A 114126-nucleotide genomic window follows, 5' to 3' on the forward strand; every position below is an offset into this window, starting at 1 on the left:
ACGAACCGTCGGACGAGGTAACGGTGGCCTGGCGGCGCAGCCTCGGGTAGTACCTGGACAGGAAGGCGGCCTGCCCGGCCTCGGGAACGACAAGCTGCTCGTCGGTCAGCGCCAGTTGCTGCAGCTGCGCCGGCACGGGGTGGGTGAGCCTGGCGAGCCGGAACCCGGCGAGCTCGCCGGGTCCGCCCTCGGCGGCTCTGCCTTCCCTGGCCCTGTTCTCTCCGGCGCTGTCCTCTCCTGGACTGGCCTCTCCGGCCCTGGCCTCCGCGCGGTCGGCGTAGATCACGCCGTGGCCCTCGCTGCCGACGAACCTGAGCGGAACCGCGTCCACGCCGTCGTCCGTCTTGATCACCGGGGCGATAAGCAGGGTGGTGCCTTCGGTCGTCACGTCCAGGCACAGCTCCGCGGTGCCGGGCGGCGGCACGGTGCCCTGCCTGCCCCGGTAGAGGAAGGGCAGGCCCGCCGCGTATGCCTGGTCGAGGATTGGCCACAGCTGCCTGGACTCGCAGCCGGACAGGTCCAGGTACTTCACGTCGCCGTACCCGGCGAAGGAGTAGCTGCCCGAGTAGTGGTACTGCTGGCCGGTGCTCGCCCGGTAGAGGGCGTGCAGTTCCTGCAGCAGCCTGATCTGCGCGGCGGGTATCTCGCCGCGCAGCAGCAGGTAGTCCAGCTTTGACCAGGTCAGGGTGCCGGCCACCCAGCCCCCGAGCCGGCCGGGCTGCACCAGCCGCGCCTGGAGCTTGAGCCTGCGGGCGGGGTCCTCGGGTGGCGGCTCGTAGCGGCCGTTGTCCGTGCTGTAGCTGGGGTAGCGGACGGGCTCGACGGCGACCTGGACAAGGGACAGCTCGACCGCCAGCCGCGCGCCAGCGGTGACGTCGCTTGCCGCGGGCGGGTCGGCGGGCTGCGGCGTGGCGAGCAGCGAGTCGAGCGGCTGCTCCCAGGGCAGCGCCGAGCGGCGGGCGGCGGTGGCCGCCATCGGTCCCGTCGTTGGCAGCAGCGTCTCGTCCGTTGCGGCGAGCACCAGCGCGGCGACGTGCACGCAGTTGGTGCCGGTGGCGCAGCTGCAGTAGCCCTCGCGGAACCGGAGCGGAAACCCTGGTGAGGCGCGGAACGAGGCGGAAACCGTCCTGATCTCGCCGCCGGCGTCGCGGACGGTTCCGGTGAGCAGCTGCTGCGAGGCTTCCCATGCCATCTGCACGATCGCGCCGCGTTTTACCGCGGCTGTGCCGTCGGAGCACCCTTCCGGCCCGACAGCCGCACGGAAGGATGCGAGATCGACATCCCGAAGCGCGACCCGTTGCATCCCATCGAGCCTATCCGGTGATTGTTACTAGCGGGGGCACGGAAGACGGCGGGCAGGCGGCGGCCCGAGCCCCGCACGACCCCCTCGCGCGCGTGGAACCGGCCAGGCTACGGTGGTGTGATGAGCGCGGGGCTGGCGTGAGCAAGGCGGAAAACCCGGCCGGGGCGGGGCGACTGCTGGTACTGATGCGGCATGCCAAGTCGGACTGGCCGGACATGCCCGACCATGAACGACCGCTCGCGAAGCGCGGCAGGCGGGATGCGCCGGAGGTCGGCCGCTGGCTCGGCGAGGCCGGCTACCTGCCCGACGCCGTGGTCTGCTCGACGGCGCAGCGGGCCAGGGAGACCTGGGCACTCGCGTCGCCCGGCCTGTCGGCCGCCGCGCCAGGCGCGACGCCTGAGGTCCATTACGAGCCGCGGATCTACGAGGCGACGGTCCTCGGCTTGTTGATGCTGGTCCGCGAGTTCGACCCCACGTGGCGTACCGTGCTTGTCGTCGGGCACAACCCGGGTCTCGCCGAGCTAACCGTGGGCCTTGCCGACCCGTCGGCCGAACAGCCCGCGGCCTTCCCGACGGCGTTCGTCGCGGTCCTCGCCCTGCCAGGCGCGTGGGCGGAGGCGACGCCTGGCGAGGCCAGCCTGCTCGCGTTCACGATCCCTGCGCAACTGCGGGCATGACGGGGGTACGGGGGGTCGTCCCCCCGGGAGATGCCGTTGGGTTGCGTGCCCGATACGATGGCGGTCTTTGCCATCGGGACGCAACCCGGAACGTAGACTGCTCGCGTGGAAAGCGGCGAGTTCGAGCTTGGCACCGACGGCCCCTCAGCCATCCTGGTGGGGGTGGACGATACGGTCACCGGGCTGCGGGCGGCGGCCTACACCGCCGGGCTCGCCCGCAGGCAGCGCGCCCGGGTGATCGCTGTCTACGTCGCGCCGATGGCGGGCATGGCCCTTGTCAGCTCCGCCGGACCGGCCGTCCTGGCGGCGGAGAACGAGGCGCACGAGGAGATCGCCAAGGACCTGGCCGCCAGGGCCGACACCATGGCCCGTGACCTCGGCATCTCGGTGACCTTCATCGCCGCGCACGGCGACCCGTACCACGAGATCACCCGCATCGCCGGCGAGACCCGCGCCGACGCGATCGTGGTCGGCGCCTCGCTCCAGGCGGGCCACCGCCTGATGGGATCGCTGGCCGTCCGCCTGGTCCGGGCAGGCAAATGGCCTGTCACCGTGGTCCCCTAACTAGCCCAGCCGAGGACCGAGCGGACCTCGGCGGCGATCTGCCTGTCCTCGCGCGCGGCAATCACGTACGTACGGACGCGGGCGCCGGAAGCCGTGATCTCCCAGTCGTCGCCGCGCTCGTCCTTGCCCAGGGTGTTGCTTGTCTCGTCGACGGCGACGCCGAGGAAGTGCAGCCCGGCCGCGGCGCGGGAGCGGATCTCCGGCGAGTTCTCGCCCACGCCGCCGGTGAAGACGAGCATGTCGAGGCCGTCCATGGCGGCGGCCATCGCGGCGATCGAGCCGCGGAGCCGGTGCAGGTAGACGTTCCTGCCGAGCAGTGCACGCTCGTCGCCTGCCGTGGCGCGGGCGAGCACCTGCCGCATGTCGCCGGTGCCTGCCAGGCCGGCGAGGCCGGAGCGGTGCTCGAGGGTGTCGGCGAGCTCGCGGGGCGGCATGTGCGCGTGCTCCTCGAGCCAGAGCACCAGGCCCGGGTCGACGGAGCCGGACCGCGTGGCCATCACCAGGCCGTCAAGCGGCGTGAAGCCCATCGTGGTGTCCACCGACCGGCCGCCGTGCACGGCGGCGAGCGACGCGCCCGCACCCAGGTGGCAGCTGACGACGCGCAGCGACCCTGGGGCCGGCCTGCCTGGGGCCGGCTCGCCTGAGACCAGCTCGGCGGCCCGGGCGGAGACGTATGCGTGGGACAGGCCGTGGAACCCGTACCTGCGCAGCGTCCAGCGGGCGCGCCACTCGGCCGGCAGCGCGAACGTCGCCGCCGCGGCGGGGATCGTCGCGTGGAACGCGGTGTCGAAGCAGGCCACCGCGGGCACCGCGGGCAGCACCCTGGTGACCGCGTCGAGCGCGGCGAGCGACTTGGGCTGGTGCAGCGGCGCGAGGTCGGTGAGCGACTCGAGCCGCTTGCGCACCTCTGGGGTGACCACGACGGGCGCGGCGTACAGCGTGCCGCCGTGCACCACCCGGTGGCCCACCGCGTCGACGGGGCCGAACGACTCGATCGCGGCACGGATCGCCGCGCCGTCCGTGGCGCCGTCGCCGCCCACGGCGGGCAGGTCGGCGGCGGCGGCGACCGCGCCATGCTCGTCGAGCACCCGCAGCTTGAGGCTGCTCGACCCGGCGTTCACCACGAGGATGCGGCGCGGTGATCCGGGACCGGAGCCGGCCGCATCCGTTCCTGGTGATGACTCGGGTGCGTCAGTCAGCGCTGCCACGTCCAGCCCTGGATCTCCGGCGCGTCCTCGCCGTGCTCCCTGGTGTAGGCCCGGGCGGAGATCCGCTTGTCCTCCATTATCTGCCGCACGCGCCCGGCGGCGCTCGCCAGCCCGGCGGTCCGGTCGATCACGTCCATCACCAGGTGGTACCGGTCGAGGTCGTTGAGCATCACCATGTCGAACGGCGTGGTGGTGGTCCCCTCCTCCTTGTACCCGCGGACGTGGAAGTTGGCGTGACCGTGCCGCCGGTAGGTCAGCCGGTGGATCAGCCACGGGTAGCCGTGGTAGGCGAAGATCACCGGCGCGGTGGTGGTGAACAGCGCGTCGAACTCGGCGTCCGACATGCCGTGCGGATGTTCCGTCTCCGGCTGCAGCCGCATCAGGTCGACGACGTTCACCACCCGGACCTTGAGCTGGGGCAGGTGCTCGCGCAGCAGCGACACCGCGGCCAGGGTCTCCAGGGTGGGCGTGTCGCCGCAGCAGGCCATGACGACGTCCGGGGGAGTAGTCGGGTCGCTGTCCGAGGAAGCCCACTCCCAGATCCCGGCGCCGCGGGTGCAGTGGATGATCGCCTCGTCCATCGACAGCCACTGCGCCTGCTGCTGCTTGCCCGCCACGATCACGTTCACGTAGTGCCTGGACCGGAGGCAGTGGTCCGCCACCGAGAGCAGCGTGTTCGCGTCCGGCGGCAGGTAGACCCGGATGATCTCGGCCTTCTTGTTGACCACGTGGTCGATGAAGCCGGGGTCCTGGTGCGAGAACCCGTTGTGGTCCTGCCGCCACACCAGCGAGGAGAGCAGGTAGTTGAGCGATGCCACGGGGCGTCGCCAGGGGATGTGCCGCGTGGTCTTGAGCCACTTGGCGTGTTGGTTGAACATCGAGTCGATGATGTGGATGAACGCCTCGTAGCAGTTGAACAGGCCGTGCCGCCCGGTCAGCAGGTAGCCCTCCAGCCAGCCCTGGCACAGGTGCTCAGACAGCACCTCCATCACCCGGCCGTCGGGAGTGAGCTGGTTGTCCCCTGGCACGATGATCCCGTCGAACGCTCGCCCGGTCACGTCGAAGACCGGGCCGAGCCGGTTCGATGCCGTCTCGTCCGGACCGAACAGCCGGAAGTTGGAGCCATTGCGCACGATGGTGTCGCGCAGCCAGGTGCCGAGCACCTTGGTGTTCTCCGCCTCGACGGCGCCGGGCGCCGGCACGTCGACCGCGTAGTCCTGGAAGCGCGGCAGGTCGAGGTCGCGCAGCAGCGACCCGCCGTTGGCGTGCGGGTTGTCGCTCATCCGCCGGTAGTCGGCTGGGGCTAGCCTGGCGATCTCCGGCAGCACGGTGCCCGAGGCGTCGAAGAGTTCCTCGGGCCGGTAGGTCCGCATCCACTCCTCGAGCTGCCGCAGGTGGTCCGCGTTGCCGCGCACCTCCGCGATCGGCACCTGGTGGGCGCGCCAGGTGCCTTCCACCTGGTTGCCGTCCACGACCTTCGGCCCGGTCCAGCCCTTCGGCGTGCGCAGCACGATGGCCGGCCAGCGCGGCCGCTCGGTGTTGCCCTCGGACCTGGCGCGCCGCTGGATGTCGTGGATGTCGGTGACGACTGAGTCGAGCGTGACCGCGAGCTGCTCGTGGACCAGCTTCGGGTCGTCGCCCTCGACCACGTAGACGTGGTGCCCGTACCCGGTGAGCAGCGCCTCGAGCTCGTCGGGCGGTATCCGCGCGGGGATTGTGGGGTTGGCGATCTTGTACCCGTTGAGGTGCAGGATCGGCAGCACCGCGCCGTCGGTCACCGGGTTGAGGAACTTGTTGGAGTGCCAGCTGCCCGCCAGCGGCCCGGTCTCCGACTCGCCGTCGCCGATCACGCAGGCCACGATCAGGTCCGGGTTGTCGAACGCCGCGCCGTACGCGTGCGCGAGCGAGTAGCCGAGCTCGCCGCCCTCGTGGATGGACCCGGGCGTCTCCGGCGCCACGTGCGAGGGAATGCCGCCGGGGAAGGAGAACTGACGGAACAGCCGGCGCATGCCCTCCTCGTCCTGGCCGATCGACGGGTACCGCTCGGTGTAGGTGCCCTCCAGGTAGGCGTTCGCGACGAGCCCGGGGCCGCCGTGCCCGGGTCCCGCGATGTAGATGCTGTCCAGGTCCCAGTTCCTGATCACCCGGTTGAGGTGGGCGTAGATCAGGTTGAGCCCCGGCGTGGTGCCCCAGTGCCCGAGCAGCCGCGGCTTTACGTGCTCCGGCCGCAGCGGCTCCCGCAGCAGCGGGTTGTCGAGCAGGTAGATCTGGCCGACCGACAGGTAGTTGGCGGCGCGCCACCAGGCGTCGATCAGGTCGAGTTCGGCCGCCGTCAGCGGTCCGCTTTCCGTCGCGGTCATGCGGGTCCCTTCTGATCCCGAACGAGTGGGGTACTCCTGGATGCCCGGCGCAGCCTCGTTCGTGGCTGGCACGCACTCGTTCCCATCCTTCCGCAATGCTCACGTTAGGTAACAGCCGGCGAGGTTAACAGTGTCCAACGTGTCCGCGTCGCGGGACCATTGACCCTGTCCGCGTGCCGCGGTCCCGGCTACCGCAGCCGGCGAAGGAAGGGATCCTGCGGCGCCTGCGGTAGCACCAGGATCCGCGCGCCCGCCGCGACCGTACCGCCGGGCCGCACGATGACCGGGTTGAGGTCGAGTTGGGTGATCTCCGGGAGGTCGTCGCTTAGCCGGGATACGCGCAGCAGCACGTCGCGCAGCTCCGCCAGGCTGTCCGCCGCGGCGGCGGAGTGCCCGAGCGTCGGGTGCGCGGCACCGGCCGAGCTGATCAGGGCGTCGGCATCCGCCTCGGTCAGCGGCGCGAGCCTGGCGGCGGGCCCGGCGGCCGCGCCGGTGGCGGCCCCGTCGGCGGCGGCACTCCCGGCGGCAGCACTGCCGGGACCGAGCACGACGAGCGGCCCGAACATCTGGTCGTCAAGCACGCCGACGCGCCACACCGGGTAGCCTGCCTGGTCCGCGACGCTGGCGGCGGCGCCCGGTGCCAGCGGTATCCGGTACGCCGCCAGCAGGTCCGCGGCATCCTGCTGCGGCAGCCGGCCGCCGTCCGGCCGCCCGGCGAGGAACCTCTGCACGATGTTCCTTGCCTGCTCCGCGTCCACGTCGGGGAACGCGGGCACGGTCTGCCGCGGCGTGGCTCGCCACTGCGCGTACTTGACGGCGCGGGACAGTGCGCGCGCCGCGACCTCGGGATAGGCATAGGAAGGTGCGTGCCCGTCGCGGGCCGGCACGAGCCTGACCGCCTCCGGCTGGTTGAGCACGACGACGGTGAGCGGAACGCTCAGCTCGGCCTCGGCGACGGCTTGCAGCAGGTCCCCGGTCGCGCCGGTGCGCAGGATGAGCGCGATGACGGCGTGCACGTCCTTGTCGGCGCAGAGCGTTTCGAGCACCGCGCGGAACTCGTCGGCGGAGACGGTCGCCGCGGTGTCCACCGGGCCGCTGACGGCGCCGGCGGCCGGGACGATCTCCCGCAGCCGCTGCCTGGTCTCCTCGCGCGGATGGTGCACGGCGAGCCCGAGGTCGGTGCAGGCGTCTGCGGCGAGCACGCCGGCGCCGCCGACGTTGGACACGATCGCGACCGTGGGGCCCGTGGGCGGCGGCTGGGTGGCAAGCAGCGCCGTGGCGCCCATGAGCTCGCCGAAGCTCGGCGTGGCGATGATCCCCGCCTGCTCGAACAGCGCCTCCCTGGTGACGAGCGGGGTGGTGGCGGCCGCGGTGTGCGACGCGACGGCGCGCTGCCCCGCCTCGCTGCGCCCGGCGTGCACGGTGAGCACCGGCATCTTCAGGCCGGCCCGCCGCGCGGTCCGCCCGAACTTGCGCGGGTTGCCGAACGACTCGATGTAGAGCACCGCGACCCTGGTCAGCTCGTCCTGTTCCCACCACATCAGCATGTCGTTGCTTGACACGTCGAGCTTGTTGCCGACCGAGGCGAAGGAGGAGATGCCGATGCCCAGCCGGGTGAGGTGGTCCACCATGGCGAAGCCGAGACCGCCCGACTGCATGACGAGGCCGACGGTGCCCGGCAGCGGGTTGGCCGCGGCGAAGGTCGCGTCGAGACCGATCGACGGGACAGCGATGCCGAAGCAGTTGGGGCCGATCAGCCGCATACCGTACCGGCGGCAGACGGCGAGCAGCGCGGCGCCCGCCTGCGCGTCGACGGCCGCGGTGAACACCACGAGACCGCGGACGCCGCGCTGTCCGCAGGCCTCCGCCATCGCCGTCACCGCGGCGGGCGGCACCGCGAGCAGCGCCAGGTCGGGCGTCTCCGGCAGGCTCTGCACGTCGGGGAAGCAGGGGATCCCTTCGAACTCTCCCGGGGTGTACGGGGGGTACGGGGGGTCGTCCCCCCGGGAGACAACTGCGTTGCGGTTGACCGCGTACAGCCGGCCGGCGAACCCGCCGGTCCTGATGTTGTCCAGTACCGACCGGCCCACCGTGCCCGGCTGGCGGCTCGCGCCGATCACCACGACCGACTGCGGCGCGAACACCGGCTGCAGGCTCGCCACGTTGGCGGACCGCTCGCGGGCCGCCACCCTGTCCAGGTAGCTGTCCAGCTGCGTCCCGGTGTCGTCGGGCGGCAGCGGGATGGTGATGGCGACGACGCCTTCCTCGCGCTTGCTCTGCACGGGCAGGCCCGCATCGGAAAACACCCGGAGCATGCTGGTGTTCTCGGACAGCGTCTCGGCGACAAGCGCCTCGAGCTGGCTGGCGCGGGCCAGCGACACGAGATGCTCAAGCAGCAGCGTAGCGATGCCCCTGTGGTGCATGGTGTCGGCGACGGCGAAGGCCACCTCCGCGGTCCGCGGACTCGGTTTGCCCGCACTGGCGCGCGACACCTCGTAGCTGGCGAGCCCGACCACCTGGCCGTCGTAGACGGCGAGCAGCGCGGCGTGATCGGGTCCTGGGGCTCGAGTGACCCGCTTGGCCTCCTGCTGTGCCGCAAGACGGCTGAGGCTGAAGAAGCGCAGGTAGGCGTTGTTCGGCGACATCGCCTCGTGCAAGGCCTTGACGGCGTCGAAGTCCGCCGTCCTGGCCGGCCGGATCTCCACCGTCCGCCCGTCGGCGAGCAGCGCGTAGACGCTCCCCGGGCCGCTGTCCGGCTCGCCCATCTGCCTCTCCTCAGCTCCGTCCTGCGCAGTACGGTCCTGCCCCGCACCGTCCTGCGCGGGTCTGTCCGGCACCGGTCCGTTCGGCCAGGCGGGAGCGCTCGTCAGGCGGCCGCTGCCCGCCGGCTTGCCTCCCCGTCGCCGTCGGCTCCGCTGTGCTCATCATCCGCCGCGCCACCTTGCGGTGTCAGCACGGGGCGGGAGTTGCGCGCTCGCCGGGCCCGCGCCTGGCCGCTCCGCTCGGCGAGGTACACCGAGCCAAGCCAGATGAGCAGCACGCTTGCCATGACCACGGCGATGGCGACCATCGCTCCTGTCGAGATATCCGAGTTCGGGTAGTCAGCCGATGCCAGGTACATGACCGGCCCCTAGAACCGCGTACCGGACAGCACGGCGGGTCGCTGGTCCGGCGGATACTGGAGCCGGTCCCGCACCGCCACAACTCCCTCGACGTGGCGGATCTCTTCGATCATGTCATGGCCCACGCTGGCGTTCTCCGGTTCGCCCGTCACGGTCACGACGCCGTCCGTGACGTCGACGGTGAACCGGGCAGGGTCGGTGAGCACCGTGCCGACGATGACGTTGTCGATGATGTCGCGGCGAATGTCCGCGTCCAGCCTGGAGAACACGCTCAGCACGTCGGCGCGGGAGACGATGCCGATGAGGCGTCCTTCCTCATCCACCACGGGGAGCCGCTTCACCTTGCGCGAGTACATCAGCCTCGCCGCGTGCAGCACCGTCTCATACGGACCGATGGTCACCGGCGGCGTGGTCATCAGGTCCGCGGCGGTGACGGCGGCCGCCTTGCTGTACTCGCGGCCGTGCAGGATGCCGCCGATGAGACCGTGTGCCGGGGCGAACTCGAGCGCTTCCTTGGTCAGCAGGTCCGCCTCGGACACCACCCCGATGACCTTGTCGTCGTCATCGAGCACGGGAAAGGCGCTCACCCGGAACTCGCGCAGCCGGGCCGCCATGTCCTTGTAGGTCGCATTCAGCCGGACGGCGACCACATGCGTGGTCATGACGTCCTTGACGGTGGTGTTCATCGCAATTGCCCTCCTTGGCGCATCGCTGACGAACCAAGTCCACCGCCGTCGTGGCCGCCGGCCCACCGTCGAACGACCCGATCCTCGCGGGACCAAAGGCCCGGATTGCCCGCCTTTAGCCGCGAATGCCCCCACGGAAACAGAAGGATCTTGGATCGCCGGCCCTCCCCCCAGTCACCGGCGATCCAAGATCTTCAGGACGGGAGGGGCTCGTCTCCGCATCTCGCGGATTCCGATTGCGCGGTGCGCGGGGCCCGGCCCTTGCTGCCTGCCCGCTGCTCCGCGTCTGTTCGGGTCCCTCCCGTCACTTCCCAGAAAACTCCCCTGGCACGTCCGCCACAAGGGGCCGAAGGTCCCGTGTTTTCCCTGCCGCAATAGACGAGTTAGTACTTCCCGCCCACCCGACCCGCGGCGACGATGAGACAGGTTCGCTCAGCGCGGTGAGCGGGCAAGATTCCGCTAGCGATCCGTCGGTCCCTAGTCGCCCGGCGTTATTCCTGGCGTGGGTCCCAGCGGAAGTAACGCACTGCGAGGAGGACGCCGCCGACGCCCCATGCGGCCACGACCAGGACGTCGGCCCAGCTGAACGGGGTGCCGAGGAAGGCTGACTGCATGCCGAGCGCGAAATGGCGGACGGGGAAGATGCGGGCGATCCACAAGATCCATGACGGCGTGTCGTTGCCGAACGCGATGAAGATCCCCGACAGGAACTCGACGGGCAGGGCGACCGCGTTGACGATCGGGGCGGTGGCGTCGGAGTTGGGGATGGCGCCGGACAGCGCGAGGCCGAGGGCGCAGAACGCCGCCGAGCCGACGAGCACCACGACGATGAACCTGAGCAGCGACAGCCCAGTCGGGATTGAGGCCTGGTAGGCGACGTGCCCGAAGATCACCGTCAGGGCGACGAGCACCACCGAGATGGCGACCGCGTGCGCGATCCGCGCGCCAATGTAAGAGGCGGCGGGCAGGGGGGTGCCGTTGGCCCGCTTCAGCACGCCCTCCTCACGCTGGAACGTGATGGCCATCGCGACGTTGTTGAAACAGGCGCTGATTGCGGCGAAGGTGCCCATGGACGCCACGTAGTAGGTAGAGGTGTCGATGCTCCTGTCGCCGATCCTGACCGTGTAGTGACCGAGCAGGGACGTGAAGATCACCAGGAACATCAGCGGGAACACGAAGGTGAAGAACGCCGAGGCGGGGTTGCGCCAGAACGCCTTGTTGACATAGCGGAGCTGCACGGCGGCCAGCCGGAGCGTGGTCATGCTCCCACCTCCGTCAGCGACAGGTAGACGTCCTCGAGCGACGGCCTCGATACTTCGAGCCCGTCCAGGGTGACGCCGTTCTCCAGCGCCCAGCCGGTGAGCGTGTGCAGGTCACGGACTGGATCGGCGGAGGTGACGACGAGGAAGCCCGCCACGTCCGGCACACCGCCCAGATCGCCAGGCGGCACGGCACCGTCGGGCACCCGGTACCTGATCCGCGCCTGGGCGAGGTTCCTGTCGCCTAGCGTGCCGGGCGTCCCCTCGGCGACGATCTGCCCCGCGGCGATCACCGCGACCCGGTCGGCGAGATGCTGCGCTTCGTCCATGTAGTGCGTGGTCAGCAGGACCGTCTTGCCGAGCGAGGCCAGGTCCTTGACCACGTCCCACGCCTCGCGTCTTGCCGACGGATCGAAACCGGTGGTCGGCTCGTCGAGGAACAGCAGGTCGGGGTCGCCGGCCAGGGCGACCGCCATGTCAAGCCGCCGCAGCTGGCCGCCGGACAGCGTGGTGACCCGGCTATCGCTCTTGTCGGCCAGGCCGACGAGGTCGACCACCTCGGCAGGCGGCCTGGGCTTGGGGTAGTAGCTCGCGTACATCGTGACGGTCTCGATGACGGTCAGGAAGCGGTCCACCCCGGTCTTCTGCAGGACGATTCCCACCCGCGGCAGCATCTTGGCTCGTTCCCGTCCGGGATCGAAGCCGAGGACGCTGACCTCGCCGCCGTCTCGCTTCCGGTAGCCCTCGAGGATCTCGACCGTGGTGGTCTTGCCCGCGCCGTTGGGCCCGAGCAGCGCGAAAATCTCGCCGGCCCGGATCTCCAGGTCAATGCCGCGTACCGCTTGGAGCCCGCCGTAGGACTTGACGAGTCCCCGCACCCGCACGGCGGGTGAGTTGTCCGACATGGGTCAACCCCACCGCATCCGGTGCTGTTGCGCAATGGTTTTCCACCCGGGGAAACGCCAGGCAAAGGCCGGATAAACGGCCAATGGCGCGCCTAGCCGATCCAAAAGGCGATGCAAATGTCGGTTTAGCCGGTGGCCCGGTGCGGGCTTGCGGTTTTTGCGGAGTCGGCTCACCGGAGCTGTCCGTCCGCTAACCTAAAGGGGCCAAATGTGCATATGCACGTGCCTTTGCACAATCTGTGCGTGCGTGGGCATGGCTAGGCTAGGGAAGGGCTGCGAATGGATCAGCACGTCAACGGTGTGCCGGCATCGCTCCCGCGCACCTCCGCGTGGCGCAAGAGCAGTTACAGCAACCCGAGCGGTAACTGCGTTGAGGTGGCGGAGGTAGCCGGCGGCGTCGCGCTGCGGGACTCACGGTTTCCTGACGGTCCGAAGCTGGTCTTCGCCAGTGCGGTGTGGGACGCGTTCCTCCGCGGTGTGCACGACTGAGGGAGTTCGGCCCTGGCCAAGCCAGCAAACCTGTCCGCCAAAGCTGGGCAACTTCGACCACTTCCGCCTAAGCTATGGTGCGACCGTCATGTGACATGGGAGACTTCTTAAGTTATCCATTGTTCGCTGGCATGCGCAGGGAGATGGAATGATCACTACGACCGTGCCCAACGAGGGCCCGGTCCTGAACATGACCTCGCTTACCGGCGCCGGCAACCCCGCTGTACTGCGCATTCTCCTCGGAGCGCAACTACGGCGGCTGCGCGAGGCAAAGAGGATCACGCTCGAGGATGCGGGTAACGTCATCCGTGCGTCTCACTCGAAGATGAGCCGGCTTGAAAGCGGCCGGGTGGCCTTCAAGGATCGCGACATCGTCGATCTGTTCATGTATTACGGCGTGACCGACCAGGCGCAGATACAGACGCTGCGCGGGGTCGCCGTCCGCGCCAACTCCCGCGGCTGGTGGCATGACTACTCCGACATCCTGCCCAGCTGGTTCGAGGAATACATCAGCCTCGAAGAGGCCGCCATCCAGATCAGCGGCTACGAGGTGCAGTTCGTACCCGGGCTGCTGCAGACGGAAGAATATGCTCGCGCTGTCACGCTGCTGTCTTATTCGAATCCCAAGGAGATCAGCCGCCGGGTCAGCCTGAGGATGGCTCGCCAGGCCAGGCTCTCCGGAGCGGAGCCGGTCAGCCTGCGGATGGTGCTCGACGAAGCGGTGCTGAGCCGCCCGATCGGCGGTACATCCGTGATGCGGGCCCAGTTGAGGCATCTCATCGAGATGTCCCAGCGGCCCAATGTGACGATCCAGGTCCTCCCGTTCAAGGCAGGCGGCCACGCCGCGGCAGGCGGCCCGTTCAGCGTGCTGCACTTCGCGGAGAGCGACTTGTCCGACATCGTCTACCTGGAGCAGCTGTCGACCGCGCAGTATCTGGAAAAGCCAGACCAGGTCCGCAGCTACCTGGCGGTGATGGAGAGCCTGCGTGTCGAAGCCGCGTCTCCGGAGGAGAGCCTCAGCAGACTCCAGGCGGTCTTCAGCGGCCCCTGAGTCCGACCCGACAGTGACTCGGCTAGACCTCGACCTGATGGCGGAACTCGCCAGCCGGCGATGGCAGGCGATCGACCCGCTGCTGCCGGCCGCTTCTGGCTGGGCGCTAGGCTGTGGCGCCCAGCTGGCGGTGGGCGGGCCGGACCGGGGGCTGGCGGCGGCGGGCTCATGCGGCCACTGGACCGCGGAATCCGGTTCGCTGGACCTGATCGAAGGTGCCGCCCAGCGGTTCAGGCTAACGCCGTACATCACGGGTCCTGATGTCCTGGCCGCACTGGATACATTGCTGTCGCGGTGGCGTGATCACCTGGCCACGGTGCCGGAGGCCGCCGGCGAGGACACCGCCGCGGTGATCTGCTGGCCTAGCCGTGATGTGGCCGGGGTGCGAGCTCTGGTGGCCCATGGGCTAGCGCCGCTCGGCGTGATCGCCGCCAGGTCCGCGAGCCGGCGGCCCGCGGTGGTCGCTGACTGCCCGCCGGGTGTGCGGATCAGGCGGGCGACCCCGGGGGATCTCGATGTGGCTGTCCGGATGGCCATGGAGGTAGTCCGGTTCGATGCCTATTTCGGCGGCGTGATAGAGCGGCCCGGGTACGCGGAAGCGCTGCGGGCAGAGCTCGCCAGGCTGCTCGGTGAGCCTGACTCGTGGACGTGGCTGGCCGAGCGCGATGGCGATCCGGTCGGGCTGCTGATCGCGGAGCGACCGGAGGCCGCGGGCTGGATCGCACCGCGGACTTGCGAGTCACCCGTGGCCTACCTGCTGGCGCTGTACGTCGTGCCCGCCGAGCGCGAGGCCGGCGTCGGAGCGGCCCTCACCGGGCAGCTGCACCGTACGGCCGCACTGGCCAAGGTCTCCGTCATCCTTCTCCAGTATGAGCAGGTCAATCCGCTGGCCGTGCCGTTCTGGGGGTGCCAGGGATACCGGCCACTGTGGAGCACCTGGGAGGCCAGGCCCGCCCGGATGCTCCGTTAGACAGCCGCGATCGCGGTCAGTCCCCCGCGCGGGGCTCGCTTTCAATGGGCAGCCGGAAGAAGACAGACCGCAGCGCGAATCGTGCGATAAGCATCATGACCAGCCCGGAGGCGATGACCCCGAGGAGTGTCCAGACCTGCGCCTGCGACGAGTCCCAGGCGCTCGACAGCGACCGGTACAGGATGTAGCCAAGGAAGCCGGCCGCGCCGAGCGGCAGGACACCCACGACAATCGCGTCCCGCCACGAGGCGGTGATCCGGCGCCGGTAGTACGTCAGCGCGGCCAGCGTGGTGAGGATGTACAGGATCGCGAGCAGGTCCCCGAGAATCGAGATGATGTCGACGAACGCACTCTGCAGGGAGGTGGCGAGCAAGTAGACCGCGCTGATAGCGGCGATAAGCACGCCAACGACAACGCTTGAGGCAACCGGGGTGGAATACCTCCGGGAGACGCCGGCGAGGAATCCCGGCAGCGCCCGGTAGCTGGCCATGCCGTAGACGATGCGGGCACCGAGGATGATGCCGGCGCCGGTCGTCGCGATCACCGACAGCGCGATGGCTACGGCCATGATGCGCGCCAGGGCCGTGCCGCCCATGACCTGGGCGATGTAGACCAGCGCGGAACCGCCATTCTCCTGCAGCTTCGCGGGGGAGACGACGCCCTGCAGGCCAACCTGGACCAGGGTGTAGATCACGGCCAGCGCCGCCACTGCGATCACCGCGGCCCGGCCCGGGTAGACCTTCCGGTGCTCGACCTCCTCGTTGACGTACAGGGTGCCGTCCCAGCCGCCGTAAACGAAGATGACGAGCAGGAAGGCACCCATGACGTCGCCGTGGCCGCCGACACCGGAAAGCGTGAACCAGCTCGAGGTGATCGGGTAACTGCCCGCATGGTGGCTCAGCACCCATACCAGGCCGGCGATGGCTATCCCGATGAGGATCGCGTACTCGATCACGGCCATGCCGATCTGGGCGCGGGCGGAGATCCGGATGCCCACCACGGCGAGGACGAGCATCACGAGGACGACGATGCCGGCGATGGCCACCGAGGCCCCGGTGCCCGCCGAGTCGGCACCGGTGACCGCCAGGATCGACGGGCCGAGGACGATCACCCCGGCGACGGTGCCGACTATATAGGTGACGATCATCAGCCACCCGGTGAGGAACCCGAGGTAAGGGTTGATCGCCCGGCCGACCCACTCGAACGACGCGCCGCAGTTGGCGCTCCACAGGTTCAACCGGCGGTACGCGTTCGCGATGATCAGCATGGGGATCGCCGCGATCAGCAGAATGGGGCCGCTGGCGTAAGCCGTCGCCGCCGCGAACGCGGCGAGCGAAATCGCGACCGTGGCGGCCGGGGCAGACGTGGCCATGCCGATCACGGTGGCCTGTGCGATCCCGATCGCATCGGGCTTCAGCAGATCCTGCCTGTCCCTGACCGGCTCCGCGGCCGCCTGGACGCCCGGAGGCTTACTAGCCATTAATTTCCCTTCCGGCCTCGACATCAGTGAATATTTCCTGCGTTCTAACATCGGAAGCAGCAGTAAGCAAGCAAGACTCATCCGAGTGCCCGGACGGCACATTATCACCAAATACCGGTGACTTACCGGCCTGTTGCACGCAGGCATCACACAGCTGCTTGATGGCATCAGCAACAGGAATCGTGTCGTCACTCTTGTGGCCTCTTATGTCTCCTTGACAACTTGCTCGATAAAACGGGTGGTGGCGTCGGGGGTCAGCGCCTCGCTGCTGAGCTGATCCATAACCGCCAGGTAATGCTCGACGTCGGAACGCTGCTCCAGGTAGACGGCGCCGGTGAGCTGCTCCATGTACACCACGTCGGGCAGGTACTGCTCCTCGAACCGCAAGATCGCGAACGACCCGCTGGCGCCGGCGTGACCGCCGCGGTCGAACGGCACGACCTGGAGGGTGACCTGTGGCAGCGCGGTCACCTCGAGGAGACGGCGGAGCTGCGCCCGCATCGCGGTCAGGCCGCCGACCGGCCGTCGCAGCACCGCCTCGTCCATGACCGACCAGATCCGTGGCGCGTCCTCCCTGACAAGCAGGTCCTGGCGCTTGACCCGGAGCCCGACCCGGCGTTCGATCTCGTCCGGCGGCGCGGTCTGATGGCCGAGGAGCGTGACGGCCCTGGCGTAGTCCTCGGTCTGGAACAGGCCGTGCACGAACTGGATCTCGAAGGTCCTGATGGTCGAGGACGCGGACTCGAGCCCGAGGTAGTTCTCGAACCAGTCGGGCAGTACGTCGCTGTAGCTGGTCCACCAGTCCTGTCTTCTCGACTGCCTGGCCAGGTAGATGAACTTGGACTGGGACTGCTCGTCGATCACGCCGTACAGGGTGAGCAGGTCGATGACATCGCGCGTTTTGAATCCGACCCGCCCGGTCTCCATCCGGCTGATCTTCGACCGGGACGCGCGGATCTCGTAACCGGCCTGCTCCGGCGTGACGTTGGCCGCTTCGCGGAGGCGGCGAAGCTGGGAGCCGAGCAGCATGCGAAGGACGAAGCCGTCGACTTGCGGGTCTTCCATGCCAGGGTCTGGCTGCTTGCCGCCCGGGCCCCCAGTATTCATTACTGCTCCGACGCCGCTAGAACCGCACTTCGCGCTATTCAGCCATGCGAGCAGCCGCGGCACCGCCCCGCGGTCTCTCCCCGCATTTTACCCGGCTGGCAACCGCGTGCGCATTCATACGGGACTGGCTGGCATCATGTTGCCAATTGTGACTTAAGCGAGATCGTCGAACTCCCCGGCCTTCGCTCCCGCGAGGAACGCGGCGATTTCGGCACGGGTGTAAATCAGTGCAGGTCCGGACGGGTAGCGCGAGTTGCGGACAGCGACTGCTCCGTCAGGCAGCGACGCCACCTCGACGCACGAGCCGCTTGGGTTGCTGTGCTCGCTCTTTCGCCAGGTCACTTCGAGCCGGTCGGCGGGTACTCCGTTTTCTGCGGGCATCCAGCTATCTCCCTCGATGAGTGAAACACCTACGGGATATCGACAGAACGCAGACTACCGCTAAATTCTGCACAGTGCAGATGCACATGGCAGACGGGAAGTGCCGAAACTTTCGCAAAATAACGTGCAGATGACCAATTTCTAACGCAAATGCGAGTAGCGGGCCATCATCAGACGATGACCCGCTACCCAGGGCGATTTCTTGCCCCGTCACGCCTCTACTCGGCGCCGAAGCTCTTGATCTCGTGGAGCTCGGTCTCGGACAGCTCGCGCGGGGCCTCGCCCTTGGCGCGCTTGGCGGTCTGCACCTGCTCGCGGATCTTCTCCACGACCTCCGGGTTGGCGAGCGTGGTGATGTCGCCGGTGTCGGTGAAGTTCGAGGTCGCGGCGATCACCCGGCGCATGATCTTGCCCGACCTGGTCTTCGGCATGTCGGGGACGATCCAGATGTTCTTCGGCCGGGCGATCTTGCCGATGTCGGTCTCGATCGCGGCCTTGACCTTCGCCTCGATCTCCGGGCTCGCGTCGAAGCCGGGCTTGAGCGCGATGTACATCTCCACCATCCGGCCGCGCACGTCATCGACGACCGGGACCGCGGCGGCCTCGGCGACCTCGTTGACGGTGAGCGCGGCGGACTCGAGTTCCTTGGTGCCGAGCCGGTGGCCGGCCACGTTGATCACGTCGTCGACCCGGCCGAGGATGCGGAAGTATCCGTCGGCCGCCTGGGTAGCGCCGTCGCCTGCGAAGTAAGGCCAGTCGCGCCAGTCGGTGGACTTCGGGTCCTTGTTGTACTTGGCGTAGTAGGTCGAGACGAACCGGTCGGGCTGGCCCCAGATGGTCTGGAAGACGCCAGGCCAGGGGTTGCGGATGCAGATGTTGCCGGCCTTGCCGCTGCCCGCCGGGACCTCGTTGCTGTCCTCGTCGAGGATGACCGGGTAGATGCCGAGCGCCGCCGGGCCGCAGGAGCCCGGCTTCGCCGAGTCGATGGCGGGCAGCGTGGAGCCGAGGAAGCCGCCGGTCTCGGTCTGCCACCAGGTGTCGACGATGACGGCCTCGTCCTTGCCCACGTTGTCGTAGTACCAGCGCCAGACCTCGGGCTCGATCGGCTCGCCGACGGTGGTCATGTGCTTGAAGTGGAAGTCGTACTTGGCCGGCTCGTCCGGGCCGACCTTGCGGAGCATCCGGATCGCGGTGGGCGAGGTGTGGAAGATGTTCACGCCGAGCTGCCTGGCGATCCGCCACGGCCGGCCCGCGTCCGGGTAGTTCGGGGTGCCCTCGTAGATCACGCTCGTGGTGCCGAGGGCGAGCGGGCCGTACACGATGTAGGAGTGGCCGGTGATCCAGCCAATGTCGGCCATGCACCAGTACGTGTCGTCCGGGTGGATGTCCTGGTAGTACTTGGACGTCCCGGCCACGTAGGACAGGTAGCCGCCGATGGAGTGCTGGCAGCCCTTCGGGCGCCCGGTGGTGCCCGAGGTGTACATCAGGAACAGCGGATCCGTGGCCTTCAGCGCGACGGGCTCGACGATCTCGCCCTTGTGCGCGGCGAGCAGGTCGTCGACGAAGACGTCCCGCCCCTCGACCATCGGGGTCTTGGCGGAGTACTGGCCCGGGTAGCGGCGGAACACCAGGACCTTGTCGACCTGCTGCCCCTCCTTGGCCGCCGCCTCGACTGCCTCGTCCGCCTTGACCTTGTGGTCGAGCAGGTCGCCGCTGCGGTAGTAGCCGTCTATCGTGACGAGCACGGTGGAGCCGGAGTCGGCGATCCGGTGGCCGGCCGCCGTGCCGGAGAACCCGGCGAACACCTGCGAGTGGATGATGCCGAGCCGGGCCGCGGCGAGCATGGCCACCGGCAGCTCAGGCACCATCGGCATGTGGAACGTGATCCGGTCGCCCGCCTTCAGGCCCAGCTCCCTGAGCACGGCCGCGAACTCGTTGACCCGGACGTACAGCTCGCGGTAGGTGATCGCTTGGTGAGCGTCGCCCTCAGGCTCGGGGACGAAGATCAGCGCGGCCTTGTTCGGATGGGTCTCCAGGTGCCGGTCGACGCAGTTGTACGAGGCGTTCAGCTCGCCGCCGACCCACCACTTCCAGAACGGTGCGTTCGACGTGTCGAGGACCGTGTCCCACTTCTTGTACCAGGTGAGCAGGTCCGCGTAGGCGGTGAAGCAGTCCGGGTACTTGTCCTCGGTGAACTGCTCGCGAATCGCCGGGTCGGATGCGTTGGCCTGCGCCACGAAGCTCGCCGGCGGCGGATAGTAGCCTTCCTCGCGCCAGTGCACTGCGATGAGGGCTTCAGACGATTCAGAACTCTCGTCGGTCACATCGTCCAGGTCGTCAGCCATGAAAGTATCTCCTCCGCGTCCCTGCGTAGGCGCGCCTGTCGGCGCTCTTACTGATCGCTTTGTCCCACCGCTTTGCGCTGTCGCCCCGGTGATACCCAGAGCCGCAATCCAAATTTAACGCGCATACCTGGCGCCGACCATGGGGCAGCCGCCCATGCTGCGCCCAGCGAACAGCTATGTCAATTGCGTTAACCAGGGAGCAGGGGTGCGCCCGGACGTGGCCTGGCCTCAGCCGAGGCGGGTGATGGCCGCCTGGCGCGGCAGGGAGATGAAGGAAAGCGCGGGGTTGCTGATCTCGGGGAACGTCTCGTCCATGCCGGTGATGGCCATGATCTTGAGCAGCGCGGGACGCGCGCCCGTCAGTTCGAGTGAGCGGCCGGAACGGCGCGCGTGCGCGGCCACCCTGGCAAGCACGCCAAGGCCCGCCGCGTCACAGAAGGTCAGCTCGGAGAGGTTCATCGTGACCGGTCCTTCCTGGCTGTCGACCACGTCGCGCAGGTACGCGTACGCCTGGTCCGCGGTGGCGATGTCAAGCTCGCCGCGCACCCGGACGGTCGCCTTGCCCTCGGTCGTCACGAGGTACGCCAGTTCCAGTTGCAGTGCCTGGCCGGCGAGATCGATGACTGCCCCCATGTCGCTATCGGTCCCCCTGTCGGGCGGAGCCTGGTCCCCTGCGACGCGGCTCACGCGTTTCATCAAAATTTCCCCTCCTCGATCGTAGTGAACGAAAAGCTACCTCTGCACCTACCTCGTCCAATTTCGTGCTATCCGCCCCGGGATGCTCTAGTAACAGTGAAGACCGGGAACCTTACGGTGGCACCGCCCTGTCACTGAATAAAACGTAAGAGGGTGCTGGATGGTTCTCGTGTTCTTTCTGTGACTGCTTCCTCACGGAACGTCGTCAAGCGACGAACAGTTACCGCGCGATCACGGAAAGTGAGATCTATCACGCCGCGGCGGCGGGGGGCAACCGCCACGCCGGGCCGGACCCTGGGTCACTCCCGCAACCGCGTGCACGCGGGACCATGATTGCCAACTGCCGCACCATTGTGCGGCAGTTGGCGCGGTCAGGTAAGACGGTCACCGGGTCACGCCCGACCGCGCGGACCGGTCGCCGTCGGCCTCCGCCGTGCCCTCAGCCCGGTCGCCCCAGGATCGCCAGATCAACCGGTGCACCGGGATGAGCCTGGGAATGTCCCGCAGTCCGGGTAGGAACGGCACGAGCAGCAGCAGCAGCGTCGCGAGGCCCGTCATGTATATCGCGATCAGGTCCAGGTTGAAGGAGTTCTCCCAGCCAGGCACGTGGTACCACAGCTGGTACAGCCAGAGCCAGGGCTGGCCCGGGTAGCTGCCCGTCTCGTTCATCACGCCCCACGTGTCGCCGGTCAGGTTCATCGCCGCGGCCTGATTCGCGTAGTACTGGCCGTCGGCGAGGAACAGCAGCGGCCTGGTGAAGTCGGTGCCGTAGAACGGCTGCTGCGCGCTGAGATCGCCGTCGAGCGCGCCGCTGCGGGCCAGCGTGAGCTCGGTCGCGAGCATGACCGGGACCGGGCCGTCGGCGGCCCTCGGCAGCACCGGGCTGCCGTTCACGAAGGTGACCTTCTGCACGGCCTTGTTGTAAGCCGCGGCCCAGGCGTCCTGCTGCGCCGGCGTCGCCGCGTCGTATATGCGCAGCGCGGCGGCGAGCTGCGGGTCGGTCGGCGCGGACTTTGCCAGCGGGTCGAGCACGAAAGTCTTCGCCGTGTCGATCGGCTGCCGCACCCCGGTGATGTTCGCCGGCGCGAAGAGCAGGCTCTGCGGGGTGCCGTTGCTGTTGTACGGCGGCCCGTAGCCGGCCGTGCCGCTCGTCCCGTCGAGCTCGCTCGCCGCGGTGCCGAGGAAGTCGGACGGCGCCACCTGCACCCAGCTGCGCACGGTGGCCGGCGGGACGTCGGGCGACGACAGCAGGCTGGCCAGCCCCACCGTGAGAACAAGCGCCACGAGCGCGGCGATGGTGCCTTCCTTGAGGATGTCGTACCGCCTGGTCGCACCGCGCCAAGGTGCCGCCTCGGCGGCCCGCCTCGTCCGCCGCTCCGCCCGGGCCTGGCGCCCTGTCAGCTCGCGCAGCGCCGTCGGCGTCGGCATCCGCAGCGTCGGGTACCTGGCGGGCAGCGGGTGGCTGACGCCGCGGACCCTGACCAGCAGCACGTGCGCGCCGACCAGGGCGATGAGCACGACGGGGATGAGCACCACGTGCCAGAGCAGCATCTGGCCGAAGTTCATCAGGTTGAAGAACGCGCCGACCCCGGTGGCGTTGAAGGCGTCCTTCCCGTTGGTGGCGATCCACTGCGCGTCGAAGTTCTGCTGCGACAGGTACCCGGTGAAGCACTCCACGATCGAGGCGACGAAGGCGACCACGCCGGTCATCCAGGTGAGCCAGCGCCGGCCGCGCCAGGCGGCCATCCAGAACTTGCCCCACAGGTGGATGACCATGAAGGCCATGAAGAGCTCGACGCTCCACAGGTGGACGCTGTTGAAGAAGTGGCCCACCGGGTTGGTGTGCCACCAGTCGGTCCCGCCGAGGGCGATCGCGAAGCCGCTCGCGATCGCGACGCCGAGGGCGGCGAGCGACGCCACGCCGAACACGTAGATCCACGAGGCGACGTAGCCGGGCTGCCGGTCGGGCAGCAGCTTGCCCGGCGGCAGCAGGGTGAGTGCGCGGCGCCGGACCCGGGCCGTCCACATCCGGCTATCCGGGTCGGCGTCGACGTAGGGGCTCGCCATCTCGTAGGCGGTGGCCGGCGCCTCGGACGCATCGGGGGCCGGGCTATCGCCCCCTGCCTCGGCGTCCCCGACGCCGGCTGGGCGATGCCTGCCGGGGAAGGGCAGCAGCAGCGCGGCGCCGAAGATCACCACCATCACCGCGATCAGCACCAGGTTGGCGACCGAGATAGTGAAGATCGACCAGTTCAGGTAACTGCCAGGAGCATTGAGGTCAACGGCAAGTGCGCCGTGCCCCGCCGCGTTGAGTGCATCCATCGCCAGGCCTCCAAGTCGCCGCCTTCCCCTCGGGCAAGGCGAATGCGTTGATAGGCCAACCATGTGACGGGAGTCGCACTCGACCTAGGGAGGGGAGTCACCCAATAGCCGGGACCTTGGTCCCAAACCGGGCATCGGTGTGGCGCCGCCGGCGCGGCCGGGTAAGACTGGCCGCATGGAGTCCATCGTGGAACAGCTTTCTGAGGAAGAGTCGCTGCGGCTCGCCGCCGGGTCCGAGGTCGGGCGGATCGGCTTCACCGGCCGGTACGGCCCCATGATCCTGCCGGTGAATTTCAGGATCGTGGACGGGGCCGTCGTCTTCCGCACCGAGGCCGACAGTGCCCTGGTCGCGGACCTGCGCACCGGTATCCCCGACGCCGAGTACCGGGTCGCCTTCGAGGTCGACGACATCAACCGGTCCGACCGCACCGGCTGGTCGGTCATGATCCAGGGCCCGGCCCACTACCTGGAGGAGCCGGAGGAGCGGGCGGGGGCCGAGGCCGCCGATGTCGACCCGTGGATCGGCGGCGACAAGGACACCTACATCAGCATCAGGGCCGCACTTGTCAGCGGGCGGCGCATCCGCAGGGCCTGACCGGGTTTTCCTCCCGAACCCGGCTTATCTTGGCCATAGTGTGGTATCCGCACATATCAGGGCTGTGCCGTGAGGCACGGGGCGCGAGTCGTCATGAGCGGACTAGAGGTGGCCGAGGATGCTCAGCAGGGGCAGTGTCGCTATTGACCTGGGAACGGTCAACACGCTCGTCTGGGTGGACGGGCGCGGCCTGGTGCTAGAGGAACCGTCCGCCATCGCGATCGACGACGCGACGGGCTCGGTCGCGGCCATCGGCACGGCGGCGGACGCGCTCGCGGATAAGGAGCCCAAGGACATCAGGGTCATTCACCCGCTGCGCGACGGGGTGATCGCCGACCTGGACGCGACCGCGGAGATGCTGCACGGCTTCCTGCGCAAGTCCGGTGCGCTCGGCGGCCCGTTTCGCCGCCGCGCCGTGGTCTGCGTGCCAGGCGGTGCCACCTGGGTGGAGCGGCGCTCGGTGATCGCCGCGTTCGGCACCAGGCGATCCAGGTGGGCCGTGGAGCTGGTGGACGAGCCGGTCGCGGCGGCGGCGGGGGCGGGCTTCGACCTGAGCGCGGGCGAGGGCGGGTTCGTTGTCGACGTGGGCGGCGGGACCACTGAGGTCGCGGCGGTGGCCGGCTGGCGTGTGGTCCGCGCGGAGAGCCTGCGGATGGCGGGCAACGCGATGGACGAGGCGATCATCAGCGCGGCCAGGTCCGGTCTCGGCATGATTCTCAGCCAGCGCGCGGCGCGACAGCTCAAGGCCGAACTTGGCCTCACCGGGGGACCGGAAGGATGGGCGGAAACGGTCGGCCTCGACGCGGCGCGCCGCACGCCGCGCGTCGAGAAGGTGCCTGGCGACCTGGTGGCAGGCGCACTCGGGCCGGTCGTGTCGGCCATCGGCACCACCGTGCAGAACGTGCTTTCCGACATTCCCGCCGGCCTCGCGGAGGATGTCGTGCGCGGCCAGGTCAGGCTGTCCGGCGGCGGCGCGCTGCTGCCCGGCCTCGCGGACCGGCTCGGCGAGGTGGCGGGCATCGGCGTGATCCTGGTGGACGACCCGCTCCGCACCGTCGTGCGCGGCGCCGCGCGCATGCTGCAGGCTTAATCCCGGGGGGACGACCCCCCGTACCCCGCGCCTGCTGAGCGCCCGATGGCACAAATCGCCATCGTATCGGGCGCTCAGCAAGCGCCCATCTCCCGGGGGACGTCCCCCGAACCCCCGAGTGTCCGCTGCGCGGACGGCTCGGCGGGCGCTGAGCGTTCGCTTAGAGCTTGTTTAGTGGCCGTCAAGTGAGGAAGAGCGGGCATTTCCGGCGCGTTGTCTAAAAGACAAGCCCGCCGGGCACGGTAACCCTGCGGGACAGGCACAGTGGCAGCGCACAGCGCAGGAGACCGGGCCTCGGCAGCGGCGCTCGCCTGGCGGAAAGGGCAAGGTCGGCATGAGCAAGCAAGCCACTCCTCCGCCTCCTGGAGACAAGCCGGGGCCTGGGGCCCCACCGCCGCCCACGCCGCCGGCCTGGCGGCACTGGGTGTGGCTAGGCGCGATCGTCACCGCGGTGCTCCTGTGGTACCTCCTGCCGGCGGTGCATCAGGCGGGGCAGACAACACTGACCTACACGCAGTTCATGTCCGACGTCGCGGCGCACAAGGTCGCGACGATCACCACCTCGCCCACGGCAGGCGGCACGAGCACCGGCACCCTGACCAACGGCACGCATTACAGCGTCGTCTTCCCCACGCAGGTCGGGGAGCAGACGCTCAACCAGATCAACGCGGCGGGCGTCAAGGTCACCGGCGGCACCTCGTCGCCCGGGTTCGGCGCTGAGCTGCTGAACTGGCTCATCATCCTGGCCCCGTTCGCTCTGTTCTTCTGGTTCTGGCGGCGGCTGTCCCGCGGCGCGATGGGGCAGATGCAGGGCGTGCTCGGCGTGGGCAGGTCGCGCGCCAAGGTGTTCGACGAGGAGAAGCCCTCCACCACGTTCGCGGACGTGGCCGGGTACGAGGGGGCGAAGTCGGAGATCAGCGAGGTCGTCGACTTCCTGCGCAACCCCGAGCGGTACGCGAGGGCCGGGGCCGTCGTCCCGCGCGGCGTGCTCATGGTCGGCCCGCCGGGAACCGGCAAGACGCTGCTCGCCCGGGCCGTGGCCGGCGAGGCGAACGTGCCGTTCTTCTCGGTAAGCGGCTCAAGCTTCGTCGAGATGTTCGTCGGCGTGGGCGCCGCCCGGGTCCGTGACCTGTTCGCCGAGGCGCGCAAGCGGTCGCCTGCGATCATCTTCATCGACGAGGTCGACGCGATCGGCCAGCGCCGTGCGGGCTCGGGCGCGGTCGTCTCCAACGACGAGCGGGAGCAGACGCTGAACCAGCTGCTCGCGGAGATGGACGGGTTCGACCCCACCATGGGCATCGTTGTGCTCGCCGCGACCAACCGGCCGGAGGTCCTCGACCCAGCGCTGCTCCGTCCGGGCCGCTTCGACCGCCAGGTAACCATCCCGCTGCCCAATGTCGGCGAGCGGCAGGCCATCCTCCGGGTGCACACCAAGGGCAAGAAGCTGGCGCCCGACGTCGACCTCGACGTCGTGGCCCGCGGCACCCCCGGCTTCTCCGGAGCCGATCTCGCCAACCTCGCCAACGAGGCGGCCATCTTCGCGGTGCGCGACAACCGGCACGTCGTGACCGCCGAGGACTTCGCCGCCGCGCGGGACAGGATCATCCTCGGCCGCCGCGAGGGCTCCAACGTGCTGCTTCCCGAGGAGAAGCACGCGGTCGCCGTGCACGAGTCCGGCCACGCACTGGTGGCCGCCCTGTCCGAGCACGCCGACCCGGTCGCCAAGGTCACCATCCTGCCCGCCGGGCAGGCCCTGGGCGTCACCGAGCAGCTGCCGCTCGTGGAGCGGCACATGTACGGCGAGGATTACCTGTACGACTCGCTCGCCGTACGGCTCGGCGGGCGCGCCGCCGAGCTCGTCGTGCTCGGCCAGGGCTCGACGGGCGCGGGCAACGACCTGGCGGGCGCCACCGATCTGGCGACCAAGATGGTCCGCGAGTTCGGCATGTCCCCAGTACTCGGGCCTGTTGGCTACCCGGAGGGCGGCTCGGTGTTCCTCGGCGGCGGCGGTCCGGGCATGTCAAGCCGCCCCTACGCGGAGGCGACTCAGGCGGCCATCGACGGCGAGGTCTCCAAGCTGCTGCGGCAGGCCGAGGAGCGCGCCATCGAACTGCTCAAGAGCCACCGGGCGGAGCTCGACTCGCTGGTGACGCTGCTGCTGGAAAAGGAGACGGTCGACGGCGCCGACGTCTACCGCATGGCGGGCAGGCCCGACCGTTCGGTGAGCCTGTCGCCGCCCGCCGTGGCCCTCTCGCCGCACCCCGCGACGGCGGCGGAAGCCGCGGGGTCTGGCCTCGCCAGCGCAGATGGTTCGCTGCCCAGTTAGGCCGGATTTACGAAGGTCGCCGTTCTCCCGCTAACCTGGCCCTGTGGAAGACGCGGGAGGCGGCGGCTTGCTGCCCCAGCTTCGGCTGGATGACCTGCTCTCTGAGCTGCAAACGCGGCTGCAGGCCGTGCTCGCGACCAGGGACAGGATGCACGGGCTGCTCGAGGCGGTCATCGCGATCGGTTCCGGGCTCGAGCTTGAGGCGATGCTCCGCAGGATCGTCGAGGCGGCGGTGGACCTGGTGGACGCCAGGTACGGCGCGCTCGGCGTGATCGGCGAGGAGCAGCGGCTCGTCGAGTTCATCCCCGTCGGCCTCGACGCCGCGGAGATCGAGCGGATCCACCACTGGCCGGAGGGACGAGGCCTGCTCGGCCTGCTTATCAAGGACCCGCACCCGCTGCGGCTTTCCGACATCGGCACGCACCCGGAGTCTTCCGGCTTCCCCGAGGGGCACCCGGCGATGGGGTCGTTCCTCGGTGTCCCCATGCGGGTCAGGGACCGGGTGTTCGGCAACCTGTACCTCACGGAGAAGCGCGGCGGCGGCGATTTCACCGAGGACGACGAGGCGGTGCTGACCGCGCTCGGCGCGGCGGCGGGCGTGGCGGTGGAGAACGCCAGGCTGTACGAGGAGGCCAGGCGGCAGCAGAGCTGGCTGCGGGCAAGCAGCGAGCTGACGATCTCGCTGCTGTCCGGCGCGGCGCCGGCGAAGGTGCTCGAAGACCTGACCAAGCAGGCGCTCGAGCTGTCCGGCGCCGACCTGGTGACGCTGGCGCTGCCCGACGAGGACGGCCGCAGGCTCACCCTGGAGTACGCCGCGGGGGAGGGTTCGGCCGAGGCATGCGGTCTCGTCGTCCCCGCGGGCCAGTCGCTGTCCGGCCAGGTGCTCGCCAGCGGCGAGCCCATCACCGTGGAGAATTTCGCCACCGACCCGCGCACCGCGGACGTTACCCGGCTGCCGATGGGGCACATCGGGCCCGCCATGCTGTTCCCGCTCGGCACGCCCGGCCACGTGCGCGGCGTGCTCACCGTCGGGCGCTCCCAGGGCAGGCCCCCCATACAGCAGGGGGCGGCGAGCGTCGTCGCGGCGTTCGCCGCACAGGCGGCGGTCGCGCTCGAACTTGCCGATCACCGGGCCGACGCGGAGCAGCTGTCGGTGTTCGAGGATCGCGACAGGATCGCCAGGGACCTGCACGACCTGGTGATCCAGCGGCTCTACGCCACCGGCATGTCGCTCGAGGGCACCATGCCGATGATCGCCAGGCACGAGGTCGCCGACCGGGTCCGCAACGCGGTCGACGCGATGGACGACACGATCAGGGACATCAGGGGGACGATCTTCGCGCTCCAGTCCCATGGCCGGGCCAGCGCGCCGCGGCTGCGGACGGACATCGTCGCGCTCACCGACGAGATGGCGGAGATGCTCGGCTTCGCGCCCGCGCTGCGGCTCGGCAGCGGGCTCGACTCCCGGGGCAGCGCGGAGCTGTCCGATCAGGTGCTTGCCGTGCTGCGGGAGGCGCTCTCCAACGCGGCGCGGCACTCCGCCGCGACGCGGGTGGACGTGACGGTGGACACCGGCGATGCCGGGATGCTGACGGTGCTTGTCAGGGACAACGGGCGGGGCATCGGGGACACCGGCAGGCGCAGCGGCCTTGCCAACATGGCCGAGCGGGCGGAGCAGCTCGGCGGCGTGCTGCGGCTGGCAGCCGCGGAAGGCGGCGGGACCGAACTGGAGTGGCGAGTGCCGGTCCCGGAGGTGCCTGGCGTGCCTGACCAGGAGCCACGACCTGCCGCTGAGGCGAAATATCCGCTGCGCTAGCCCGCGCCGCCGCTGCGCTGGCGCGGTACGCCGGCGTTAGCGCGTGCTTGTGCCGTGGGCGTGGTCCTCGCCGAAAACCCTGGCCGCGTAGGCGGCGGCCTGCGTGCGGCGCTCCATGCCGAGCTTGGCGAACAGGCCGGAGATGTAGTTCTTGACCGTCTTCTCGGCCAGGAACAGGTGCTCGCCGATCTGCCGGTTGGTCATGCCCTCGCCGATCAGCTCCAGGATCCGCTTCTCCTGCGGGGTGAGGCCGGCCAGCGGGTCCTGCTTGGCGGTCTGGCCGCGCAGCCGCGCCATCAGTTGCCCGGCGGCGCGCGGGTCGAGCATCGACTGTCCGGTGGCGACCGTGCGCACCGCGCCCACCAGGTCGGTGCCGCGGATCTGCTTGAGCACGTAGCCGGCGGCGCCCGCCATGACCGCGTCCATCAGCGCGTCGTCATCGGCGAACGAGGTGAGCATCAGGCAGGCCACCTCGGGCATCTTGGAGCGGATCTCCCGGCACACGGTCACGCCGTCACCGTCGGGCAGCCGGACGTCGAGCACCGCCACGTCGGGCCGCAGCGCCGGGATCCTGGCGAGCGCCGAGGCCGCGGTGCCCGCCTCGCCGATCACCGTGATGTCGCCCTCGGCCTCGAGCATGTCGCGGACACCGCGCCTGACGATCTCGTGGTCGTCGAGCAGGAAGACCTTCACTGGCTGCTTGGCGTCGCTCTCGCTAGCTGGGGTTCCCACGGCGCTCTCCTGATCCTCGGCTTCTTAACAAGACGTTATGCGGCCATCGGGCCGGGCGCCACGGACTAACGTCCCGGACCATCGAGGCGCACGGTAGTCTCTGGCCATGGCGCATGGCACCGGCGCGCTGCCGCAATTCATCCCGAGCCCGTCGATCAACAGTTTCCACATCGGCCCGCTCGATGTCCACTTCTACGCCCTCGGCTACATCATCGGGATCACGCTGGCGATCCTGATCACGAGGCGGCGCTGGCGTGCGCTAGGCGGCGACCCGGACGTGGTCAACGACATCGCGCTGTGGGTGGTCCCGGCCGGCATCATCGGCGGCAGGATCTACTTCGACATCACCACGCCCGGCGATATCCCGCACGTCTGGTACGGGCTGTTCGCGGTGTGGACAGGCGGCCTCGGAATCTGGGGCGGCGTGGCGCTCGCCGCCGTCGTCGGCGCCTGGCGGCTGCGCAGGCTCGGCATCACCGTCGGGCCGTTCGCCAACGCCATCGCGCCCGCGCTGCTCGTCGCCCAGGCGGTGGGCAGGATCGGCAACTACTTCAACAAGGAACTGTTCGGCGGGCCCACCACGCTGCCCTGGGGCCTTGAGATCCCCTACCAGTACCGGCTCGCGGGCGGCATCCCCGCCCAGGACCTGCACTTTTCCACCTTCCAGCCGACGTTTCTCTACGAGCTCATCTGGGACCTGGCGCTCGCGGCCTTCCTCGTCTGGCTCGGGCATCACGCCAGGATCAAGCCGTGGGGCCTGTTCGCGCTCTACGTGGCCGGCTACTCCGCGTTCCGGATCTTCGAGGAGGCGTTGCGCGTCGACTCCTCGGAACACTTCCTCGGCCTGCGGCTCAACATGTTCGTCTCGGTCGCGCTGACCATCGCGGGCCTCGTCTGGTTCGTGATCGTGCAGCGCCGTCCGGAGCGGCCCTACACGGTGCTGACGCCGGGTGCGCCGGAGGCGGCGGGCGGCGTGGCGGCGAGCCCGGACGAGGCCAGCCCCGCCGAGGCCATCCCGGACGAGGCCAGCTCCGCCGAAGCCAGCCCCGCCGAAGCCAGCCCCGCCGAAGCCAGCTCCGCCGAAGCCAGCTCCGCCGAGGCCAGCCCGGCCGAGGCCCCGGCGGGCGAGACCGGCCAGGAATCGGCCGCCGCGGAGCATGATGGCCCGCAGGCCGGCGGCCAGGAAGCGGGAGAGCCCGCTGACGGCGTCACGGCCGGCGCATCAGGTCGGGCGGCCGAGGTGGCCGCGGCTGACGATGCGGGTGTAACAGGCAACCGTTCGGAGGACTGAATGGGCCTTGGCCGCCGCTAACCCGCGGCTGTCGCGGCGACCTTCGGCCCGGACTGAGTGAGCCGGGCCGCGCCTAGCCTGCAGCTATCGCGGCGACCTTCGCTCCGGCGGCCTTGACTAGGTCGGCGGGTGTGATTTCAATCTCAAGGCCGCGCCGCCCAGCACTGCAGAATATCGTGGTGCGATCCAGTGCCGACGCGTCGATCACCACGGGGAGCCGCTTCTTCTGGCCGACCGGCGAGATGCCGCCCGCCACGTAGCCGGTGGCCCGCTCGGCGGCGGAGACGTCGGCCATCGCGGCCTTCTTGCCGCCAACGGCGGCCGCGAGCGCCTTGAGGTCGAGCTGGCGGTGCACCGGGATCACGCCGACCGCGAGCGTGCCGCCGTCGACCGCGGCGACCAGCGTCTTGAACACCCGGTCCGGCGGCACGCCGAGAGCCTCGCTCGCCTCCAGGCCATAGGACCCCGACTTAGGGTCGTGCTCGTACTCATGCAAGGTGAACGGGATCTTCGCCCGGTCGAGGGCGATCGTCGCCATGGTGCCGCGTCCTGCCACGAACCGTCACCCTAGCGCCTGGCGCGGGCGAGCGAAAATGGTTAGGCCGTTGCCGGGAACGCTGCGCATAGTGGCCCTATGCGCGTCACGTTTCCGCGGCTTGCGGACCATCAGCGGGCGTACGCCGTCATCGAGCGCGATGACGGCGTCGTCTACCAGCTGTTCGGCGGCACCGCCGGTCCCGGCCTGTCGCACGACATCAGGCACCTGATCGTGGAGCGTGAGCTGCGGATCAGCGACGGGATCTGGGGTGCCATCGCGGCGGGCGTGGTCTACGAGAGCATGCGGCACCTGAGCGGGCGGCGGCCGCCGCACGCCGCGGACCGGTCGGCCGAGCTCAAGCGGACGCAGCGGAACCGGGTGATGCGGGCGGAACTGCTCGCCAACCTCGTCGAGGCCGTCGCGGTGCTCGACGACCAGTCGCCGGACCGGATCATGCGGCTGACCAGGGAGAAGCTGTCGGTCGTGCCCATCGTCGAGCCGGGCATGGATCCTGGTGAGGTCATCGCCGTGCCGCCGCCGCAGGCCCTGCTGACGGCGGCGCGGGCGCTTCAGGTGGAGGCTGCCCGCTGGGCCCGGCTGCGGGTCGGCGAGGCACTCGTCTACGAATGGCGGTGCCCGTTGCGGTCCCTCCGCAAGGCGAGCGGTGCGGCTGGGTAACGTATCGGTTCATGACTGATGAGGAACTGATGGCGCTCGCCCTCCAGCAGGCCCGGACCAGCCTTGACGGTGGCGGCGTCCCTGTCGGCGCCGTCCTCGCCGCGGGCGGCGCGGTGATCGCCGCCGGCCACAACGAACGGGTGCAGCACGGGGACCCGGTGGCGCACGGGGAGATCTCCGCGCTGCGCAACGCGGGCCGTCGCGCCTCCTACCTGGACACCACCCTCTACACCACGCTGTCACCGTGCCAGATGTGCACCGGCGCGATCCTGCTCTTCCAGATTCCGCGTGTCGTGGTCGGCGAGGCACGAACCTTCGAGGGCGACCTGGGCTTCCTGCGGGCCAACGGCGTCGAGGTGGTGCTGCTCGACCACCAGGGCTGCGTCGCGGCGATGGAGGAGTTCCAGCAGCGCTACCCGGACGTCTGGAGCGAGGACATCGGCGGCCGCTAGCCGGGCATGGCGCGGACCACGGCCACCTGCGCGGGCCTTGCCGTGCCGCCGCCCGCGTGGCTGGCGGAGCCGGGCGCGGCGCTGCTCGCGCATCCGGCAAGGCCCGCCACCGGCGCGAGCAGCACCCCCGCGCCGATCGCGCCGTTCCCGTCATGGTGCGCGGCCAACCGGGTATCCCCCAACGCATGTGGCCTGAATTGCGGGCCGGCACAAGTGGCGGCGGCCGCTTCTGTTGCCCGGAATGTCGCGATGCGTGCCCTGCCGGCCCCTGGAGATAAACTCGCACCTTGTGAGCAGCGAAGTTTCTGCCGAGATCGGCGAGCGGTTCCCTGACGTCACGGCGCTGAGCACGGCGCTCGACAAGACGGGCTACATGGCGGGTGATCAGCTGGCAGCTGCCCTGTTCCTCGCGGTGCGGATGGGCCAGCCGATTCTGCTTGAGGGCGAGCCGGGCGTGGGCAAGACCCAGGCGGCGAAGTCGCTCGCCGAGACCCTCGACACCATCCTCGTCCGGCTCCAGTGCTACGAGGGGATCTCGGCGGCCGAGGCGCTGTATGAGTGGAACTATCCCAAGCAGCTGCTGGCCATCAGGCTTGCCGAGGCGACGCACGAGACGCTGCGCGAGACCGACCTGTTCACGGCGGACTTCCTGTTGGCACGGCCGCTGCTCACCGCGCTCGACCATCCGGGGCCACGGCCGGCCGTGCTGCTCATCGACGAGGTGGACCGGGCCGACGACGAATTCGAGGCGTTCCTCTTCGAGATGCTCGCGGAGTCTTCCGTGACCATCCCCGAGCTCGGGACGCGGCACGCTGCGGTGCCGCCGGTGGTGATCCTGACCTCAAACAGGACCAGGGACCTGCACGACGCGCTCAAGCGGCGCTGCCTCTACCACTGGATCGGCTTCCCCGACGCGCACCGGGTCGCCGAGATCATCAGGCGGCGGGTGCCCGCGGCGAGCGAGCCGCTGGCCGGCGAGGTCGCCGCGGCGGTCGCCCGGCTGCGCGCCCTGGGGCTGACCAAGCCGCCTGGCATATCAGAGGCGATCACCTGGGCAGGCGCGCTGACCGTGTTCGGCGATGACCAGCTGTCCGCGGACTCGGCGGGCAGGACGCTGAGCGTCGTCGTCAAGTACCCGGAGGACGAGCAGGCAGTGCGGGACACGGGGCTGGCTTCCATCGTCGGGCATGACTGACGACGGCCGCCGTACTCCGGGGACTTCCCAGACTCCCGTGAATCCACGGACTACCGGGAGTCCCGGGTCCCCCGGGACTCCCGGGATTAACGGGCGCGAGGACGGCGAGCATCCCGCTGGCCTGTCACCCGACTACGCCGCGCTCGCGGCGATGTTCGCGGCCGCGCTGCGCAGCGCGGGGCTGCCCGCGGGGCCTGACCGCAGCGAACGGCTCGCGGGCGCGCTGACCGTGATGCGGGCGCGGACCATCGCCCAGCTGCACGCCTGCGCGCTCGCCACGATGGTGTCCGCGCCGAATCAGGTCGACACCTTCGAGCGGGTGTTCAACGAGATGTTCGGCACGGGTCCCGCCGGGACGCAACGGCCCGAGGTGACCGCGCCGCAGCAGAACATGATCGTCGAGTCGGCCGAGCGCGCCGACGGCGAGGATGCCGCAGCGGACGCTTCGAGCGCGGACGAGCTGCCGCCCGAGCTGGCCGGCCTCGATGAGGCGCTGTCGGAGGGGATGGGGCGCGACCGGGAAGCGGAATCGGACTCCGACGCCGAGCCTGACGAGGGCATGCCCGCTGTCCGGCGCGTCGCCTCGCGGACCGAGCGGCTGCGCGAGCGCGATTTCGCGCAGCTCTCCCCGTCCGAGCTGGCGCAGCTCGCCACGCTCATGCGCGAGCTGGTGATCGCGGTGCCGCCGCGCCGCACCAGGCGGTACCGGCCGAAGAAGGACGGCGCCCGGCTGGACATGCGCCGCACGATGCGGCAGGCCACCCGGACCGGCGGCGAGCCGGTGCGGATCGCCAGGCGGGCGGTGCGCACCAGGCAGCGGCGGCTCGTGGTGCTGTGCGACATCTCCGGCTCGATGGAGCCGTACGCGCGCGCCATCCTGCAGCTGATGTACGTCGCGTCGCGGTCGTCGGGCGCGACAGGCGGCGGCGGCTCTGGCTTCTCCGGCCCGTCGGGCGACGCGTCGCGACCGCGGACCGAGGTGTTCACGTTCGCGACCAGGCTCACCCGGCTGACGCCGTTCCTCGCCGCTGCCTCGCCCGAGACGATGCTCGCCCGCGCCGGCGAGGCCGCGCCCGACTGGGCAGGCGGCACCAGGATCGGCGCGGCGCTGCGCGAGTTCAATGACCGCTACGGCGTGCGCGGCATGGGCCGCGGCGCGGTCATCCTGATCATTTCCGACGGCTGGGAGACCGGCGACCCCGTGGTTCTCGGCGCGCAGATGGCGCGGCTGCACCGGATCGCCTACCGGATCGTCTGGGCGAACCCGCGCACCCAGTCTGAGCGCTACCGCCCCGAGGTCGGCGGCATGGCCGCCGCCTGGCCCTACTGCGACGCGGTGGTAAGCGCGCACAACTTCGAGTCGCTCGGCGAGCTACTCGAGGCGCTCCGTGCCCCCCGGGTGCACCGCCCCTCCTACGTCCCGTCGTTCCCGGACAGCCCCGCCGCGCCCGTCCCGGCCGCCGCCTCCGCCGCGGAGCCGCCGCCCATGAACCTGCCCATCACCCAGCAACTCGGCCGCCACTGGTCCCCGGGGCGCAGTTAGCTTCCGGTTCGTGGCCGCCAGCCCGTCGTCACTGAAAACTCGCCGACCCCACGGTTCCCACTGCCTTCGTGAGTCTCGCCGCGTCACCGATGATCACGGAAACTCCTATCCTGGCGGAACTTTTCTACCCGGCCGGTAGAAAAGTTCCGTTGTAATCAGAAGTTCCGTGCTCATGTTCGAGATCACGAGCCGAGCGTGGCCGACGGGGCCTGTGTGGACTCTGGGGGCTGAACGACGCCTACGCGACGTCGGCGCGCAGGGGTCGTGCGGCGGGGTTAGCGGGCTATGAGGTAGATGAAGCTGCCGAGGCCGGCGATCAGGCAGTAGATGCCGAACGGGGTCAGCGGGCGGTCCTTGGCGAAATACCTGGTGAGGAAGCGGACCGACAGGTACGCGCCGACGAAGGAGAGCACGCTGCCGACGATCACCTGGCCGCCGATGCCAGCGCCGAGCGGGCCGGTGAGATCGGGGATCTTCAGCACCCCGGCAGCGAGGATCACCGGCGCGGACAGCAGGAACGAGTAGCGCACCGCGTCCTCGCGGGAGATGCCGCGCAGCATTCCCGCCACCGTGACGAGGCCGTCCCTGCTCATGCCGGGCAGCAGCGCGCCGATCTGCGCCGCGCCGATCAGCACCGCCTGGCCGTAGCCCATCGCGCTCAGCCGCCGGTCGGCGGCGATCGCCCGGGCGATTTCCGCATCCCGGCCGGGATTGACCTCCCGCCCGTCGTCGATCGTGACGGGCGGCGGGTCCGCCGGCTGGCCGGCCGGCCAGCCTCCCGGCTCCGGCCAGGCCTCTGGCACCGTCGCCTCGGGCACCGTCCCGGACCCGGACACCCGCCCCGCCTCCGGCACGGGCCCGGAACCTGACACCGGAACTGATCCTGACACCGGAACTGAACCTGGCACGGGAACTGATCCGGGCACGGGAACCTGCCCGGGCACCGCCAGCGCCCTGAGGCGGTTGCGGCGGATCCGCTCGCCCCAGAGCAGCATGACCCCGTTCAGCGCGAGGAACAGCGAGGTCGGTATCGGCTTGCTGAAGACCACGCGGAAGGCGTGCTCAAGCGCCAGGCCCGCGATGCCGACGGGGATGGTCGCCAGGATGATCATCCAGGCGAGCCGCTGATCGGCCGTCGCGATCCGCCGCTCGCGCAGCGAGCTGAGGAAGCCGCCGACCAGCCGGACCCAGTCTCGCCAGAAGTAGAGAATCAGGGCCGCCGCGGTGGCGACGTGCAGGCCGACGATGAACGCCAGGTAGGGAGACTCCGGTGCGGAAACGCTCAGGTCCTGCGCCCATGAGCCGCCGATCAGGGCGGGGATGAGCACGTTGTGGCCGAGGCTGGAGACCGGGAACAACTCGGTCACGCCCTGGACAAGGCCAACGACCATGGCTTCGGCGTAGGTCATGTGAGCAGTCATCTGCGGCGAGCTCGCTCTCTGCTGCGACTATCTTCTACGTCAGTGTAGAAGACCCCCCGTTAGTCTGCCCGCCAACACGAATCAACAAAAGAAACACCCATAAAAGTAAAGAGGTGCCAAATGCAAGGTCTCGTTATAGTTTGGGGGTGATGGGTCTCTTGGCGGCGGCAACCCCGGCAGTGCCTTCGGCGCTGAGCGGGCTGCCGACTGCTGTCGCCGTCGCGGCGCTCTGCGCCGCCGTGGTCGTTGAGATCATCGCCATTCCCGGGATGCTGCTGCCCGGCGGGACGGTGACGCTGATCGCCGGCGCGCTGATCGGCGCTGGCCGGCCGGTGCTCGCTGTCGCGGCCCCCATGGTGATCGCCGTGATCGGGGCCGATCAACTGGCCTACTTCGAGAGCGCGGTGCTCATCGACTGGTGGCGCCGTCGCCGCCCGGCCCGAGCGGAACGTGACGGCGCGCCGCGCGAGCGGACCGCGGGCCAGGGGCGCGCGGCCGGCCAGGGGCGGGCCGGCGGCTGGCTGACCGCGGCGATGCCGACCGTGGCGGGCGCGGTGCGGATGCCGTATCGCGCGTTCGCCGTGCGGCTGATCATTCTGCGGATACCATGGCTGGCCGCGGCGCTCAGCGCGGGCACGCTCGCGGCCAAATGGCTCGGGGATATCGGCCACGTCGTCGGAGTCGGCGGCGTGATCGCGAGCCTCATCGTCCTGGCCTGCCTGCTGGTGGCCAGGCACCGGCCCGGCGCGATCCGTGCGTTCGGCAGGGGAACGGGCGTCCTGCGGAAGAGGTAAGCTTCTACATTCCTGTAGAAGATAGTGCGCCATCCGCTGGAAGGAGCAACCGGTGCAGAACCTGACGCACCTGATCACCCAGTACGGGTACCTCGCGGTATTCGTGCTGATGCTCGCCGAGTCGGCCTGCATCCCGGTGCCCTCCGAGGTCATCATGATGTTCGGCGGCGCGCTCGCGGCTGGTGCCTTCCCCGGCGAGCAGCCGCCGTCGCTCATCGGCGTGGTGGCGGCGGGCGTGCTCGGCAACGTGGTGGGCAGCTACCTCGCCTGGGCGGTGGGCAAGTACGCAGGGCAGGCGGCGATCGGGCGCTGGGGACGGCGGATCGGCATCCGTGAGCACGAGATCGACAGGGCCGCTGCCTGGTTCGACCGGCACGGCCCGGTCGCGGTGCTCGTCGGCCGGGTGATCCCGGTGATACGCACGTTCATCTCGCTGCCCGCCGGCTTCGCTGGCATGCCCGCTGCCCAGTTCGGCCTCTACACCGCGCTCGGCTGCATTCCGTGGACCGCCGCCCTTGGCATCGCGGGCTACACCCTCGGCGCGAACTGGGAGACGGTCGCCAACGACTTCCACGGCCCCACCTATGCCATCGCAGGCATCCTGCTTGTGGGCGTCGTCGTGCTCGTGGTGCGCCGCCGCCGCGCCAGGAGCGCCGCGCAGGCCAGCTCTGGCGCCAACGCCGGGGGCGCGGCCCAGAACGGCCGCGCCGCCGGCGTTGGCATAGCCGCACCCGGCGGTCAGCCGGGTCGGTCAGCCGGTGCTTTTCCCGGACAGCAGGCGCCGTCGCCTTATGCCCACGATCCGCAGGACGCCTACCGCCCGCAGGACACCTACGGCCCGCAGGACACCTACGGCCCGCAGGACACCTACGGCCCGCAAGACGCCTACCGCCCGCAGGACGCCCACCGCCCGCAAGACACCTACGGCCCGCAGGTTCCGCATGGCCCGCAGGACGCCTACCGCCCGGGGGGTCCGCAGGGTCCGCAGACCCCGCGGGACAAGTGGGCTGACGGCCCGCCGGACCCGTGGGCGCAGCCATCCGGCCGCTCCAGCCGCTGATCCAGCCGTCGCGGCCATCCCGGTCGCGCGAGCCGTGCCTGTCGCGCCGGCCGTGTCTGTCGCGCCGGCCGTGCCTGTCGCGCCGGCCGTGCCTGTCGCGCCGGCCGTGCCAGCCGCTGCAGCCGGACTGGCCGGCCCGGCCGAGTCGGTGCCGCCGCGGTGTCCCGCCACGCTCAGCGCGACCGCCGCGGCGAGCAAGGCGGCGCCCGCCATCCCGGCAGGGCTGAGCCTGTTGCCGAGGAACGCCGCGCTGAGCAGCATCGCCGTGAGCGGCTCGAGCAGCGAAAGCAGCGCGCCGGTGCTCGCAGGAGCAGCGCGCAGGCCGCGGAAGTAAAGCGTGTAGGCCAGCGCGGTGGGCCCGCTGGCCAGTACCGCCAGCCAGCCGACCGCCGCGAGCGTGGGCCGGAATTCCAGGCCAGCGACGGCTGCGAGCGGCAGCAGCGCCAGTCCGCCAGCGATGAACCCGAGTCCGGTGACGGTCTCGTCGTCGAGTCCCGGCACCGGGACCGAGCCGATCAGGGTGAGCGTCGCGAACCCCGCGGACGCGACCAGCGCCATGCCGGCGCTGCCGAGGACGGCGAGCGTGCTGTAGCCCCCGGCCGGCAGCCCGACAAGCAGGCCAAGGCCGGCCAGGGCCAGCGCGGTCCGCGCGGCGGCGGGCCAGCCGGCCCGGCGCCGCGCGAGTGCCAGCTCGCCGGCGAGCACGATGACGGGCGTGGCGCCGATCGTGACAAGCGTGGCCAGGCTGACCGAGGTGAGCGACACCGCGGAGAAGTAGGCGCCCTGGAAGGTGGCGGCGAGCAGGCCGGTGGCGGCGATCCTGGTCCAGGCGGCGCGCCCGGCCGGCCAGCGCCGCCTGGGGATGATCAGGAAGACGACGATGAGCGTGCCACCGCCGAGCAGCCGCAGCGCGGCCACCGAGACTGGCGGCAGCCCCGCCGCCCTGCCGAGCAGCGTTCCTGTCAGCCCGCCGGTGCCCCAGAGCAGGCCCGCGAGTACCAGGGAGAGCATTGAGGCGCCGGTGCCGCGGCCACCCGCCGCGGCTGGCAAGGCGGCAGCGCCGGCCGCCGAGGAACCTTCGGCGATGGAGCGGCCGGCCGGGGAAGCGGCCGAGGATGCGGACGCGGGACGAGAAGGCCGCGAAAACGAAGAAGAGCATGCGGAAGAAGGCATGAAAAAGCTCCTGCGACGAGAAGGGAAACAGTCGCGGAAGCGAGGCGAACCGGTTACGGCACGTCAGGAGACGCGCAAGAAAAGACGCGCCGCCCGTCAGGGCCGGACGCGCCAGGCAGCCGCCTCGCTAGGAGCGCGGCGGCGGGGTGATCGGGAAAAGCCGGTGCACGACAGGCATCTTACAGCCCGGTGACGAATTCGTCCCATTACCCATCCGTCACATCACGAAACGATTACCGTGTAGCCGTGAGTCAGAGCGATCAACCCGGCCGGATCGTCGTAGTCGATGATGACCCGACGGTGGCCGACGTGGTGGGGCTTTACCTGGTCCGCGACGGTCACACCGTGGAGTGTGTCCGCGATGGGCATGAGGCGCTGCGCCGTATTGCCGAGTTCCAGCCTGACCTGGTGGTCCTTGACCTGATGCTGCCGGGGATCGGCGGCCTCGAGGTGTGCAGGCGGCTGCGCGAGCACTCGCCGATCCCTGTCGTGATGCTGACCGCGCTCGGCGACGAGACGGACCGGCTCGCCGGGTTCGAGATCGGCGCGGACGACTACGTGACCAAGCCGTTCAGTCCGCAGGAGCTGGCGATGCGGGTCCGCTCGGTGCTGCGCCGCGCCCGTGGCGCCGCGGGCACCGGCCGCCCGGGTGAAACCGGGCCGATTCCGCAGGTGCAGGGGATCGTCGCGGACCATGACGTGGTGGTCGACCTGGCCGCGCACGAGGTTCGCTGCGGTGGGAAGCTCGTCTCGCTGACCTCCCGCGAGTACGACCTGCTCGTCTTCCTGCTGCGCAACCCCCGGCAGGCGTTCACCAGGGAGCAGCTGCTCAGCGAGGTATGGGGCTGGAACTTCGGCGACACCTCGACGGTGACGGTCCACGTGCGGCGGCTGCGGGAGAAGCTGGAAGCCGATCCCACGCTGCCCAGGCGCATCGTCACCGTCTGGGGCGTCGGCTACCGCTATGAGCCGTCATCGTGACCGGGCATCTTGCGGACGTGATGCCGCATGTCGCCGCGGGCGACCTGGCGTACGTCACCGAGTGGATCGCCGGGGCGGCCATGTTGATCACCGCCGCCGGCGTGGTCGGGCAGCGGATCCTGGCGCGTCGCTCGATCAGCCTGCAGATCACCCTGGTGTCGCTGGTCACGGTGGTCACCGCGCTCGCCTCGGTGGGCGTGATCTCCTACCGCATGTACGACTCCGCCGACCGGGACGTGATGCTCGAGCTGATGGGCATCGCGGGCCTGGCCGGCCTCCTTGTCGCGCTCTTCATCGGCCAGTCGGTCACCCGCGCGACGCGGCGGCTGCTCGGCGCGGTGCGCGAGGTCGGCAGCAGCGGCATCTACACGCCGCCGGAGATCACGCTGCCGACCGAGCTGGCGGGCCTGTCGCTGGGCATCGCCGAGGCGCACGACAGGCTCAGCCGCGCGCGGGCGCGCGAGCAGGCGCTCGAGGCGAGCCGCCGGGAACTGGTCGCCTGGGTCAGCCACGACCTGCGGACGCCGCTGGCCGGGCTGCGGGCGATGGCCGAGGCACTCGAGGACCAGGTGGTCACCGACCCCCGCCAGGTCCGCCACTACCACTCTCAGATGCGGGTGGAGTCGGACCGGCTCGCCGCGATGATCGAGAACCTCTTCCAGCTGTCGAAGATCCACGCGGGCGCGCTGCGCCTGTCACCGCGCCTGGTGGGCCTCGGTGACCTGCTCGCCGAGGTGGCCGCGAGCACGGAACCGGTGGCGAGCGCCAAGGGCATCCTGCTGACCGGGGCGGTCGCCCCCGGCATGGCGGTGCTTATCGACCCGGCGGAGTTCGGCCGCGCGGTCAAGAACCTGATCACGAACGCGATCAGGCACACGCCGCCCGATGGCACGATCGAGCTGATCGGCGAGATCCGGGCGGGACGCGCGTGCGTGTCCGTCGCCGACGAGTGCGGCGGGATACCGCTCGGTGACCTGCCGCGGGTGTTTGACGTGGCGTTCCGCGGCGAGAGCGCGCGGACCCCTGACCCGCTGGGTGGCGGCGGGCTCGGGCTGTCCATCGCCCGCGGCATCGTCGAGGCGCACTCCGGGCAGATCAGCGTCAGGAACTCGGGGCCAGGCTGTGCGTTCACAATCAGCCTGCCGCTCGCCCGCCCGGCACCTGCCGCCGTCTCCCGGCCCGCGTTCAGCCACCGCTAGGCCGGGACGTAACATGCGGAAGGGCGTCAGGCCTCCGGGCCGATGACGGTGACCAGCGTCCCGTAGGTCATGTAGCCCCAGACCTTCTCGGCGGGCGCGTAGGGCACCTCGACGCAGCCCAGGCTCTGGTAGGAGCCGTAGCTGTACCGCGCGAAGTAGTGCACCGCGTCGCCGCCGTTGAAGTAGGAAATCCACTGCACCAGGTCGTGGTACTTCGAGCCGTCCGGGTTGGTGCCGTCCATGTAGTTCTCCTGGTACCGCAGGTACACAGGGAACGTGCCGTCCTGGGTGTTACGACCGGGGATGCCGGTGTTGGCCAGGGTGTGCTCGATGACCTTGCCGTTGTGCCACACGGTCAGTGACTCGGGCGTGTGCTGGTCGGCGAGCGCGTAGGTGTAGCCGTTCGGGTTGACCTTGTGCTTGGCCGCCGCCTTGAGCAGGTGGGACCAGACGTCCGGCCCGGCCACGCCGTCCATGGTGAGGCCCTCGACCGACTGGAAGGCGCGGATCGCGCCGTTGTTGAGCATGTTGTCCTTGCCGACCGTCCACTGGCTGGTCAGCTCGGTCGGGTAGCCCGACTTGAAGGTGAAGGTGCCGTCCGGCGGCTGATAGGCATCGGCCACCTGCTGGTTCAGGCCCGTGGTGGCAGCGCCGGCCGAGGCAGAGCCGGCCGAGGCGGAATCGGCAGAGGCAGAGTCGGATGAGGCAGAGCTGGCCGAGGCGGAATCGGAGGCGGAACTGCCAGCGGCGGGCGCGTCAGCGGGAATCGACGCGGAACCGCCACCCGTGGCCGCACTGCTCGCCGAGGCCGTCCAGGTGAGCGGCAGGTAGCCGAGTTGCGCGAGAATCTGCTGCAGCCGGAGCACCGAGTACGTGCCCGTCTTGAACTTGACCGTGGACCCCGTGGCGAGAGTGCCTGCCGAGGCGTCGGCGCCCGCCATGCCAGCCGCGCCGCCGGGGATCCTCAGCGTGACGGCGGTGTTCGGCAGGAAGCCCGAGGCAGGGGTGAACGTGGCCGTGTCACCGGAAACCTGCCAGCTTCCCGGGATCTTCGGTGACAGCTTCGGCAACGGCGTGCCAGGCGATAGCGCAGAGGAGAAAGTCAGCGTGATCGGCGCGCCGCCGTTGGCGTCGTGCGAGCCCCCGACAGGGGAGACGGACAGCAGCTGCAGCGGGCCAACGGGCGTGGGGGTCGGTGAGGCGGAGGCCGTGGGCGCGGTGTGCTTCGTGTTGCCCTCGCTGACCAGCTTTTCCTTACCAGTACCGGACGAGGTCGCCGCGAACGCGCAGCCCGCCACGATGACCGCCGCGGCGCTCGCCGCGGTGGCCGCGATCAGCCGATGCCTGAGCAGCGTCGCGCTGACCCTGCCCACCCCACCAACACTGTCCAAGAACGACACTGCACGGTCTCCTCAACCAATTAGCTAAAACGATGATCCCGGTCGCGAAACAGCCCGATTCGAAGGTCATCACAGCGATGCCTGGCGAGGGCACGCGGATGACAGTGGACAGCCAAAGACTACGGGCAATATCTATCAAATCGGGAAACTTCACATCACGGCTCGCATGTACACCTAGAGAGACGTCTGCCGCCGCCGGATGGTTGCGTTGCGGCGCGACGAACACCACAGTGGCGGCCGCCGTCGCGCACTCTGGAGCCCCCGCCCGGTGACCTATGGTGAGAGAAACGGACGTTACGTGGAGAGGCAGGTCAGGGTGAGCTCGGTATTCGTCGTGGATGCCTGCCGGACGCCTATCGGCAAGGTCAAGGGGGCGCTGTCCGAGGTCCGCCCCGACCACCTGGCCGCCGACATCCTCAGGGCACTCGTCGCGCGCAGTCCAGGACTCGACGTGACCGCCATCGACGACGTTTACTGGGGCGCCGCGAACCAGGCGGGCGAGGACAACAGGAACGTCGCCAGGATGGCGGTGCTGCTGGCCGGCCTGCCGGTGGAGATTCCCGGCGCGACGGTGAACCGGCTGTGCGGCTCGGGCATGGAGGCGGTAAGCGACGCGGCTCGCGCGATCGCCGCCGGCGACATCGACGTCGCTGTCGCCGGCGGCACCGAGTCGATGACCCGCGCGCCGTTCGTCGTGCAGCGCAGCGGCGAGCCGTGGGCACGGAGCCTGGAGACGGCAGACACCCGGCTCGGGTGGCGCCTGGTCAGCCCCCGCATGCAAGAGATGTACCCGCCGATCAGTCTCGGCGAGACCGCGGAGAACGTGGCCGACCGCTACGGCGTCACCCGCGAGAGGCAGGACGAGTTCGCGCTGCGCTCGCACCAGCGGGCCGCCGCCGCGCGCGACGCGGGCCGCTTCGACGCGGAACTCGTCCCCGTCACCACCGCCAAGGGCGAGCTGGCGAGTGATGAGGGCATCAAGGGGAGCATCACGCTCGAGGAGCTCGCCGCCAAGAGACCCGCCTTCCGCAAGGACGGCACGGTAACCGGCGGCAACTCCTCGCCGCTGAACGACGGCGCGGCCGCGCTGCTGCTGATGTCAGAGGAGGCGGTCAGCCGGTCCGGCCTCACCCCGCTCGCCAGGTACGTCGGCGCCTCGGCGGCGGGCGTGCACCCGGACTACATGGGCATCGGCCCGGTGCCCGCGATGACCCGCGTGCTCGCAAGGGCCGGCTGGCGCACCGAGGACCTGGACCTGGTGGAGCTGAACGAGGCGTTCGCCGCCCAGTCGGTCGCCTGCGCCGACGAGCTCAAGCTGGACCCGGAGAAGGTCAACGTGAACGGCGGCGCGATCGCGATCGGCCACCCGCTCGGCTGCTCGGGCGCCAGGATCGTTACCACGCTGCTGCACGAGATGCGCCGCCGCGGAGTGGCACGGGGCGCCGCCTCGATGTGCATCGGCGTCGGCCAGGGCATCGCCACGCTCTGGGAGGCCTGCTGAGGTACTGACCGATAACGGTCGGTGATCGTCCGGATAACTTTTGTTATCTACTCGATAACTGTTGCATAACGGAGTTACGCTGGCTCCATCCGGATCAATGGACCAAAGGGGGGAGCCAGCGTGACGTTGATCGAGGGCGGTTACAGCAACCGGTCCACCGTCGCGAAGCGCCGCGCCAGGCGCCGCAGGACAGCGCGCGCCGCCGCCCCGCTGCTCATCCCGCTGGCCCTTGCCCTGACGCTCGGCGTGATCCTCGCGGTGTCCTCCGGTGCGCCAACCGCCCACGTCAACCAGCAGTCCACGTCGGGTAACGCGCGCCCGTAGAGTCAGCCGCACCCGTTCGGCCGGATAAAAGCAGGACCGTACCGAACGGTTTCCTGCTTCGCCTGCCCCGCCACCGGCTACGCCGCGTTGAAGTTGCCGGCGACCGAGGTGCCAAGGGGAGCCTGCGCGGTGTCCGCGGGGAGCGATGACGGCTTCACGAAGCTGCTGCCGTGCGGACCAGCATGGACCGCCATATGGGTTGCGCTGCCTGCCAGATACTGCGACCAGGACAGGAACCACTGCGTCCAGCCGTCGTCCCACTTGCCGGCCTTGGAGCTGCTGGTGATCGTGATCGGATTGCCGGGGATGGCCAGGTTGTAGTAGATCTGCGCGTCCTCCGGCGCCAGGTTGACGCAGCCGTGGCTCACGTTCGATGTGCCCTGGTTGACCACGGACCACGGCGCGGAGTGGTAGTAGTCGCCGCTGTAGGTGAACCTGACGGCCCAGTTGACCAGCTCGTTGTAGTAGCCGGGGCTGCCCTTCTTGCCGCCGCCGATCATGCGGACCGGGTTGGCCTTCTCCACCGACAGGTACGTGCCGTCGGGCGTGGGCATCGTCTCCCGCCCGGTGGAGATCGGCCAGTTGTACTTGAGCTGCCCGTCGATGTAGATCTGGGTCCGATGGCTCGCCGTGTTGGCGACGGCGATGACCGACTGGCCGATGCTGAACGTCTGGCTCAGGTCGTGGATGCCGTAGACGCCGGGAGCGCCCTCCACGCCGTCGAGATGGCTGGTGAAGCTCACCGTGGTGTTGGCGGGCCAGTAGTCCCGCGGCCGGAAGTCGAGCTGCTGGTCGCCGTCCCAGTACCAGGCGCCGGTCACCGGGTTGGACGTGGTGAGGGTGAGCGCCCGCTCGACGGCGGCCTTGTTGGTGATCGGGTGGTCGAAGCTAAGCATGATCGGCATGCCCACCCCGTAGGTGGCGCCCGCGCCTTCGAAGATCTGGGTGTGGAACGCGGTGGCCGGCGTCAGCGTGGTGAACTTGCTTGTCGCGGTGACCGGGTGTCCTGAGCTGTCGGTTCCCTTGGCGGTCACCGTGTAGGACGAGCCGGTGGGCAGGGCATAGCTGGTGTGCCAGCTGGTGCCGGCGGCGCTGAGCTTGCCCGTGACGGCGTGCTCGCTTGTCGTCTTGACGCTGACGCCGGTGAGCTTGCCGCCGTGGGTCGCCGTGACGGTGATGCCATCGCCTGGGCTCGCGTTCTTCGTGCCAGGCGCCGGCGAGATCTGCAGGTACTTGGTGACCTGCGTGGCGGACTTGCTCGCCACCGCGGTGGGGTTGAGCTTGGTCGCGGTCGGCGTGCTGCCCTGGCATGCGGTCAGGAGCAGGGCCGCGGCGGCAGTCAGGGCGGCCGCGGCGAACCGCGGTGCGCGGCGGCTTGCCGCTCGGCACACGTTCACGCTGGCTGACCTTCCTTCCCTCCGGGCAACGAACCCGGTGCGGGGCAATGCGTCAATAGCGTCATCGCTCACGTTATCGGACGTATGGCAGGGTCCTCGGCGATTGGCTAGTTTACTGCCCGTCCGGGGCATCGGCGGGGCGGTCCGCGACGGGCGCCGCCGTGCTGCGGCGCCGGCCGGCGCTGGCCCGTCCTGAGCTGGCCCGTCCTGAGCTGGCCCGTCCTGAGCTGGCCCGTCCGGCGGCGGACCGGGCAATGGCGAGGCAGAGCGCGAGCGCGGTGACGCCCACGATGACCCATTCCGGCCACGCGCTCAGCCGGTCGGCCAGCGTGGTGTAACCGATCAGCGGTACGCGTGCCTCGAGTTCCGCCTGCTGCCACGTACCGCTGCTCGCGATCAGGTTCCCGTCGGGCGCGACGATCGCGCTGTACCCGGTGGTGGACGCGACTACCACTGCGCGGTCGTGCTCGACCGCGCGGATGCGCGCCATGGCGAGCTGCTGGCCGGTCTCCCCGGTCTGCCCGTCGCGCTCGAATGTGGCGTCGTTGGTCTGCATCGTCAGCAGGTTGGCCCCGTCGGCGACGTCGGACCGGACCAGGTCGTCGAACCCGATCTCGTAGCAGATGACGTCGCCGAGGCGGATCTGGCCGACGGCGAAGATGTGGTTCACGTGTCCGGGAGTGAAGTTCTGTGGCTGCAGCGCGGTTAGCGAGGTGATTTTGCTGAGCAGGCTGCGGAACGGGATCACCTCGCCGAACGGCACCAGCCGCCGTTTCACGTACATCTGAGTCGGCCCCTCGCGGGGCAGCCAGAGCAGGCCTGCGTTGCGCACCGGCCCCTGAAGCACGGCGCCGACCAGGATCGGGCGGTCTATCGCGATGGCGGCGCTCGCGATTTCCTGGTAGACGGGCGCGTACTTGGTGGGGTCGATGTCGGTGGAGTTCTCCGGCCAGATCACCAGGTCGGGCCGCGCCGCCTGGCCGGCGGCCACCTTGGAGGCGAGCTTGTCGGTTGCCGCGACGTGGTTGAGCGTGACCGTCCAGGCGTTGAGCTGCTCCGCCAGCGTCCTGGCCCGGGGCACGTTGCCCTGAATGGCTGCGACCTCGGCCGTCTTCGATCCGGCAGGGACGGGGTCGAGCGGCAGCACCGCGGGCAGGCAGGCGAGCGCCGCGGTGACGGCGAAGGCCGCGACGGCACGGATGGTGCCGTGCCGGTTTGCCCGGCGTTCCGGCGACAGCAGGCCGAGCAGCAGCCAGCCGAGCGCCGCCCCGGCCAGCGCGACCGCGAAGGTCAGCAACGGCGCGCCGCCGATCGCGGCCCAGCCCCGGGTCGGGGCGGTGGCCTGGCTCATCGCGAGCCGGCCCCAGGGGAAGCCGCCGAAGGGCCAGCGGTCGCGCAGGGCCTCCGCGGCCACCCACCAGCCTGCCACCGCGAATGGCCAGCCGGGCAGCCGGAGCAGCAGTCGCTGGGCGACGGCGAGCACCGCGAAGATGACCGTGTCGGCAAGGGCGAGGGCGAGCCACGCGTACCAGGCGACGTTGAGCGTCCAGGACAGCAGCGGGAAGAAGAAGGCGGCGCCGAACACCAGCCCGGTGAGCAGTGAGCCCCGTAGCGTCCTGCCGGACAGCGCGACGACGAGCAGGGCCGGGCCTGCCACGGCGAGCGGCCAGATCCCGGCCGGGGGGAACGCCGCGGCGAGGGAGAGCCCGCCCGCCAGGGCCGCCAGCAGCGCCCAGGTCAGCCGCAGCGGCTTGGGTTCCTGCCGCTGCGTGGCCTGCTCGCTGACGTCGGCCTGTCGGATGATCACCTACAGAGGGTAAGCGGAGAACGCGCGCGACGCGAAGCGGGCAACTTTTGCTATTTACGTGAACATGGCATTCCGCTGCGTTATATTCGGTGCGGTTGAGACAGCCTCCGGGGGGCCGGTGGGTTGAGCTCTGGACATTCTGGCGGTGGCGGGCCGGTTCGGCCGCCACGGGGAGGCGCCAGGCGGACTGGGTTCAGTTTCCTCGTGCTTTCCGCATGCGTACGGGTCGGCATGCGCACAAGGACAGTGTTGTGATTCGCATTCGTTATAAAGACTTTTCCGCTGGAACACACACCACAGGCGGCTTCCACGGTGTGGCGAGGCATCGTGCCGGCGGGGTCACGGTCTACCTGGTTCCCGGGCTGACCGTCGGGCAGCGCAGGGCGGTGCTCAGGCGGCTGCGCTGGGAGGCCAGCCGTGGCTTCGGCCCGCCGCTGCCGCTGCTCGCGCTGGTGCTGGCGTTGTGCGCCGACAAGGTGCGGACCACCGCTGGCACCGGGGCGGCGCTCATCCGGCTGCATCCTGCGGTGACGCTGCTGCCCGGCGTCTTCATCGCGGCCGTGATGACGCTCTTCGTCCTCGCCTCGGCGGGCAGGACCGTCGAATTCACGCCGGGGTCGCAGGTGAGCGGTCTTGCCCTGTCGCAGGGCGGCGCAGGCCAGGTCGGCGGTCGCCCGCAGACGTCACCCGTCGAGGACGCGCAGGTGTTCGCCGTGGGCAATCCCGGCCCAGCTCAGGGCAATGACGGCGGCCAGCCGCTCGGCCTCGGGGACCTGGCCCACGGCAAGCGCGCCCACGGCCAGGCTCCCCGGCGGAATGCTCAGCCAGCGATCGGCCTGCCGGAGTCGCCTGGCACACCCGCGATCGCCCAGCGGCCGGGCCCGCGGGACTTGGCACGGTAAAGGGCGGCGTCCGCGTCGGCAACCATCTCCGCTGACGTGGCGGATCCCGTCGCGCGCTCGGCGATGCCCGCGCAGGCGGAGATGCAGACCCGTCCGATGCGCAGCGCCACCGGGCGGCTCAGCTCGGCGAGGATGGCCCTCGCCATCATGATCATCCGGCTGGCGCCGGGAGACGCATCCGCCACGACGATGAACTCGTCGCCGCCGATCCGCCCGGGGAGGGCGCCGAAGGCGATCGCGGTCTCGCAGATGCGCCTGGACACCGTGATGAGCAGTTCGTCGCCTGCCTGGTGGCCGTAGCGGTCGTTGACCGCCTTGAATCCGTCGAGGTCCACGTAGCAGACGCCCACGCTGTCGCCGTGGCCGCCGTCAAGCGCGGCGGAGAGCCCGGCGAAGATCGCTGCCCGGTTGGGCAGGCCGGTCAGCGGGTCGTGCGTCGCCTCGTGCATGAGCCGTTGGCTGATGCTTCGCTGCGCGTCGAGCTCGGTCCGCATGAGGGATTCCTGCTCGGCGAGTGTCCGGTCGCGCAGCGCGTGCACGTAGCCGTTCGCCAGGGCGCCCGACACCTCGGCGACGCGCCGCTCTAGCTCGCGCGCCGGACAGGCCAGGTAGTCGGTGAGCATCTCGGGCAGCCGCAGCATGAGCACCCGCAGCGACCGGCCAAGGACGTCGGCGGCCACGAAGTTGGCCCTGACGAGTGCCTGGCCGATGGCCGAGGCCTGGGCCGGCCGGAACGGCTCACCGAAAAGGATTGCGAGGAGCATCGCGGACTGGGCGGTAAGAAAGGCCCAGGAGCCGGACGGATCCGCGGGGACGACGTCTTGGCCCGACTGCTCGCCGTCCTCGCCCAGGGCGAGCGTCGTGAGCCACACGCTGGCTAGACGCACCGCCGGCGCGGCGCTGGCGGCGGACGGTGCCGTAACTGCCGTCTCTGCCATGGCAGGCTCCTATCGGGAACCAATGGGATGAGCGTGTGATTGGTTCCGTGCGTCACTATAGGCGATCTATCCAATACAAGTAGTGTCAATCACGATTTTCTGTGATCGCATGCTCGCGCTGCGCTTATGAGTAATCGCGCAGGTGTGGGTACCTATTGACGGTGTTCTCCGTCCTGACTTGCGAAGTTCAGTCGGTCGGGCATCGTCAAAGACCAGGGTGCACGGTCCGGGTAGCGTTGATATCGGTAACCGTGGCCGCTGGCAGTAACCCGAGATGGCAGGTAACGGATATGTCCAGTTCGGACGGCACAGACATCACCGATGAGGCCGCCGCGCGGCAGGATGACGCCGCCGCGCGGCAAGCGGCCGAGGTCGCCGTCGAATTGACGGAGTCCGGCGGGCCGCCGGACACCAGGCGGCTGGCCAGAGGCCTCCGCGCGGTCGCGGACCGGGCCTCGACGGCGGTGACGGCCGCCACGGCAACCGCCAGGCGCGGCACGGCCACCGCGGCGCGCCGGGGCGCGGAGGGCGCGCGCAAGGGGGCGGCCGGAGCCGGCCGCGGCGCGCGCAAGGGGGCCGGCTCCGCGGGCCGCGGCCTGTCGGCCGGCATGAGCTGGCTGACCGGGCAGGCGGTGGCGATGGGGCCGCGGCTGCGCATTCGCGACCAGGCCACGCTGCGCACGCAGTTTCCCGGCCTGACCGACGACGCCATCGCGCAAGTGCTCATCGACCGGGCGGCGCGGGCTGCGGCGGCCGTCGGCGGAACCACCGGCGCGTGGGCCGCGCTGCCGGTGCTCCCCGCGTTCCCCGCCGAGATAGCGGCGGAGACGCTGGCCATCGTGGGGATCGAGGTCAAGCTGGTCGCGGAACTGCACGAGATCTTCGGCGTGGCCGCGTCGGGCACCCCCACCGAGCGTGCGCGCGCCTACCTCGGATCGTGGGCGTCCCGCCGGGGGGTGTACCGGGTGGAGGGCGGTCTGCTGCTGGTGGCGGGATCGCCGCTGGCCAGGCAGCTCACCCGCCGCCTGGCGGCGCGGGTCCGCAGGTCGGCCTTCTCGCTCGGCCCGTTTTTCACCGGCGCGGTGGCCGGCGCGCTGATCAACAGGCGGGAAACAAGGAAGCTCGGCAACCTGATCCGCGACGAATTGCGGGGCAACATCAGGACGGTCACCGCCACCGTTCTCGACTAGGGTCCCGCCGCCATAGGCACGTGGTCGCGGCGGCGATACGGCAGTAGGCGGCTGGTTGCCGCAACCGTCCGGGAGGGCTGCCGGTGGCAGTGTCCGGGTGCCGGGTGGCACACTGGCCAACGTGACGGGCGGACTGGGGTATGCGACCGCCGCGGGGCGATGGGTGCTCGCGGCCACGGTGCTCGGATCCGGGATCGCTGCGCTTGACTCCACCGTGGTCGGCATCGCGCTGCCCGCGATCGGGCGGGACTTCCATGCCTCGGTGGCCGGCATGCAGTGGGTCATCGACGGCTACACGCTGCCGCTGGCCGGCTTGCTGCTGCTCGGCGGCGCGCTCGGCGACGTCTACGGCCGCCGCAAGATCTTCGTGATCGGCACGATCTGGTTCGCGATCGCCTCACTCGCCTGCGGCCTCGCGCCAAGCGCCGGCTTCCTCATCGCGGCCCGCGCGGTGCAGGGCGTGGGTGCCGCGTTGCTCACCCCGGGTAGCCTGGCGATCCTGCAGGCGTCCTTCAACCCGGACGACCGAGCGCGGGCCATTGGCGCCTGGTCAGGGCTTGGCGGTGTGGCCACTGCCATCGGGCCGTTCCTCGGCGGCTGGCTGATCGGCGCGGTGTCCTGGCGGCTTGTGTTCTTCATCAACCTGCCACTGGCGGCCGCCGTGGTGGCCATCGCGCTGCGGCACGTTCCCGAGTCGCGGGCACCGGGACCCCGCCAGCCGCTCGACGTCCCCGGCGCGATGGCCATCAGCCTGTCGCTGGCCGGTATCACCTACGGTCTCATCGAAGCCTCCGCGCACGGGTGGACGTCGCCTCAGGTGCTCGCCAGCCTGATCGCTGGCGTTGTGCTGCTCGCCGCCTTCTGCGTCATCGAGACCCGTAGCAGTCATCCAATGCTGCCGCTGGGGGTGTTTCGCAGCCGCCAGTTCTCGGCGGCGAACGCGGTCACGTTCGTGGTCTACGGCGCGCTCGGCGGCGCCCTCTTCCTCGTTCCTGTCGTGCTTCAGGAGGTCAGTGGCTACAGCCCGCTGGCGGCGGGGGCGGCGCTGCTGCCGCTGACGGTGATCATGCTCCTGCTGTCCGCGCGCTCGGCGGCGCTCTCCGCCCGGATCGGCCCGCGGCTGCAGATGACCGTGGGGCCTCTGCTGATCGCCGCGGGCATGCTGCTGTTCACCCGGGTCCAGGGCGACGGGAATTACGTCACCGAGGTCCTGCCCGCGGTCCTGGTGCTCGGCCTCGGGCTCGCCACCAACGTGGCGCCGCTCACGGCCACGGCGCTGTCCGCCGCGCCAGCCGAGCACTCGGGCATTGCGTCGGCCGTCAACAACGACGTGGCCAGGTCGGCGAGCCTGATCGCGGTGGCCGTGCTGCCCACCCTGGCAGGCCTCACCGGTGACGCGTACCTGCATCCGGCGGCGCTTACCCAGGGCTTCCACACCGCCATGACGATCTCCGCCGTCGCGGCGGCAGCCGGCGGCATCCTGGCCGTCGCGACCATCCGCAACCCGCTCAGGCGGGCCCGCCCGCAGGCCGAGCCTGCCCCGTCCGGGCGGCCCGTCCCTGGCGGCACAGTTCCTGCAGGCACGGTCCCGGCAGGCGCGACCGCGGCAGGCGCGACCCCGGCGGGCGCGACCGCCGGCGAAGGCGCCGTCAGCTACCTGCACTGCTGTGCACTGGACGGTCCCCCGCTCGCCACTACCCCCCACGAGCCACAGCAGCCCCAGTAGTCCTCGAAGCCAACGACGCCACCCCCAGTGGGGGAGATCCGGCTGCGTCGTCCACGGCGACAAGAGATTTCATCAACGAGCTTTGGGTGCCCCAAGGCAGAATCCGGCGAGGGCCGGGGCGAGCTTCTGCTCGCCCCGGCCCTCATGGGTAACTTGCCTAACTCGCCTGACGGGACGCTGCCGCCTCCGGTCGGGTTACGCGGTGACCCTGCCGCCGCGGGCCGGGTCGCGCACCTCGAGGGCGTGCACGATCCGCTCCGTCGTCGCTTCGTGCGCGGTGAGGTCGGCGAGCGCCAGCACGCCAACCGCGATCGCGTCGGCGAAGACCAGCCAGGTCAGGGCCGTTCCGGAGAAGGAGACCGCCGCGATGGCCGACCAGAGCGCCGTCAGGGCGATCAGGCCGTGGCCGATGCGGCGCGAGCTCTTCTTCGCCAGGACCGCGCTGGCCGCGGCCAGGACTGTGATCCCGGCGGACACGCCGAACGCCGTCCAGCCGGCCGTGCCGGCCGCCCAGGCCATCGACGTGACCGTAAGGAAGGAGCCTGCCACCACGAACAGGCTGTCAAGCAGGAAACGAGAGCTGAGCTTCATGACTGAGCACCTCCCGTGCGCCGCCCGTGGCGGCGCAACCGTGTCCTGAGTACACAAAGGCGGGTCGTTGCCAGGCCACCTGCTCTCAAGGTGGTCGTCCGGCTCGTCTGGCGGCTTCCTGCGCCGCCACTCGTCTGTAGCGCGATGGCGGTACGCGGTATTTCTTGGCGAATTGTCTACTAGGTCACATTCTGTCCGCCGGGTCGCGCGGCGGAGGGAGGGCGGAGCCACGCACTCGTTCGGACCGCCCGTCCCGTCGCGGGGACTACCGGGTGCGGGCGGATAACCTCTGCAGGGACAGGTCTTCGAGAGGATTCAGCATGACAGGCGATGAAACGCTGGCCACGGAGGCGGTGCGGGCGGCCGCGCGCGCGGCCCGCGCAGCGGCGCCCAGCCTCGCGGCGGCTTCCGATGAGGCGATCGACGCCGCGCTCGGGGCGATGTCCCAGGCCCTGACCGACGCCGCGCCAGCGGTGCTGGCCGCCAACGCCGAGGACATGCGCGCGGCCGAGGAGAACGGCCTGCCCGCCGGGGTCCGCGACCGGCTCAGGCTCGACGCGGACCGGCTCAAGTCGATGGCCGCGCAGCTCGAGATCCTCGCCGGGGTCGAGCCGGAGCCCGCCTCGCGCAAGGTGCGTGACCTGCCAGGCGGCCTCGTGCTGTCCGAGCGGCGCCGTCCGGTCGGCGTGATCGGCGCGAACTTCGAGGCCAGGCCGAATGTCGTGGTGGACATCGCGTCGCAGCTCGTGAAGTCGCGCAACGCGGGCGTGCTGCGCACCGGGAGCGCGGCGCTGCGTTCCGCGATCGCGCTCGCCGACGAGGTGATCGCGCCCTCGCTCAAGGCGGCGGGCCTCGACCCCGCGGCCATCCAGCTGGTCCGGGTGCCCGGGCAGGCCGCCGCGTACGCGCTCGTCCGCGAGGCGAAGCTGATCCCGCTCGTCATCCTCCGCGGCAGCGGCGACTCCACGCGGGCGCTCGCCGCCGAGGGGGCGGCGCACGGCGTCCGCACCCTGGCGCACGCCGACGGCGGCGGGGTCCTTTACCTTCACTCCTCAGCCGAACGGGTGCCTGCCTCCGCCCTCATCGCGAGCAGCCTCGACAGGCTCGGCGTGTGCAACCGGCTCAATCTGCTGCTCCTCGACAGTCAGCTGTGGGACGCGTGGCTGCCAGACATCACCGGGCAGCTGGCCAGCCTCGGGATCACGGCCTCGCTGCCGCCGCACGACCACCCGCTCGGGTACGAGTGGGCGCTGGACTCCGACCGCGAGGCCACCGTCACCATCGCGCCGGCCGCGAGTCCGGCCGAGGCCGCGGCGATCGCCAACGACCAGACTTCGGGCCTCGCGGCGGGCATCGCGGCCGCGGACGAGGGTGCGGCGGCGGAGTTCCTCGCCGCCTACACGGGCACCGGCGCGTTCTGGAACGCGACGACCAGGCTGCTCGACGGGTTCAAGCTGTTCGAGGTGCCGGAGACCGGGATCAACCTGGATGCGGTACCCGGACCGCGCGGCCCGGTGACCTTCCGTGACCTGTCGCTGCGCCAGCTCGTGGTGACGCCGGCCACATAGCGGGGTCAGGGCCCCGGTTCCCGGCTGGCTCGCGGGAGCACTGATATGGCGGTTTTCGATCTTGATGGTCATTTCGCTGCGCGGCGATGGCCTATGTGCCGATACTCAGCATGTGGTGGGCGACGACTTCGCGCGAGTGCTTGTGGACGCGCAGGGCGGAAGCGAGGAACAGTTCGCTGTCCTGTGGCGTGATGCGAACCCCGCTCTCCTTCGGTATCTCCGCGTCATCGCTCCGGAGAATGCCGAGGACATCGCCGCGGAAACCTGGGTTCAGGTGGTCAGGGGCCTGACGCGCTTCACCGGTGACGAGGGGGCGTGGCGGGCCTGGCTGTTCACCACGGCGCGCCGTCGCCTGCTCGACCACGCGAGACTGCAGCGCCGGCATCCGGCGGAACCGCTCGATGAGATCAACGCCACTGAGGAGCCGAGGTCGGCGGACACGGCCCAGATCGCCCTCGACAACCTGGCCACGGAGTCCGCGATGGCGCTGGTGAACCGGCTGCCAACGCAGCAGGCCGAGGTGATCATGCTCCGGGTGGTCGCCGGGCTCGATACCGACGCGGTCGCCGACCTCCTCGGCAAAACCCCAGGCAGCGTCAGGGTGACCGCGCATCGCGGGCTGAAACGGCTGGAAGCGCTGCTATGCCAGGCCGGTGTTACCTCACGGGCGGGTGTAACGCTTTGAGCCGATATGGCGTTCCGGACGATGACATGCCAGATCGCCTGCCGCCGAGCTGGGGTCACGAACCGGAGGACGGTCGCGACCTCGATGCCCTGCTGTCCGGGCAGGCGCCGCTGTCCGTCGAGGAGATCCTGACTGACGAGGCCCTGCTCGCCGGGCAACTGGCGGGCGTCTCCGACTCGCAGCGTCCGGTGGCCGGTGCGATGTTCGCATTGCGGTCCGCGCCCGCGGAGAGTGAACTCGCGGGCGAGGCGGCGGCACGGGCCGCGTTCCGCGCGCTGATCGCGCCGCTCGGCACGGGGCCACAGCACACCCTGGTGCTGCCGGTCCAGGGTGCTGGCCAGGGTCCGCGCCCACCTGCCAGGCACCGCCACCGGCGGCGCGCAGGCGGCCGAGGGGGCTGGCAGGTCATGGCGATTGTCGGCTCGGCCGCGGCGCTGGTGGCCGTCGGCGCCGCCGCGGTGACCGGCGCCTTCGCCGGCTCAGCAGGACCTCGGGGGCAGTCCGCCAACCCGAGCGCGGCGCAGCTGTCCACCCAGGCGGGCGCCAGCCCGAAGGGGACGCATCCGGCCGTGCTCGGCACTGGCACCCAGGAGCCAACCCCGAGCGCTACCCCGAAGGCCTCTGCCACGCCCGGCGTGACGCCGGGGCACGGCGCATCGCAAACGACCGACGCGCTCTGCGGCCAGTATTTCGAGTTCTTCTTCCATCACTCGCACGGGAGCAGGACGAAGGATCAAGCGCTCGTCGAGCAGCTGAGCCAGCTAGCCAAGTCCGACTCCCCGCAGAAGATCATCCACTACTGCGCCGACCAGCTCGGTCATCAGTGGTGGACGCCGTCTCCGTGGCCAACGCCGCCTGGTGCCACGGCGGGGCCTGGGTTTCCCTACTCAGGCAACGGTGACGGCAGCGGCAGGCAAGGTAACGGCGCGGGAACGGGCCAGGCAGGATCCGGCCAGGCCAGCTCGGGGCCTGGCGGCAGTGGAGACAGCGGCCCGGGGTCCGGCGGCTCGCGGTAGGCTCCGGCCGGCCGACGGCAGGTCAGGACGGTTCAGTCAGGGTGGCGACGATCCGCGAGCAAGCCTCCTCGAAGGCCGTCCGTTCCGCGTCGCTCAGCCGGTCGAAGACCAGGCCGCGCACGGCCGCGACGTGCCGTGGCGCCGCCGCGCCGATGAGTTCGGCACCTGCGGCGGTGAGCTCGATCAAGGCGCCGCGCCCGTCGGCTGCGCACTCCCGCCGCGACACCAGGCCGCGGCGTTCCATCCGGGTGAGCTGATGCGACAGCCGGCTCTGCTCCCAGTTGAGCGCCTCGCAGATCTGGAACGGGCGCAGCCGGTGGCAGGGTGACTCGCTGAGCTGGACGAGAACCTCGTACTCGGGCAGCGTGAGACCGCAGTCCTGCTGCAGCTGCCGGTTCAGTGCGGCGGGAAGCAGCGAGCTCATCCGCAGGTAGGTCCGCCAGGCCCGCTGTTCGTCGTCGCTGAGCCATACCGCAGTCATGCGGTCAGCATAGCGCGGTGATTATTGATGGATCATGTACCCGATGGTGAGCGGAGCGGCACTCAGCGCGGACCCTGGCGGTTGCCCGGCGGACCCTGGCGGTTGCCCGGCGGACCCTGACGGCCGCCCGGCGGACCCTGACGGCCGCCCGGCGGCCGCTGCGGCGCGACCTCGGTCATGGCCTGGCGGCGCGGACCGGACCAGGGCGCGGGCACCGCGTCGATCGCCGCGGCGATCTGGTAGGCGGCCGTCTCGTAATTGACCCGCCAGCCGGCGAAGTCCGGCCACGCGTCGGCCGGCTGGCGGGACATAGGGAAGCCGACCTCATCCATCCGCGCGACCGCGTCGAGGAACTCCTCGTAGGTCAGGGTGATGCCCGCGTTGGGGTCGGCCTCCTCAGGCACGTCGATGCCCATCGCCCGGGCGACCCTGGCAAGGCAGCCGAACCCGGCGCGCAGGCAGAGCCTGGCCGGCACGGTGGGCGCCTTCTCAGGCGACAGCGACAGGATGAGCGCGGCCGAGTCCAGTATCGCGAGCAGCGAGATTACCCACGACGAGTACGGCTGGGGCGAACGGAAGCGGACGAGCGGCAGGTACGTGGTGTGGCTCTCTGCCACGTCAGCGGACCAGCGCTCCCACGTCCGGTACAGGTCGGGGAGGGTGTCGAGGGTGGACACCCCAGAACCGAGCGCGTAAAACGACCTGGCGAGCAGCTCGGGTCCCCAGCTCGGCACGCCGGCCCGCGAAGCGAGCAGCGCAACCTCGGTTTCCCGCCGGTTGAAGGCGGAATACAGGGTTGGCAGGTAACCGATTTGCAGCGCGACCACCACCATGCCGGTGGCCGCCGCGACGAAGACGATCACGGCGGGCGTCGTACCCGCCGGTTCTGCGAAGCCCAGAGTGAAGATCGACGACCCGGCGTCGGCGAGCGCCACTGTGATGCTTCGCCCTGGTGACGGCCACAATGCGAGCGTGAAGCCGACCAGGAAGATGAGGAGCCAGGCCGCGAGCTGCCCGACCAGGATCGCCGCCGCCTGGGTGGCGAGGATCCTGTCGCGCCGCTTGTAGCTGGACACTGGGTGGGTCACCACGTGGTAGACGGCGAGTACCAGCCGGTCGACGAGCCGGGTCAGCCAGGAGCCGACCGGCCGCGGGACGATCAGCGTGCCGATCACCGACTGCCAGCCGGTCAGCACGAGCAGCATGCCAATAGCCGCCGCGACCCACCGTGCCGCAACCGGAACGACCATGCACAGAAGCTAGCAGTCCCCGCGCGATGGGGGCGGCGAGCCTGCCGGAGTGACGTCGATCAGGTAACCAGTGCCGCTTGCCACCAGGTAGTAGTTGGTCGTCCAGGTGTTGCACGCGCTGCCGTCGCCGCTGTCGGAAGGATTCTGGTGGCTGGTGAATGCCACGGTGGCGGTAAGGCCGCTTGACGTCTGGCTGAGTGCGGTCAGCGTTATCCCGGAGTCCGTGGTCGACCGATAGCCAGAAGCGAACTTCGACTGCGGCTGGTTGGCCTGCTCGCGCGTGGTGAGCGTGCTCGCGTACTCCGCGTAGTTGTGCGTGTTGATGCCGTCGAAGCGCTTATTCAGGAGCTGCTGTACCGCGGGCACCGCCGCGCCCGACACACCGGGGCCGACGGCCACGAGGTTCGCCGGCGACGAGGAGGAACCAGAACTGGACGCGGACGCGCTTGCGCTCGCCGGCGGCGACCCGGTGCCGGTCGCGGGCTGCGTCACACCGGACGGGCTGCTCGCCGCCGGCGTCGACGCGGGCGGCGACGACGGGCCGGCGGTTGAGTGCTTGCCGAGGCGCGTGGCGAGCGCGTACGCGCCGCCGCCTGCCGCGAGCACGAAGATGACGGCGAGCACGACAAGCAGGGCCCTCCTGCCGCCTCCGCCGCGCTGCGGCGGTCCTCCCGCCGGTCCCGGCGGGTAGGGTGCGCCGTACACGGGGGCGGGGGCCGTGGGGTACCCGCCCGGCGCCGGAGGGGCGCCGTAGCCTGCTGGCGCCGGGGGAGGATAGCCGCCTGGGCCCTGCGCGGCCGGCCGCACCGTCTCGGTGGGCTGCTGCCAGTACGTGTCTGGCCCGCCGCGTGGCGGTTCCGGCGCCGCGGCGGGCTGCGCCGAGCTGTACCAGGAGGCGAACGGGTCCGGCTGGCCGGCCTTGGCTCCTGGCGGGTCGATCAGGGTGTCCCGTGGCGACATGTCAGTGCGGGTGGCGTCGGCGGGCGCCGTCCAGCCCGAGGCTTGGGTGGCCTGCTCGCCCGGCGCGGCAGGGGAGTCGTCGAACTCCGTACCGCAGCTGCCGCAGAATCGCACGTTCCCGTTGCGCGGCGTCCCGCAATTAGCGCAGAAGCCCATTACCGCCCGTCCGTTCCGCTATGGTGACGCTTCCGACCTTCGACTGACATTACCGCCCAAGTCGGTCCCGGTGTGAACACTCTTTTCTAGTGCGGAAGGTCAGGAAGACGAGCGAGGCGAACGAAAGAACCCCGGACCGCCCGCCAGCCGTTAAGGCTGGCTGCGGTCCGGGGTTCTCGCCGGGTGCCGTGACCACGTTCCGGCTTACCGGTCGTGCCGGTGGCTGCCCCTCGTCAGCACCAGGATGATCCCGACAAACAGCACCAGCCAGATCAGCGGCTGGAAGAAGAACACGCTCGTGAAGGCGTGCCAGGCTACGTTCGCGCAGATCAATGCCAGTGCCAGCACAATGAGCGGCCGCATGATTCCGCGCCTGCGCCGCGTCCGGTACGGAGCTGACGGCGCGCCAGTAGCAGCCGGCCCCGCCTCCGCGGTGGAGTCGGTGTCTGGCAGGTCGTCGAACAGCCCGGCAAGGTCGCCGCGCGTCTTGGCGGCCATCGTCCGGCCGACTCGCTCGTCGAATTCGGCCTGGTCGAGACGGCCGTCGGCGTAGTGCCTGCCGAGTTCCTCAGCGACCGCGCTGCGCTCGGCGTCGGAAACCCGCATGTGCTGGTCGGAGTAGCGGATGCGGCGCGACCACTGCTGCGTGGTTGACGGTGACATGACGATTGCTCTCCTGTTTCTCTTGCTCATGCCGCTACAGGCTGCGCTGAACGGACTCGAGCAGCGAGGCGGCGATGGACTGCTCCGCGCCCTCTTCCGGGATCAGCAGCAGGCAGGCGATGTACGCCGGGACGCCGGCCAGGCCGAGGAACGTGAAGACGGCGAAGGCGACGCGGACCAGCGTTACGTCGATCGCGAGGTAGTCCGCGATGCCGGCGCACACGCCGGCGATCATGCGCCCGTTATAGGCGCGGCGAAGCGGCGGCCGGCCGGCCAGGCCGGCGGGCGGTTGCTGCCGGGTGGTGTCCCCGGCCTGGTTCTGGGTGGTGTCACCGAAAGTGCTCATGGCATAAGTCTTCTGCGCCTCGCGTGTTCGCGGTATTAGGACAAGCCCTGGCTCAACCCCCGGTGCACCCTGAGACACCCCAGGCCGGCCTCAGGGAAAGCCCGGATGGCCTCGAAGGCGGTTTACGGGCGATGATGGTGAGATGCAGGAACCGAGCGAGCAACCATGGCCGCCGTTCCGGTTCCAGGACCGGCCGGAGCAGCCTGCGGGCGAGCACCGGCATGGCCCGCATTCCTGGCAGGGGCCGGGATACCGGGACGACGCGCACGAATGGGCCAGCCACTGGGGCAACCGTGCCAGGCGCTGGTGGGGCCGCGGCGACGGCGAGCCGCTGCGGCGTAACCCCGAGGACCGGCTGGCCGGCGGCCTCGCGGCGGGTCTGGCCGCATGGCGCGGCTTCAGCCCCAACACGGTGCGGATCGTGCTCGCCGTCCTGGCGTTCGTCAGCTCCGGCTGGGCGGTGCCGTTCTACTTCCTCGGCTGGCTGCTGATCCCGGTTCGCGGGCAAGAGACCACCATCGCGAGCAAGGCACGGCATGACTCGGCCGGTGTCGCGCTCGCGCTCGCCCTGGGGTCGCTGCTCGGCGCCTTCCTGTTCCTGGCGGGCGCGTTCAACGACGGCGCGATCGGCGTCTACGGCTGGCCGCAGGTGTTCAGCCTTGCCTTCCTCACGCTCATCTGGCGCAACGCGCCGGACGACGAGCGGGCCGCGTTGAGCCATCTCGTCCAGCCGTTGGAGAGCCTCGGCAGCGGCACGGCTTCCCGCCGCGGCACCAGGCTGCGGCTGCTCGGCTCGGCGGTGCTGCTCGCCGTCGGGCTTGGCTGGCTGCTCAGCCTGCACGGCGGGACCCAGCTGCTCGCGCCGCTCAGCGGCTTCCTGCTTGTCGCGGCCGGGATCGTGCTGCTGTTCGGGCCCTGGTGGCTCAGGATCGCCCGTGACCTGGTCTTCGAGCGGCAGGCGCGGGCGCGCGCCGAGGAGCGGGCGGACATCGCCGCCCGGGTGCACGACTCGGTGCTGCAGACGCTCGCGCTCATCCAGCGGCGCGCCGAGGATCCGCAGGCGGTGGTGCAGCTTGCCCGCGCCCAGGAGCGCGAGCTGCGGTCCTGGCTGTTTGAGGGTCGTGCGCCAGGCGACGCGGACGTCTCCTCGGTCGCCGAGGGAGTGCGCCAGATCCAGCGGGACGTCGAGGCGCTGCACGGCGTGCCCGTCGAGATCGTGACCGTTGGCGACTGCCCGCTCGACGAGCACCTGAACGCCCTGCTCGGCGCGGCGCGTGAAGCCACGGTGAACGCGGCCAAGTGGTCAGGCGCGGCCGTCATCTCCGTCTTCGCTGAGGTGGAGCCGGATAAGGTCAATGTCGCCGTGCGCGACCGTGGCAAGGGCTTCGACCCGGACGCGGTCCCCGGCGACCGGAAGGGTGTCGCGGAATCCATCCGCGGCAGGATGAGCCGGCATGGCGGCGATGCGACCGTCCAGTCGGCGCCTGGGGAGGGCACGAAGGTGACGCTGACAATGCCCCGCCAGCCGGGGTCAAGAGATTCCGGGACAGCGGATTTCGGGGCGGCCCCCGCGGCCCCCGCGGCCCAGCCGCGGCCCGCGGAAGGGAAGCTGCGATGAGCACTCCGGCTGTACGGGCCGCCGGGCGTCCGCGCGTGGTCCTCGTGGACGACCACGGCATCTTCCGCTCCGGTGTCCGTCTGGAGCTCGGCCCGCGGGTCGAGGTCGTGGGCGAGGCGGAGGACGTGGCGCCCGCCGTTGAGCTGATCGGGCAGCTGTTGCCCGACGTCGTGCTGCTCGACGTGCACCTGCCAGGCGGCGGTGGTCATGCCGTCATCACCGAGGTCAAGAAGGACCACCCCGACATCAAGTTCCTCGCGCTGTCCGCCTCGGACGCGCCGGAAGACGTGATCGCGGTGATCAGGGCCGGGGCCAGAGGCTACGTCACCAAGACGATCTCCACCGCCGACCTGGCCGACGCGATCACCCGGGTCGCGGACGGCGACGCGGTGTTCTCGCACCGGCTCGCGGGTTTCGTGCTCGACGCGTTCGCGGCGGCGCCCGCGGCGGATGACATCAAGCCGTCGTTCGACCCGGAACTCGACCAGCTGACCACCCGCGAGCGTGAGGTGCTGCGGCTGATCGCCCAGGGCTACACCTACAAGGAGATCGCCAGGGAGCTGTTCATCTCCGGCAAGACCGTGGAGAGCCACGTCTCGTCGGTGCTGCGCAAGCTGCAGCTCTCCTCCAGGCACCAGCTCACCCGCTGGGCCGCCGAGCGCAAGCTGACCTAACCGGGGCAGAAGGTTCACCGATCCCCTTTATCCACCAAAGCCGGTCCTGCCAGCGGACCTCGGTACAATTCGGTTTCGTGGGTACCGAACTCCCCGACGACAACTTCAACCCCTCGCGTCCCCACGCGGCGCGCGTCTACGACTACCTGCTCGGGGGGAAAGTTGACGTTCTCCACACACCATAGCACACCGTCTAGGGTGTCTAGTCCGTCTCAGCCTTAAACGTCCCCTAGTTCGTGCCCCGAAGTCCGGGGAGCCCCAAGGTATCTTGACATCAAGAGACTTGCAGGGGAGCAATCCTAAGGCCGCTCGAAGCCCTTACATACCTTCGGTAAGGCCTTTATTGGTATATCTGCTGACCTGCAATGGTCTACTCCCTACCAAAACAGTAGGAATACCAGGTCAGAGGCTATCGTTTGCGACAGAGGCCCCAGGATGACCGCACCCGGCTACCTCAAAAGCCGAGGGGGTGTCAGGGGTGGTGACACCCCCTCGGGATCAAGGGGCCTCAGGGGCCAAGTGGCTAGGCCTCGGCACGGAACGTCCCCCAATTCGGGACAACTTCCACTAGCCCAGCCTCACCCATGCGCCCGAGGGCCTTAGCGACACTCGCACGCGATGTCTCGTATTCCTCGGCCAGTTGGGCAACCGAGGGCAGGCGTTCCCCAGGCCCCCACTCGCCCGCCGCTATGCGTCGGCGTAGGTCGGTCTCAACACGGGCACTGGGTGTCTCGCGTCCCCTTGGCCTCTCGGCTTCCACCTGCCCATGATCGCAAACACGTCTCTACCAGCGATGACCGTCTATGCCCACTGCCCTAGATATCTGTGTCTGCCCCGTCTACCCTGTCTATATGGGACCAAGCAACGGAAGGGACGGACATGGGGCCGCACGGGTATCAGTCGCCACTGGAAAGGCAATGGACAGACCAAGTAATCCGAAAGCGCAGGTTCGTACAAGCGAACCCTGACGTTGAAATCGTGTCCCCCAGGACCATGGGGGGCAATGAATGGGTGGCTAGCTGGCCTGAGGAAAACGGGTCAACCACTATTCACCGTAGCGACCTTACGTTTCTGCTCGATGCGCTGGAACAGAGATTCCCTACGCAGGAAGCAACCGAATAACCCGAGGGGACGCAAAAGGCCACCAGCCTCACGGGGGACTGGTGGCCTCTTGCTATTCGGCATCCTCGGGGGAAATACACCCCTGCCTTATTGTTTCACCCTCGGCAGCATCGGGCCTCTTCTGAGTCCATCCCCGCAAACCCTGCCACATTTGTTCACTGTCTTCCCGTAGCCACCTATCCAGCGTGGCGCGGGTAATCCCAAGATGCTTGGCAACCCTAGTCTTAGGTAGCCCCAGGGATGCCACTTGCCGGATAGCCTCAGTCTTCCATTCCTCGGGATGCCCAGTCCTACCGGGGCGATAGTCGGACGACAACCATTCTTGCAGTATCAATGTTGCTCACTTCTAGTGATGTATCATTTCCAGTCGCATTCATGGAAATAACATGCCCAGGGAAGGGGAAAGTGCAGGTCAGGGGGGCATAAGAGCCCTGTTGGCCTATCCGGGGCCTCACGCCGCACCTTCAAGCCGGGCGAACATGAAATACTCGCCGGCGCACTCGCCGTCATGCAGCCACACGTCTTGAGCCGGGTAATACCGGCCGCCGTCCGCTGAACCCTCTACAGGATTCCCGCACCAATGACAGGCTTTGAAGCTCACGTCGCGCATGCGCGTATCTGTAAGCGTGGACAAGCCTAGGGGGAGGAGCCCGCGGCGGTTGTGGCGAATCTTCGGGCGAGGCCCCATCGTTACCTGCGACATGATGTCGCTAGTCCCGAGTGCGCCCGCCCTTCTGGCACACGATGTGACCAAAGTCGATCGCGCGCTTCTACGAACTCGCCCAGGTGATCGAGGGCCTGGGGGAAGTCTTGTCCACGCTTACAGGGCGATAAGTGGCACAGTCACCGGCTCGATCGTGAGACTGTGCCACCTATGTAGTATTAGTAGTACTTGAAATCCTTCTAACCTCTACCAATTACTTTTGATAAGTCAATACTCGAAATCTTCGAATCTTCGAAGACTTAAGGGGCCTCGGGAGTCGGCCGGCGTTCCCCCAGGTAGTTGAAGGTTCGGGCCGCGGCGCGGCCTGCCTCTTCCAAGGCATTCAAGGTTAGGGCGCCTGGCGGCGCCTTTTCCTCCAGGGCGTTCAATCCTCCAAGGTTCTTGGCGGGATTGATAGGTGGCACACTGTCCACGCTTACAGTGATTATGAGTACGGCAAACGCACCCGAAGACCTGCGATGCCATCTCCGCCGTTCAAGGCTTAAAGCCGGGAGCGTAAGGAATCTCCGTTTGGGTCGGGCCAAACGTTGAGAATCCTTACCCTTCCGGCTTTTCTGTTATCCGAGGTTACCCGAACATGACCGCGATACTCGACTATACCGAGCCCGTTGACGCCGCCACGATTGCAGTTCGTGAGCATCTTCAAAACCCCTCAATCCCCGTTACCAGGCTGTGTAAGGATCACGGGGTTGCGCGAAGGACCTTCTACCGGAGGCTAAAGACCCTCGCGCCTTCTGAGGATTCCAAGCCTGAGACGGCTGGGAACCCTTCCCCCCAGGCCGTTGACATGCCTAATCCCGAGGCGCCTCGCACTGTCATATGCGTTCAGGGATGCGGGGAAACCGTTGCGATCGATGATGATGAACCGATTCTTCAGCATCTTGTCTGGTGCCCAGGTAGTGACTGGCTTATACGTAATGACGCCCGCAAGCGGCTTAGGAGTCTGGGATGTTCGATTCGCCTGCCATCCAGTACGTCTATGAAATGCACATCGCAGCCGGCAACTACTCTCATGCCGTCGAACTCCTCGAAGCCCACGGAAGCCGAGACGTCACCCGCGAACCCTCCGGAAGCGCGCATGATCATCCCTGAAGCTCCGGAAGGCGAGTTCGCTACCGCGGCGGCGGAAATCAAAGTGTCCGTGTGGGGTTATCCGGAGCCTGACAGTAGTTACCTTGATCTTTGGTCGGCCAAGTTCGAACCTGATACGGGTGATATCCGCGAGGGATTCACGACCGAAGAGTATATGCGGAAGCGCATGGCAGGGCTAAGGAAAACTTCGAGCCGCTACGCCCACACAGTCACAAGGCCCTGATGATGAACGATCGTGAGCGCGCCGGGAAACGCGTTATCCGGCGTAAGCATGTTGAGATCCATAGCGAAGCGCTGAATCTGACTTTCCGTTGTCCTGTCAATGATCTTCGCGCCGCGCGTCTTGAGACGATCGTCCTAGCACATGAGGAGCTTGCAGAGCAGGCGCAAACCGAGACCTTACGCCACACAACGAGGAGACACCCGATGAGCATCGCAAAGCAGCTAAAGCCCGGAGAGCTGGGCTATGACCCTGAACTCTGGGAGCCTAGCGATAGCGGTACAGGTCAGAGTGCAGAACAGTGGCTAGCCGAGCTGAACGATAACGCTAATGCCGAAGGTCCGCTAGGCGTGGCGGCGCGAGCCGCACTCAACCGCGCTGCCACGACAGTACGTGAGACCCGAGAGCCCTAAAGATTTCAGGGCCTATGGGTATTGGCGTCGTGGCTGTGGTGACGTCTTCGCTCTGGCCCCAGGCGTGTATATATATGCACTGCATAAACGGACATTCCGCCCATACGGGGGGTAGGGTACAAAAGTGCAGGTCAGAGACGGGTGGTAAACGACCCCGCCGGCTTGCGCACGTTTACTCAAGCATGTGCGAATTTAGCATTTCCGCAGGTCAGGGGCTTTCAGGCCTCTAAAACGCCCATTCGGGGCGCCTTTTCGTTCATTTTATGCATTCCGAGTGCATAGACGGCCAATCAGGGGGCATCGTGGCTAATCAGTATGCGCGGACCCCTGTTGAAGTAATGCAGCGACGTTCGCATAACGGTAAGACTCTGGGCGGTCGCGACCTCGAAGTAATCGACGTCTCGAACATGGCGCCCGTTGCAGTTCCGCCGGTCCCTAAGGGCCTCGCGGAGCGCGGCTCCGCCGAGTGGCTGAAGATATGGACCGCGGGTAAATGGCTCTGGCCTGATCAGGATTACGCGTGGGTTGAAATGGCGTGCAAAGCGTATGACCGTATCGCGGTTTTCGAGGCTCAGATACTCGAAGACGGGCCGATGGTGCCCGGTTACCGTCCGGGGATGCTCGTCTCTCACCCGTTGTTCACGGAAATCGACCGCGCCGAAACCGTAATCCGTAAATGCCTCTCGCAGCTTGGCTTTTCGCCTACGGATCGCGCCCGTTTGAAGCTCACGGAGCTTAAGGGCGCGTCGGAGCTTCAGAAGCTCGTGAACGGCAGTCAGCATTCCGCCCAGGGCAACACAGTGCAATCGTACATTGAAGGAGAATGGTGAACCTTCCCGATCCTTATCCCTGGGATACTCTTCGGCAGGAAATCCTCGCGGACATTGCGAGCATGCGTGCCAAGGTGGAAGCCGATGGCGTTTTTCTCAACGGGAGACCTCACCCTTTGTTCGCGGAGATCAAAGAGAGCGAGAGCCTTCTTGCCCGGCTTCTAGTCGAGTCAAACTTATGGCGCCTCGTAAGCCCGTACAGGACCCTCTAGACCTGAAGCGCGATGCTCTCGCTCAGGCGATGATCGCGGCGGGGAAGGGCTCAGAGAGCCTCACACGGGATATCAGCCGCCTCCCTGAGAGCCAACTCGATTACCTTTACGCGCACTACACGGCGCCACGCTACGTGTACTAAGCCGGGAAGCCAGCCCCCGGTACCATCACGGTCCTCTGCCGGGCGTGATGGCCCCTCCGAAGGCCTCTTTCCCCGGCCTCGGCTGACATGGGGAAGCCAGTGAGTCGGGAGCTTTTATGCTCGCATTCGCTGAAGCGGCGATAAACCCGACCGTTAGAGGGACAGTCGAGAGTCGTGGACTCGACACCTAATCTTTCAAGAATGCGGAGCCGAAATTGGGTCGACCCAGGAATCCGGAACGATGCGACCAGCTTACGAGGACTGGAAACATTTGCGCCGCTCCCGCGGGGCATTCTGGCAACCATCGCTGTGAGCGGCGCTTTCGCTCCGGCAGGTCAACGGATTGGTTTCATGACAACCCCGTTAAGGCCACTATGTGTGTTTCCCTTAACAGCGCCATGAAGCGGGCGTCGAAAAAGGGCGTTCCGTTTACGCTCACGCTAAAAGACTTGCCGCCCATTCCTGAATCATGCCCCGTGTTGGGAATCCTGCTATTCCGTGGCAAAGGTCGCGCGAGCGCTAATTCGCCTTCCCTTGATCGGATTATCCCTGAGCTTGGCTATGTTCCAAGCAATGTCCGGTGGATTTCTCAGCGCGCGAATCAGATCAAGTCAGATGCGACGTCTGACGAACTTTGGCTTATTGCCCGGGATTCACTCCGCTTGGATCTTAACGACTTGTAATTCCGTCCCGTTGAGGTGTGGAAACCTTCACGGGCGGATACCGCCTATTTCTTCGCCTCGCGCTTGATCGCCAGTAGGCGGAAGACGTTGGCGGGCGCGTGTTCCTGCGTGGGCGAAAACGGAACAGACGGCGAGCGCTCTTTGATCAGGGAAGCGTAATGCTGCCAGCCGGTGAGAAGCCGGCCCTAATTCTTCACCGCGGATTCCCGCGGTTTCAATGCTCGCCATTGCGGGCTTCGCCACTGCCCTATCTGGGCCATTGCAAAAAGGAAATACCAGCATGTTTGCTGCTGAAAGGCACGCACGCGCGGAGCGCGCCCAACTTTTCGCCAAGACCGATCCGCTGATTGCGAAGCTTCAGCGTGGTGAGAGGCTCTCTAACGCTGAGCGCAGGTCTCTCGATCTCGACCACACGCGGATTGCGCAGCTCAACCAGGAGATCGCCGCATGTCAGGAGGCCCGCGAGCTTAGCGCCGAAGCCGGCCGGGCTATGGGCGATTCCCCGGATTCGGGCGCCCGTGACGATTCCGCGGAGTCTCGCGCTTTTACCGCCTATCTGCGTTCGGGAGTTCGCGGCCCTGAGCTTCGCGCCGCGGGTGAGGCATCCGGTAGCGCGGGTGGGTATCTCGTGCCTCCGGGTTGGTGGCAGCGTCTCCAGGTTGCCCTGAAGGCGTACGGCGGTACCGCCGCGGACTTTCAGCAGATTGAGACTGACACTGGTCAGCCGATGCAGTGGGCGACGAACGACCCAACTACCACGGTCGGCGTGCAGCAGGCAGAAAACACTCTTGTCTCGAACGTTGACTACACGTTCGGTCAGGGGACTTTGGGCGCCTACATGTTTGACAGCGGCGTTCAGCTTGTGAGTCTTCAGCTCGCGCAAGACAGCGCGTTCAATCTGGGCGCCTTCATCATGGCGCGTGTTGCCGAGTCTCTGGGTCGTGCTCAGGCTGCGGCGGCGATCTCGGGTACTGGGTCGTCTCAGCCGCTCGGGATCATTCCGGCGCTGAATGCGGCAAGCACTACAGGTTCGGGCGGCAAGTACACGCTTGGCACTGCGACGAAGGTTAACGTGGCCGGCGCAACGGGCACTACGGGCGCCAGTCAGATTACCGAGCTTATCGGCGGAACGCTTTCACCGGCGTCATGGCTTGGCGTCCTGAAGTCAGTCGACATGGCTTATCGTTCCCTGGGCGCGAAGTGGTATATGAATGACACGACGTTGCAGAACACGCGTCTGATCACGAATGGTTTCGGTGACCCTTACTATCCTGAACTTCAGGATGATACGAAGCCGAAGCTTTACGGCTATCCCGTGGTGGTCGATAACAATATACCGAACCTGACCGCGAGCACACCATCCGGGGTTATCTTCGGTCATCTCGAATCGGCTATGGTGCTGCGTTCTGTTCGGGGCGCCGGGCTTATGCGTCTTGATGAGCGCTGGGCTGACTTTTTGCAGGTTGGTTTCATTGGGTACCGGCGTTTTGATTGCCGTAGCAATGACCTCCGCGCCGCCACCGTCGTTGTTCCGGCCGCCACGTGACCCGCGAGGAAGCCTTTAAGGCTTACATTCGTACGGGCCTTGTTACGCCTGAACTCAGGGCCGCGGGTGAGGGTACTAACTCCGCGGGCGGCTTTACGGTTGCCCCGGAATTCCATGCTTCGCTGACTGTTCAGCTTCAGGCGTTCGGCGCACTGTTCCGGAATTTCACCCGGTTCGAAACTGAGCATGGTTCACCGATGTTCGCGCCTTCGGCGAACTTCGCTAGTGCGGGTGTCGTCCAGGCGGAGGACTCGGGGCCGGTCAGCGCGAATGACCGCGTGTACGGCCAGACGGCATTTCCGCTGACTCCGACTCTGGCGTCGGGAATGCATCAGGTCAGCATTCAGTTTGTGACTGACTCCGCTTTTCCCGTGGAAGATGTGATCTCGGCGTATGCGGCGGAGTCGATCGGGCGTAAGCTCGCGACGCTCTCAGTGTCGGGTACGGGCTCTGGTCAGCCGTTCGGTGTTATCCCTGTTGCGAACGCTCAGGGTGCATGGTCCGCGGGTAACTCGGGCGGGTTTATTTCGCTGACCGCGGCGGCGCCGATCGAGATTAACGGCGCTGCAACCACTGAGCTTGTGGCGGGAGTGCCGAACTCGGCATCTCTCCTGAAGATGGTTCAGGCGGTTGACCCTGCCTATTACGATCCTGACCCTGACGGTTCCGGGGGCGCCAAGTGGTTTATGAACGGTGCCCAGTACACGGCGCTTTGCTCGATCACGGACACTACGGGTCAGCCGATCATGCGGCCTAATGGTCCTCGGGTCTTGCATGGCTTTCCGATTACGATCGCCAATGAGCTACCGAACCTGACCGCGAGCACTACGGGCGGGGTTGTGTTCGGAAACCTCTCTAAGGCCTTCTACTACAGGGACGCGGGCTTCGAGGTGAAGCGCCTTAATCAGCGTTACGCCGACAACCTTCAGGTTGGTTTCCTGGGATGGCATCGCGCCGATTTCCAGGCGAGGGACGCGCGGGCGTTCGTGACGGTTAAGCCCGCGGCAACGTAAGGGCATGCAATAGCCCCCAGGGAATCCCTGGGGGCTTTTTGCGTTTCTAGGGTGGGGATTGTACCCGGAAGCCATGAAAGGCGCTTAGCGTGGCTCTCCGGGCCGTATGGAGGGCATCTAGGCCTCTTGGTCAATCATTGAACACTGGCGAGCCGTTCTCCGGAATCTGCGAAACGTATCGCAAGTTGGAGCATCGCGCGGGACATTGGCGTGCCGTACGACACGCTTAAGCAGTACCGCACGGTCGCTAGGGCCTATGAAACGGGTGAACGTTCACCCGATGTCCCTTGGTCTCTCCACATGGCCCTAGCGTCCCAGGAGGACCGCCTAGACCTTATCGAGTCCGGCGAGTACGACACCGTAGCCAAAGCAAGACCCCCGTCTCTCCGACGAATCTGGAGGGGCGGGGGTCTTTTGCGTTTCAGGGGCCTCAGGGGGACGCGTAAGGCCCCTGAGTCTCATTCTAGGGTGATTCCCCATAGAACGGGATTCAGGGGCCTTAGCGTTGCGCTGTGAGCCGTATAGGGGCCTATCTGGGCTACGGGGTTAGTCGTCTTCCAATCTGGCTTTCACTGTTCCGTCTGCCTCGATAAGCACCGTAACCGTGTGATCCCCGAGCAATGCCCTTTGGTCCGCGAGTGTTCCCGTGCGCCACGCATCCGCATAGGTGCGTCCGGTCTTCCTGGGCATTGTGCGCACGGGCTCCGCCGGCTGTGCGTCCACTTCCGTGAACTTCGCTGCCAGCGTGGTTACTAGCCCCATGTCCTTTTGCGTCATGGCGTTGTTCATCTCGGCTTGGATGCGCTGTAGTTCCATCTGACGCCCGTGATCGCCTCCCGTGGTCACCATGACCCATTCGGGGATGTCTAGATCGCGCATGAGAGCATCTACAGCTTTGTTGGCGTCATCGAAGGGGATGCCGGGGTTTCCGCATTTTGCCTCAACTGCCAAGCCGATACGACCCTGAGAGCAACGGTATTTCGCGGCGCCAATCGGCTTACCGTGCCTCGTGGACTGGTGACGGTAAAGCTGTGCGCCGCACTCGCACAACACCACGGATGAGTATCCGTGAATCGCGCGGCGTCCGCCCGTGGCGAAGCTACGGGAACCCATGACCGTGTTAGCGGAATCCCAAAGGGCCTCGGAAACCAGGGGCTCAAACGCGTGTCCGTCCCGTTCCCCGAGGTACGTACGGCGCTTAATCATCTCGATTACGCGTTTCACCCGCCACGCTTCCCCTGTCATCTCCGTAAGCCACACGGCAACAGAGGTAGCGGTGCGCCCGTCCGCGACGCGTTGGAATGCCTCACGGGCGAGGGGTCCGGTAACAGGGTCAATCTCGAAACGTTTCGCGTAGGTTGCCCCAGTGACGACGTATCCGAATGGTGGCTTGCCTACCGCGTGCCCTTGGGCTTTGAGGGCATTTTGCGTGCCCATGCTGCGCATGCGTATAGCCTCCCACTCTTTGCGAGCGGCATCCTTTTCAGCGGTCCAACGCCAGTAATCGGCGTCATTGCGCTTGGGGAACTGGGGTCCGTCCGCGACAATAATCCGCTTACCGTGACTTACCGCCCAGTGTTCTAGATAGGTGAAGTCTTCTTGTGTGCCACGGGAGATTCGGTCGGTGCGGTAGATCAGAATGGCGTCATACATGGCGAGGCGCTTGGGGTCTTCCATCCACGGGCGGAGGTTTTTCCGCTTCCATGGTGCGGACGTGCCGGATTTAATGTCGGCTGCGGTGGCGATCACCGCGTGTCCCTCACGTTCAGCCCACTCACGCGCGGTGGCGTCTTGAATTTCGATGGATACGCCGTCCCTACGGTCAGAGACCTTGGCGCGGGAGAGACGCGCGACCAGGAGGAGGCGTAGGCCGTTGGCGTTCACAGGAACACTACTTCCGTGATCTCGGCGCCCATGCCCTCAGCCATGGTGATGAACTGTTCGGCACGGTCCCAGGTGAGGCAGCGGGTTGCCTCTTTGCGGGGTCCTATGGGTGTGATGACGCGCCACACGATGACGTACTGAGTGTTTGACCTGCGCTGCATGGGGTGTGTCCTTCCGGTCACCCCCATCGGTAAGCGTGGACAACTTGACTCTTACCGGGCGGGAAGAATAACTTCGCGGCCGACCGCGAGGTCGGCGACCGGATTATCGCAAGTCTTCCCGAGGTCCAGGTTGGCGTCCAGGCTCAGCGGGCCGTGCTCGGCCGGGTGGTCAGGTACCTGGTCGGCGAGGCCGGCGTCAAGCAGCTCCTCGACGTTGGCTCTGGCCTGCCGACGTCGGACAACGTGCACGAGATCGCTCAGCGGACCGCGCCGGGCACCCGGGTGGTCTACGTGGACAACGATTCCGTCGTGCTCGCGCACGCCCGGGCCATCCTGAGCGACCAGACCTCAACGTTCGCTGAGCGCGGCGACCTGCTCGATCCGGCGTCGATCATGTCAAGCCCGGCGATCCGCCGTCACCTGGACTGGAACCAGCCGGTGGGGCTGCTGCTGTGCGGCATTGTGCATTACCTGCTGGACGAGGAGAACCCGGGACGGCTCGTCGCCGAGCTTGTCGATGCGCTGCCATCGGGCAGCTACGTGTTCATTCACCACCTGCTCGACACGGGTGACCCCGCGGCCGCCACCCTCCAGGAGCAGATGCAACGGGGCCTCGGCCGCGTCAGGTTCCGCACGCTCGCCGAGGTCCGCGCGCTCTTCGGCGACCTACGTCTTGTCGAGCCGGGCCTCGTCCCGATTCCCGAGTGGCGCCCGGACCCCGGCACCCCGATCCGCGCCGACTACGGCGTGATCCTCTCGATGGCCTGCGCAGGCGTGGCCCGTAAGGCCTGACCTACGCTCCCAGTGCCCCAGATGCGGTCGTGTTCGGGTAGACCGGCGAGTCTGACGGCGATCTGGCCGCGGTCCTCGTCGTCGCGGGAGCGGGTTGCCTCAATCAGCGCCGCCGCGTGCGCCCGGACGTGGGTGCGCCAGGCCCGCGTCGCGGCGAGGGAGGCGGACACCGGCGGGGGCTCGATGGCGAGGATCTGCGCCACCGACCGTTCGAGCAGGGTGCCGAGCGGCCCGCGGGAGCCGCGGACCCGCAGCGCGATGATCTTCTGCAGGTCGAAAAGCCGCTCAGTCTCCGTCGACGCGACTACCCGCCGCGGCAGCTCCCAGGCGGAGCTGGTGAGCCAGCGCGGGTTCGCGGTGCCGTCGGGGTTCAGCGCGGGCACGATGTACGCGGAGCGCGCCCCCGGCGAGCGCCGCCATGCCCGCAGCTCGTCGCGGCGGAGCGAGGCGAACGCCCGGCTGTCGAGCTGAAGCTGCTGCCTGGCCCACAGGTACTCCTCGAGGAACCGCGCGTTCTGCGGCCAGCCAAGCTCGCCGAGCGCCTCGAGTACGACCTCCCTGATCGGCCGTCCGGGCTGTGACCTGCGGATGCCGGCGCTCGTGGTCCTGCGGAGCTCGCCGATCAGCGCCTCGCGACGCTGTTCGAGCCGGCCGAGCATGGTGGCCTGCGCGACGAGTTCAGCCACCGGTACGTCGGTGTCGCGCGCGTCCGCAGCGAGCTGACGGGCGAGCTTCAGCGTTTCCTCAGCCGTGGCAGCGAGGTTGTCTCTTACGGCAGCCATGCTCACGCCGTGGACTGTACCCCGCATCCATGGGAGGTATCCATGGGCCCCATGCGATTGACGCATGGATAACTGGGTACCGAATTACACACGCGAGATTTGCCAAAACCCCCGTGGGGAGCTCGGCCAGAGGAGGTGCCTGCCATGTCAGTGCCATCCGAAGTGAGCAAGGTCAGACGCTTGCACAAGCCGAGCTACCGATGGCGATTTCCCGATCGCGCACTGCACCTGGTCGACATCGAGAACCTGGCAGGCTCCGCGCGTCCCAGCCTTGCCGTGGTCAGCGAGGTGCAGGGCCGGTACATGGCGCGCCTGGCCTTCGGCGCCGACGACCAGGTGGTGATGGCGGCGAGCCACCGCGGCCTGCTCGACGCCGCCTGCGGATGGCCGCACGCCAGGTACCGGGTGCGGTCGGGCAGGGATGGCGCAGACCTGGAGCTGATCGACGTGCTCGAGCACGAGAACGTCGCGGCCAGGTTCAGGCACGTGGTGATCGGCTCTGGCGACGGCATATTCGGCGGCGCGGCGGCGATGCTCGCGGACCGTGGCGTCTACGTGACCGTGGTCAGCCTCCGCCGCAGCCTGTCCCCCGGCCTGGCCCGGGTCGCCTCCGACGTCGTCTACCTGGACGCGCCCCTGGCAACCGCCGCGTAGCCGCAAGGATCAAAGCTGGTAGTCCTTGACGAGGGTGCGGCCGATCACCATCTTCTGTATCTCCGCCGTGCCCTCGCCGATCAGCAGCAGCGGCGCGTCCCGGTACAGCCGTTCGATCTCGTGCTCGGTCGAGTACCCGTAGGCGCCGTGGATGCGCAGCGAGTCCTCGACGACCTCCTTGCAGTATTCGGCGGCGAGGTACTTGGCCATGCCCGCCTCGACGTCCGCCTGGCCGCCAGCCGCCTTGCGGCGGGCGGCCATCACCATCGTCTGGTGAGCGGCGGTCACCTTGGTGGCCATCTCCGCAAGCTTGAAGGTGATCGCCTGGTGCTCGCCGATGATCTTCCCGAACGTCTGCCGCTGTCTCGCATAGCCGAGCGCCAACTCGAAGGCGCGGAGGGCCACACCGCAGCCGCGTGCCGCGACGTTCACGCGGCCCACCTCGATGCCGTCCATGATCTGGTAGAAACCGCGTCCGGGACGCATCCCGAGCACCCGGTTCGCGGGCACGCGCAGGCCGTCGAGTATCAGCTCGGTGGTGTCCACGCCGCGGTAGCCGAGCTTGTGGATCTTGCCGGGAATGGTGAGACCAGGCCGGGTCTCGCCGAAGCCGGGGTCCTTCTCGACCAGGAAAGCGGTGAGGTTCTGGTGCGGCCGGTCGCCGCCTTCGTCGGTTCTGGCGAGCAGGACGATGAGGCTGGCGGTGGCGCCGCTGGTGAGCCACATCTTCTGGCCGGTGATGACGTAGTCGTCGCCGTCGCGGACGGCGGCGGTGCGGATGGCGGCGACGTCCGAGCCGAGGCCCGGCTCCGACATGGACAGCGCGGAGCGGATCTCGCCGGCGGCCATCCTGGGCAGGAAGTAGTCCCGCTGCTCCTGCGTGCCGTGCGTCGCGACCAGGTAGGCGGCGATGAAGTGGGTGTTAAGAATCCCGGACAGCGATATCCAGCCGCGTGACAGCTCTTCGACCACGAGCGCGTAGGTGAGCAGCGACTCGCCGAGGCCGCCGTACTCCTCGCCGATCATGAGGCCGAAGGCACCCAGGTCCTTGAGCTTGTGCACAAGGCCGTCCGGGTAGGCGTCGGCGTGGTCGAGCTCTGAGGCGACGGGGAGGACCTCGGCGTCAACGAAGTCGCGGACGGTGCGCAGGATGTCGCGCTGCGGCTCAGTGAGCCCATCGGTGTCGGTGAGACGTCGCATGGGCCCATCTTCACTGCCGCCGTATGGCCTCCGTCAAGATGGTGGATCGTTAGGAGCATCCGGGTACTCCTAACGATCCACCCTCGTTCCGGCTAGAACTGGTCGGCCGACGCTACGGCCTCAGAGACGATCATCTCCGGCGCCCCGGTGCCGCCCACCGAGCCGATGAACGCCTGGAGCTCTGGGTTGCCGAAGAACTGGTGGAACTGCTCGATGCTCTCCCACTCGTCCATGATGACGACGTAGTCCTCGCCGACGCCGAAGCGGTGGTGCAGCGCGCCGGCGGACTTGGCTTCCTCCGCGATCTTGACGAACTCGTCCGCCCAGTCCGTCAGCGACTTGCGGAACGTGGCTGTATCTCCCTGGAATTTCCCGATAACGAGCACGGACATGCCGGCCCCCCTCTGATAGTCATGTGCGCCCGGGTACGCGTACCTGCATCTGGTACGTCACCGTCGCGCGGCAAGATCACCCGTCTTACGGTGTTTCGGCCAGGGGATCGTGGCGCGTGGTTCCCGGGCGGTACTGGCTAGTCGAGCGCGAGCGTCGCCGTCGCGGCGAGCACGCAGGCGGCGAGGTCCGCGCTGCCAATGACAGACGCCCCGAGGTCGGCCGGCCGGATCCGGTCGGCGGCCAGGCGGCAGAAACCGACCGCGTCGGCGACGATGCTCAGCCGGGGCGACTCTCCGTCGTCGGCGTCGTCGGCGGCATCGTCGCCGAGCACCAGATCCCAGGTGCCGCCGCCGTGGCCGGTGAGCACGAGACGGAGGCTTGCCGCCGTGAGGAGCCCGCCGCGCCGCGCCGCGCCCGGCAGCAGCCGGGCTGCCAGCGTTGTCATCAGGCGGAGCGCCGGCGGGTCGGGTGCCGAGGCAGGCTGCCCGGTCGACAGCCTGATGTCGTTCTCGTGGACCCACAGCTCGAACGCCCGCACCAGCAGCAGGGAGCCGAGCGGCAGCCGCATGCCGTGCAGGGCGATGGCGCGGTCGAGGTCCTCCACGCCGGCCAGCAGCGCGAAGGTCTGGCTGGTCGCGTCACGCCACTCGCTCAGGGTCTGCGCGGGCGACCGTCCGGCCTGGCGTTCCGCGGCCGCCTGCGTGGACTCCACATGGCTGGCGTCGGCGACGGCGGGGTCGCCCAAGACGGCGCGCCGCACGTCCTCCTCTACCCCGGCGAGGTGACCGACGAGGCCCTGCACATCCAGGTCGCGGATGGCGGGCCGGCCCCATGCGTCCGCGCCCAGCGTCGCGAGCGTGCGGTCGAGTGCGTCGGCGGCGCGGCGGTACGCCTCGACGGGCGTGATCGCAGGCACCTCGGGGACCGGCTGGCCGGCCGCGCGCACGTCCAGGGCCGCCGCGAGCACGCGAGTCCGCACGTCGGGTGAGAGCGGGGAATTGCTGACGTTCACGGGGACTCCAGAAGCTGCCGGTCAAGCACAGTTTCCAACTTTGCGAGCGCAAGGCGCAACCGTGACTTCACCGTCCCTTCCGGGATGCCGACGGCAGACGCCACCTCGCGGCACGTCATGCCCTCAAAGTAGGCGAGCTGCACCACCTGGCGCTGCGGGGGCGGCAGACGCTCGATGGCCGCCCGCACCGCGGCGGTCATGTCGGCGGTCACCAGGTCGTCGCCGGGCAGCGGCGGTCCGTCGCCAGGGGTCAGCCGGTAGTGCCGCTGCTGCCGGGCGATCCGGCGCAGTTCGCTGCGGAGGATGTCGACCGCGCGGTTCCTCGCCATCACGGTCAGGTAGGTGCGCAGCGAGCCGACGTCCGGATCGTAGCGATCCGGGTACCGCCACAGGTCAACGAACACGTCCTGGACCACATCGTGGGCGCTGCCCGCGCCGATGACACCGGCCGCGGTCGCGTAGACGGCGGCGGCGAAGCGGTCGAATACCTCGGCGAGCGCATCGTCGTCCCCAGCCGACATGCGCGCGGCGAGCAGCGCGTCGGTCCCCCTCACAGTCGGGACGCTAGCGCAGCGCCGCGGCAACGACAATGCCAATGGGCGCGGCCGCCTGGAAATCTTCAGCCAACGCTAAGTGGGGCCGTGACCAAGCTGGCCACGGCCCCAGGTGCTGCTCGCCGGCTACGGCCGGAGCGCGCCGTCCGCGCTGCCGGAGTACCAGGAGGTGGACTCGGAGATCTTCTCCACCACGGCTCCGGTGTGTGGCGCGTCGATGATGTAGCCGTTGCCGACGTAGATGGCCACGTGGCTCTCGCCGCTGTACTCGATCAGGTCGCCCACTTGAAGGTCGGACAGCGGGATGTGCGGCAGCGCGGCCCACATGTCGTACGTGGTCCGCGGTATCGACACGCCCGCGGCGCCCCACGCGGCCTGGACCAGGCCGGAGCAGTCGTAGGCGCTGGGGCCTGTCGCGCCCCATACGTACGGCTTGCCGATCTGCGCGTAGGCGAACGCGACCGCCTTCTCCGCCTGCGTGGCCGTCGGGCCGGTGTAGGTGGTCGTCGTGGTCGTCGCCGTGCTGTTGTTGCTGCCGCCGCCGCCGACCGTGTTCGCCTGGACCTGGGCCGCCGCCGCCGCGTTCTGCAGGCTCGTCAGGACCGTCTTCTGCTTGTCGAGCAGCTTGGTGAGCGCGGCCTTCTGGGTGACGATCTGCTGCTCGACCTGGGCGACGCCCTCTTCCGTGTGCTGTCGCTGCGCCTTGATCGTGGACAGTTCCCCGGCGAGGGTGAGGAACTGGGTGGCCTCCTGGTTGTGCGTGCCCTCGACCTGGAGCAGTAGCGACGCCTGGCTTAGCACCGCGTCCGGATTGCCGGAGGTAAGCAGCCCGATGACGGAAGTCGAGTTCGAGTTCTCGTAGGCGGCGACCGCGACGGCCGCCAGCGTGGCGCTTGCCCTCTTGTACTGCGCCTCGGCGCGGTCGTACTGCTTGGAGATCTGGCCGAGCCGCGTCTTCGCCGCGGTCAGCTGCTGCTCCGCCGCGTCGTACCGCTGCCCGATCGTGTCCACCTTGCCCTGCAGGCTGTTCACCTCGGCCTGGACAGAGCTGATGGTGGGGGCTGGCGCGGCTCCGGCGCCGGCGGCTCCCGTGTAGACCGCGACCCCGCTCGCGGCCGCAAGCACGGCCCCGACGATCGCGGCACGCCGCATCTGGGTGCGGCTTACTAGGCGCTTGGCCACGTCCTTGTCACGCTCCGTTCTCAGGTGCACCGGCAGTCGCGCCGGTAGCCGTTGAACACGGTAGTGAAAGTTACGGACACGTCTCAACCGCTTCGCAAAAACCTCACGAAAGTATTACGGATTAGCGCCTGTCTATGTTGGCCTGTTCAATCGGTTGCGATCCGGTCTGGTCTCGTCGAATGTACGGCTGTCTATGCAATTCGTGCCGTTGCCTGCGCGTTCACCCGGCGTTCGTGTGCCGACCTGAGATTTAGCCCACAGTGAGCTCTGGGCTGCCGGTTCTGCCAGGATGCTGCCATGAAGCTGACATCAAATCTGCCCGATGGCCGCCGTGCACACGTCGAGGGGCGGCTGCGCACCAACCTGATGGCGTGGCTGACCACGGTCCGCCCGGATGGCCGGCCGGACAGCGTGCCGGTCTGGTTCCTCCTCCAGGAGGACGAGACCATCCTTATCTACAGTCAGCCGGGCAAGATCAAGCTGCGCAACGTCAGCCAGAATCCGAATGTGGCGCTCGGTCTCGACGTGACCGACATCGGCAGGGACATCGTCCGGATCGAGGGGACCGCCGCGCACGTGCCCGGCTTTCCCCGCGCGGACCAGGTGCCTGCGTACGTGGCGAAGTACACGGAGCGCATCGGCGCGATTTTCGGCACCGCGTCCCGGTTCGCAGCGCTGTACCCCGAGGCCCTGATCATCACCCCGACCCGCCTCCATGGCTGACGACGGCTGAGCCCGCCCGCGGTGCGGAGCCCAGGGGCCTGAGGGCGGAGGCCCGCAACCGTTCGGGATGACAGACTTTGTTTTCTAGGCGCCGCGCGGCCCGGGCTCGCGCGTCGCCTGCCAGACGGCCCTGTCGTCACCGGCGCCGAACCCGTAGCTCTCGCGGACGATGTAAAGCGGCCGCGCTCGCGCCTCGTCGTAGATGCGGCCGACGTAGAGCCCGACCATGCCCATCACGGCCAGCTGGATGCCGCTGAGGAAGGTGATGGCGAACAGCAGCGACGCGTAGCCGGGGACGAGGTCCACGCCGGCCAGCTTCATGGAGATCGCCACGATGCCATAGATGACCGAGGCGAACGCCAGGAAGACCCCCATGCCGAGAGCCAGTCGCAGCGGCGCGCTTGAGAAGCCGAGGATCCCGTTGGACGCGAGCTTCACCATCTTGCGCATCGTGTAATGCGTGGTGCCGACCGCCCGCTCCTCGCGGGTATAAGGCACGGCCGCCTGACGGAAGCCGACCCAGGAGAACATCCCGCGGACGTAGCGGTTGTTCTCCCGCATCTGCAGGAACGCGTTCAGCGCCTTCCTGTCGACCAGCCGGAAGTCGCCCACATCGATGGGGGTCTCGACGTCAGCGATCCGGTGCAGCAGGTTATAGAAGGCTGAGGCGGTCGCCGTCTTGAACAGCCGCTCGCCTTCCCGGTGCTGTCGTCGGCCGTAGACGACCTCATACCCCTGCTGCCACTTCTCGATCATCTGAAGGACGACGTAGGGCGGGTCCTGAAGGTCCGCGTCCATGATGATCACGGCGTCACCGGAGGTGGCGTCCATGCCGGCGGTGATGGCCACCTGGTGGCCGAAGTTCCTGGAGAACTGGATCAGCTTGAACCGCGGGTCGCTGTCGCTTGCCGCCTGGGCGAGCTGATAGGTGCGGTCCGTGCTGCCGTCGTCCACCATGACGACCTCGGCCGGGCCGTCCATCTTGGCCATGATCTCCTGCAGCCGCCCGACGAGCAGGGGGATTATCCCCTCCTCGTTGTACAGCGGGATCACGATGGAGTATTTGGCCGATTCCATAGGTCTCTCCGGGTTCCCGCGTGAGGCCGGGCGTTGCAGGATGGGCGAACGGTGCCTGTTACTGTAGCCGCGCAAGCTCTGCCTGAACCTCTGTGTAGAGGCAGAAGTACGGTTTCAATGCTGAGCATCTGGTAGAAGTTACCTGCTATGGAAGCCACTGAACTCAGAACACTTGTTGAGGTTGAGGACAGGCACTGGTGGTATAGAGAGCGCCGGAGCCTGCTCGCCAAGGAGTTGCGCCGTCTCCCCGCACCAGGTGCTGCCCTTGACATCGGCGCGGCTGGCGGAGGCAACACCAGGGTACTGCGCTCCTTCGGGTGGAAGCCGCTTGCCCTGGAGTACGCGCCGACCGCCGCTCTTATCGCCCGCGAACGCGGCCTGAACGTGATTCGCGCCGACGCCAGGGAACTCCCGGTCCGGTCAGGGTCCATGGACCTGGTGACCGCCTTCGACATCCTTGAGCACATTGAAGAGGACTACCTGGCAGCGGCCGAAATATGCAGGGTGCTCCGTCATGGCGGCACTGCGCTGATCGCCGTTCCCGCCGACATGGCGCTGTGGTCCGCCCACGATGAGGCCGTCGACCACGTGCGGCGGTACGACAGGGAGGGCCTGACCGCACTGATACTCAAGGGCGGACTGATCATTGAGGACATGTGGAGCTGGAACGTGCTGCTGCGCCCGGTGGTCAAGCTGCGCCGCAAGTCGTCCTCAGGCAGCGACCTTGATGACATCAACCCGGTTATCAACACCGGGCTGAGGGCAGTGATCACGGCGGAGCGGTATCTGCCGGTTAAGTCGCTGCCCGGTGTCTCACTGTTCGTGCGCGCCAGACGACCGTGAGCACGGGAAATGGAAGGTAGGGTCTTTACCTGTGCGATGGGCGACGTTGGCGATCCGGCCCGCCGGAGGGGATGAGGAAGCGACAGAGGTCGGGAAGAGCGAGTCCCGCCGTCGCATCCCCGTTCCCGGCCCGGTTCTTCAGGGCCTGCTGGCGTTCCTTATTTATCTCGGCGTCTTTATCTGGGCTTTCGGCCAGGCCGTGATACAGCACCTGAACGTGCCTGTGGTCGGCCAGAACTATGTGGACCCGAACTTCTACATCTGGGCGTGGCGCTGGTGGCCCTATGCGGTGACGCACTGGACCAACCCGCTGTACTCGTACCAGATCATGGCGCCGCAAGGGGTGAACCTGGCGTGGGCGACCACGTCGCCCTCGGCGGCCCTGTTCATGTGGCCGGTAACGGCCGCGTGGGGCTCGATCGTCTCGTTCAACGTCACGCTGCTGCTCGCGCCCCCCGCGTCGGCCTGGGCCGCGTTCGTGGCCACCCGTCGGCTGACCGGCAAGTTCTGGGCGGCTCTTCCGGCCGGCGTCATCTACGGCTTCAACGTCTACACGCTTGACCACGAGATCTCCGGCCAGCCGAACCTCACGGTGAACCTGCTGCTCCCGCTCATGGTGTACCTGGCGGTGGCGTGGTGGCAGGACTCGCTGGGCCGAATCGGCTACGTGATCTGGATGATGATCGCGTTCGCCCTGGAGTTCTACACCTTCCTCGAGGCATTCGCGCAGCTGTCACTGCTGATGGCGGTGGGGTTCCTGATCGGTTTCGCGGTCGCGGGGCGCGAGTACTGGCGCAAGGTGGCCCGGCTGGCCGTGCTGACAACGATCGCCTACGTGGGCGGCCTCGTGCTCGCGGGGCCTTACCTGCGGTACGCGCTGGCGAACTACCCGACGACTCTCGTCAGGGGAGAAGACCACTTCTCGATGGACCTGTCCGGCCTGATCCTGCCAAGGGTCGACCGGGTCTGGGGGCCGTCGTGGCTGCACGGGGCGGCCGGTCATGACATCGCGGCCAACTCCTACCTGGGCCTGCCGCTGATGATCATCCTGATCTGGCTGGCCATCGTCAGCTGGTCGAACCGGCTGGTCAGACTGCTTGTGATCATCTTCGTCGTGATCATCGCGCTTGCCGCAGGCCCGAACCTGATAGTCGGCGGCAGCCACCTGTTCGCGCTGCCCTGGGGCGGCCTGTGGACCCTGCCGTTCTTCCGCAGCGCCGAGCCGGTCCGGCTCATCCTCTTCGGCTACCTGGTGTTCTCGATCATCCTCGCGCTATGGCTCGCGCGGGTGACCAAGACCTGGCTGAGCCGGGCGGTGAAATGGGGCCTCGCGGCCCTCGGGCTCGCGGTGATCTTCGCGGACCTGCCCACGTTCGCCTCGGTGGTGGTCCCGCCGGCGCCCCACTACCAGCCGGCGATCAAGGATCTGCCGCAGCAGAACGAACTGCCCTCGTTCTTCTCGCAGGGCCTGTACAAGGACTACATCAGCCCCGGCGAGACCGTGGCGATCCTGTCGCACCGCGGGAACGCCGGGATGATGTTCCAGGCCGCCACCGACTTCTACTTCCGGCTCCCTGGCGGCTTCATCAACGCGTCGCTCTCCAGGCCGGACGCGCTGCCGGTGCCGATCGCCTCGATGAGCCATATCACCAAGATCCGTGTGGCCCAGTTCGAGGCCTACGTTCACCATGACAATATCGGCGCCATCGTCGTGGAGCACGCCTGGTCAGAGGACTGGATGTACGTCTGGCGCGAGATCGGCATCAAGGGCGTCAACGTCGGCGGCGTCACCATCTACCAGCTCAACAACGTCCGCGAAAACGGCTGACGCTCAGCGGGCGGCGGCAAGGTCGATGTCTAGGCAGACCAGGGTGGCGCCGAGTATTCGTTCCATGCGACGGCGGATCGCGGCGCGAGACAGCCAGTTGCTCGCCCGCGCGGCGAGCAGCACGATCATGGCGCAGTACGGCGCGTCGATGACCACGACCTGGATGGCGGCGAGGGCTACCGCCTCGCCGAGTACGGGCCCGTGGCGCGGCAGGAACTGCGGGAAGAACGTGAACGCGAAGACCGCCGCCTTCGGGTTGGCGGCGATGGTCACGAGCGAGGCGCGAAACGAGGCCGCCGGCGTCCGCCCGTCGGAAGGTGCAGTTGCAGCGCCTCGCCGAACTCACCATCCGCCCGGCGCGCGCTGCGCCACGCGGACACGCCCAGGTAGACCAGGACGGCCGCCCCGACTAGGTGCATGCCGGTGAACAGGATGGCATTGGCGCGCAGCAGCGCCGTCAGCCCGGCGCCGGCCGCCAGCGCCCAGCAGAACACCCCGATCTCGTTGCCCGCAACGGCCGCGAGCCCTGCCTTCCTGCCGTCCCTGACGGTGCGGTGCAGAAACAGCGCCGTCGACGGTCCGGGCAACGCGGCCACCGCCACGCAGGCGAGCAGGAACGCGGGGAGGACGGAAAGAATATGCCCCATGCTGGCAAGCTAACTGAGCCCGGTGCTGGCCGCCAACTCCTGATATGCCGGGAAAAGCTCGCCGAACCGCGCCTCGGCGTCGCAGCGCTCCCGCCCGGCCTCGTGGGCGGCGAGATCCTCGACATGGACCTGGATGCCCGCACCGTAGCCGGCGAGGTACTCCACGGGCATGCCGCGCTCCTCCCAGACCACCATGGTCTGCTGGCCGTCGGCGGCCAGGGTGACCTCGACGACACCCGCGTCAGAGGCGTCCACCTGCCTGGTCACAAGCTGCTCCGCTGGGGTTAGTGTCTGGAAAGAACCACTAATCAGCCAGGAAAGGCGGCGGCATGCAAGGCTTCTCCAACGGCGCAGGACGGGACCAGGCGGCATTCATGGCCCCGCGAATCCCTTCCTTCACGCAGTTCCTCGCCTCCTACGACCCCAGCATGCTCCCGCTGGCGAACTTCGGCCCGCTGGCCGGGTCCGACACGGCAGCCGACGTGATCAAGAGCCTGCCGCGCGCTACCACGATCGTGGCGGTTGCCTGCGAGGGCGGTGTGGTGATGGCAGGCGACCGGCGGGCCACCGCGGGCAACATGATCTCCAAGCGGGACGTGGACAAGGTGTTCCGCGCCGACGAGTACTCGGCCATCGCGATATCGGGCACCCTGGCACTTGCGCTTGAACTCACCCGTCTCTTCGGCGTCGAGCTCGAGCACTACGAGAAGATGGAGGGCCGCGCGCTTTCCCTTGAGGGCAAGGCCAACCGGCTGGGCAAGATGACCCGCGACAACCTGATGGTCGCGATGCAGGGACTGGCTGTGATCCCGTTGTTCGTCGGCTATGACGAGGAGACCGGGGCCGGCCGGATATTCAGCTACGACGTGGCGGGCGGCCCGTACGAGGAGCACCGTTTCCACTCGATCGGCTCGGGTTCGGTCTTCGCCAAATCCGCGCTCAAGAAGTACTACTCCGACGACATGTCCGTCACCGACGCGGCGCTCGCCTGCGTGCAAGCGCTGTACGACGCGGCCGACGACGACTCTGCCACTGGCGGCCCCGACCTGACCAGGCAGATCTTCCCGGTGATCGTGACGGTCACGGAAGGCGGCTTCAACCGGCTCTCGGACAGCGAATGCGCCGCCTACGCCCAGCAGGTCGTGCACGGCCGGATGACCCTGCCCGACGGGCCATTCGCCCCGCTGCGTTCAGCCGGCTAGCACTGGCGACACCATTCGTGCGGGGGTTCCGCGCGGTCGCGAGATATCGCTGGACTACGCCTTCAGGCCTGCGAGGCCCTCGTGGGCGGCCATCACGACCTCCATGCCCCGGTACTCGCCGTCGGTGCCGGGCTCGGCCATCTGGTTCGTCACGAACGCCGTCACCATGCCGGCGTCGGGGTCGATTATGACGAGTGAACCTCCCCAGCCACCCCAGCCGAAGGAGTCGCCGAACAAGCCGTAGCCAAGCCCGTACCGCATCCGCACGCCGAGGAGCCGGTCGACTCCGTTGAACTGTTCCTGCCGCGCCCGAGCGCAGCCCTCGGGGGACAGCAGCCGGACGCCGCGCACCGTGCCGCCGCAGGCCAGCACCGACTGCAGGAGCGCCACGGAGCGCGCGTTGCCGAATCCGTTCCCGGCGGGAATCTCGGCGCGACGCCACGCCATGCTGTTGCCGTCGCGCACCGTGACGCCGGTGCCGGCCGAGGCGGCCGCTGCCTCCGCGGGCGGGCGCGATCCGTAATCTTCGTTTTGCCCGGGCGGCGGGACCGTACGGGCGACGCGCTGGTCATGCCCGGCGTCCAGTCCGATGTGGAAATCAGCGCCGAGCGGTCCGGCTACTTCTTCGGCGAAGAACGTCCCCAGGCTGCGGCCGGTGATCCGGCGCACTACCTCTCCGACGAGAAACCCCTGGGTGATGGAGTGGTATCCGGCCGCGGCGCCCGGCACCCATTGCGGCGCCTGCCCGGCGAGCCGGGCGGTGGCCGCAGGCCAGTCGTACAGCCCTTCGACTGAGCCCTCCCAGTCGGGCAGGCCCGCGGTATGTGAGAGCAGGTGCCGCACGAGCACGCCCTCTTTTCCTGATGCGGCGAATTCCGGCCAGTACCGGGCAACCGGCGCGTCGAGATCAAGCACGCCGCGATCGGCAAGGATCAGCGCACACAGCGCCGTCATCGTCTTGGTGACCGACCACACGTTGACGATCGTGTCCCGCTGCCACGCAATCGTGCGGCTGGCGTCAGTGAACCCGCCCCAGACATCCACCACGGGTTCACCGTCCACGTAGACGGCCACCGACCCGCCAGTGTCTCCGCTATCGAGCAGCCGGGCCAGCGCCAGGGGAACCGCCGCGAACAGGTCGTCGCCCGACCCGTGAATCTCTGCCATGCGGCGAACGTAAGGCCAGGCATCCTGTCCGAGTCAATCGATTAAAACGGGGCCGGCTACGGCTCGACGCCATCGGGTGGCGTCCAGCGCACTATGGGCTTGCCGATCTTGATCATCAGGCCGGCCGGCGTTGCGCGGAGTGCCGCGTTCCGCGTCCGCTGTCGCCAGCCGCCCGGCAGATCTGCTCCGAACCGGCCGATGGCGATCGCGGTTCGCACGATCCGCTGACAGCGCGGGCGGCGCGCCTGGTCGAACGCGGCCATCGCCGCTGTCATGTCATCGCCGGCCAGGACGGGGGCGCCGATTATCCGCGCGACGCACACCGCGTCCTCAAGCGCCAGTGCGGCGCACTGGCCGGCCGTGGGCACCGCAGCATGGGCGGCGTCCCCGGTGAAAACGACGCGGCCTGACACGAATGCAGGCAGCCCGTCGGGGAGGTGGTACACATCGTGGCGCATCAGGCCGGCCGCCGGGGTGGCCGCCATGAGGTCGTGAATCCACCGTGCCCACGATCCGAAACGCTGCCGGGCGGCGGCCAGCTCGTCGGCGAACTCCGTGCCTTCCGGGCTTCGGAAGTAGCCGTACCAGTACATCTGGCTGTCGCTGACCCGCAGTGCCCCGAACTCGGCACCCGCAGGGTGGGCTGGGCCGGTCCGGGATCCGTATCAGCCAGCGACCTGCCGGGTCCTGGTATCCCGCGGTCATGGTCTGGTGCCCGGCCGCCCGGACCTGGGCGTCCAGTCCGAGTGCCGCCAGCCACAACAGCCTTCAGCCGGCCAGCCTGCATGACCTCTACCCGCCAATCGGTCGCCGCCGCCTTAGGCGAATCTGAGCAGGTATTACTATGCTACGTAGTAGATCGTTGGCTGCAACAATGGCTACCAAACAAAACAGCGGCGACTCGAAAGTCGCCGCTGAGCTGGTCCTTGGGTGGAGCTAAGGGGATTTGAACCCCTGACCCCCTCGATGCGAACGAGGTGCGCTACCGGACTGCGCTATAGCCCCTTGAACCTCAGCTAGCGTAGCAAACTTTCCAGCCTGCTCGCGCCATCTAGTCGCCCACGGCGCGCAGGCGCGGTAGCTCGTAGCTGTCGTAGTAGTCCTCGTCGGCCAGGTCCGCGTCGGCGTTCGACGTGGTGTACTTGCCGGCCAGGCCGGGTGCGAAGTCGCGGCCCCCGTCTTCGTAGTCGGCGGGAACCGGGGCGGCGGCGAGTTTCGCGGCGAGCGCCTCGCCCGCGGCTGCCGCTCCCACGGTGGACATGCCGTCGGCCGCAATGACGCGGCGTGCCGTGCGCGCCCGTGCGCTTGCCCGCTCGCGGGCGTGTGCGGCCGCCTCTGCCTCGTGCTGCGCCCGTTCCGCGTCGGCCTTGGCCGCCTCGCGCAGCAGCAGCAGGTAGCCGGCGAGCATGACGGTCGGCGGGATGGCGACCCAGACGGCCGCCAGGCTGGTCAGCGCGAGCGCGGTCGCGGCGATCTCCAGACCCGTGAGCATCATCAGGAGCCGGCGGCGGGCGGTGAGCATGCGCCGCCGTGATTCCTCGGCGGAAATCGGCTCGGCGCGAACCCGTTCGGTGGACACTGGCTCTGCCGCGGGCGTCTCGTCTGCGTCGTCGGCGGAAGACTCAGCGATGTCCGGTGTGGCGGCCTGCTCCGTGGCGGAGGCCGTGGCGGGGGCCGGCGCCGCGACCGGAGCGATGGCACCGCGCTTCAGCCACCGGGGGATGAGCACGCACGCCCAGATCGCGATGATCGCCAGGTAAAGAATGGCGCTGCTCATCGGGCTCGTGCCTCCTCTCGGTTTTCGCGGCACCGGGCACACCGGACATGTAACGCAGCGTAAAGGGAGCAACTGCCGATAACGAGGACCTGAGCGGCGTGTCGCCGTGATCAAAATGAAAGAAACACTAGGCGCCGGAACGCGATGCGGCGAGCGAACTGCGCCACCTGGGGAGCATTCCCGCGGGCACTTCCTCGGCCGTGATCGCGTAGCAGATATGGTCGCGCCAGCTGCCGTTGATGTGCAACTGACGCACCCTGATGCCCTCGTCCCTGAACCCGAGCTTCTCCACGACCCGGCGGGACGCGATGTTCTCCGGCCTGATGGACGCCTCGAGCCGGTGCATGCCCATCATGCGGAAGCAGTGGTCGACCGCCATGGCGAGGGCGGTAGGCACGATCCCGCGCCCGGCGTACGTCTCATCGATCCAGTACCCGATCTGCCCGGAGCGGGATGAGCCCCACGTGATGGAGCCGATGGTGAGCTGCCCGGCGAAACGCCCGCCGTACAGGATCACCCAGGGCAGCGCCACGCCCTGCCTGGCCTCACGGCGCATGGTGCGGACCATGGACACGTACGGCCCGATCGGTGACCTGACGAGCGGCGTCTCTGGGTTGGATGGCTCCCAGGGGCGCAGCCAGGAGGCGTTCCGCACCCGGATCTCGCGCCATGCGCGCGCATCGGCGACACGCACCGGGCGCAGGACGACCGGGGCGTCGAGCAGATCTGGCTCGGTGAGGGTGGCTGGCCATCCGTTGATGCGTCCCACGGCTGTCGATCGTTCCCCTGAGTGGCGGCTGATTCCGTCTAGCGTAGGAGCAACGCTATGCGATTCCGGACACATGACTCGTGTCCGTGCCGGACGAAATTTCCGTGCCAGAATCGGCCCGCACGTGATCGCCGCCGCGAATCTGGTCGACCGCATGCACAAGGATGGGCCGAAGCACGTTCATGCCGTCCCTGACCCCGCCGGATGACCCAGGCAGGTTGACGATGAGAGTCCGCGAGGCGGTTCCCGCGAGCCCGCGGGAGAGGATGGCGGACGGCACGCCGGCGGCGGCACCCGCGGATCGCAGTGCCTCGCCGATCCCCGGGATCTCCCTGTCGATCACCCGGCGGGTCATCTCGGGCGTCAGGTCGGCCGGAGTCAGCCCGGTGCCTCCGGTGGTGACGGCCACGTCGTAGCCGGCTGCCACGGAGTCGCGCAGCACCTGCTCGACGGGGTCGCCGTCCGGTATCACCAGCGGCCCGTCGACGACGTCACAGCCGGCGGAACGGAGCAGTTCAACGAGCACTGGTCCGGAGCGGTCCTCGTAGACGCCGGCCGCGGCCCGGTTCGACACGGTGATGGCGAGCGCGCGGATCATCCGCGCCGCCAGGAGCCCGACTTGCCGCCGTCCTTGGCCTCGAGCCGGACGTCGGTGATCACCGCGCCCTTGTCGACGGCCTTGATCATGTCGATCAGCGTGAGCGCCGCGACGCTGACCGAGGTGAGCGCCTCCATCTCGACCCCGGTACGGTCGGCGGTCCGCACCGAGGCGGTGATCGCCACGCCGGCGTCCTCGACGGCCAGGTCTACGGTCACGGCGTGGATGGCGAGCGGGTGGCACAACGGGATCAGGTCGGGCGTCCGCTTGGCGCCGGCGATGCCGGCGATCCTGGCGACCGCGAGTGCGTCGCCCTTGGGCACGGTCCCGTCCCGCAGCGCGGCGACGGCCGCTGCCGACAGCAGCACCCGCCCGGATGCCGTGGCCGTTCGTACCGTGACGTCCTTGGCTGACACGTCCACCATCCGCGCGCGGCCCGCCTCGTCCAGGTGGGTCAGCCGCGCCGGAGCAGCATCGCTCATGAGGAAAGCCTACGCCGCAACCGGGTGGCCCCAAGTCAAAGGCGACATCAACACCAGATGATCCCGCTGACTCCGTCACGGAAGGATGAGAACGTCCACGGTGTCGCCCGCGGGGAGTTGTGTCTCCCATTCGGGAATGACGATCAGCGCGTTCGCGCGGCCCAGCGAGGCGATCTGGTGCGACTGCTGCCCGGACAGCGGGGTGACCTTGCTGCCGTCGAGGACGCCGCGCAGGTAGGAGCGTCGCCCGGCGGGCGACCTGGCCGGACCGGTGAGCGTCGCCTGCACCGAGGGCAGCGACAGGTCATCGGCGCCCTGCAGCGCCGCGAGCGCCGGCCGCACGAACAGCTGGAACGACACGTAGGCGCTGACCGGGTTGCCCGGCAGCGTGAAGATCGGCACCCGTCTTTCCGCGCCCAGACCGCCCGCCCCACCCTCGCCGATCACGCCGAAGCCCTGCGGCATCCCTGGCTGCATGGCCACCTTGCGGAAGGTCACCGTGCCGAGTTCGCGCAGCGCCGCCTTGACGACGTCGTGCTCGCCGCCCATGGATACCCCGCCGGTGGTGATCAGCAGGTCGGCGCGGATCAGCTGCTCCTCGAGCGCGGGCAGCACGCCTGCCGGGTCGTCGGGCACGACAGAGCGCCGGTAGGCGACCGCGCCGGTCTCGCGCACCGCCGCCGCGATCATGTAGCTGTTGGAGTCCCAGATCCGGCCGGGCACGAGCGGGGTGCCGGGCTCGGTCAGCTCGTTCCCGGTGGACAGCACGACCACCCGGGGCCGCGGGCGGACGGATACCGCCTTGCGCCCGGCGGACGCCGCGACGGCGACCTGCATGGCGCGCAGCCGCGTTCCCGCGCTGAGCAGTGTCTCGCCCTCGGCGGCGTCCCCGCCTGCGTACCTGACCGCGTTGCCTGGCTCGGCGGACTGGTAGACCCGGACCTGGGCGATGCCGTCGTCTGTCCACTCGACGGGCACCACGGCGTCCGCGCCGGCCGGCAGCTGCGCGCCGGTCATGATCTTGATCGCGGTGCCGGGGACCAGCCGGTAGATGCCGGTGTCGCCTGCGGCGATCTCGCCGGTGACCCGGAGGGTCGCGGGCGACTCCTGGGAGGCGCCCGCCACGTCGGCGGCGAGGACGGCGTAGCCGTCCATGCTCGAGTTGTCGAACGAGGGGAGGGCCACGGCCGCCGTCACGTCCTCGGCGAGCACGCAGCCCTCGGCCGCCGCGAGTTCCAGGCTGGCGGGAGCGAGTGGTGCTATCGCGGCGAGGATCGCCGACTGGTACTCCTCGACCGAGCTGAGCGAGCCGTCCGCGGTGCTTGCGGCACCGGGCCCGTGCGTGCCGCCGTGCGTCACCGCTGCTCTTCGAGGAACTTGCGCAGCCAGGGGAGGAACTCGGGGGCCAGGTCGGGCCGCTCGGCGGCGAACATCACCATCGTCCGGAGGTAATCCAGCTTGTTGCCGGTGTCGAAGCGCCGCCCGCGGAACAGCACGCCGCGCAGCTCGCCCTTGGTGGCCTGCACCTTGAGCGCGTCGGTGAGCTGGATCTCGCCGCCGCGTCCCGGCGGGGTCTCGCGGAGGATGTCGAAGACCTCGGGGTCGCAGACGTAGCGTCCGATCACGATCCACCGGCTCGGCGCGGTGCCAGGCGCGGGCTTCTCGACCATGTCGGTGATCATCACCACATCGTTCTCGGCGGTCATCTCGACGGCGGCGCAGCCGTACAGCGAGACCTCCTCCGGGTCGACCTCCATCAGCGCTACGACGCTGCCGCCGTACTGCTGCCGCACGTCGATCATCCGGGTGAGCAGCGGCTCCTTCGGGTCGATGAGGTCGTCGCCGAGCAGGACAGCGAACGGCTCGTGGCCCACGTGCTGCGCGGCGCACAGGACCGCGTGGCCGAGCCCCCGCGGGTCGCCCTGGCGCACGTAGTGCATGGTGGCGAGTTCGCTCGACTCACGGACCAGGCTGAGTTTGTCCCAGTCCTCCTTGGCGGTCAGCGCCTCTTCGAGTTCGTAGTTCCGGTCGAAGTGATCTTCGATGGAACGCTTGCTCCGGCCCGTGATAAGCAGGACATCGTTGAGGCCAGACGTGACGGCCTCTTCCACGACATACTGGATGGCGGGCTTGTCGACGACAGGCAGCATTTCCTTGGGCGTCGCTTTCGTCGCGGGCAGGAACCGTGTTCCCAGCCCGGCAGCGGGCACCACAGCCTTGGTAACTGCTGACGTCCTCGTATTGCCGTTATCGACCATGGGTTAAGCGTAGTGACTTTCTGGGGAGCAAAGTGCACGGCATGCCTGGCAGTGATACGCCACGTGACCAGCCACACACGGGCCAGGACGGCGGAGCTCTGCCCGGCAAGGCCGGCCTGCGGCAGCGCGTGCTCGCGGCCCGTGCGGCAATGCCAGAATCCGCGCGTACCGACGCCAGCCGCCTCATCAGGGATCATGTGCTCGAAATGCCGGAGGTGGCCGCCGCTGGCACGATAGCGGCGTATTACTCGGTCGGCACCGAGCCGGGCACGCACAGCCTCGTCTTCGCGCTGTGGAAGCGCGGCAGTTATGTAATTCTTCCCGTTCTGCTCCCCGACGGCGACCTTGACTGGGCGTCCTACGAGGGGCCGGATGCGCTCGCACCAGGGCCCCGGGACATGCTCCAGCCGACGGAGCCGGTTCGCGGCCCGGGGACGGTGGCCCGCGCCGATATCGTCCTGGTCCCGGCGCTCGCGGTCGACGCCGCGGGCAACCGGCTCGGCAGGGGCGGCGGCTCCTATGACCGGGCGCTCGCCAGGGTCGGCGGCCAGGTGCCCACGATCGCGCTGCTCTACGACGGCGAACTGCTGCCCGGCGTGCCCGCCGAGCCGCACGACAGGCCCGTCCGCGCGGTCGCCCGTCCCGGTGACGGCATCACCTGGCTGTAGCCGGGCGAGGACCTTGGGGGGTACGGGGGTCGTCCCCCCGGGGGATGCAGCGCGGAATGCGAGGGTGGCCTGCGCGGTTATCCTTAGCAGTCTGCTACTGAGACTGCTAATCTAGCGAACTGAATTTGGTTCCGCCTGGGAGGAATTCGTGCCCACATACCAGTACGCCTGCACCGAGTGCGGTGGCCAGCTCGAAGCGGTGCAGAAGTTCACCGACGAGCCGCTCACCGTGCATGAGGACTGCGGCGGCCGGCTGCGCAAGGTCTTCTCGCCCGTGGGCATCGTGTTCAAGGGGTCCGGCTTCTACCGGACCGACAGCCGCGGCAGCGGCTCATCCAGCGGCACGTCGTCTTCGGCCGCCGCCGCGGCCAAGGACAGCGGATCGTCGTCCGCGGGCTCCGCGGACTCGTCCTCGTCGAGCTCCTCGTCCGCCTCAGGCGGCGAGAAGGCCACGGCGTCGGCGAGCTCGACCGCGAGCAGTGGTAGTTCCTCGGGCGAAAAGGTCGCCTGAGCCCGTGGCCGCGGTGGCGGACATCGGGGTCATCGGCGGGTCAGGGTTCTACGAGTTCCTGACCGGCGCCGAGGAAGTCCGGGTGGACACCCCGTTCGGTGAGCCGAGCGAGACGCTGCTCGTCGGTGAGGCCGGTGGCAAGCGGGTGGCCTTCCTCCCGCGGCACGGCAAGGACCACCGGTTCCCGCCGCACAAGATCCCGTACCGCGCCAACCTGTGGGCGATGCGTGCGCTCGGCGTGCGGCGCATCCTGGCGCCAAGCGCGGTGGGCTCGCTCACCACGTCCTATGGCCCTGGCACGCTGATCGTTCCCGACCAGCTCGTGGACCGGACCACCAGCCGGGTGCAGACCTTCTACGACGAGTACGCGGTGCACGTGCCGTTCGCCGACCCGTACTGCCCGTCGGGCCGTGGGCACGCCATCGGCACCGCCAGGCGGGCGGGCTGGGTGCCCGCCGGTTCCGGCACGCTCGTCGTCATCGACGGCCCGCGGTTCTCCACTCGCGCCGAGTCGCAGTGGTATGCCGCCCAGGGCTGGACGCTGATCGGGATGACCGCGCACCCCGAGGCGGTGCTCGCTCGCGAACTTGCCCTCTGCTACACGAATCTCGCCCTGGTCACCGACACCGACGCTGGCGTCGAGGAGGGCGAGGGGGTCACCCAGGCGGAGGTGTTCGAGGTCTTCGCCAAGAACATCACCCGGCTCCGTGAACTGGTGGCGAAGATCATCGAGGCGTTTCCCGACGAACGTGAGGATGACCTGTGCGCCCACGCGCTCGACGGCATCCGGTTGCCGATCGACCTGCCTTAGCCCGCGCGGTCCCGCTGGGCGGAAAGTCCGACCAGTCCGAAATGTGACACTTCGTAGGTCCGACATTTCATGACCGGTCAACCGGGGTAATGTCATTGGCGTGACTGACTTGGAGATCCCGGCCACCGGCTCGGCCACACTGCACGTGCTGCACGAAGGCTACGTCGGGCTCAACGGCGACGACGCCCGGGTGAGCGGGACGGTGACGCTGATCATGGACGGCGATGCGGTCATCGTCGTCGATCCGGGCATGGTGGCCGACAGGGACGCGCTGCTCGCGGCCCTGGCCGCACAGGGCCCCGGCCCCGGTGACGTGACCGACGTGGTGTTCAGCCACCACCATCCGGACCACACGGTGAACGCCGCGCTGTTCCGCAACGCGCGCATCCACGACCACTGGGCCATCTACCAGGGAGACCGCTGGACGGACCGGGATGCGCACGGGGCACTGCTTGCCCCGTCGGTGCGATTGCTGCGCACGCCGGGCCACACTGGCGAGGACATCTCCACCATCGCATCGACGGCCGACGGCGTATACGCGTGCACGCACGCCTGGTGGTTCGCCGACGGCCCGGAGGAGGACCCACTCGGCACCGACGCCGCGGCGCTCAAGGCGAGCAGGGACCTGCTGCTGTCGTTCGCCACGGTGCTGGTCCCCGGTCACGGGGCGCCATTCCGTCCTGACGCGCACGCGTAACACCGGGGTGGGCATCGGCGTTCTGCCAGATATGGGGGACTCTGCGCTCAGATGCGCTCCCCGCGGACCGAAGTGGCGAGTCTCCGGTGGCTGACTGGCCGCTCATCTCGGAACTTGGCCCCGTCGGTGCCCTGCCGACCGCCCCGCGGCTCGCTCGCGGTTTCGTCACGGTCACGCTCAGCAACTGGGGGCTCGACGACCTGACCGACACCACGGAACTGGTGGTCAGCGAGCTGAGCGCGAACGTGGTCCGCGCGTCGGCGAACCCCGATGGCAGCCCGCGATACGACGCGGAAGGCAAGCTGCCGCTGCTGTGGATCCGCCTGCTCAGCGACCGCGTACGACTGCTTATCGAGGTCTGGGACACGGTGCCGCCGACACTCGGCGCGCCGGTGCCGAGGCATCCGGAGCCAGACGAGGAGTCCGGCAGGGGCCTGGAGATCATCGAGACCCTGGCGGTGGACTGGGGCTGGGAAACGGTCCTCGGCTGGGCCGGCAAGAAGGTCTGGGCGATACTTAAGATCGTTTAGGGGTGTGGGGGAGCCGCGCACTCGTTCGGGACTGATCGTTCCGGGCAGCCACCCGCTCCGCGGACATGACGCCGGGCGGGTGCGATCGTGACCGCCCCGCCCGGAGTGCCTTCCCCATGCCGTCGCTAACGGCGTCCCCTGCCGAAGTAGCTGGCCCGCACCCGGTCGAGGAGGATCGCGATGCCGAGCACCGCGCCCTGGACGACCTGCTGGTAGTACGGCGAGACATGCAGCGCGAGCAGGCCGTTGGCGATGAACTCGAGCAGGATCGCGCCGGCTGCGACGCCGACGATCCGGCCTTCGCCGCCGAACAGCGAGACGCCGCCGACGACCGCCGCTGCGATCGCGATGAGTTCCCAGCCGGGGCCGACGGACGGGTCGGCGACGTTCATCCGGCCGATCTCCACCATGCCGACGAGCCCGGCGAGCAGCGCGCTCGCGACGTAGGTGCCGACGATCCTGCGACGGATCGGGATGCCGGCCAGCCTGGCGGCCTCCTTGTTGCCGCCGACCGCGTAGACCTGCCGGCCGATGTAGGTGCGCTCGAGGACGAACCAGGCGATCAGCGCGACGCCCACGAAGAACAGCGCGGGTATCGGAATCTGCCAGAGATAACCCGTTGAGACGTTGGCGAACAGCGCGGAGATCCCGTTGATCGGGGTCCCGCTGGTGATCGCGAGCGACAGGCCCTGCGCGGTGGTGTAGGTGACAAGCGTGATGACGAACGGCGGCACGTTGAGCCGGGTGACCATCGAGCCGTGCCAGAAGCCGACGGCGCCGCAGATGATCAGGGTGATCAGGATCGCGGGTACGGCGGGGATGCCCTGGTTGACGTTGAACCAGGCGGCGAGGATGCCGGCTAGGCCGGCCAGCGCGCCAACCGACAGGTCGATGCCGCCGGTCAGGATGACAAGCGACTCGCCGATGGCCAAGATGCCCGTCTGCGACAGGTCGCGGCCCATCACCTGGAGGTTCCCGACGCTCTTGTACGTGGGCGCGTTGATCGCGATGACGATGAAAACCACCACGCAGGCGAGGACCACGCCCGCCTCTGGTGATTCGGCGAGCCGCCGCAGCACCCGGCCCGCCGCCCCGCGGGCGGAAGCCTGCGATGTCGGTGGAGTCGTCTGCGGCACGGTGCTCTGGGCGGTCATTCTCAGGCTCCGTTCATGGGGGCTGGGGTCGGCACGGCTTCTGCGGCTTCGGCACTGACCTGTGCCGTGCCGGCGGCGGCCGACATGATGCGTTCCTTGGTGGCGTCCTGGTGCGGCAGCATGGCGGCGATCTTGCCGTGATTCATGACCGCGATCCGGTGACAGATGAGCTGCAGCTCCTCGAGTTCCGACGAGGCGACGAGCACCGCCATGCCGTCCGCCGCGGCCTTCTCGATCAGCCCGTAGATCTCGGCCTTCGCGCCCACGTCGACACCCCGGGTGGGCTCGTCGAGCAGCAGCAGCCGCGGCTTGGTCGCGAAGGCGCGGCCGAAGATGGCCCGCTGCTGGTTACCGCCGGATAGCGAGCCGATGGGCTGGTCCACCGACTGCATGCGGACCCGTACATTGGCGGCGGCCGCCTGGGCTGCCTCCCGCTGCCGCCTGGGGGTGAGCAAGGTCCTGTTGGACAGGGCACGCAGGATCGAGACGGTGATATTGTCCTTGATCGGGGCGAACAGGACGAGCGACTGCTCCTTGCGGTCTTCAGGGATCATCACAATGCCGGCTGCCGTGCCGTCGCCCGGGTTGCGCGGCGCGTACGGCTTGCCGCTGACGGTCATACTGCCGCCGGTGGCAGGCTGAGCGCCGGCCACCGTGTGGATGAGCCGGCTCCGGCCCGAACCCATCAGCCCGGCGATGCCGACGATCTCGCCCACGCGGACGTCAAGGTCGACGGGACCGAGGCCGTCCGCGGTCAGCCTGGTCACCGTCAGCACGACCGGCGCGTCCTCCGCGTGCGGCGGCGGCTCCGTCCTGCTGATCTCACCGCCGACCATGTCCCTGATCAGCCGCTCCTCGGTGGCCTCCGCCGGGGTCAGGTCGGCGACAAGCTTGCCGTTGCGCAGCACGATAATCCGGTCGCTGACCGCGCGCACCTCGTCGAGCCGGTGGCCGATGAACAGCACAGTGCCGTTCCGCTCGGCCACCTGCCGGGCGAGGCCGAGGACCATTTCCGCCTCGACAGGGCCGAGCGCGGAGGTCGGCTCGTCCAGGATGAGCAGCTTCGGTGACCGGCCCCAGGCCTTGGCGATCTCGATGAGCTGCCTAGTCGGGACGGGGAGCGCGCGCACCTCGCGGTTGACGCCGCCGATGGACCGCGGGTCAAGGCCGATGTCACGGAGCATCGCCTCAGCCTCGGCGCGAGTGGCGGCGCGGTCCACAAGACCGCCGCGCCGCGCCTGCTTGGGCCTGCGGCCGAGCAGCAGGTTCTCGGCCACCGAGAGCTGCCCGACCAGCGGGAACTCCTGGGAGACCATGGCGATGCCGACCCGGGCCGCCGCCTCGGTGGAGCCGGCCGACAGGTGCACGCCGTCGATCTCGATGTCGCCGCCGTCGCGGTGCACCGAGCCGGCCAGCGCGCCCATCAGCGTTGACTTGCCGGCCCCGTTCTCGCCCACCACGCCGACCACCTGGCCGGCGTACAGGTCGAGCTCGGGAAGGTCGAGCACTCGGACCGGCCCGTAAGACTTGTGGACGCCCCGCAGCCGCGCGGTGACCGCGCGGCTGGGGGCTTCGGTTTCCTGCGTCACGCGTCAGCCGATGCCGAGCGACGACAGGAGGGAGTTGTAGGAGGACAGGTCCGACTTGGTGACGAGGCCGACACCGGAGGACAGGGTGTAGCCGTCCGAGGACAGGTACGGCTTGATGATCGCCGTCGTGGCCGCGCTGCCCAGGACCTTCTCCGCCGCCAGGATGTAGGCGCCGGTGAAGCCCTGCTGGTAAGGCATCTGGACCACGGTGCCGCCGATGACGCCGGAGCTGATGAAGCCGAGGGTCTGCGTGTCGGAGTCGTCGGACACGATGGAGACCGAGCCGACCTTGTGCGCCGACTGCACGGCCGTGGCGAGCGCCGGGCCGTCGTAGGAGTAGACGCCGTACAGGCCGTTGACGTCAGGGTTGTTGGCCAGGATGGTCTCCGCGTCCGACTGCGCGGTCGACGGCGACAGGTTGTCGTTGACCTTCTGGACGACGGTGATGTTGCTGCCCGCGATCGCCTGCTCGAAGCCGGCGATCCGCTGCGTGGCGTTGGCGGCGGTCAGCGAGCCGACGAGGATCGCGACCTTGCCCGTGCCGTGCAGCAGCTGCTTCATCGCCAGGCCTGCCTGGTAACCCGCCGTAGTGTTCGGCGTGCCCAGGTACAGTCCCTGCGCGGCGGTGCCGGGCAGCGGCGAGTCGATGGGCAGGACGAAAAGGCCCTTGCTCATGTCCGTGGCGATGGTGCCCTTCGCGGACGCCGGGTCGATCGCGGAAATCGAGTAGCCGGTGATGCCCTGCGAGCGCAGCGTCTCGAGCTCGGAGTTCTGCTCGGTCAGCTTGCCGGTCGGCGGCGCGAAGTAGGTGCACTTGCTTGACGAGAGGCCCAGGGCCTTGCAGCCGGCGAGGAAGCCGACCTGGCCGGCCTTCCAGTAGTCAGCCGCGACGTTGACGACCATCGCGATGTTGACCGCCGACAGGCTCTTGCCCTTGAGGGCGGCCGCCAGGGCGGCGTCGAGCTTGGCGAGGCTGCTCTGGTTGAACCCGAGCGAGCCGCTCAGCGCGACCGCCGAAGCCGAGCTGCTCGCGCTGCTCGAGGCGGGCGCGCTGCTCGACGCGGGCGCGCTGCTTGCGGCGGGCGCGCTGCTTGATGCGGCGGGCGCTGACGTCGTGGAGCTTGAGCTTGAACAGGCAGCTGCGAGCGACAGTGCCGCGACCGCGGGGATGGCGGCGAGCGCTCTGCGGTTGATCCTCATTGATGTGTGCCCTTCTTGCCGGTTTGGAGGCGATTTTCTGTGCTGCATTGCCCTCACGGACGACCGCCGGCAGGGCCCGAGCCGCCGGTGTCCGTGAAGTCGAGAAATCTTCACTGTTGAGGCTCTAGTGACTTACGGGATGTATTTGAAGGCTGGGGTGCGGGGAATTACAGCCCCTGCGCCAGCCGGTAGTACGCCTGGTTCCAGCGCATTTCCTTGGTGAACTGGCTTGTTGTGGTGTCCGCGTCGATGACCAGCAGCTCCACGCCGAGCATCTCGGCGAGGTCTGTCAGGTGCTCCCTGGTAAGGGAGCTGGTCATCGCGGTGTGGTGCGGTCCGCCGGCGGTCAGCCAGCTTTCCGCGGAAGTGGACAGGCTTGGCTGGGGCCGCCAGACGGCGCGGGCCACCGGCAGTTTCGGTAGCGGCTCGGGGGGAGCGATCACGTCGATCTCGTTGGCGACGAGACGGAAGCGGTCGCCGAGGTCGGCGAGGCCGACGACGGTGGCAGGGCCGGGAGCGGCGTCGAAGACGAGCCGCACCGGGTCTTCCCTGCCGCCGATGGACAGCGGATGGATTTCACAGGAGGGGGTCTCGGCCGAGATCGACGGGCAGACCTCGAGCATGTGCGCGCCGAGGATGAGCTGGCGGTCCGGCAGCAGGTCGTAGGTGTAGTCCTCCATGAAGCTGGTGCCGCCAGGCAGGCCGGCCGAGGCCGCCTTCAGGGTGCGAACGAGCACGCTTGTCTTCCAGTCGCCCTCCCCGCCGAACCCGTATCCGTCGGCCATCAGCCGCTGGACCGCGAGGCCCGGGAGCTGGCGAAGTCCGCCAAGGTCCTCGAAGTTGGTGGTGAAGGCGCCGAACTCGCCGCTGCCGAGGAACTCGCGCAGCGCGATCTCCTGCCTGGCCGCGTAGCGCAGCGATTCATGCCGGTCGCCGCCCGGGCGAAGCTCGGGCGCGAGCACGTAGGCATCCTCGTATTCGGCGACCAGCTTGCTGACCTGGCTGTCCTCGACCTGATCGACCACGGCAACCAGGTCGTTGACCCCGTAGGTGTTGACCGAAACACCGAAGGTGAGCTGGGCGGCCACCTTGTCGCCTTCGGTCACCGCCACGTCGCGCATGTTGTCGCCGAAGCGGGCGAGCCGCAGCGAGCGGATCTCCGCGCAGCCGATCGCCGCCCGGGTCCAGGCCGCGATCCGGCCGGTCACCCGGGGATCGGAGACGTGTCCGGCGACCGTCTTGCGCGGGACGCCGAGCCGGGTCTGGATGTACCCGAACTCGCGGTCACCGTGCGCCGCCTGGTTCAGGTTCATGAAGTCCATGTCGATGGTGGACCACGGCAGCGCCACGTTCGCCTGCGTGTGCAGGTGGAGCAGCGGCTTGCCGAGCGCGTCAAGGCCGGCGATCCACATCTTCGCCGGCGAGAAGGTGTGCATCCACACGATGAGCCCGATGCAGGAGTCGTCGGCGGTGGCGTCCAGGCACAGTCGCCTGATCGCCGCCGCGTCCTTGAGCACCGGCTTCCACTGCACCTTGACCGCAATGCCCGGGGCCGCGGCGAGGGCGGCCGCGATGGCCTGGGACTGCTCGGCCACCTGGCGCAGGGTCTCCTCGCCGTAGAGATTCTGGCTGCCGGTGACGAACCAGACCTCGCGGGCGGTAGGGGTGCTCATGGTGCGGTGTGCTCCTTTAGCTAAGGGTCTTCTCGGGGTCAGCGTTGGCCGTAGACGTTCTGGTAGCGGTCATACAAGCGGTCGACGTCGGCCGGCGCTATCGGCAGCGGCTCCCCGAGTTGCCGTGAGATGTGCACGCTGCGGGCGACGTCCTCGCACATGACTGCCGCCTTGACCGCCGCGCGCGCGTCGTTGCCGATCGTGAACACGCCGTGGTTGCGCATCAGGACGGCCGGCGAGCGGTGGCCGGCCAGGGTCTCGACGATGCCCTGGCCGATGGAGTCGTCGCCGATCAGCGCGAACGGCCCGATGGGGATGTCGGCGCCGAACTCGTCGGCCATCGCGGTGAGCACGCACGGCACCGGCTCGCCGCGCGCCGCCCACGCGCACGCGTAGGTGGAGTGCGTGTGCGCCACGCCGCCGACGTGCGGCATGTGCCGGTACACGTAGGCGTGGGCGGCGGTGTCGCTCGACGGGGACAGGTCCCCCTCGACCACGGTGCCGTCCAGGTCGCAGACGATCATGGACTCCGGCGTCAGCTCGTCGTAGGAGACGCCGCTCGGCTTGATCACCATCAGCTCATGGCCGGGTACGCGGCCCGAGACATTGCCCGCCGTCCACACGACGAGCCCGTACCTGACAAGTTCCGCGTGGAGGGCGCTCACCTGTTCGCGCAGCGCCTGGATCTCCTTGGTGAGTTCGCTCATGCGGTGGTCGCTCCGTTCCTGCGCGCGCGAAGCCGGTGCAGCACGTCGTTGCCTGCCCATTCCGGCCGGCCGGAGAAGTAGTCGTGCAGCGTCCGGTACTCGGCGAAGAGTTCGTCGTAGGCGTCCGCCCGGGCTGGGTCGGGCACGTAGGCGGCGTGCTCGCACTGCCCCATCGCCGCGGCGGCGGCGGTCACGTCGGCGTGCAGCCCGGCGGCGACCGCGGCGTGCAGCGCGGACCCGACCGCGGGCGCCTGGTCAGAGCCGGCGACCGAGACCGGGCGGCGCAGCACGTCGGCGTAGATCTGCATCAGCAGCCGGTTGCGCTTGAGGCCGCCGGCCACGATGAACTCGGTGACGGGGACGCCTGCGGCGTCGAAGGCTTCCACGATGACCCTGGTGCCGTAGGCCGTGGCCTCGAGCAGGGCGAGGTAGACGTCCTCCGGCGTGCTTGCCAGGGTCAGGCCGGCGATGACGCCCGACAGATGGTGGTCGACGAGGATGGACCGGTTGCCGCCCATCCAGTCGAGCGCAATCAGCCCGTGCGCGCCAACCGGCCGTCCCTCGACCCGGCTCGACAGGTACTCGTGCAGGCTCTGGCCGCGCACCGCGGCCTCGGCGAGGTAGTCCTCGGGGACGCCGAGGCCGGTCCACCAGGCGAAGATGTCGCCGACCGCGCTCTGCCCCGCCTCGTAGCCGTACTTGCCCGCGATGATCCCGCCGTCCACCACGCCGCAGATGCCAGGCACGTCGGCGAGCAGGTCGCCGTTCATCACGTGGCAGGTGGATGTGCCCATGATGGCGAGCATCTGGCCGGGCGCGATCGCCTGCGCGGCGGGCGCCGTGACGTGCGCATCGACGTTGCCGATGGCGACGGCGATGCCCTCGGGCAGCCCGGTGAGCCTGGCGCCCTCGGCAGTCAGCGACCCGGCCCTGCTGCCGAGCGCGGAAAGCGGCACGCCGGCGAGCCGGGTCTGCGCGAAGTCGGCGAAGTCGGGGTTGAGCACCTTCAAGTAGTCCGCGGACGGGTAGTGGCCGTCCTGGTAGATCCCCTTGTAGCCGGCGGTGCAGGTGTTGCGCGTTTCCTTGCCGCACAGCTGCCAGATGATCCAGTCGGCCGCCTCGATCCACCGTTCGGTGCGCCGGTAGGTGTCCGGGTCCTCCTCGAGCAGCTGCAGCGCCTTGGCGAACTGCCACTCCGAGGAGATGCGCCCGCCGTACCTGCCGATCCAGTCCTCGTGGCGCGTGTGGGCGAGGTCGTTGATCCGGTCCGCCTGCGGCTGAGCGGCGTGGTGTTTCCACAGCTTCGGCCAGGCGTGCGGGCGGTCGCGCAGTTCGGGGATCTCGCAAAGCGGCGTGCCGTCGCGCAGCACTGGCAGCACGGTGCAAGCCGTGAAGTCGGTGCCGATGCCGGCTACGTCGGCGGGGTCGACGCCGGCGTCGCGCATCGCCTCCCTGACCGCGGTGCCAAGCGCGGAGCGCCAGTCCGCCGGGTCCTGCAGCGCCCAGTCCGGTGGCAGGGGGCGTCTGGTGGACGGCAGCGCGCGCTCGATCGAGCCGTGTACGTACTCGCCGACCCCGGTGCCCAGCTCGGCGCCGTCGCTGGCCCGCACCACCACGGCTCGCGCCGAGAGGGTGCCGAAGTCCACGCCGACTACCAGCTGGCCCGCGGTGCTGTCCGCTGTCACGTCGCCTCGTCTCCCTTGACTGCCAGGCCGCCGCGGTTTCCCGCCGGAACGACTCGGCGGGATGCCCCGTTGGCCCGGGTTGTGCCAACTGCTCGTTGGCTCAGATTGTTAACGTGCTCAATCTGGGGTGTCAATACCCCGATGTCATCTCGTTACCATGGCTCCTGCCGGCGCGCATCCCATAGCGCGTCGGGCTCCGGTCGGTGCTGAGCTGTGCTTATGCAAAAGAGTGACAAGATGAACCGGCTGGTGCGTTGACAGGTGAATCTGTTAGCGTTCACAATCGAGCTGCTGAGAAGCCGTCGCGACGCGAGTCACGACGACCCGGACATGCACTGACGTCGGGGGGTAGTCTTTTGACGCAGCGAGATGCACAGACACGACAATCAAGTGGGGAACTACGTGGTCAGACCCGCCAGAGAGCCGGCGATGACCGACGTCGCCAAGTTGGCAGGCGTCTCGCATCAGACCGTTTCCCGGGTACTGAACGAGCACCCGAACGTCCGCGAGCAGACCCGCCTACGGGTGCAGGCCGCCATCAACGAGCTCGGCTACCGGCCCAATAAGGCAGCGCGGCTGCTCGTCACCGGGACGTCCCAGGTCATCGGAGTGGTGTCCCGGTCCTCTACGCTGTTCGGCCCGGCCGCGACGCTCAGCTCCCTGGCCGAGGAGGCCGTCCGCCGCGGCTTCACCGTCAACGTGGAGAGCGTCCGCACGCTGGACAGGCAGCCGATCGCCGACGCGATCGGCCGGCACCTGGACCAGCGGGTCGCGGGCCTGGTCATCATCGCGCCGGTGGAGTCGGCCAACGACGCACTCGACGACCTCCCCGAGGACATCCCGCTCGTCACCATCGACGGCGACCCCGCCAGGCCGACCGAGCTGGTGACCGTGGATCAGGAGGCCGGCGCCTACGCCGCGACGAAGCACCTGCTCGAGGCCGGGCACGCCACCGTTTGGCACGTGTCAGGCCCCGACGACTGGTTCGACGCCCGCGGCCGCGTCGCCGGCTGGCGCCGCGCGCTGACCGAGGCCGGCGCCGAGATCCCGCCGCTCATGTCCGCGGACTGGCTCGCCGCCTCCGGCTACCGCAACGGCCAGATACTCGCCAGGATGTCCGACGTCACCGCGGTCTTCGCCGCCAACGACCACCTGGCACTCGGCATCCTGCGCGCCCTGCACGAGCGCGGCCGCCGGGTCCCGGAGGACGTCAGCGTGGTCGGCTTCGACGACGTGCCTGAGGCCGCCTACTACATCCCCCCGCTGACCACGGTACGCCCCGACTTCGACGCGGTGGCCGACGCCAGCCTGGACCTCCTACTGGCCCAGATCACCAGCGGCCACCGACTGGGCGACCGCCGAGTCCTAACCCCCACCCTCGTCACCCGCGAAAGCGTCGCCCCGCCCCGCTCCTAGCCAAGGCGGCCAGTAGCGTTCCGGATCATGAAACGCGCCATCGGTAAGCGTCGCGTCGCCGGTCAGCGACACCGCTCCGATATCAAGCCTCAGTAGCCACTTCACCGCTGGGCTCACGGATCCCGATAGCCCCGTCCGCCTCGCCGCAAGGTCGATGATCACGGAACTTTGTATTTCAACGGAACTTCGCTACCCGATTCGGGTAGCGAAGTTCCGCGAGGATCCGAAGTTCCGTGATCACGCCTGCACACCCCGCCGCGACCACGCCACCAGAGTTCCCTCGGGTGCTAGAGACCGCCCGGATCCGCGACAGCCCATAAGCAAACAGCAGCGCCGTGCGCCCAACGGACCGCCGTCACCGGGCCTTTGCGTCAGCCATCTGACGTGACTGCGTGCGCTGCCCTTCCCCCGGTGACCGGAGGAGCGGGGGCGCCGGCGGTTTGGCCGCGCGCCTTCGGGCCCCGGTCTTGGGCCCAGACGAGCGCGCGGACGAACCGCCAAGCCCCAGCCCTCAACTCACAGCCCAAGGAGTCATGGCGAAGCCGAATCAAGGCGATAGCCACGAACCCGTTCGGGAGTACATAGAACGAAAGCCGCCGCGGGCTGGTGCGATCTCCACTCGCACCAGCCCGCGGCTTCCTGCTTTTGACTTGAGAGAACCTACTCGCCGAGAGCCTCGGCCACCCGGCGGTGCGCCTCCCAGATCTCCTCGGGGAGGTTCGGGAACTGCTCGAGGTGCGCCTTGCGGAAGCCGATCTCCTGCTTCCACCGGTCGGTGTCGATGGTGAGCAGCTTGTCGAGGTCGGCCGGTTCGATGTCCAGGCCGTCAAGCACCAGCTCCTCCTTGGCCGGCAGGATGCCGACCGGAGACTCAATGCCGGTCACCTCGCCGTCCCGCAGCTGCATCAGCCACAGCAGTGCGCGCAGGTTGTCCCGGTAGCCGGGCCACAGGAAGTGGCCGTCTTCGGCGTCCCGCTGGAACCAGTTGACGTGCGCGAAGATCGGCTTGTCGGTGCACTGGCCGATGATGGATAGCCAGTGCGCGGCGTAGGGGCCCTCCGGGTAGGACATGAACGGCCGCATCGACATCGGGTCGTAGCGCAGCTGACCATCCAGCCCGTCGGCGGCGAAGGTGGCCTCGGCGCCAAGGGTGAGACCGTCGTAGACGCCCTCGGCCACGTCCCTGATCGCGCGGATCAGCGGCTCGCGGTCCCTGGTCCGGCCGCCGAAGATGATGCCGTCGATCGGCACGCCCACCGGGTTCTCGTAGTCGTCGGCGACGTTCGGGACGTTGGCCAGCGTGGTGGTGAACCGGGAGTTCGGGTGCGCCCACGGGTCGTTCGCCTCGGCGGGCAACCGGTCGGCGATGAGGCCGCCCTTCCAGTCCGTCCAGCCGTCCAGGTCCGCGGGCGGCGCGGACGTGCGGCCCTCGAACCAGACCTCCTGGGTCTTGGCGTTGTAGGCGACGTTGGTGAAGATCGACTTGGAGCCCGGTGCGATCGCCTCGATCGCGGTCGGGTTGGTCTTCTCGTTGGTGTCCTTGGCCACGCCGAACACGCCGAACTCGGGGTTCATGCCGTACAGGCGGCCATCGGAGCCGACCCACATCCAGGCGATGTCGTCGCCGTAGAACTCGACGTAGTAGCGGTCGCCGAGGGCGTCGGGTGACAGCGTCATCGCGAGGTTGGTCTTGCCGGAGGCAGACGGGAAACCGCCGGCGATGTGCCACTTCTTGCCGGTCACCTTGTCGGTGATGCCGAGCAGCATGAACTGCTCGGCGAGGAACTTCTTCGACGCCCAGCCGTCGTAGGCGGCCTGGCGCAGGCCGTGCGCGATCTTGCCGAGCAGCGCGTTGCCGCCGTAGGAGGAGCCGAAGTGCAGGATGGTCCGCTCGTCGGCCACCGTCACGAAGTACCGCTTGTCCTCTGGCGTGCCCTGTCCGAGGTTCTCCAGGTCGCCGGTGACGTGCACGGCGCGGACGAAGCTGTCCGGGTCTGCCAGGTTGTTGATGTACTCGGCGCCGACCCGGGCCATCCGGTTGATGTGCAGCACGACGGCGCGGTTGTCGGTGAGCTGCACGCCCGCGGCGTACTTCTCGACGGGGGAGCCGGGCGGCGACATCAGGTACGGGATCACGTACATGGTCTTGCCCTTGGAGGCTCCGGTCATCAGGCCGGTGAGCTTGGCCTTCATCTCGGCCGCTGGGTACCAGTTGTTGTAGACGCCCTTGTCGGACGGGTTGCTCGTGGCGACGATCGTCCGCTCCTCGGAGCGCGCGGTGTCCTTGTAGTAGCTGCGGGAATAGTAGAGGCCGTTGCCTGCGGGCAGGATCTCGCCGGCCGCCAGGGCCTCCTCGATCAGCCGCGTGTCGTCCTCGACGCTGACGACCTCGATGTTGTCAGCGCCAGTGACACCGGCCCAGTAGCGCACGTACTCACGCACGCTGTCGTTTTTCAGGTGGGCGGCTTCCAGGATGGCATCAACATCGACCACGTACTCGGTCCTCTCGTCTCGTCAAGCACATCGCTTGAGAAGTTGGCGATTTATTCATCTTGACAGGAGAACGGCCGCTCTTGCAGTAAGGGATCTGTCACGCTCATCACATCATGCACTACGGAGAGTAATCGTGACATGCCCGGCGGGAGTAGGCCAAGGTGGCGACGGCTGATCTGCACTTTGGTCTAGGCCTGTGGCCCTGGCCAGCGGGAACGTGATTTCCGCGACACCAGGAAACGCTCGGTAAAGACTTGTGCAAGTCTTCACAAGGCTTGGTCAAGGCCGGAGCCGACGCGGGGGCCGAAGCGGGGGTCAACGCCGGGGCCGACGCGGGGGTCAGCGCCGGAAGTCAGCGGCGGAAGTCAGCGCTTCTTCGCGAGGGTCTTGCTGACCCGCAGCAGGCGCCGCTCCAGGTACGGCGCCGTGGTGAGCGCGTAGGTGCTCGTGAGGTGATGGCTGTCTTGATAGACGAGGACGTTCCCGACCACGGGCTCACACTCGAGCGGCCCGCAGATCAGCGGGTTCATGTCGATGAGCGGTACCTTGCCCTTCGACGCCCGCGCGGCGAAGACCGTCGGGAGGTTCCGCCTGATCGCCTTCGACCTGGGCACGTCGCAGACGGACGGGTCATCGGGGTTCCGCGACACGCACTCGGGGATGTTCCGCCCCACGATCGGGGATTCCTTGATGGCCACCACGGAGATGCCGTGAAGCTGGAGCTGCCGCCAGTACTTGGCCATTCCCATGCCGATTTCCACCGCTGAGGGCCTGCCGACCGCCGGGTGCTTGACCGTGGCTTGGAGCGGGTACTCGCTGGTGATCACGACGTCCGGCTTGATGCGCGTGACCAGGTCGTGCACGACAGCCTTGCCCCAGGCGTGGCAGGGCGTGTACGGGCCGCCGGTCGCCGGGGTGAGCAGCATCGCCGCGCTCAGCGGGCAGACCGCGTGCAGTTCGGTGACCAGCCGCCAGTGCCGCTTCTGCGCAATGGCCTGCAGCGGGCTGAACCAGTCGCCCGCCATCGAGTCACCGACCAGGGCGACGGTCAGCACGGGGTGCGCCAGGTCGCCGTAGTCGCATTCCTTCGGTGTGGGCGAGGCGGCGGGGACGAGGCAGCCCTGCTGCCAGTACGCGGGGAGCTGCAGGGCGGCGGGCGGCGGCAGCACCGGGGCGGGCGTCACCGCGATGATCTTGTCCGCGAGCATGGCGGCGCCCGGGTACCCGGGCCCGAGCTTGCCGTCCCACGGTGACGGCTGGGTGGCGATGAAGAGCGAGACGAGCAGGACGGGCACGGCGGCGATGAACGCGGTCGAGACGGACCGCCAGTTGTGCCCGGACAGCAGGGACGCGGTCCGCACCCTGTCCTCGACCCAGACCTTGGTCAGCCAGGACAGCACCACCGCGAGCACCACGATGCCCGCCGCCGAGGCCAGGTTGATCGAGCGGCCGTTCCACGACATCCACAGCACGATCAGCGGCCAGTGCCACAGGTAAAGGGAGTAGGAGATGCCTCCGGTGAACACCATCGGCCGCGTTGACGTCAGCCGGTGCGGGCCGAAGCGCCCCTCCGGCGAGCCGCCGAGTATCAGCAGTGCCGCGCCCCCGGCGGGCAGCAGCGCGAGCAGCCCTGGGAAGGCGGTCGTGCCGTTCAGCACGAAGGCGGACGCGATCACCAGGCCGAGCCCGGCCCAGCCGAGCGCACCGAGCCGGCCGGCCCGCCTGGTCACCGCTGCCGGCAGCAGCGCGAGCAGTCCGCCGAGCCCGAGTTCCCAGATCCGGGTCGTGGTGACGAAGTAGGCGTCCGCCGGGTTGGCGTTCGTGTCATAGACCGAGTACCACAGCGAGCCCGCGACCACGGCGAGCGCGAGCGCCATGGCCGCGTAGTGCCCGCGGACCCGCCGCGACTCCCGCTGTGCCGTCAGTCCCACGGCCGCGGCGAGGAGGAACAGCAGCGGCCAGCCCAGGTAGAACTGCTCCTCCACGGACAGTGACCAGAAGTGCTGCACCGGGCTCGCTGCGTCGGCCGACTTGAGGTAGTCGACGGCATTCCAGGCGAGCTGCCAGTTCTGGTAGTACAGCGCGCTCGCCCGGATCTGCGCGGCGGTGTCGGCGAGCCGGGTGGCCGGCAGCACAAGCCACGAGAGAAGCCACGTCACGGTCAGCACCAGGGCCGCCGCGGGGACCAGTCGCTTCGCCCGCCGCCCCCAGAACGCGAGGAGGTGCACCCGCCGCGTCTTCTGGTACTCGCGCAGCAGGTGGCCGGTGATCAGGAAGCCGGAGATGACGAAGAAGACGTCCACCCCGGCGAACCCGCCGGGCAGCCACGACGGCTGCAGGTGGTAGATGACCACCATGACGACGGCGATCGCCCGCATCCCCTGGATGTCCGGCCGGAACCCGCGCCCCTTGGCGATCTCTTTCGGCTGCTCCTCGGCCTCGCCGGTCACTTCGCTGGCGGGCAGCGGCCTCTCCTGCACGCTCACGACTACCGAAAGCCTCCGATTGGCTTCAAGCCCGCCGATGATCGGCTCAAAGGGCGATTTATGGCGAAAGCCTACAGAAAATCCGATGGCTGAGCAGCTCGAACCCCGGCGCTCTGTTTTTTTCGTGACACCGCCAGGCAGCGAATGCCTGGTGGCGCCACGTTTTGCGGCACGCGTGTGCCGCTGTTGTTCCCGCTCTGTTACCCGCGTTGGTGGCTTCCCCCGCCCTCGCGGGCGAAACCTGCTCCCGGCCGCGAGCGAGGACTGAGGATATAAGAAGAGTGATCCGCGGCCGGGGTGTCCCCCGGCTGTCCGTCCCAGCCGTCTTCTGAGGCCGCATACCGAACGGGTTCGTGGCTGCGCCCCACCGCCCCCGCCTTCCCCGTCTTCCCGGTCTTCCCCGGCGGCCCGCGAGCGCAGTGGAGAGAAACTCGCCTGTGATTATCCGGCCTCCCGGTGGATTACCTGATGACGGACTCACGGAAGGAGGCACTTTGAGTGATCCCACCCAGCGGTTCACCGGTCTGTACGACGAGTACTACCGAAGGGTCTTGCGGTACGCACTCCAGCACGCCGACCCGGGCGGTGCGGAGGACGTGGCGAACGAGACCTTCCTGATCTCGTGGCGCGGCTCGCCGAGATCCCGCAGCCGCCGCTGCCCTGGCTGCTCGGCGTGGCCCGCAACCTGCTGCGCCAGCAGTTCGGCAGGGCCCGCAGGCAGCAGCGGCTCGCGGACCGCATCGCGGCGCTCACCAGCGACGCCGACCTGCAGGCATGGGACGCGGGCGAGCACGTAGTTGAGCGTGCCGCGGCACTCGACGCCCTCGGCTCGCTGAACGAAGGCGACGTCGAGGCGCTGACCCTGGTCACCTGGCACGGCCTGTCCACCGTGGAAGCGGCGGAGGTCGTCGGCTGCTCGCCGCGCGCCTTCACGGTCCGGCTGCACCGCGCCCGCGGCCGGCTGGCGGACGCGCTGCGGCGCTTCGATGACCAGTCTCCCGCGCACTCGAGGGCGGCACGCGCCGCCGCCGGCCAGGACGGCCGGGCTCCCCTTCTTCGACTATCTGAGGGAAACGGGCGATGAATCTGATGGATGATCCGCTGAACGTGGTCAGCGACCTGCGCCCGGCCGGGCTCGACCGGCTTGCCGAGGACACCTACGCGCGGCGCCGGGCCGGCGACCTGGCCCGCATGCTCGGCGAGCCCGCATCCGGGGGGTTGCTCACGGCGTCCGGGCAGCCCGCGGCGTCCGGGCTGCCGGCGGCGTCCGGGCTACCGGCGCCGGCCGGCGGTCTTCGCTCCCGTGTGCTGGCAAGCCGTGCGATCGGGCCGCGCGTCCTCGTGGCCGCCGGTGCCGCACTTACCGCCGCCGCGGTGGTGGCGGCGGTACTGATCGCTTCGCCGGTGCACGGGCACCCGGCCCAGAGGCCTGCCCAGTCCAGCGGCGGGCCGGCCGGCGGCGTGCCCGCCGGCGGGACGCACAGCACCCAAGCCGTCCTGCTCACCGCCGCGCACGTCGCTGCGGCCCAGCCTGCCGGGGTCGGCTCGTTCTGGTACGTCAAGGAGCGCGACTTCCAGCCGACCGCCCCCGTGTACGGGGGCAAGGGCAGGCCTACTAAGGGCGTCAAGGTCGCCAGGGAGTACGGCGCGTCATTCGCGGCCACCGAGGAGAGCTGGACCGGCGCCTCGCGGACGCGGACGATCGTCAACGAGAACCTGGTGTTCGGCTTCGCGTCGGCGGCGGCGAAGAAGAGGTGGGAGGCGGCGGGCTCTCCGAAGCTGGCCGGCCAGGCGGGCATCGGTCGCACCGGACCGGTAACCAGCGACTACCCGTTCGGCGGCTACTCCTACAACATCGGCGCGATCAAGGTCAGCATCGCGAAAGCGGGGAAGCTGCCGACGACCCCTGGCAGGCTTGCGCTGCTGCTGCACCGGGCGTGGAAGGGGCTGACCCCGCAGCAGCGGGCGGCGACCGTCGGGGTGGCCAATCCGTCCTACGCGCAGTACCACTTCCAGGTGGCCGGCGCGCTGCTCACCGGTCCGGTCACGCCCGGCACCAGGTCGGCGGTCTACGGCCTGCTCGCCAAGGAGTCCGGTCTCACGGTCGCGACGAACGTCACGGACCCGCTCGGCCGGACAGGCACCGCCATCGGTGACGGCGGCACCGGCGACTTCCTGATCATCAGCCCGGCCACCGCCCAGGTGCTTGACCTGACCACCTACCCGGTGCGCACGGGCAGCACGATTTCCGGGAGGCTCGACGGCACCGAGGCCTACCTGTCGATGGGGTGGACCGACAGGCTCGGTACTCCGGCCGCCTCCTAAGCTCGCTCCCTGGACAGTGATGCTCGCCCCGCGGCCGTAGCAACGGCCGCGGGGCGAGCATCGTGATTGACGGGCTGCGTCGCAGGCAGCTAGCACCTCGTCACCATCGGTACCAGCGGCTGCGCGTGCCGCCTTCGCCGACGCGGACCAGGAAGCCGATCAGCCAGATGACGAGGATCGCCAGCGCGATCCACCACAGGACGTGGATGGCGAAGCCGAGCCCGCCGAGGATAATCGCGAGCAGTAGAACGAGCAGGATGATTCCCATTGGGTTATTCCTTCCGGTGACGGATGCGCGGGTCATCCGTTCGTTGGTCTGCTCTCGGTTACCCCGAACACGGGTGGCTATTCCGCGCTCTTTCGCTGACCGCCATGACGTTCCCCATCTGGTCCCGCGCCGTTCGGCGTTTTGGGCCGCGGTGGTGGCCCGGTGGCCAATGAGCAGGGCGATCCCTGGTGTGAACGGGCAGGCCACGGGTAGCCGTGCTGGCCTGTTCGCCGTTTCGATCCCGGGGGAGCCGTATGGGGCGTGCTGGCAATTCAGGCCGCGGGACCGCATGGTGAGCGCATGGGCGGGACGCCGCGATCCCATCGACGCGCCGGGGACCGACGAGCGGCTGTGGGCCGCGTGGCCCTGGCTGAGCACGCTTCCGGGTGCCGGGCTGGCTGGCCTGTCGAGCCTGAGCAGCGCGGTCATCGTGGCCGCGCATCCCGACGACGAGGTGCTCGGCGTCGGCGGCTTGATCTCGATGCTCGCCGCGTCGCGTGCGCGGCTGCGGCTGGTGGCGGTCACCGACGGCGAAAGGTCGCACCGCGGTCATGCCACCCCGGCCTCGCTCGCCCGCCGGCGGTCCGCGGAGACGGCCGCCGCGCTGCGCGCGCTCGGCGCCGGTTCGGCCGAGGTCATCAGGCTCAAGCTGCCCGACAGGCGGCTGGCGGCCCGTGAGGACGAACTGACCGAGGCGCTTGTGCCGCTGCTCGAGGGCTTCGACCTGTGCCTTGCCCCGTGGGAACACGACATGCACCCCGATCACGAGGCCGCGGGCCGCGCCGCGCGCAGGGCGGGACCGCAGAGCCTGTACTTCTATCCGGTCTGGATGTGGCACTGGGCAGTACCTGGCGATCCTCGCGTCCCCTGGGACCTGGCACTCCGCCTGCCGCTGCCGCCGCGCGCCACCGCCCGGAAGCGGGCGGCC

108 protein-coding genes, 1 tRNA gene and 1 pseudogene (2 of these 110 cut by a window edge) are annotated in these 114126 nt (G+C 68.8%); 48 read left to right on the forward strand and 62 right to left on the reverse strand.

Translation table 11 applies throughout. From position 1 onward, the window contains the following. Positions 1-1192, reverse strand: partial view of a DEAD/DEAH box helicase gene (locus EAS64_RS16110; RefSeq protein WP_222849357.1) — the 5' end (the start) only. It extends 2201 nt beyond the left edge of the window; 1192 of the gene's 3393 nt are visible here — the first part of the coding sequence; the start codon lies at positions 1190-1192; its stop codon lies beyond the left edge, outside the window. Positions 1193-1440: 248 nt separating this feature from the next. Here EAS64_RS16110 and EAS64_RS16115 point away from each other — a divergent pair, with 248 nt between their 5' ends. After that, complete coding sequence (locus tag EAS64_RS16115) at positions 1441-1980, forward strand: SixA phosphatase family protein (protein WP_222849358.1); 540 nt, start codon at positions 1441-1443, stop codon at positions 1978-1980. A 105-nt stretch (positions 1981-2085) separates the two neighbouring features. Beyond that, positions 2086-2544 carry a universal stress protein gene (locus EAS64_RS16120; protein WP_145853826.1) on the forward strand — a complete coding sequence of 153 codons (459 nt, stop codon included), beginning with the start codon at positions 2086-2088 and terminating at the stop codon, positions 2542-2544. On the opposite strand, the gene EAS64_RS16125 is transcribed toward EAS64_RS16120, so the two are convergent. The 7 genes from EAS64_RS16125 to EAS64_RS16155 form a co-directional block, all read right to left on the reverse strand. After that, on the reverse strand, positions 2541-3674 hold the full coding sequence (locus EAS64_RS16125) for an acetate/propionate family kinase (protein ID WP_246115763.1): 1134 nt from the start codon (positions 3672-3674) through the stop codon (positions 2541-2543). The genes EAS64_RS16120 and EAS64_RS16125 overlap by 4 nt on opposite strands. 65 nt (positions 3675-3739) lie before the next feature. Continuing rightward, positions 3740-6112: a phosphoketolase family protein gene (locus EAS64_RS16130; RefSeq protein WP_145853827.1), complete on the reverse strand. Its 2373-nt coding sequence runs from the start codon at positions 6110-6112 to the stop codon at positions 3740-3742. Between the two features lie 188 nt (positions 6113-6300). Next, positions 6301-8877 carry a bifunctional acetate--CoA ligase family protein/GNAT family N-acetyltransferase gene (locus EAS64_RS16135; RefSeq protein ID WP_145853828.1) on the reverse strand — a complete coding sequence of 859 codons (2577 nt, stop codon included), beginning with the start codon at positions 8875-8877 and terminating at the stop codon, positions 6301-6303. 101 nt (positions 8878-8978) lie between these two features. After that, on the reverse strand, positions 8979-9233 hold the full coding sequence (locus EAS64_RS16140) for a hypothetical protein (RefSeq protein ID WP_145853829.1): 255 nt from the start codon (positions 9231-9233) through the stop codon (positions 8979-8981). Between the two features lie 9 nt (positions 9234-9242). Then, entirely contained in the window at positions 9243-9920 is a 678-nt protein-coding gene (locus EAS64_RS16145; RefSeq protein ID WP_145853830.1) for a CBS domain-containing protein, read from the reverse strand. 491 nt (positions 9921-10411) lie between these two features. Then, a complete protein-coding gene (locus EAS64_RS16150; RefSeq protein WP_145853831.1) occupies positions 10412-11182 on the reverse strand; it encodes an ABC transporter permease in 771 nt (256 codons plus the stop codon). Then, the gene (locus tag EAS64_RS16155) at positions 11179-12084 is read right to left on the reverse strand and encodes an ABC transporter ATP-binding protein (RefSeq protein ID WP_145853832.1); all 906 of its coding nucleotides are present in this window, start codon (positions 12082-12084) and stop codon (positions 11179-11181) included. The genes EAS64_RS16150 and EAS64_RS16155 overlap by 4 nt, the downstream gene beginning before the upstream one ends. 279 nt (positions 12085-12363) lie before the next feature. Here EAS64_RS16155 and EAS64_RS16160 point away from each other — a divergent pair, with 279 nt between their 5' ends. The 3 genes from EAS64_RS16160 to EAS64_RS16170 all read left to right on the forward strand — a co-directional run bounded on the left by EAS64_RS16160 (position 12364) and on the right by EAS64_RS16170 (position 14594). Beyond that, complete coding sequence (locus EAS64_RS16160; RefSeq protein WP_145853833.1) at positions 12364-12573, forward strand: DUF397 domain-containing protein; 210 nt, start codon at positions 12364-12366, stop codon at positions 12571-12573. A 148-nt stretch (positions 12574-12721) separates the two neighbouring features. Continuing rightward, positions 12722-13624 (forward strand): Sco1979 family transcriptional regulator, encoded by a 903-nt coding sequence (locus EAS64_RS16165; RefSeq protein WP_342782048.1) that lies wholly within the window; start codon positions 12722-12724, stop codon positions 13622-13624. A 13-nt stretch (positions 13625-13637) separates the two neighbouring features. Continuing rightward, complete coding sequence (locus EAS64_RS16170) at positions 13638-14594, forward strand: GNAT family N-acetyltransferase (protein ID WP_145853834.1); 957 nt, start codon at positions 13638-13640, stop codon at positions 14592-14594. Positions 14595-14610: 16 nt separating this feature from the next. Here the strand turns inward: EAS64_RS16170 and EAS64_RS16175 are convergent, their stop codons facing one another. The 6 genes from EAS64_RS16175 to EAS64_RS16200 form a co-directional block, all read right to left on the reverse strand. Next, positions 14611-16074, reverse strand: coding sequence for an APC family permease (locus tag EAS64_RS16175; protein WP_187365956.1), 1464 nt, complete (start codon positions 16072-16074; stop codon positions 14611-14613). A 204-nt stretch (positions 16075-16278) separates the two neighbouring features. Next, positions 16279-17181, reverse strand: coding sequence for a Sco1979 family transcriptional regulator (locus tag EAS64_RS16180; protein WP_222849359.1), 903 nt, complete (start codon positions 17179-17181; stop codon positions 16279-16281). A gap of 153 nt (positions 17182-17334) precedes the next feature. Continuing rightward, the gene (locus EAS64_RS16185; RefSeq protein WP_145853836.1) at positions 17335-17562 is read right to left on the reverse strand and encodes a DUF397 domain-containing protein; all 228 of its coding nucleotides are present in this window, start codon (positions 17560-17562) and stop codon (positions 17335-17337) included. 218 nt (positions 17563-17780) lie between these two features. After that, a complete protein-coding gene (gene acs / locus EAS64_RS16190; RefSeq protein WP_145853837.1) occupies positions 17781-19907 on the reverse strand; it encodes an acetate--CoA ligase in 2127 nt (708 codons plus the stop codon). A 228-nt stretch (positions 19908-20135) separates the two neighbouring features. Further along, positions 20136-20594 carry an STAS domain-containing protein gene (locus tag EAS64_RS16195; protein ID WP_187365957.1) on the reverse strand — a complete coding sequence of 153 codons (459 nt, stop codon included), beginning with the start codon at positions 20592-20594 and terminating at the stop codon, positions 20136-20138. A 393-nt stretch (positions 20595-20987) separates the two neighbouring features. Then, positions 20988-22925, reverse strand: a complete 1938-nt coding sequence (locus EAS64_RS16200; protein ID WP_145853839.1) for a cytochrome b N-terminal domain-containing protein — start codon at positions 22923-22925, stop codon at positions 20988-20990. 175 nt (positions 22926-23100) lie between these two features. On the opposite strand from EAS64_RS16200, the gene EAS64_RS16205 reads away from it, so the two are divergent. The 4 genes from EAS64_RS16205 to EAS64_RS16220 all read left to right on the forward strand — a co-directional run bounded on the left by EAS64_RS16205 (position 23101) and on the right by EAS64_RS16220 (position 28752). Continuing rightward, on the forward strand, positions 23101-23520 hold the full coding sequence (locus tag EAS64_RS16205) for a pyridoxamine 5'-phosphate oxidase family protein (RefSeq protein ID WP_145853840.1): 420 nt from the start codon (positions 23101-23103) through the stop codon (positions 23518-23520). Between the two features lie 118 nt (positions 23521-23638). After that, entirely contained in the window at positions 23639-24610 is a 972-nt protein-coding gene (locus EAS64_RS16210) for a rod shape-determining protein (RefSeq protein ID WP_145853841.1), read from the forward strand. Between the two features lie 424 nt (positions 24611-25034). Further along, complete coding sequence (ftsH, locus tag EAS64_RS16215; protein ID WP_246115714.1) at positions 25035-26936, forward strand: ATP-dependent zinc metalloprotease FtsH; 1902 nt, start codon at positions 25035-25037, stop codon at positions 26934-26936. A gap of 43 nt (positions 26937-26979) precedes the next feature. Continuing rightward, complete coding sequence (locus EAS64_RS16220; protein ID WP_246115715.1) at positions 26980-28752, forward strand: sensor histidine kinase; 1773 nt, start codon at positions 26980-26982, stop codon at positions 28750-28752. Between the two features lie 36 nt (positions 28753-28788). On the opposite strand, the gene EAS64_RS16225 is transcribed toward EAS64_RS16220, so the two are convergent. Further along, a complete protein-coding gene (locus tag EAS64_RS16225; protein WP_281283272.1) occupies positions 28789-29484 on the reverse strand; it encodes a response regulator in 696 nt (231 codons plus the stop codon). A gap of 106 nt (positions 29485-29590) precedes the next feature. Between EAS64_RS16225 and lgt the strand changes: the two genes are divergently transcribed. After that, entirely contained in the window at positions 29591-30775 is a 1185-nt protein-coding gene (gene lgt, locus EAS64_RS16230; RefSeq protein ID WP_145853843.1) for a prolipoprotein diacylglyceryl transferase, read from the forward strand. Positions 30776-30848: 73 nt separating this feature from the next. On the opposite strand, the gene ybaK is transcribed toward lgt, so the two are convergent. Further along, positions 30849-31331 (reverse strand): Cys-tRNA(Pro) deacylase, encoded by a 483-nt coding sequence (gene ybaK / locus EAS64_RS16235; protein WP_145853844.1) that lies wholly within the window; start codon positions 31329-31331, stop codon positions 30849-30851. 78 nt (positions 31332-31409) lie between these two features. Here ybaK and EAS64_RS16240 point away from each other — a divergent pair, with 78 nt between their 5' ends. After that, complete coding sequence (locus EAS64_RS16240) at positions 31410-31991, forward strand: hypothetical protein (RefSeq protein ID WP_145853845.1); 582 nt, start codon at positions 31410-31412, stop codon at positions 31989-31991. A gap of 11 nt (positions 31992-32002) precedes the next feature. Continuing rightward, a complete protein-coding gene (locus EAS64_RS16245; RefSeq protein ID WP_145853846.1) occupies positions 32003-32443 on the forward strand; it encodes a nucleoside deaminase in 441 nt (146 codons plus the stop codon). Here the strand turns inward: EAS64_RS16245 and EAS64_RS43610 are convergent. After that, positions 32440-32610 carry a hypothetical protein gene (locus EAS64_RS43610; protein WP_187365959.1) on the reverse strand — a complete coding sequence of 57 codons (171 nt, stop codon included), beginning with the start codon at positions 32608-32610 and terminating at the stop codon, positions 32440-32442. The two genes, EAS64_RS16245 and EAS64_RS43610, sit on opposite strands and share 4 nt — an antisense overlap. Before the next feature lie 122 nt (positions 32611-32732). On the opposite strand from EAS64_RS43610, the gene EAS64_RS16250 reads away from it, so the two are divergent. Together EAS64_RS16250 and EAS64_RS16255 are read left to right on the forward strand one after the other, a co-directional pair. After that, positions 32733-33638 (forward strand): AAA family ATPase, encoded by a 906-nt coding sequence (locus EAS64_RS16250; RefSeq protein WP_246115716.1) that lies wholly within the window; start codon positions 32733-32735, stop codon positions 33636-33638. A gap of 37 nt (positions 33639-33675) precedes the next feature. Continuing rightward, positions 33676-35181 carry a vWA domain-containing protein gene (locus EAS64_RS16255; protein WP_222849360.1) on the forward strand — a complete coding sequence of 502 codons (1506 nt, stop codon included), beginning with the start codon at positions 33676-33678 and terminating at the stop codon, positions 35179-35181. 275 nt (positions 35182-35456) lie between these two features. Here EAS64_RS16255 and EAS64_RS16260 read toward each other — a convergent pair whose 3' ends face one another. After that, complete coding sequence (locus EAS64_RS16260) at positions 35457-36590, reverse strand: undecaprenyl-diphosphate phosphatase (protein ID WP_222849361.1); 1134 nt, start codon at positions 36588-36590, stop codon at positions 35457-35459. 158 nt (positions 36591-36748) lie between these two features. Here EAS64_RS16260 and EAS64_RS16265 point away from each other — a divergent pair, with 158 nt between their 5' ends. Both EAS64_RS16265 and EAS64_RS45890 read left to right on the forward strand, forming a co-directional pair. Continuing rightward, positions 36749-37396, forward strand: a complete 648-nt coding sequence (locus tag EAS64_RS16265; protein WP_145853849.1) for a hypothetical protein — start codon at positions 36749-36751, stop codon at positions 37394-37396. Between the two features lie 109 nt (positions 37397-37505). Then, positions 37506-37916: pseudogene (locus tag EAS64_RS45890) on the forward strand (DedA family protein); the annotation flags it as partial. 231 nt (positions 37917-38147) lie between these two features. Here the strand turns inward: EAS64_RS45890 and EAS64_RS43615 are convergent. Further along, positions 38148-39629 carry a DMT family transporter gene (locus tag EAS64_RS43615; protein WP_222849362.1) on the reverse strand — a complete coding sequence of 494 codons (1482 nt, stop codon included), beginning with the start codon at positions 39627-39629 and terminating at the stop codon, positions 38148-38150. Between the two features lie 246 nt (positions 39630-39875). Between EAS64_RS43615 and EAS64_RS16280 the strand changes: the two genes are divergently transcribed. Both EAS64_RS16280 and EAS64_RS16285 read left to right on the forward strand, forming a co-directional pair. Further along, a complete protein-coding gene (locus EAS64_RS16280) occupies positions 39876-40610 on the forward strand; it encodes a response regulator transcription factor (RefSeq protein ID WP_145853850.1) in 735 nt (244 codons plus the stop codon). Further along, positions 40607-41809 (forward strand): sensor histidine kinase, encoded by a 1203-nt coding sequence (locus tag EAS64_RS16285; RefSeq protein ID WP_246115717.1) that lies wholly within the window; start codon positions 40607-40609, stop codon positions 41807-41809. Before EAS64_RS16280 ends, EAS64_RS16285 begins: the two co-directional genes overlap by 4 nt. A gap of 26 nt (positions 41810-41835) precedes the next feature. On the opposite strand, the gene EAS64_RS16290 is transcribed toward EAS64_RS16285, so the two are convergent. Further along, positions 41836-43182 (reverse strand): Ig-like domain-containing protein, encoded by a 1347-nt coding sequence (locus EAS64_RS16290; RefSeq protein ID WP_187365960.1) that lies wholly within the window; start codon positions 43180-43182, stop codon positions 41836-41838. Positions 43183-43525: 343 nt separating this feature from the next. On the opposite strand from EAS64_RS16290, the gene EAS64_RS16295 reads away from it, so the two are divergent. Together EAS64_RS16295 and EAS64_RS16300 are read left to right on the forward strand one after the other, a co-directional pair. Next, positions 43526-44710 carry a thiolase family protein gene (locus EAS64_RS16295; RefSeq protein ID WP_187365961.1) on the forward strand — a complete coding sequence of 395 codons (1185 nt, stop codon included), beginning with the start codon at positions 43526-43528 and terminating at the stop codon, positions 44708-44710. Positions 44711-44830: 120 nt separating this feature from the next. Continuing rightward, the gene (locus EAS64_RS16300) at positions 44831-45034 is read left to right on the forward strand and encodes a hypothetical protein (protein ID WP_145853853.1); all 204 of its coding nucleotides are present in this window, start codon (positions 44831-44833) and stop codon (positions 45032-45034) included. Positions 45035-45111: 77 nt separating this feature from the next. Here EAS64_RS16300 and EAS64_RS16305 read toward each other — a convergent pair whose 3' ends face one another. After that, on the reverse strand, positions 45112-46431 hold the full coding sequence (locus EAS64_RS16305; RefSeq protein ID WP_187365962.1) for a L,D-transpeptidase: 1320 nt from the start codon (positions 46429-46431) through the stop codon (positions 45112-45114). Between the two features lie 112 nt (positions 46432-46543). Then, positions 46544-48238, reverse strand: coding sequence for an apolipoprotein N-acyltransferase (gene lnt, locus EAS64_RS16310; RefSeq protein ID WP_145853855.1), 1695 nt, complete (start codon positions 48236-48238; stop codon positions 46544-46546). A gap of 314 nt (positions 48239-48552) precedes the next feature. Here lnt and EAS64_RS16315 point away from each other — a divergent pair, with 314 nt between their 5' ends. Next, positions 48553-49140, forward strand: a complete 588-nt coding sequence (locus EAS64_RS16315; protein ID WP_145853856.1) for a hypothetical protein — start codon at positions 48553-48555, stop codon at positions 49138-49140. Here the strand turns inward: EAS64_RS16315 and EAS64_RS16320 are convergent. Beyond that, on the reverse strand, positions 49059-50078 hold the full coding sequence (locus tag EAS64_RS16320) for a GGDEF domain-containing protein (protein WP_145853857.1): 1020 nt from the start codon (positions 50076-50078) through the stop codon (positions 49059-49061). The genes EAS64_RS16315 and EAS64_RS16320 overlap by 82 nt on opposite strands. A gap of 290 nt (positions 50079-50368) precedes the next feature. Here EAS64_RS16320 and EAS64_RS16325 point away from each other — a divergent pair, with 290 nt between their 5' ends. Both EAS64_RS16325 and EAS64_RS16330 read left to right on the forward strand, forming a co-directional pair. Next, positions 50369-51268, forward strand: coding sequence for a hypothetical protein (locus tag EAS64_RS16325; RefSeq protein ID WP_187366043.1), 900 nt, complete (start codon positions 50369-50371; stop codon positions 51266-51268). 121 nt (positions 51269-51389) lie between these two features. Next, on the forward strand, positions 51390-52994 hold the full coding sequence (locus tag EAS64_RS16330; RefSeq protein WP_246115718.1) for a DHA2 family efflux MFS transporter permease subunit: 1605 nt from the start codon (positions 51390-51392) through the stop codon (positions 52992-52994). Between the two features lie 195 nt (positions 52995-53189). Here the strand turns inward: EAS64_RS16330 and EAS64_RS16335 are convergent, their stop codons facing one another. Next, positions 53190-53585 (reverse strand): hypothetical protein, encoded by a 396-nt coding sequence (locus tag EAS64_RS16335; protein WP_145853860.1) that lies wholly within the window; start codon positions 53583-53585, stop codon positions 53190-53192. A 320-nt stretch (positions 53586-53905) separates the two neighbouring features. On the opposite strand from EAS64_RS16335, the gene EAS64_RS16340 reads away from it, so the two are divergent. The 3 genes from EAS64_RS16340 (at position 53906) to EAS64_RS16350 (ending at position 56854) form a co-directional block, all read left to right on the forward strand. Continuing rightward, positions 53906-55153 (forward strand): aldehyde dehydrogenase family protein, encoded by a 1248-nt coding sequence (locus EAS64_RS16340; protein ID WP_145853861.1) that lies wholly within the window; start codon positions 53906-53908, stop codon positions 55151-55153. Between the two features lie 112 nt (positions 55154-55265). Next, the gene (locus EAS64_RS16345; RefSeq protein ID WP_222849363.1) at positions 55266-55838 is read left to right on the forward strand and encodes an RNA polymerase sigma factor; all 573 of its coding nucleotides are present in this window, start codon (positions 55266-55268) and stop codon (positions 55836-55838) included. A 26-nt stretch (positions 55839-55864) separates the two neighbouring features. Next, positions 55865-56854, forward strand: a complete 990-nt coding sequence (locus tag EAS64_RS16350) for a hypothetical protein (protein WP_145853862.1) — start codon at positions 55865-55867, stop codon at positions 56852-56854. Between the two features lie 22 nt (positions 56855-56876). Here the strand turns inward: EAS64_RS16350 and EAS64_RS16355 are convergent, their stop codons facing one another. The 5 genes from EAS64_RS16355 to EAS64_RS16375 form a co-directional block, all read right to left on the reverse strand. Continuing rightward, positions 56877-57335 (reverse strand): MarR family winged helix-turn-helix transcriptional regulator, encoded by a 459-nt coding sequence (locus tag EAS64_RS16355; RefSeq protein ID WP_145853863.1) that lies wholly within the window; start codon positions 57333-57335, stop codon positions 56877-56879. Between the two features lie 62 nt (positions 57336-57397). Then, positions 57398-58585, reverse strand: a complete 1188-nt coding sequence (locus tag EAS64_RS16360; RefSeq protein ID WP_145853864.1) for a hypothetical protein — start codon at positions 58583-58585, stop codon at positions 57398-57400. A gap of 9 nt (positions 58586-58594) precedes the next feature. Further along, the gene (locus tag EAS64_RS16365; protein ID WP_145853865.1) at positions 58595-59659 is read right to left on the reverse strand and encodes a hypothetical protein; all 1065 of its coding nucleotides are present in this window, start codon (positions 59657-59659) and stop codon (positions 58595-58597) included. 246 nt (positions 59660-59905) lie between these two features. Beyond that, on the reverse strand, positions 59906-60364 hold the full coding sequence (locus tag EAS64_RS16370; protein WP_187365963.1) for a DUF1707 SHOCT-like domain-containing protein: 459 nt from the start codon (positions 60362-60364) through the stop codon (positions 59906-59908). A gap of 34 nt (positions 60365-60398) precedes the next feature. Then, a complete protein-coding gene (locus tag EAS64_RS16375; RefSeq protein WP_145853867.1) occupies positions 60399-60710 on the reverse strand; it encodes a PspC domain-containing protein in 312 nt (103 codons plus the stop codon). A gap of 142 nt (positions 60711-60852) precedes the next feature. Between EAS64_RS16375 and EAS64_RS16380 the strand changes: the two genes are divergently transcribed. The 3 genes from EAS64_RS16380 (at position 60853) to EAS64_RS43620 (ending at position 63187) form a co-directional block, all read left to right on the forward strand. After that, on the forward strand, positions 60853-62328 hold the full coding sequence (locus tag EAS64_RS16380) for an ATP-binding protein (protein ID WP_145853868.1): 1476 nt from the start codon (positions 60853-60855) through the stop codon (positions 62326-62328). Then, on the forward strand, positions 62325-63002 hold the full coding sequence (locus EAS64_RS16385; RefSeq protein ID WP_145853869.1) for a LuxR C-terminal-related transcriptional regulator: 678 nt from the start codon (positions 62325-62327) through the stop codon (positions 63000-63002). The genes EAS64_RS16380 and EAS64_RS16385 overlap by 4 nt, the downstream gene beginning before the upstream one ends. 77 nt (positions 63003-63079) lie before the next feature. Next, positions 63080-63187, forward strand: coding sequence for an SAM-dependent methyltransferase (locus EAS64_RS43620; RefSeq protein ID WP_187365964.1), 108 nt, complete (start codon positions 63080-63082; stop codon positions 63185-63187). Positions 63188-63525: 338 nt separating this feature from the next. Here EAS64_RS43620 and EAS64_RS47475 read toward each other — a convergent pair whose 3' ends face one another. The 3 genes from EAS64_RS47475 to EAS64_RS43625 all read right to left on the reverse strand — a co-directional run bounded on the left by EAS64_RS47475 (position 63526) and on the right by EAS64_RS43625 (position 64734). Then, positions 63526-63762, reverse strand: coding sequence for a winged helix-turn-helix domain-containing protein (locus tag EAS64_RS47475; protein ID WP_145853871.1), 237 nt, complete (start codon positions 63760-63762; stop codon positions 63526-63528). Between the two features lie 414 nt (positions 63763-64176). After that, positions 64177-64458, reverse strand: coding sequence for a helix-turn-helix domain-containing protein (locus EAS64_RS47480; RefSeq protein WP_145853872.1), 282 nt, complete (start codon positions 64456-64458; stop codon positions 64177-64179). A 117-nt stretch (positions 64459-64575) separates the two neighbouring features. Then, the gene (locus EAS64_RS43625; RefSeq protein ID WP_187365965.1) at positions 64576-64734 is read right to left on the reverse strand and encodes a hypothetical protein; all 159 of its coding nucleotides are present in this window, start codon (positions 64732-64734) and stop codon (positions 64576-64578) included. Positions 64735-65425: 691 nt separating this feature from the next. Between EAS64_RS43625 and EAS64_RS16405 the strand changes: the two genes are divergently transcribed. From EAS64_RS16405 to EAS64_RS16420, 4 genes are all read left to right on the forward strand, one after another. Next, complete coding sequence (locus EAS64_RS16405) at positions 65426-66163, forward strand: hypothetical protein (protein WP_145853873.1); 738 nt, start codon at positions 65426-65428, stop codon at positions 66161-66163. 712 nt (positions 66164-66875) lie between these two features. Beyond that, positions 66876-67403, forward strand: coding sequence for a phage terminase small subunit P27 family (locus EAS64_RS16410; protein ID WP_187365966.1), 528 nt, complete (start codon positions 66876-66878; stop codon positions 67401-67403). Positions 67404-68658: 1255 nt separating this feature from the next. Then, on the forward strand, positions 68659-69987 hold the full coding sequence (locus EAS64_RS16415; RefSeq protein ID WP_145853875.1) for a phage major capsid protein: 1329 nt from the start codon (positions 68659-68661) through the stop codon (positions 69985-69987). Next, positions 69984-71000: a phage major capsid protein gene (locus tag EAS64_RS16420; protein WP_145853876.1), complete on the forward strand. Its 1017-nt coding sequence runs from the start codon at positions 69984-69986 to the stop codon at positions 70998-71000. The genes EAS64_RS16415 and EAS64_RS16420 overlap by 4 nt, the downstream gene beginning before the upstream one ends. A gap of 546 nt (positions 71001-71546) precedes the next feature. Here EAS64_RS16420 and EAS64_RS16425 read toward each other — a convergent pair. Continuing rightward, a complete protein-coding gene (locus tag EAS64_RS16425; protein WP_145853877.1) occupies positions 71547-72884 on the reverse strand; it encodes a recombinase family protein in 1338 nt (445 codons plus the stop codon). Beyond that, positions 72881-73045, reverse strand: a complete 165-nt coding sequence (locus EAS64_RS43630) for a hypothetical protein (RefSeq protein ID WP_187365967.1) — start codon at positions 73043-73045, stop codon at positions 72881-72883. The genes EAS64_RS16425 and EAS64_RS43630 overlap by 4 nt, the downstream gene beginning before the upstream one ends. A 105-nt stretch (positions 73046-73150) precedes the next feature. Between EAS64_RS43630 and EAS64_RS16430 the strand changes: the two genes are divergently transcribed. Beyond that, on the forward strand, positions 73151-73837 hold the full coding sequence (locus EAS64_RS16430; protein ID WP_246115765.1) for an SAM-dependent methyltransferase: 687 nt from the start codon (positions 73151-73153) through the stop codon (positions 73835-73837). Here the strand turns inward: EAS64_RS16430 and EAS64_RS16435 are convergent. Further along, complete coding sequence (locus tag EAS64_RS16435) at positions 73786-74625, reverse strand: hypothetical protein (RefSeq protein WP_145853879.1); 840 nt, start codon at positions 74623-74625, stop codon at positions 73786-73788. The two genes, EAS64_RS16430 and EAS64_RS16435, sit on opposite strands and share 52 nt — an antisense overlap. A gap of 138 nt (positions 74626-74763) precedes the next feature. Between EAS64_RS16435 and EAS64_RS16440 the strand changes: the two genes are divergently transcribed. Beyond that, positions 74764-75273 carry an NYN domain-containing protein gene (locus tag EAS64_RS16440; RefSeq protein WP_145853880.1) on the forward strand — a complete coding sequence of 170 codons (510 nt, stop codon included), beginning with the start codon at positions 74764-74766 and terminating at the stop codon, positions 75271-75273. A 9-nt stretch (positions 75274-75282) separates the two neighbouring features. Here EAS64_RS16440 and EAS64_RS16445 read toward each other — a convergent pair whose 3' ends face one another. The 5 genes from EAS64_RS16445 to EAS64_RS16465 all read right to left on the reverse strand — a co-directional run bounded on the left by EAS64_RS16445 (position 75283) and on the right by EAS64_RS16465 (position 79644). Then, entirely contained in the window at positions 75283-76473 is a 1191-nt protein-coding gene (locus EAS64_RS16445) for an acyl-CoA dehydrogenase family protein (protein WP_145853881.1), read from the reverse strand. Between the two features lie 92 nt (positions 76474-76565). Next, entirely contained in the window at positions 76566-76865 is a 300-nt protein-coding gene (locus EAS64_RS16450) for an antibiotic biosynthesis monooxygenase (RefSeq protein WP_145853882.1), read from the reverse strand. Between the two features lie 137 nt (positions 76866-77002). Further along, complete coding sequence (locus EAS64_RS16455; protein WP_145853883.1) at positions 77003-77878, reverse strand: maleylpyruvate isomerase family mycothiol-dependent enzyme; 876 nt, start codon at positions 77876-77878, stop codon at positions 77003-77005. Next, on the reverse strand, positions 77875-78432 hold the full coding sequence (locus EAS64_RS16460; protein WP_145853884.1) for an RNA polymerase sigma factor: 558 nt from the start codon (positions 78430-78432) through the stop codon (positions 77875-77877). Before EAS64_RS16460 ends, EAS64_RS16455 begins: the two co-directional genes overlap by 4 nt. A gap of 126 nt (positions 78433-78558) precedes the next feature. Then, the gene (locus tag EAS64_RS16465; protein WP_145853885.1) at positions 78559-79644 is read right to left on the reverse strand and encodes a C40 family peptidase; all 1086 of its coding nucleotides are present in this window, start codon (positions 79642-79644) and stop codon (positions 78559-78561) included. Positions 79645-79911: 267 nt separating this feature from the next. On the opposite strand from EAS64_RS16465, the gene EAS64_RS16470 reads away from it, so the two are divergent. Then, positions 79912-80337 (forward strand): TIGR03667 family PPOX class F420-dependent oxidoreductase, encoded by a 426-nt coding sequence (locus tag EAS64_RS16470; protein WP_145853886.1) that lies wholly within the window; start codon positions 79912-79914, stop codon positions 80335-80337. An 84-nt stretch (positions 80338-80421) separates the two neighbouring features. Here the strand turns inward: EAS64_RS16470 and EAS64_RS16475 are convergent, their stop codons facing one another. Continuing rightward, positions 80422-81414, reverse strand: a complete 993-nt coding sequence (locus EAS64_RS16475; RefSeq protein ID WP_145853887.1) for a glycosyltransferase family 2 protein — start codon at positions 81412-81414, stop codon at positions 80422-80424. A 147-nt stretch (positions 81415-81561) separates the two neighbouring features. Here EAS64_RS16475 and EAS64_RS16480 point away from each other — a divergent pair, with 147 nt between their 5' ends. After that, positions 81562-82257 carry a class I SAM-dependent methyltransferase gene (locus EAS64_RS16480; protein ID WP_145853888.1) on the forward strand — a complete coding sequence of 232 codons (696 nt, stop codon included), beginning with the start codon at positions 81562-81564 and terminating at the stop codon, positions 82255-82257. A 31-nt stretch (positions 82258-82288) separates the two neighbouring features. Continuing rightward, positions 82289-84085: a hypothetical protein gene (locus EAS64_RS16485; protein WP_145853889.1), complete on the forward strand. Its 1797-nt coding sequence runs from the start codon at positions 82289-82291 to the stop codon at positions 84083-84085. A gap of 3 nt (positions 84086-84088) precedes the next feature. On the opposite strand, the gene EAS64_RS46740 is transcribed toward EAS64_RS16485, so the two are convergent. Genes EAS64_RS46740 through EAS64_RS16495 form a run of 3 tightly spaced genes read right to left on the reverse strand, consistent with a single transcriptional unit; the run spans position 84089 to position 84999 of the window. Beyond that, a complete protein-coding gene (locus EAS64_RS46740) occupies positions 84089-84358 on the reverse strand; it encodes a LysE family translocator (protein ID WP_222849365.1) in 270 nt (89 codons plus the stop codon). After that, entirely contained in the window at positions 84355-84732 is a 378-nt protein-coding gene (locus EAS64_RS46745) for a LysE family translocator (RefSeq protein ID WP_222849366.1), read from the reverse strand. Before EAS64_RS46745 ends, EAS64_RS46740 begins: the two co-directional genes overlap by 4 nt. 9 nt (positions 84733-84741) lie before the next feature. Next, on the reverse strand, positions 84742-84999 hold the full coding sequence (locus tag EAS64_RS16495) for an SRPBCC family protein (protein WP_145853890.1): 258 nt from the start codon (positions 84997-84999) through the stop codon (positions 84742-84744). 62 nt (positions 85000-85061) lie between these two features. On the opposite strand from EAS64_RS16495, the gene prcB reads away from it, so the two are divergent. Then, positions 85062-85934, forward strand: a complete 873-nt coding sequence (prcB, locus tag EAS64_RS16500) for a proteasome subunit beta (protein WP_439333604.1) — start codon at positions 85062-85064, stop codon at positions 85932-85934. A gap of 54 nt (positions 85935-85988) precedes the next feature. Here prcB and EAS64_RS16505 read toward each other — a convergent pair whose 3' ends face one another. The 9 genes from EAS64_RS16505 to galU form a co-directional block, all read right to left on the reverse strand. Next, the gene (locus EAS64_RS16505; protein WP_145853891.1) at positions 85989-87101 is read right to left on the reverse strand and encodes a serine hydrolase domain-containing protein; all 1113 of its coding nucleotides are present in this window, start codon (positions 87099-87101) and stop codon (positions 85989-85991) included. Positions 87102-87157: 56 nt separating this feature from the next. After that, on the reverse strand, positions 87158-87694 hold the full coding sequence (locus tag EAS64_RS16510; protein ID WP_145853892.1) for an FAD-dependent monooxygenase: 537 nt from the start codon (positions 87692-87694) through the stop codon (positions 87158-87160). 338 nt (positions 87695-88032) lie between these two features. Then, positions 88033-88106: transfer RNA gene (locus tag EAS64_RS16515), tRNA-Ala, on the reverse strand. Positions 88107-88152: 46 nt separating this feature from the next. Then, positions 88153-88878, reverse strand: coding sequence for a SepX/GlpR family protein (locus EAS64_RS16520; RefSeq protein ID WP_145853893.1), 726 nt, complete (start codon positions 88876-88878; stop codon positions 88153-88155). Between the two features lie 127 nt (positions 88879-89005). Continuing rightward, a complete protein-coding gene (locus EAS64_RS16525) occupies positions 89006-89647 on the reverse strand; it encodes a GNAT family N-acetyltransferase (protein WP_246115719.1) in 642 nt (213 codons plus the stop codon). A gap of 55 nt (positions 89648-89702) precedes the next feature. Continuing rightward, complete coding sequence (locus EAS64_RS16530; RefSeq protein ID WP_145853895.1) at positions 89703-90245, reverse strand: MogA/MoaB family molybdenum cofactor biosynthesis protein; 543 nt, start codon at positions 90243-90245, stop codon at positions 89703-89705. Further along, the gene (moaC, locus tag EAS64_RS16535) at positions 90242-90727 is read right to left on the reverse strand and encodes a cyclic pyranopterin monophosphate synthase MoaC (protein WP_145853896.1); all 486 of its coding nucleotides are present in this window, start codon (positions 90725-90727) and stop codon (positions 90242-90244) included. Before moaC ends, EAS64_RS16530 begins: the two co-directional genes overlap by 4 nt. A gap of 75 nt (positions 90728-90802) precedes the next feature. Beyond that, positions 90803-92086, reverse strand: coding sequence for a molybdotransferase-like divisome protein Glp (glp, locus tag EAS64_RS16540; RefSeq protein ID WP_145853897.1), 1284 nt, complete (start codon positions 92084-92086; stop codon positions 90803-90805). Beyond that, positions 92083-92985, reverse strand: a complete 903-nt coding sequence (gene galU / locus EAS64_RS16545) for a UTP--glucose-1-phosphate uridylyltransferase GalU (RefSeq protein ID WP_145853898.1) — start codon at positions 92983-92985, stop codon at positions 92083-92085. The genes glp and galU overlap by 4 nt, the downstream gene beginning before the upstream one ends. A 41-nt stretch (positions 92986-93026) precedes the next feature. Between galU and EAS64_RS16550 the strand changes: the two genes are divergently transcribed. From EAS64_RS16550 to EAS64_RS16570, 5 genes are all read left to right on the forward strand, one after another. Beyond that, positions 93027-93653: a 5-formyltetrahydrofolate cyclo-ligase gene (locus tag EAS64_RS16550; RefSeq protein WP_145853899.1), complete on the forward strand. Its 627-nt coding sequence runs from the start codon at positions 93027-93029 to the stop codon at positions 93651-93653. A gap of 148 nt (positions 93654-93801) precedes the next feature. Beyond that, a complete protein-coding gene (locus tag EAS64_RS16555) occupies positions 93802-94164 on the forward strand; it encodes an FmdB family zinc ribbon protein (RefSeq protein ID WP_145853900.1) in 363 nt (120 codons plus the stop codon). A gap of 4 nt (positions 94165-94168) precedes the next feature. Beyond that, positions 94169-94975: an S-methyl-5'-thioadenosine phosphorylase gene (locus tag EAS64_RS16560; RefSeq protein WP_145853901.1), complete on the forward strand. Its 807-nt coding sequence runs from the start codon at positions 94169-94171 to the stop codon at positions 94973-94975. Positions 94976-95075: 100 nt separating this feature from the next. After that, positions 95076-95672, forward strand: a complete 597-nt coding sequence (locus EAS64_RS16565; RefSeq protein WP_145853902.1) for an MBL fold metallo-hydrolase — start codon at positions 95076-95078, stop codon at positions 95670-95672. An 86-nt stretch (positions 95673-95758) separates the two neighbouring features. Then, complete coding sequence (locus EAS64_RS16570; protein WP_187365968.1) at positions 95759-96202, forward strand: ATP-binding protein; 444 nt, start codon at positions 95759-95761, stop codon at positions 96200-96202. A gap of 125 nt (positions 96203-96327) precedes the next feature. On the opposite strand, the gene EAS64_RS16575 is transcribed toward EAS64_RS16570, so the two are convergent. The 6 genes from EAS64_RS16575 to EAS64_RS16600 all read right to left on the reverse strand — a co-directional run bounded on the left by EAS64_RS16575 (position 96328) and on the right by EAS64_RS16600 (position 104183). Next, on the reverse strand, positions 96328-97356 hold the full coding sequence (locus EAS64_RS16575; RefSeq protein ID WP_145853904.1) for an ABC transporter permease: 1029 nt from the start codon (positions 97354-97356) through the stop codon (positions 96328-96330). A gap of 2 nt (positions 97357-97358) precedes the next feature. Further along, positions 97359-98945, reverse strand: a complete 1587-nt coding sequence (locus EAS64_RS16580; RefSeq protein ID WP_145853905.1) for a sugar ABC transporter ATP-binding protein — start codon at positions 98943-98945, stop codon at positions 97359-97361. Between the two features lie 3 nt (positions 98946-98948). Continuing rightward, a complete protein-coding gene (locus EAS64_RS16585; protein ID WP_145853906.1) occupies positions 98949-100145 on the reverse strand; it encodes a substrate-binding domain-containing protein in 1197 nt (398 codons plus the stop codon). 167 nt (positions 100146-100312) lie between these two features. Further along, entirely contained in the window at positions 100313-101818 is a 1506-nt protein-coding gene (araA, locus tag EAS64_RS16590) for an L-arabinose isomerase (protein ID WP_145853907.1), read from the reverse strand. A gap of 38 nt (positions 101819-101856) precedes the next feature. Beyond that, positions 101857-102525: an L-ribulose-5-phosphate 4-epimerase gene (locus EAS64_RS16595; RefSeq protein WP_145853908.1), complete on the reverse strand. Its 669-nt coding sequence runs from the start codon at positions 102523-102525 to the stop codon at positions 101857-101859. Then, the gene (locus tag EAS64_RS16600) at positions 102522-104183 is read right to left on the reverse strand and encodes a ribulokinase (RefSeq protein WP_222849434.1); all 1662 of its coding nucleotides are present in this window, start codon (positions 104181-104183) and stop codon (positions 102522-102524) included. The genes EAS64_RS16595 and EAS64_RS16600 overlap by 4 nt, the downstream gene beginning before the upstream one ends. A 456-nt stretch (positions 104184-104639) precedes the next feature. On the opposite strand from EAS64_RS16600, the gene EAS64_RS16605 reads away from it, so the two are divergent. Further along, positions 104640-105626, forward strand: coding sequence for a LacI family DNA-binding transcriptional regulator (locus EAS64_RS16605; protein WP_145853910.1), 987 nt, complete (start codon positions 104640-104642; stop codon positions 105624-105626). Positions 105627-106286: 660 nt separating this feature from the next. On the opposite strand, the gene EAS64_RS16610 is transcribed toward EAS64_RS16605, so the two are convergent. Both EAS64_RS16610 and EAS64_RS16615 read right to left on the reverse strand, forming a co-directional pair. Then, the gene (locus EAS64_RS16610) at positions 106287-108119 is read right to left on the reverse strand and encodes a phosphoenolpyruvate carboxykinase (GTP) (protein ID WP_145853911.1); all 1833 of its coding nucleotides are present in this window, start codon (positions 108117-108119) and stop codon (positions 106287-106289) included. A 365-nt stretch (positions 108120-108484) separates the two neighbouring features. Then, positions 108485-110605 (reverse strand): acyltransferase family protein, encoded by a 2121-nt coding sequence (locus EAS64_RS16615; RefSeq protein WP_145853912.1) that lies wholly within the window; start codon positions 110603-110605, stop codon positions 108485-108487. A 622-nt stretch (positions 110606-111227) separates the two neighbouring features. Between EAS64_RS16615 and EAS64_RS16625 the strand changes: the two genes are divergently transcribed. Together EAS64_RS16625 and EAS64_RS16630 are read left to right on the forward strand one after the other, a co-directional pair. Then, positions 111228-111689, forward strand: coding sequence for an RNA polymerase sigma factor (locus EAS64_RS16625; RefSeq protein WP_145853913.1), 462 nt, complete (start codon positions 111228-111230; stop codon positions 111687-111689). Beyond that, positions 111686-112930 (forward strand): CU044_5270 family protein, encoded by a 1245-nt coding sequence (locus EAS64_RS16630; RefSeq protein ID WP_145853914.1) that lies wholly within the window; start codon positions 111686-111688, stop codon positions 112928-112930. The genes EAS64_RS16625 and EAS64_RS16630 overlap by 4 nt, the downstream gene beginning before the upstream one ends. 100 nt (positions 112931-113030) lie before the next feature. Here the strand turns inward: EAS64_RS16630 and EAS64_RS16635 are convergent, their stop codons facing one another. Next, entirely contained in the window at positions 113031-113198 is a 168-nt protein-coding gene (locus EAS64_RS16635; RefSeq protein WP_145853915.1) for a hydrophobic protein, read from the reverse strand. A gap of 289 nt (positions 113199-113487) precedes the next feature. Between EAS64_RS16635 and EAS64_RS16640 the strand changes: the two genes are divergently transcribed. Then, a protein-coding gene (locus EAS64_RS16640; protein ID WP_145853916.1) for a PIG-L deacetylase family protein crosses the window boundary here: on the forward strand, positions 113488-114126 show its 5' portion. It continues 111 nt past the right edge of the window; the window shows 639 of its 750 coding nt (coding positions 1-639); it begins with the start codon at positions 113488-113490; its stop codon lies off the right edge, out of view.

Origin of the sequence: Trebonia kvetii, assembly GCF_007827045.1 — a bacterium.
In the GTDB taxonomy this organism is placed as follows: Bacteria; Actinomycetota; Actinomycetes; order Streptosporangiales; family Streptosporangiaceae; genus Trebonia; species Trebonia kvetii.

Coding starts and splice junctions, on each gene's coding strand:
- EAS64_RS16320 (WP_145853857.1), bottom strand. CDS start 50,078: ATGGCAGAGACGGCAGTTACGGCACCGTCCGCCGCCAGCGCCGCGCCG.
- araA (WP_145853907.1), bottom strand. CDS start 101,818: ATGAGCACCCCTACCGCCCGCGAGGTCTGGTTCGTCACCGGCAGCCAG.
- EAS64_RS16140 (WP_145853829.1), bottom strand. CDS start 9,233: ATGTACCTGGCATCGGCTGACTACCCGAACTCGGATATCTCGACAGGA.
- EAS64_RS16585 (WP_145853906.1), bottom strand. CDS start 100,145: ATGAGGATCAACCGCAGAGCGCTCGCCGCCATCCCCGCGGTCGCGGCA.
- EAS64_RS16155 (WP_145853832.1), bottom strand. CDS start 12,084: ATGTCGGACAACTCACCCGCCGTGCGGGTGCGGGGACTCGTCAAGTCC.
- lgt (WP_145853843.1), top strand. CDS start 29,591: ATGGCGCATGGCACCGGCGCGCTGCCGCAATTCATCCCGAGCCCGTCG.
- EAS64_RS16130 (WP_145853827.1), bottom strand. CDS start 6,112: ATGACCGCGACGGAAAGCGGACCGCTGACGGCGGCCGAACTCGACCTG.
- EAS64_RS16245 (WP_145853846.1), top strand. CDS start 32,003: ATGACTGATGAGGAACTGATGGCGCTCGCCCTCCAGCAGGCCCGGACC.
- EAS64_RS16505 (WP_145853891.1), bottom strand. CDS start 87,101: ATGGCAGAGATTCACGGGTCGGGCGACGACCTGTTCGCGGCGGTTCCC.
- EAS64_RS16355 (WP_145853863.1), bottom strand. CDS start 57,335: ATGACTGCGGTATGGCTCAGCGACGACGAACAGCGGGCCTGGCGGACC.
- EAS64_RS16350 (WP_145853862.1), top strand. CDS start 55,865: ATGCCAGATCGCCTGCCGCCGAGCTGGGGTCACGAACCGGAGGACGGT.
- EAS64_RS16480 (WP_145853888.1), top strand. CDS start 81,562: ATGGAAGCCACTGAACTCAGAACACTTGTTGAGGTTGAGGACAGGCAC.
- EAS64_RS16550 (WP_145853899.1), top strand. CDS start 93,027: ATGCCTGGCAGTGATACGCCACGTGACCAGCCACACACGGGCCAGGAC.
- EAS64_RS16175 (WP_187365956.1), bottom strand. CDS start 16,074: ATGGCTAGTAAGCCTCCGGGCGTCCAGGCGGCCGCGGAGCCGGTCAGG.
- EAS64_RS16240 (WP_145853845.1), top strand. CDS start 31,410: ATGCGCGTCACGTTTCCGCGGCTTGCGGACCATCAGCGGGCGTACGCC.
- EAS64_RS16135 (WP_145853828.1), bottom strand. CDS start 8,877: ATGGGCGAGCCGGACAGCGGCCCGGGGAGCGTCTACGCGCTGCTCGCC.
- EAS64_RS43630 (WP_187365967.1), bottom strand. CDS start 73,045: ATGCAGCGCAGGTCAAACACTCAGTACGTCATCGTGTGGCGCGTCATC.
- EAS64_RS16180 (WP_222849359.1), bottom strand. CDS start 17,181: ATGAATACTGGGGGCCCGGGCGGCAAGCAGCCAGACCCTGGCATGGAA.
- EAS64_RS16630 (WP_145853914.1), top strand. CDS start 111,686: ATGAATCTGATGGATGATCCGCTGAACGTGGTCAGCGACCTGCGCCCG.
- EAS64_RS16405 (WP_145853873.1), top strand. CDS start 65,426: ATGACCGCGATACTCGACTATACCGAGCCCGTTGACGCCGCCACGATT.
- EAS64_RS16605 (WP_145853910.1), top strand. CDS start 104,640: ATGACCGACGTCGCCAAGTTGGCAGGCGTCTCGCATCAGACCGTTTCC.
- galU (WP_145853898.1), bottom strand. CDS start 92,985: ATGGTCGATAACGGCAATACGAGGACGTCAGCAGTTACCAAGGCTGTG.
- EAS64_RS16595 (WP_145853908.1), bottom strand. CDS start 102,525: ATGAGCGAACTCACCAAGGAGATCCAGGCGCTGCGCGAACAGGTGAGC.
- EAS64_RS16150 (WP_145853831.1), bottom strand. CDS start 11,182: ATGACCACGCTCCGGCTGGCCGCCGTGCAGCTCCGCTATGTCAACAAG.
- EAS64_RS16385 (WP_145853869.1), top strand. CDS start 62,325: ATGAGCACTCCGGCTGTACGGGCCGCCGGGCGTCCGCGCGTGGTCCTC.
- moaC (WP_145853896.1), bottom strand. CDS start 90,727: ATGAGCGATGCTGCTCCGGCGCGGCTGACCCACCTGGACGAGGCGGGC.
- EAS64_RS16380 (WP_145853868.1), top strand. CDS start 60,853: ATGCAGGAACCGAGCGAGCAACCATGGCCGCCGTTCCGGTTCCAGGAC.
- EAS64_RS16340 (WP_145853861.1), top strand. CDS start 53,906: ATGACAGGCGATGAAACGCTGGCCACGGAGGCGGTGCGGGCGGCCGCG.
- EAS64_RS16160 (WP_145853833.1), top strand. CDS start 12,364: ATGGATCAGCACGTCAACGGTGTGCCGGCATCGCTCCCGCGCACCTCC.
- EAS64_RS16470 (WP_145853886.1), top strand. CDS start 79,912: ATGAAGCTGACATCAAATCTGCCCGATGGCCGCCGTGCACACGTCGAG.
- EAS64_RS16210 (WP_145853841.1), top strand. CDS start 23,639: ATGCTCAGCAGGGGCAGTGTCGCTATTGACCTGGGAACGGTCAACACG.
- EAS64_RS16575 (WP_145853904.1), bottom strand. CDS start 97,356: ATGACCGCCCAGAGCACCGTGCCGCAGACGACTCCACCGACATCGCAG.
- EAS64_RS16335 (WP_145853860.1), bottom strand. CDS start 53,585: ATGAAGCTCAGCTCTCGTTTCCTGCTTGACAGCCTGTTCGTGGTGGCA.
- EAS64_RS16440 (WP_145853880.1), top strand. CDS start 74,764: ATGTCAGTGCCATCCGAAGTGAGCAAGGTCAGACGCTTGCACAAGCCG.
- EAS64_RS16520 (WP_145853893.1), bottom strand. CDS start 88,878: ATGAGCAGCGCCATTCTTTACCTGGCGATCATCGCGATCTGGGCGTGC.
- EAS64_RS16635 (WP_145853915.1), bottom strand. CDS start 113,198: ATGGGAATCATCCTGCTCGTTCTACTGCTCGCGATTATCCTCGGCGGG.
- EAS64_RS16360 (WP_145853864.1), bottom strand. CDS start 58,585: ATGGTCGTTCCGGTTGCGGCACGGTGGGTCGCGGCGGCTATTGGCATG.
- EAS64_RS16475 (WP_145853887.1), bottom strand. CDS start 81,414: ATGGAATCGGCCAAATACTCCATCGTGATCCCGCTGTACAACGAGGAG.
- EAS64_RS16185 (WP_145853836.1), bottom strand. CDS start 17,562: ATGCCCGCAGAAAACGGAGTACCCGCCGACCGGCTCGAAGTGACCTGG.
- EAS64_RS43625 (WP_187365965.1), bottom strand. CDS start 64,734: ATGCGCGACGTGAGCTTCAAAGCCTGTCATTGGTGCGGGAATCCTGTA.
- EAS64_RS16530 (WP_145853895.1), bottom strand. CDS start 90,245: ATGATCCGCGCGCTCGCCATCACCGTGTCGAACCGGGCCGCGGCCGGC.
- EAS64_RS16450 (WP_145853882.1), bottom strand. CDS start 76,865: ATGTCCGTGCTCGTTATCGGGAAATTCCAGGGAGATACAGCCACGTTC.
- EAS64_RS16165 (WP_342782048.1), top strand. CDS start 12,722: ATGATCACTACGACCGTGCCCAACGAGGGCCCGGTCCTGAACATGACC.
- EAS64_RS16205 (WP_145853840.1), top strand. CDS start 23,101: ATGGAGTCCATCGTGGAACAGCTTTCTGAGGAAGAGTCGCTGCGGCTC.
- prcB (WP_439333604.1), top strand. CDS start 85,062: ATGCAAGGCTTCTCCAACGGCGCAGGACGGGACCAGGCGGCATTCATG.
- EAS64_RS16370 (WP_187365963.1), bottom strand. CDS start 60,364: ATGTCACCGTCAACCACGCAGCAGTGGTCGCGCCGCATCCGCTACTCC.
- EAS64_RS16375 (WP_145853867.1), bottom strand. CDS start 60,710: ATGAGCACTTTCGGTGACACCACCCAGAACCAGGCCGGGGACACCACC.
- EAS64_RS16145 (WP_145853830.1), bottom strand. CDS start 9,920: ATGAACACCACCGTCAAGGACGTCATGACCACGCATGTGGTCGCCGTC.
- EAS64_RS43615 (WP_222849362.1), bottom strand. CDS start 39,629: ATGCCTTCTTCCGCATGCTCTTCTTCGTTTTCGCGGCCTTCTCGTCCC.
- EAS64_RS16510 (WP_145853892.1), bottom strand. CDS start 87,694: ATGTACTGGTACGGCTACTTCCGAAGCCCGGAAGGCACGGAGTTCGCC.
- EAS64_RS46745 (WP_222849366.1), bottom strand. CDS start 84,732: ATGGGGCATATTCTTTCCGTCCTCCCCGCGTTCCTGCTCGCCTGCGTG.
- EAS64_RS16445 (WP_145853881.1), bottom strand. CDS start 76,473: ATGCGACGTCTCACCGACACCGATGGGCTCACTGAGCCGCAGCGCGAC.
- acs (WP_145853837.1), bottom strand. CDS start 19,907: ATGGCTGACGACCTGGACGATGTGACCGACGAGAGTTCTGAATCGTCT.
- EAS64_RS16325 (WP_187366043.1), top strand. CDS start 50,369: ATGTCCAGTTCGGACGGCACAGACATCACCGATGAGGCCGCCGCGCGG.
- EAS64_RS16200 (WP_145853839.1), bottom strand. CDS start 22,925: ATGGATGCACTCAACGCGGCGGGGCACGGCGCACTTGCCGTTGACCTC.
- EAS64_RS16415 (WP_145853875.1), top strand. CDS start 68,659: ATGCTCGCCATTGCGGGCTTCGCCACTGCCCTATCTGGGCCATTGCAA.
- EAS64_RS16260 (WP_222849361.1), bottom strand. CDS start 36,590: ATGACCTACGCCGAAGCCATGGTCGTTGGCCTTGTCCAGGGCGTGACC.